At 52.3% G+C, this 115,343-nt stretch carries 78 protein-coding genes and 2 pseudogenes (2 of these 80 running past the window's edge); 40 read left to right on the top strand and 40 right to left on the bottom strand.

What is annotated here, in order from left to right; genetic code table 11:
* Window positions 1–2,220 carry the 5' portion of a reprolysin-like metallopeptidase gene (locus BM123_RS04565; protein WP_175489249.1) on the bottom strand. The gene continues 1,386 nt to the left of window position 1, outside the view, so the window shows 2,220 of its 3,606 coding nt (coding positions 1–2,220); its start codon is at window positions 2,218–2,220; its stop codon lies off the left edge, out of view.
* Between the two features lie 309 nt (window positions 2,221–2,529).
* Here BM123_RS04565 and BM123_RS04560 point away from each other — a divergent pair, with 309 nt between their 5' ends.
* The gene (locus BM123_RS04560) at window positions 2,530–3,048 is read left to right on the top strand and encodes a hypothetical protein (protein ID WP_090165746.1); all 519 of its coding nucleotides are present in this window, start codon (window positions 2,530–2,532) and stop codon (window positions 3,046–3,048) included.
* A 91-nt stretch (window positions 3,049–3,139) separates the two neighbouring features.
* Here the strand turns inward: BM123_RS04560 and BM123_RS04555 are convergent, their stop codons facing one another.
* Entirely contained in the window at window positions 3,140–4,657 is a 1,518-nt protein-coding gene (locus BM123_RS04555; protein ID WP_217642091.1) for a S10 family peptidase, read from the bottom strand.
* 545 nt (window positions 4,658–5,202) lie between these two features.
* Here BM123_RS04555 and uvrB point away from each other — a divergent pair.
* Together uvrB and BM123_RS04545 are read left to right on the top strand one after the other, a co-directional pair.
* Entirely contained in the window at window positions 5,203–7,230 is a 2,028-nt protein-coding gene (gene uvrB / locus BM123_RS04550) for an excinuclease ABC subunit UvrB (protein WP_090165744.1), read from the top strand.
* Between the two features lie 227 nt (window positions 7,231–7,457).
* On the top strand, window positions 7,458–8,291 hold the full coding sequence (locus tag BM123_RS04545) for a helix-turn-helix domain-containing protein (RefSeq protein WP_090165742.1): 834 nt from the start codon (window positions 7,458–7,460) through the stop codon (window positions 8,289–8,291).
* Window positions 8,292–8,398: 107 nt separating this feature from the next.
* Here BM123_RS04545 and BM123_RS04540 read toward each other — a convergent pair whose 3' ends face one another.
* On the bottom strand, window positions 8,399–9,085 hold the full coding sequence (locus tag BM123_RS04540) for a polysaccharide deacetylase family protein (RefSeq protein ID WP_090165740.1): 687 nt from the start codon (window positions 9,083–9,085) through the stop codon (window positions 8,399–8,401).
* 93 nt (window positions 9,086–9,178) lie between these two features.
* Between BM123_RS04540 and BM123_RS23870 the strand changes: the two genes are divergently transcribed.
* The 4 genes from BM123_RS23870 (at window position 9,179) to BM123_RS04525 (ending at window position 19,534) form a co-directional block, all read left to right on the top strand.
* The gene (locus tag BM123_RS23870) at window positions 9,179–9,358 is read left to right on the top strand and encodes a hypothetical protein (protein WP_139211762.1); all 180 of its coding nucleotides are present in this window, start codon (window positions 9,179–9,181) and stop codon (window positions 9,356–9,358) included.
* Between the two features lie 79 nt (window positions 9,359–9,437).
* Complete coding sequence (gltX, locus tag BM123_RS04535; protein ID WP_090165738.1) at window positions 9,438–10,970, top strand: glutamate--tRNA ligase; 1,533 nt, start codon at window positions 9,438–9,440, stop codon at window positions 10,968–10,970.
* 450 nt (window positions 10,971–11,420) lie between these two features.
* On the top strand, window positions 11,421–18,575 hold the full coding sequence (locus tag BM123_RS04530) for a T9SS type B sorting domain-containing protein (RefSeq protein WP_090165736.1): 7,155 nt from the start codon (window positions 11,421–11,423) through the stop codon (window positions 18,573–18,575).
* Between the two features lie 5 nt (window positions 18,576–18,580).
* Entirely contained in the window at window positions 18,581–19,534 is a 954-nt protein-coding gene (locus tag BM123_RS04525; RefSeq protein WP_090165783.1) for a PorP/SprF family type IX secretion system membrane protein, read from the top strand.
* 138 nt (window positions 19,535–19,672) lie between these two features.
* On the opposite strand, the gene BM123_RS04520 is transcribed toward BM123_RS04525, so the two are convergent.
* The 8 genes from BM123_RS04520 to BM123_RS04485 all read right to left on the bottom strand — a co-directional run bounded on the left by BM123_RS04520 (window position 19,673) and on the right by BM123_RS04485 (window position 27,477).
* Window positions 19,673–20,581, bottom strand: a complete 909-nt coding sequence (locus tag BM123_RS04520) for a nucleotidyltransferase family protein (RefSeq protein WP_090165734.1) — start codon at window positions 20,579–20,581, stop codon at window positions 19,673–19,675.
* Window positions 20,582–20,672: 91 nt separating this feature from the next.
* Entirely contained in the window at window positions 20,673–21,332 is a 660-nt protein-coding gene (locus BM123_RS04515) for a hypothetical protein (RefSeq protein WP_090165731.1), read from the bottom strand.
* A 42-nt stretch (window positions 21,333–21,374) separates the two neighbouring features.
* Window positions 21,375–22,727, bottom strand: a complete 1,353-nt coding sequence (gene accC, locus BM123_RS04510) for an acetyl-CoA carboxylase biotin carboxylase subunit (protein WP_090165729.1) — start codon at window positions 22,725–22,727, stop codon at window positions 21,375–21,377.
* Window positions 22,728–22,878: 151 nt separating this feature from the next.
* Window positions 22,879–23,394, bottom strand: coding sequence for an acetyl-CoA carboxylase biotin carboxyl carrier protein (gene accB / locus BM123_RS04505; protein ID WP_090165727.1), 516 nt, complete (start codon window positions 23,392–23,394; stop codon window positions 22,879–22,881).
* A gap of 9 nt (window positions 23,395–23,403) precedes the next feature.
* Window positions 23,404–23,967 carry an elongation factor P gene (gene efp / locus BM123_RS04500; protein ID WP_090165725.1) on the bottom strand — a complete coding sequence of 188 codons (564 nt, stop codon included), beginning with the start codon at window positions 23,965–23,967 and terminating at the stop codon, window positions 23,404–23,406.
* 168 nt (window positions 23,968–24,135) lie between these two features.
* The gene (gene radC / locus BM123_RS04495; RefSeq protein ID WP_090165722.1) at window positions 24,136–24,876 is read right to left on the bottom strand and encodes a RadC family protein; all 741 of its coding nucleotides are present in this window, start codon (window positions 24,874–24,876) and stop codon (window positions 24,136–24,138) included.
* Window positions 24,877–24,955: 79 nt separating this feature from the next.
* The gene (locus tag BM123_RS04490) at window positions 24,956–26,917 is read right to left on the bottom strand and encodes an OmpA family protein (protein WP_090165720.1); all 1,962 of its coding nucleotides are present in this window, start codon (window positions 26,915–26,917) and stop codon (window positions 24,956–24,958) included.
* Between the two features lie 95 nt (window positions 26,918–27,012).
* Window positions 27,013–27,477 carry an SRPBCC family protein gene (locus tag BM123_RS04485; RefSeq protein ID WP_090165717.1) on the bottom strand — a complete coding sequence of 155 codons (465 nt, stop codon included), beginning with the start codon at window positions 27,475–27,477 and terminating at the stop codon, window positions 27,013–27,015.
* 329 nt (window positions 27,478–27,806) lie between these two features.
* Between BM123_RS04485 and BM123_RS04480 the strand changes: the two genes are divergently transcribed.
* The 3 genes from BM123_RS04480 to BM123_RS04470 all read left to right on the top strand — a co-directional run bounded on the left by BM123_RS04480 (window position 27,807) and on the right by BM123_RS04470 (window position 30,075).
* On the top strand, window positions 27,807–28,679 hold the full coding sequence (locus BM123_RS04480; protein ID WP_090165715.1) for a hypothetical protein: 873 nt from the start codon (window positions 27,807–27,809) through the stop codon (window positions 28,677–28,679).
* Window positions 28,680–28,880: 201 nt separating this feature from the next.
* A complete protein-coding gene (locus BM123_RS04475; protein WP_090165714.1) occupies window positions 28,881–29,249 on the top strand; it encodes a TraR/DksA family transcriptional regulator in 369 nt (122 codons plus the stop codon).
* Between the two features lie 190 nt (window positions 29,250–29,439).
* Entirely contained in the window at window positions 29,440–30,075 is a 636-nt protein-coding gene (locus tag BM123_RS04470; RefSeq protein WP_090165712.1) for a lipoprotein signal peptidase, read from the top strand.
* Between the two features lie 41 nt (window positions 30,076–30,116).
* Here BM123_RS04470 and BM123_RS04465 read toward each other — a convergent pair whose 3' ends face one another.
* Entirely contained in the window at window positions 30,117–30,434 is a 318-nt protein-coding gene (locus tag BM123_RS04465; RefSeq protein WP_090165710.1) for an ArsR/SmtB family transcription factor, read from the bottom strand.
* Between the two features lie 229 nt (window positions 30,435–30,663).
* Entirely contained in the window at window positions 30,664–31,002 is a 339-nt protein-coding gene (locus BM123_RS04460; protein WP_090165708.1) for an ArsR/SmtB family transcription factor, read from the bottom strand.
* 334 nt (window positions 31,003–31,336) lie between these two features.
* Here BM123_RS04460 and BM123_RS04455 point away from each other — a divergent pair, with 334 nt between their 5' ends.
* Window positions 31,337–32,194: a hypothetical protein gene (locus BM123_RS04455; RefSeq protein WP_139211761.1), complete on the top strand. Its 858-nt coding sequence runs from the start codon at window positions 31,337–31,339 to the stop codon at window positions 32,192–32,194.
* Window positions 32,195–32,200: 6 nt separating this feature from the next.
* On the top strand, window positions 32,201–32,455 hold the full coding sequence (gene secG, locus BM123_RS04450; protein ID WP_090165704.1) for a preprotein translocase subunit SecG: 255 nt from the start codon (window positions 32,201–32,203) through the stop codon (window positions 32,453–32,455).
* A gap of 187 nt (window positions 32,456–32,642) precedes the next feature.
* On the opposite strand, the gene BM123_RS04445 is transcribed toward secG, so the two are convergent.
* The 4 genes from BM123_RS04445 to BM123_RS04430 all read right to left on the bottom strand — a co-directional run bounded on the left by BM123_RS04445 (window position 32,643) and on the right by BM123_RS04430 (window position 39,474).
* Window positions 32,643–33,878, bottom strand: coding sequence for a hypothetical protein (locus BM123_RS04445; protein WP_090165702.1), 1,236 nt, complete (start codon window positions 33,876–33,878; stop codon window positions 32,643–32,645).
* A 79-nt stretch (window positions 33,879–33,957) separates the two neighbouring features.
* A complete protein-coding gene (locus tag BM123_RS04440; protein WP_090165699.1) occupies window positions 33,958–35,319 on the bottom strand; it encodes a cryptochrome/photolyase family protein in 1,362 nt (453 codons plus the stop codon).
* Window positions 35,320–35,459: 140 nt separating this feature from the next.
* A complete protein-coding gene (locus BM123_RS04435; protein WP_217642089.1) occupies window positions 35,460–38,066 on the bottom strand; it encodes a ligase-associated DNA damage response DEXH box helicase in 2,607 nt (868 codons plus the stop codon).
* Window positions 38,067–38,124: 58 nt separating this feature from the next.
* Window positions 38,125–39,474, bottom strand: a complete 1,350-nt coding sequence (locus tag BM123_RS04430) for a cytochrome-c peroxidase (protein ID WP_090165697.1) — start codon at window positions 39,472–39,474, stop codon at window positions 38,125–38,127.
* Between the two features lie 277 nt (window positions 39,475–39,751).
* Here BM123_RS04430 and dprA point away from each other — a divergent pair, with 277 nt between their 5' ends.
* The 4 genes from dprA (at window position 39,752) to BM123_RS04410 (ending at window position 44,273) form a co-directional block, all read left to right on the top strand.
* A complete protein-coding gene (dprA, locus tag BM123_RS04425; protein WP_175489248.1) occupies window positions 39,752–40,849 on the top strand; it encodes a DNA-processing protein DprA in 1,098 nt (365 codons plus the stop codon).
* Window positions 40,850–40,901: 52 nt separating this feature from the next.
* Window positions 40,902–42,101, top strand: coding sequence for an alkaline phosphatase (locus BM123_RS04420; RefSeq protein ID WP_245748423.1), 1,200 nt, complete (start codon window positions 40,902–40,904; stop codon window positions 42,099–42,101).
* A gap of 50 nt (window positions 42,102–42,151) precedes the next feature.
* Complete coding sequence (locus tag BM123_RS04415) at window positions 42,152–43,036, top strand: Spy/CpxP family protein refolding chaperone (RefSeq protein WP_090165693.1); 885 nt, start codon at window positions 42,152–42,154, stop codon at window positions 43,034–43,036.
* Window positions 43,037–43,220: 184 nt separating this feature from the next.
* Window positions 43,221–44,273: a fatty acid desaturase gene (locus BM123_RS04410; protein ID WP_090165691.1), complete on the top strand. Its 1,053-nt coding sequence runs from the start codon at window positions 43,221–43,223 to the stop codon at window positions 44,271–44,273.
* Between the two features lie 141 nt (window positions 44,274–44,414).
* Here the strand turns inward: BM123_RS04410 and BM123_RS04405 are convergent, their stop codons facing one another.
* From BM123_RS04405 to BM123_RS04395, 3 genes are all read right to left on the bottom strand, one after another.
* A complete protein-coding gene (locus BM123_RS04405) occupies window positions 44,415–46,769 on the bottom strand; it encodes a TonB-dependent receptor (protein WP_090165689.1) in 2,355 nt (784 codons plus the stop codon).
* Window positions 46,770–46,924: 155 nt separating this feature from the next.
* Window positions 46,925–48,163, bottom strand: coding sequence for an FtsX-like permease family protein (locus tag BM123_RS04400; protein WP_090165687.1), 1,239 nt, complete (start codon window positions 48,161–48,163; stop codon window positions 46,925–46,927).
* Window positions 48,164–48,268: 105 nt separating this feature from the next.
* Window positions 48,269–48,724 (bottom strand): MarR family winged helix-turn-helix transcriptional regulator, encoded by a 456-nt coding sequence (locus tag BM123_RS04395; RefSeq protein WP_090165685.1) that lies wholly within the window; start codon window positions 48,722–48,724, stop codon window positions 48,269–48,271.
* A gap of 297 nt (window positions 48,725–49,021) precedes the next feature.
* Between BM123_RS04395 and BM123_RS04390 the strand changes: the two genes are divergently transcribed.
* The 4 genes from BM123_RS04390 to BM123_RS04375 all read left to right on the top strand — a co-directional run bounded on the left by BM123_RS04390 (window position 49,022) and on the right by BM123_RS04375 (window position 52,694).
* A complete protein-coding gene (locus BM123_RS04390) occupies window positions 49,022–49,708 on the top strand; it encodes a LolA family protein (protein ID WP_090165683.1) in 687 nt (228 codons plus the stop codon).
* A gap of 90 nt (window positions 49,709–49,798) precedes the next feature.
* Complete coding sequence (locus BM123_RS04385; protein WP_090165681.1) at window positions 49,799–51,175, top strand: NAD(P)H-binding protein; 1,377 nt, start codon at window positions 49,799–49,801, stop codon at window positions 51,173–51,175.
* 126 nt (window positions 51,176–51,301) lie between these two features.
* Entirely contained in the window at window positions 51,302–52,108 is an 807-nt protein-coding gene (locus tag BM123_RS04380; RefSeq protein ID WP_245748422.1) for an aldo/keto reductase, read from the top strand.
* Window positions 52,109–52,211: 103 nt separating this feature from the next.
* Complete coding sequence (locus BM123_RS04375; protein ID WP_090165677.1) at window positions 52,212–52,694, top strand: GNAT family N-acetyltransferase; 483 nt, start codon at window positions 52,212–52,214, stop codon at window positions 52,692–52,694.
* A gap of 114 nt (window positions 52,695–52,808) precedes the next feature.
* Here BM123_RS04375 and BM123_RS04370 read toward each other — a convergent pair whose 3' ends face one another.
* The 3 genes from BM123_RS04370 to BM123_RS04360 form a co-directional block, all read right to left on the bottom strand.
* The gene (locus BM123_RS04370; RefSeq protein WP_090165675.1) at window positions 52,809–54,074 is read right to left on the bottom strand and encodes a glutamate-5-semialdehyde dehydrogenase; all 1,266 of its coding nucleotides are present in this window, start codon (window positions 54,072–54,074) and stop codon (window positions 52,809–52,811) included.
* Window positions 54,075–54,209: 135 nt separating this feature from the next.
* Window positions 54,210–54,995 carry a T9SS type A sorting domain-containing protein gene (locus BM123_RS04365; RefSeq protein WP_090165673.1) on the bottom strand — a complete coding sequence of 262 codons (786 nt, stop codon included), beginning with the start codon at window positions 54,993–54,995 and terminating at the stop codon, window positions 54,210–54,212.
* A gap of 268 nt (window positions 54,996–55,263) precedes the next feature.
* Window positions 55,264–56,454, bottom strand: coding sequence for a mechanosensitive ion channel (locus BM123_RS04360; RefSeq protein WP_090165671.1), 1,191 nt, complete (start codon window positions 56,452–56,454; stop codon window positions 55,264–55,266).
* 271 nt (window positions 56,455–56,725) lie between these two features.
* Here BM123_RS04360 and pheT point away from each other — a divergent pair, with 271 nt between their 5' ends.
* From pheT to BM123_RS04335, 6 genes are all read left to right on the top strand, one after another.
* The gene (pheT, locus tag BM123_RS04355; protein WP_090165669.1) at window positions 56,726–59,173 is read left to right on the top strand and encodes a phenylalanine--tRNA ligase subunit beta; all 2,448 of its coding nucleotides are present in this window, start codon (window positions 56,726–56,728) and stop codon (window positions 59,171–59,173) included.
* A gap of 126 nt (window positions 59,174–59,299) precedes the next feature.
* Window positions 59,300–60,448: an ATP-binding protein gene (locus tag BM123_RS04350; protein WP_090165668.1), complete on the top strand. Its 1,149-nt coding sequence runs from the start codon at window positions 59,300–59,302 to the stop codon at window positions 60,446–60,448.
* Between the two features lie 168 nt (window positions 60,449–60,616).
* Entirely contained in the window at window positions 60,617–61,291 is a 675-nt protein-coding gene (locus BM123_RS04345; protein WP_090165666.1) for a hypothetical protein, read from the top strand.
* A gap of 290 nt (window positions 61,292–61,581) precedes the next feature.
* Entirely contained in the window at window positions 61,582–61,770 is a 189-nt protein-coding gene (locus BM123_RS23865) for a hypothetical protein (protein ID WP_139211760.1), read from the top strand.
* 662 nt (window positions 61,771–62,432) lie between these two features.
* Window positions 62,433–62,912 carry a peroxiredoxin family protein gene (locus tag BM123_RS04340; protein WP_090165664.1) on the top strand — a complete coding sequence of 160 codons (480 nt, stop codon included), beginning with the start codon at window positions 62,433–62,435 and terminating at the stop codon, window positions 62,910–62,912.
* Complete coding sequence (locus BM123_RS04335; RefSeq protein WP_090165662.1) at window positions 62,899–65,073, top strand: peptidase domain-containing ABC transporter; 2,175 nt, start codon at window positions 62,899–62,901, stop codon at window positions 65,071–65,073. Before BM123_RS04340 ends, BM123_RS04335 begins: the two co-directional genes overlap by 14 nt.
* Before the next feature lie 56 nt (window positions 65,074–65,129).
* Here BM123_RS04335 and BM123_RS23860 read toward each other — a convergent pair whose 3' ends face one another.
* On the bottom strand, window positions 65,130–65,369 hold the full coding sequence (locus BM123_RS23860; RefSeq protein ID WP_139211759.1) for a DUF4058 family protein: 240 nt from the start codon (window positions 65,367–65,369) through the stop codon (window positions 65,130–65,132).
* A gap of 101 nt (window positions 65,370–65,470) precedes the next feature.
* Between BM123_RS23860 and BM123_RS04330 the strand changes: the two genes are divergently transcribed.
* From BM123_RS04330 to rny, 3 genes are all read left to right on the top strand, one after another.
* A complete protein-coding gene (locus BM123_RS04330; protein ID WP_090165660.1) occupies window positions 65,471–65,776 on the top strand; it encodes a hypothetical protein in 306 nt (101 codons plus the stop codon).
* A 3-nt stretch (window positions 65,777–65,779) separates the two neighbouring features.
* Complete coding sequence (locus BM123_RS04325; protein ID WP_090165658.1) at window positions 65,780–66,082, top strand: cell division protein ZapA; 303 nt, start codon at window positions 65,780–65,782, stop codon at window positions 66,080–66,082.
* Between the two features lie 97 nt (window positions 66,083–66,179).
* Window positions 66,180–67,859 (top strand): ribonuclease Y, encoded by a 1,680-nt coding sequence (gene rny / locus BM123_RS04320; protein ID WP_090165656.1) that lies wholly within the window; start codon window positions 66,180–66,182, stop codon window positions 67,857–67,859.
* A gap of 174 nt (window positions 67,860–68,033) precedes the next feature.
* Here the strand turns inward: rny and BM123_RS04315 are convergent, their stop codons facing one another.
* On the bottom strand, window positions 68,034–68,912 hold the full coding sequence (locus BM123_RS04315; protein ID WP_090165654.1) for an aldose 1-epimerase family protein: 879 nt from the start codon (window positions 68,910–68,912) through the stop codon (window positions 68,034–68,036).
* Window positions 68,913–69,011: 99 nt separating this feature from the next.
* On the opposite strand from BM123_RS04315, the gene BM123_RS04310 reads away from it, so the two are divergent.
* Both BM123_RS04310 and dnaB read left to right on the top strand, forming a co-directional pair.
* The gene (locus BM123_RS04310) at window positions 69,012–71,321 is read left to right on the top strand and encodes a CotH kinase family protein (protein ID WP_090165652.1); all 2,310 of its coding nucleotides are present in this window, start codon (window positions 69,012–69,014) and stop codon (window positions 71,319–71,321) included.
* Window positions 71,322–71,709: 388 nt separating this feature from the next.
* Entirely contained in the window at window positions 71,710–73,251 is a 1,542-nt protein-coding gene (gene dnaB / locus BM123_RS04305; RefSeq protein WP_090165651.1) for a replicative DNA helicase, read from the top strand.
* 44 nt (window positions 73,252–73,295) lie between these two features.
* On the opposite strand, the gene BM123_RS04300 is transcribed toward dnaB, so the two are convergent.
* The 3 genes from BM123_RS04300 to BM123_RS04290 form a co-directional block, all read right to left on the bottom strand.
* The gene (locus BM123_RS04300; RefSeq protein ID WP_090165649.1) at window positions 73,296–73,931 is read right to left on the bottom strand and encodes a DUF4230 domain-containing protein; all 636 of its coding nucleotides are present in this window, start codon (window positions 73,929–73,931) and stop codon (window positions 73,296–73,298) included.
* 141 nt (window positions 73,932–74,072) lie between these two features.
* Window positions 74,073–74,987, bottom strand: coding sequence for a DUF3108 domain-containing protein (locus BM123_RS04295; protein ID WP_090165647.1), 915 nt, complete (start codon window positions 74,985–74,987; stop codon window positions 74,073–74,075).
* On the bottom strand, window positions 74,984–75,958 hold the full coding sequence (locus BM123_RS04290) for a lysylphosphatidylglycerol synthase domain-containing protein (RefSeq protein WP_139211758.1): 975 nt from the start codon (window positions 75,956–75,958) through the stop codon (window positions 74,984–74,986). Before BM123_RS04290 ends, BM123_RS04295 begins: the two co-directional genes overlap by 4 nt.
* A gap of 160 nt (window positions 75,959–76,118) precedes the next feature.
* On the opposite strand from BM123_RS04290, the gene ruvC reads away from it, so the two are divergent.
* The 3 genes from ruvC to BM123_RS04280 all read left to right on the top strand — a co-directional run bounded on the left by ruvC (window position 76,119) and on the right by BM123_RS04280 (window position 78,538).
* The gene (ruvC, locus tag BM123_RS04285) at window positions 76,119–76,700 is read left to right on the top strand and encodes a crossover junction endodeoxyribonuclease RuvC (RefSeq protein WP_090165644.1); all 582 of its coding nucleotides are present in this window, start codon (window positions 76,119–76,121) and stop codon (window positions 76,698–76,700) included.
* A 359-nt stretch (window positions 76,701–77,059) separates the two neighbouring features.
* On the top strand, window positions 77,060–77,278 hold the full coding sequence (locus BM123_RS23855) for a hypothetical protein (protein WP_139211757.1): 219 nt from the start codon (window positions 77,060–77,062) through the stop codon (window positions 77,276–77,278).
* A 129-nt stretch (window positions 77,279–77,407) separates the two neighbouring features.
* A complete protein-coding gene (locus BM123_RS04280) occupies window positions 77,408–78,538 on the top strand; it encodes a hypothetical protein (RefSeq protein WP_139211756.1) in 1,131 nt (376 codons plus the stop codon).
* Window positions 78,539–78,645: 107 nt separating this feature from the next.
* Here the strand turns inward: BM123_RS04280 and BM123_RS04275 are convergent, their stop codons facing one another.
* Complete coding sequence (locus BM123_RS04275) at window positions 78,646–79,098, bottom strand: hypothetical protein (RefSeq protein WP_139211755.1); 453 nt, start codon at window positions 79,096–79,098, stop codon at window positions 78,646–78,648.
* Between the two features lie 81 nt (window positions 79,099–79,179).
* Between BM123_RS04275 and BM123_RS04270 the strand changes: the two genes are divergently transcribed.
* On the top strand, window positions 79,180–80,448 hold the full coding sequence (locus BM123_RS04270) for a M16 family metallopeptidase (protein ID WP_175489247.1): 1,269 nt from the start codon (window positions 79,180–79,182) through the stop codon (window positions 80,446–80,448).
* A 167-nt stretch (window positions 80,449–80,615) separates the two neighbouring features.
* Here the strand turns inward: BM123_RS04270 and BM123_RS04265 are convergent, their stop codons facing one another.
* The gene (locus tag BM123_RS04265; protein WP_090165636.1) at window positions 80,616–88,469 is read right to left on the bottom strand and encodes a Kazal-type serine protease inhibitor domain-containing protein; all 7,854 of its coding nucleotides are present in this window, start codon (window positions 88,467–88,469) and stop codon (window positions 80,616–80,618) included.
* A 729-nt stretch (window positions 88,470–89,198) separates the two neighbouring features.
* Here BM123_RS04265 and BM123_RS04260 point away from each other — a divergent pair.
* Window positions 89,199–92,306: a PQQ-dependent sugar dehydrogenase gene (locus BM123_RS04260; protein WP_090165634.1), complete on the top strand. Its 3,108-nt coding sequence runs from the start codon at window positions 89,199–89,201 to the stop codon at window positions 92,304–92,306.
* 419 nt (window positions 92,307–92,725) lie between these two features.
* Here the strand turns inward: BM123_RS04260 and BM123_RS04255 are convergent, their stop codons facing one another.
* Entirely contained in the window at window positions 92,726–93,457 is a 732-nt protein-coding gene (locus BM123_RS04255) for a hypothetical protein (protein WP_139211754.1), read from the bottom strand.
* Entirely contained in the window at window positions 93,441–94,544 is a 1,104-nt protein-coding gene (locus BM123_RS04250) for an RHS repeat-associated core domain-containing protein (RefSeq protein WP_175489246.1), read from the bottom strand. The genes BM123_RS04255 and BM123_RS04250 overlap by 17 nt, the downstream gene beginning before the upstream one ends.
* 204 nt (window positions 94,545–94,748) lie before the next feature.
* On the opposite strand from BM123_RS04250, the gene BM123_RS04245 reads away from it, so the two are divergent.
* A complete protein-coding gene (locus tag BM123_RS04245) occupies window positions 94,749–95,126 on the top strand; it encodes a helix-turn-helix domain-containing protein (RefSeq protein ID WP_319922091.1) in 378 nt (125 codons plus the stop codon).
* On the opposite strand, the gene BM123_RS04240 is transcribed toward BM123_RS04245, so the two are convergent.
* The 6 genes and pseudogenes from BM123_RS04240 to BM123_RS24865 all read right to left on the bottom strand — a co-directional run.
* A complete protein-coding gene (locus BM123_RS04240; RefSeq protein ID WP_090165626.1) occupies window positions 95,123–95,509 on the bottom strand; it encodes an RDD family protein in 387 nt (128 codons plus the stop codon). The genes BM123_RS04245 and BM123_RS04240 overlap by 4 nt on opposite strands.
* Window positions 95,509–95,871 carry a hypothetical protein gene (locus tag BM123_RS04235; protein WP_090165624.1) on the bottom strand — a complete coding sequence of 121 codons (363 nt, stop codon included), beginning with the start codon at window positions 95,869–95,871 and terminating at the stop codon, window positions 95,509–95,511. The genes BM123_RS04240 and BM123_RS04235 overlap by 1 nt, the downstream gene beginning before the upstream one ends.
* A gap of 1 nt (window position 95,872) precedes the next feature.
* Window positions 95,873–96,610: an RHS repeat-associated core domain-containing protein gene (locus BM123_RS04230; protein WP_175489244.1), complete on the bottom strand. Its 738-nt coding sequence runs from the start codon at window positions 96,608–96,610 to the stop codon at window positions 95,873–95,875.
* Window positions 96,611–96,699: 89 nt separating this feature from the next.
* Window positions 96,700–98,106: a mechanosensitive ion channel family protein gene (locus BM123_RS04225; protein WP_090165620.1), complete on the bottom strand. Its 1,407-nt coding sequence runs from the start codon at window positions 98,104–98,106 to the stop codon at window positions 96,700–96,702.
* A gap of 42 nt (window positions 98,107–98,148) precedes the next feature.
* A pseudogene (locus tag BM123_RS24965) lies at window positions 98,149–98,421 on the bottom strand (T9SS type B sorting domain-containing protein); the annotation flags it as partial.
* 621 nt (window positions 98,422–99,042) lie between these two features.
* Window positions 99,043–100,740 (bottom strand): annotated as a pseudogene (locus BM123_RS24865) (choice-of-anchor L domain-containing protein); the annotation flags it as partial.
* Between the two features lie 402 nt (window positions 100,741–101,142).
* Here BM123_RS24865 and BM123_RS04215 point away from each other — a divergent pair.
* Together BM123_RS04215 and BM123_RS04210 are read left to right on the top strand one after the other, a co-directional pair.
* Window positions 101,143–106,539 carry a T9SS type A sorting domain-containing protein gene (locus BM123_RS04215; protein WP_090165616.1) on the top strand — a complete coding sequence of 1,799 codons (5,397 nt, stop codon included), beginning with the start codon at window positions 101,143–101,145 and terminating at the stop codon, window positions 106,537–106,539.
* Between the two features lie 184 nt (window positions 106,540–106,723).
* Window positions 106,724–107,029: a hypothetical protein gene (locus tag BM123_RS04210; RefSeq protein WP_090165614.1), complete on the top strand. Its 306-nt coding sequence runs from the start codon at window positions 106,724–106,726 to the stop codon at window positions 107,027–107,029.
* A gap of 16 nt (window positions 107,030–107,045) precedes the next feature.
* Here the strand turns inward: BM123_RS04210 and BM123_RS04205 are convergent, their stop codons facing one another.
* A complete protein-coding gene (locus BM123_RS04205; protein WP_090165612.1) occupies window positions 107,046–108,641 on the bottom strand; it encodes a T9SS type A sorting domain-containing protein in 1,596 nt (531 codons plus the stop codon).
* 59 nt (window positions 108,642–108,700) lie between these two features.
* A complete protein-coding gene (locus tag BM123_RS04200) occupies window positions 108,701–112,147 on the bottom strand; it encodes a S8 family serine peptidase (RefSeq protein WP_090165610.1) in 3,447 nt (1,148 codons plus the stop codon).
* Between the two features lie 304 nt (window positions 112,148–112,451).
* Here BM123_RS04200 and BM123_RS04195 point away from each other — a divergent pair, with 304 nt between their 5' ends.
* Window positions 112,452–115,343 carry the 5' portion of a T9SS type A sorting domain-containing protein gene (locus tag BM123_RS04195; RefSeq protein WP_090165609.1) on the top strand. 1,395 nt of this gene lie beyond the right edge of the window, so the window shows 2,892 of its 4,287 coding nt (coding positions 1–2,892); it begins with the start codon at window positions 112,452–112,454; its stop codon lies beyond the right edge, outside the window.

Genomic DNA, 115,343 nt, shown 5'->3' with positions numbered 1-115,343 from the left:
GCCAGACACGCCGAGGACAGTAACTTCCAACGTGCCGGTAAAGCGAACGTTGTTGAGATCAACGTTGAGTATGGTGCTTTCTCCTGGTTCGATGGCGTCATCCGTAAAGCCGAACAGCGTGCCGTCGGGCAGGTTACTTGATTCAACGGAGAGGTTGATGGTTGTATCGTAGCTCAGGATGCTACCGGAGCGGAAGGGGATGTTTAGTGCATCGGGCAAACAAACCTCTTCGAAGCGCGTATTCGCATCCAGCGTAAAGCCAGCCGTTTCCGCTTCGTCGATGCGGAAGAAATCTTCGTTGACGTTGAGGAAAATATTATCAGCCGCTTCCACCATGAGAAGGGCCTCGGTGGTGATGGCTGTCTGAGGTACCGTTACAAAGGTACTACCGGTGTTGGGAACGTCTTCTGCCAGTACGAGGTCGAAAGTCTGCCCGCCATCAAGTGAAAGCACGATGTTGACGCGTTTACAATTGATCGGAGCGAGGTCAGTTTTGGCTACGTCCCAATTTACTTCCTGGTAGTCACCTACGTTCCAGATGGGGTCAACGGGCTCCATTACCTGGAACGGGCCAGCGGAGCTGTCAACTAAGAAGTGCAGTTGCTTCCAATCTACCCCGCCGGATTGAGCATTATTGTCGCGGGCCGTAAGCCGGAAGGTCATTTCCCGGCTGTAGGTCGGGAGTGTTTCCACGCGGGTCTCGATGCGGTTAACAATGCGATCAAGACGAGGGAAGTAGCGCACAAAGCCTTCTTCAGTAGGCGCGTAAGAGCGGAAAAGAGGTGCATTTCCGCGAGGAGCCAAAACCTCGGAGGCAGGCCCCAGGTCATACTGTTCCCAAGTGTAAGTAAGTACATCACCATTCAAATCCGTCGCGCTTCCTTCCAGGCGGAAGGGGGTGTTGGCGGGGATGGTGAAATCGTCTTCGTAGTCAAAATCAACCTCTGGCGTAAAGTTATCCGTTTCTATTACGGTGGCACACTCACGCGCTCCGGTAACCTGGGTATAGTTTAAAAACTGCTCCAGGCTACCAACATGGTAGTAGGACTCTTCATTACCCACGTTCTGATCTCCGCAGGCTCCGGCATAAGACATGATCGTCGTTCCGGAACCAGGCTCAAAAGCCGTTTGTCCCGCGCGTTGTCCGTCGCTGCCAGGGCAATTATTCCAACTGTGACTCACGGCAAACTGGTGAGCTACCTCGTGGGCCATGATGCGTAAAGCTGCACCTACCACAGAGTTGCTAACACAGGTCACCCCGCGTGTTTTGCCATTCGTACAGGCACTTCCGCTTACGACACCGCCCACATCCGAACAACGGACCGTCAGGATGTGCCCCAGATCATAGGCTTCCGGAGCAATACTGTTGGCATTAAAAGCACCGATTACCTGGCCAAGCAGACCACTTCCTTCCGTAGGGTTGGTAAAGGGATCCAGGTCTCCATCCAGGTAAATCAGCCCCGGCACTTCCACCAGGTTCATCCGGATACCAATCTCGTTTTCGAAGATCGCGTTGATGGTAGAAACGGCTTCGTTGAAAGCAGACAGGACACCGGCGGCCGTGCCGCCCTGTGCGGTGGCAAACTCTCCGGTATTAGTCATCATCAGGTCATAGATCCGGAGTTCGCGGGCTTCGTTGCCTGCTTTTTCAAGCGACTTTGCACCGGCGTCCGCGCCATGATGATGATCGTGATCATCATCAATCTCAATGTCACCGTAGCCCGGCATCGTTGTTTCATCAAAACCACAGGAGAGCGGACCTTCCACTTCTCCGATCACCGCCATGAAGTCCTGGTAATCGATCACCTCATAGGTAGATGGATCGTCTTCCCGCACATCAATGATGAAGTAGCCCTCCGGGCCACGCAGTACCGCAGACACTTTTTCCGGCGAAGTCGCCATCCGGCCACCACCCCAAGGGCCACTCAGCACATAACTCCCCAGGTTCGGGTCGCTCTTCACCATCGGACTGTTCCATGCCGTAAACTCAGCAAACTCACCGTTAGGCAGCGGCAGGCTGATCACCGTTTGGCTCTTCGCCTGGGTGAACTCCATGGGCGCTTTCTTCAGGCTCGTCCGGATTTGGTTCAGATCAAGCGATGCCTGAACGATGAACTCATTACCTGCGGGCACAGCCGTCTTCAGCTGAAAAGCCGACGATTGAGCGGAGAGGGAGAAGGAAACACAAAAAGCTAGAAGTAGGGAAAATAGTCTGTGCATATCTTGATGATGATTCTTATCGGGTAAAGATACGATGGCCGGCGGAGGGGGAAGCGTCGTTTGGCTTGCGGAAGAGGAGAAAGCAGTACGGAGTGGTAAACTGCGATTTAATTTTTTGAAGAAAATGTCCTGATCATTTGGATAATTTCCGGGGGGGGGAGGGTATCTTACGGTAGTTATCGATAGCATTAATCCTTTTAATTACCCTAGACCTGAGTATTATGTGTAACACATCTATCTATTAACCCATACATGGATTTTGTACTTAGCTGATGTTTTATCATCAGGTCTAACAATACCCTCGTTTTTATGAAACGATTACTTTATTTTTTAGGCGTCAGTTTTTTCTTGACGCTGTTTGCTTGCGAACCTGCAACCACAGACTTTTCACCCGTTGAAGAACCTGCAAATATTACGTTGGAAGACATGGACTTATCCAAGTTGCCCATCAATATGGAACTGAACGCAACTTTTGAATATGGCCACGCTGATCGTGATCAGCTGAATAGTTTATTGGACGAACTCGCAGAAGATCTCTTTAATGATGCTGGAGAAAAGCTTAGTTGGATAGAAATTAGCGTACAAGATCACCGGACGACAGTCTGGGGCGGTGTTGACTCTGGCTTCTCTACAAAAGCAAAAGGTTGCAGAGAAGATGGTTGGACAACCGCTGGTGCAGAGCTATGTCGTAGTAAAGAGTGTGTTCGTGAGCGGCTGGAGGAAGCCTATGAGGCAGCTGGAAACATTAGTCCTGGACAATGCATCGACACCCGTACCGAGCGTAGAACACTTGGCGCAGCCGTCTGTTACAAGGTTGGAGACTGCTAAATAGCTTTATCATCCAATAAATGATATTGACTCCACGGACCAACTTACGATCAGCATCCAGTTTAGACTGGATGCTGATCGTTATTTAGCCTCAATACTTCGCACTCTTCCCTCCCGGCAAACTCCCCTTGATAAACTCCCGCACATGCTCATTGGCGTTTTTCAGGTCTTCACGGCGGAGGTACATCATGTGGCCGGAGTAATACCCCTTGAAACTTAGGCGGTCTTTCATCCGTCCGCTGGGGTCGAGGTGCCAGAGGTTGTACTTAGCGTCGTAGTAATTTGTGGCGCCATCGAAGTAACCGCTCTGGATCATCACGTTCAGGTAGGGGTTCATGGCCATGGCCTTGCGCAAATTGGGTCCGGTCTCGTCGCCAGAACGATCCCAGGGGTGGACCGGGCCGAACATATTATACTGCAGGTCGGTCTTGAAGCCCAGCTCTTCGCGCAGGTAATAATTGATGGCGGGGGTAAAAGAGTGCAGCCAGCTGGTGAGCTCAGAGTTGTAATCGGGCCGGTCGCCGCTGGCCATGCCATCGATACCGGTGTAGCGACTGTCCAGGCGGCCGACGGTGAAGTTACCCCGGTCTTCGCCGCGCAGCAGGTGCTTCCAGAAGTAGCTGGTGGCGGGCATCAGGTTATTGTCCAGCCACTCCTGCTTGCTGAGCCCGGAGAGGCGGGCCGCTTTTTCGGCCACTGCCATTTTTTCGGCGTCGGTGAGCGACATGCCACGCGCCAGGGCGGGCAGCAATTCGTTCTGGGCGAAGGTTTCGGCTTCGGGGAGAATGCCGACCAGGTCTTTGGTCTGCAAATCAGCCGGTAACTGCTTATGGTACCAGGCGGCAGCCGTAAAGTAAGGCAGGCGGTTGGCGGCCTTCACGATGCCGTTGCGCTCAATACCGATGTCTGTGGGAGACACCAGGATAACGCCGTTAAGGTACATCCAGCGACGTTCCTGCAGCTCCAGTGCGAGGCCGGAGACGCGGGTGGTACCGTAGCTTTCGCCGATCAGAAATTTAGGGCTGCGCCAGCGGTTGTTGCGGCTCACGAAGTTGGAGAGCCAGTCGGCCAGGTAGGTTACGTCCTGATTGACGCCGAAGAACTGGCTGCGGTCGGCGCCCTCCACCATTCGACTGAAACCGGTGTTGACGGGGTTGACGTAGACGATATCCGCCACGTCCAGCACCGTATACGGGTTTTCGCTCACGCCGTAGGGCTGCACGGGGAAGCCTTCTTCATCGATGTTCAGCACGCGTGGGCCAGTGTAGGCCAGGTGCATCCACACGGAGCCGGAGCCGGGGCCACCGTTGAAACTGATGAGCAGCGGGCGGTTGGGGTCGTCTACGCCGGTGCGCTGATAATAAGTGTAATGGAGGCCGGCGACGACCTCGTTCTTATCGTCGTATACCGGCTGCACACCGATGGTGGCGCTGTAGGGGATCGTCTTGCCGCCCATCCTGACGGTGTGCATACTGGTCTGGGCCACGTCCATATTCAGCTCACGACTTAATGAGCCGTCTTTTTTCATCATCTTTTCCTGGGCGCTGACGCAGGTGCAAAGGAAAAGGATCAAGAGCAGGGGGAGGTAGAGGCGGTGGTGGGCGCGCATGGGTGAGTGTTTTTAGTGCGGGCCTAAATTACGGGTTTCCGGGCTTTGGTCGAGACGCTATGCGTCGAGTCGCGAACGGGGCCGTAGGCTTCCCGGAGCGGGTAAGTGTGGTAACCTTGCCGTCATGCAGGTGTCTCACTGGCAAAGTCGCTTTGCTCCCTTGCCCGGTCGGAGCTGGAGCTCTTCTGCCCGGCTCTAATTTGGGAGGAGGACCTCCAGGCCCGAAAAGCCAGCCGCTGGCGGCGTGGATGGAGCAATGTGGTAAAAGAGTGTAACCTTACCTGCGTTACACTCGCGCGAGCGCTCGGGGCTTTCGGACCGGAGGTCCTCAACCGGGGTAGCTCGGCAGCACTTCGTAAGGCAGTACCGATTTTAACCGGCGGTATGTTTGGACGAGACCGTTACACGGGCAAAGTCGCTTTGCTCCCTTGCCCGAACGGCGGCTGAAGCCGCCGCTACAGGGGCGCTTCGCTTACTGGCTACGCCACACAACCTTTATCCCAACAAAATCGTTCACCAACAGCACCCATAAAACATTCCCAAGCATGGCCTTCGACCTCCAGTCCCCCTTCTCCCCTACCGGCGATCAGCCAAAGGCGATTGCTTCATTAGTGGACGGCATCGAGCGGGGCGAACGGGGGCAGGTTCTGTTGGGAGTAACGGGCTCAGGTAAGACCTTCACGATGGCCAACACCATCGCCCGGCTCAACCGGCCAACGCTCATCCTGACACACAACAAAACACTGACCGCCCAGCTTTACGGAGAGTTTAAGGAGTTCTTCCCCGACAACGCCGTGGAGTACTTCGTCAGCTACTACGATTATTATCAGCCAGAGGCCTACATCTCCACCTCCGACACCTTCATCGAGAAGGATCTGGCCATCAACGAAGAGGTGGACAAACTCCGCCTTCGCGCTACCAGTAACCTGCTGAGTGGCCGGCGCGACATCATCATCGTCGCCTCCGTCTCCGTCATCTATGGTATGGGTAATCCGGAAGACTATAAATCCGGCATCATCCGTCTTGAGCCCGGGCAGAAGAAAAGCCGCAATGGCCTGCTTTATGACCTAGTGGATGGCCTCTACAGCCGTACGGAAACCGACTTCAAACGCGCCACCTTCCGGGTGCGCGGCGACACGGTGGACGTCAACCTGCCCTACGTCGACTTCGGCTACCGGATCATTTTCTTCGGCGATGAGATTGAATCCATCGAGAAGATTGAAATTGAATCCGGCAAACGCATCGAAACGATGCGCAACGCCGCCATCTTTCCCGCCAACCTCTACGTCGCCCCCAAGGAGCGTCTCAACGGCATCATCGCCCAGATCGAAGACGAGCTCTATGAACAGGAGCGCTACTTCGAACGCGAAGGCCGCCTGCTGGAAGCCAAGCGCATCCACGAGCGAACGGCCTTCGACCTCGAGATGATGAAGGAGCTCGGCTACTGTAATGGGGTGGAGAATTACTCCCGCTTTTTCGACCGGCGGAAGCCGGGCACCCGCCCCTTCTGCTTGCTGGATTACTTCCCGGACGATTTCCTGCTCATCGTAGATGAGAGCCACGTCACCCTCCCGCAGGTACGCGGGATGTTCGGCGGCGACCGCGCCCGCAAGCTGAGCCTCGTCAACTTCGGCTTCCGCCTGCCGTCGGCGATGGACAACCGCCCGCTGAATTTCACGGAGTTCGAGAGCCTCGTCAATCAGGTCGTCTATGTCTCCGCTACACCGGGCGACTACGAGCTGGAGCAAACCGGCGGAGAGATCGTCGAGCAGCTCATCCGTCCTACGGGCCTGGTGGATCCGCCCATTGAGGTCCGCCCCAGCATCAACCAGATCGATGACCTGCTGGAGGAGATTGACGAACGGATTAAAGTCAACGAACGGGTGCTGGTGACGACCCTCACCAAGCGGATGAGCGAGGAGCTGACGAAGTATCTGGAAAGTCTGAGCGTAAAGGTGCGCTACATCCACAGCGAAGTGGACACGATGGAACGGGTCGAGATACTGCGTGATCTCCGGCTGGGCGAGTTCGACGTTCTTGTGGGGGTAAACCTGCTGCGGGAAGGTCTGGATCTTCCGGAAGTATCGCTCGTCGCCATCATCGATGCTGATAAGGAAGGCTTCCTCCGCAACGAACGATCGCTGACGCAGACGGCAGGCCGCGCCGCCCGAAACGTCAACGGAAAAGTCATCTTCTACGCCGACAAGGTCACCGACTCCATGCGAAGAACCATCGACGAAACGAACCGTCGCCGTACCGTACAGTTAGCCTACAACGAAGAGCATGGCATTACGCCCAAGGGCCTGGCCAAAACCCGGGAAGAAATTCTGGAGCGGAGTACCATTCTCGACATCCGGGGTAAAAAGCAGGCGAAGGCATACGTTGAACGCGTAGAAATCAGCAGCGCTGCAGATCCCATCCTGAACTCCATGAGCCGCGAGCAAATCGAGGACGCTATGCACGAAGCCGAGCGTAAGATGAAGAAAGCGGCTAAGGAGCTGGACTTTATGTCGGCGGCCTCTTACCGGGATGAAGTCTTTGCGCTGAAAGCGCGATTGAAGGGCGGGCGGTAAACAGCATTGAATGCCTGAACAGCTGAGCCCCCCACTGCTGTCGAAACGGAATTCTTTGCACCTGCGTCCGCGCCTGCACCCTCGAAAAGGTTTAACGTGTACGTTTTATACCACCGACTCAAGTTAGTCTTACAAAGACGGGTGCCGACGTTTACGCCTGGAATTTTCGTCCGGACAAAACCTTTGCCTGACCGAGGTTGTCAGTTCAATGAAGAATACTCTCCGTCATGATCTATACTTTCAACGAAGCTTCCACCACGGCACAGTTACGTTTACTTCAAGGAGAAAAAGACCTGCACCATGATGCATTTGCGGACAAAGGCAAGCCCTATACGGTAGCCTGGAACCGCGGCCCGGCGCAAATAGTCGTTGTAGACGGCATAGAACATGAAGTTGGAACGGGAGAGATCGTCCTGTTGGTGGTGCAACAGACCTTCCGTTTTTCTGCTCCGGAAACCATTACTGCCTGGCAGTTCAACCGGGAGTTCTACTGCATTGTCGATCATGACAAAGAAGTAAGCTGCGTAGGCTTTATTTTCTACGGTCTGCCCAGCCCAATGGTGGTGAAGCTGGACGAAAAAGAGCTGGTGTCCTTTGACCTCCTGCTTCGCGTCTTCATCGAAGAGTTTGGCAATCACGATACCATCCAATCGGAGATGCTCCGGATGCTACTGAAGCGTCTCATCATTAAGCTGACCCGCATCGCGAAAGTGCAGCATCTGGCAGAAGAGATGCCACAGCAGGAGCTCGATATCATCCGGCAGTTCAATCTTGAAGTAGAGATGCATTTCCGTAAGCATCATCAGGTGCAGGACTACGCAGACCTGCTGCACAAAAGCCCCAAGACGCTGAGTAATCTCTTCAAAAAGGCCGGCGCAAAAAGCCCCTTAAAAATTATTCAGGAGCGGATTGCCCTGGAAAGCAAGCGACTATTGCTTTACACGGAAATGGATGTTGCCGAAGTAGCCTACGAAGTTGGTTTTCGCGAAGCCAGCCACTTTAGCCGGTTCTTCAAAAAAATGGTGGGAAAAGCCCCCGTAACGTTCAGGGCAAACGCCTGATGAGCTACCGGCAGGGATCCTGGCAAAAAGAACGGCCAGCCCCTACGAACGAGAGACTGACCGCGACCTAATTAGCATTGAGTTACAGGTACTTATTAAATGCCATTCTAACTAGCTGTGCGAAGGCGGGTTGCCAGGCCAGAAGTTTCTTTTTGCTTTGCAGAAGCAGCCAGCAACTCTGGTGTAAGTGCTTCAAAGCGGTATCCGAGAGCCGCGTAATGTGACAGCAGTCGGGGTAAAATATTACGGACGTTTTCCTCTGCCTTCAGGCTATCGTGAAAAACGACGATGCTACCATTACGGGCATTACGAACAACGTTCTGATAGCAATCCTCCGCCGTTAGTTCGGGATCAAAGTCTCCGGAAAGCACGTCCCACATCACCACCTGATAATGGCGGGTCAGGAACTGCGCCTGGCTGGGCTTTAAACGCCCGTAGGGTGGGCGAAAAAGTTCGCTCTTCACTTGTACAGCACAGTGGCGTACATCATGAAAATAGGGAACATTGTCAGACTTCCATCCATCGAGGTGATGCATTGTGTGATTGCCTACCGTATGACCGGCGGCAATCGTCTGAGCCATTAATTCCGGATAACGACGTGCATTATTGCCCACGCAGAAGAAAGTAGCCTTCGCGTTAAACGCTTCCAACTGTTCTAATACCCAGGGCGTCAGCTGGGGAATGGGGCCATCATCAAAGGTGAAGTAAATCACGGAGTCTTCCGTAGATTCTACATTCCAATGAAAGCTTGGAAAGAGCTTTTGAATTACGCGGGGCGTTTTAACGAGATACATGGGACAATTATGTTACGGGGCAAAGTTGATAATCAAATGTTACGAACGGATAAAGAAGTTGCCTCCTCATTCGATCGATGAGTATCTAAGTAGGTGCGTATTGTTTTGATCGTAGTTGGTAAAAAACGTGTCCGGCTGCTGAAACTTTCCGGTACTGGCAAAGCCTTTAAAATCAATAATAAAATAGAAAAGAAAACAAAGGTATTTGACCTGACTAAGCGATTGCAAACTGAATCAGCTACCTTTGCGCCATTTCTGCGGCGGCTTGCTTAAACAAGTAACGTATAATTGCTAAAAAGTGCTGCCTGCCAATGAAAATTTTTCGTATCGCTGATTTCTTAATTACAATGCCATGAATCCCGTTCGCGTACGGTTTGCTCCCTCCCCTACCGGCCCATTACACATCGGTGGCCTGAGAACTGCTCTCTACAACTACCTTTTGGCTCGCCGTACTGGTGGGACTTTCATCCTCCGCATCGAGGATACAGACCAAAAACGGTACGTTGAAGGAGCGGAAGACTACATCATGGAAGCTTTGGAATGGTGCGGCATCAGCCCCGATGAGAGCCCACGAAAAGGCGGTAATTACGGTCCCTACCGCCAAAGTGAGCGGCGGGATATTTACGCTCGCTACGTAAAAGAATTACTGGACAACGGCAGTGCCTACCTGGCCTTCGATACGGAAGAAGAACTGACCGAGCGCCGGGAGCAGGAAAAGGCCGCCGGCAATCACAATTTCCGCTATGATGCTTCCACCCGTGACAGCATGCGAAACAGCCTGAGCCTGAGCGAAGGAGAAACCAAAGCTCTGCTGGAGGCTAAGACCCCTCACGTCGTGCGCTTCCGCATTGATCCGGGGGAAACGGTTTCCTTTACGGATACCGTCCGGGAAGAAGTAAGCTTCCAATCCAATGAATTAGGCGATCAGGTATTGATGAAAGCCGATGGCCTGCCTACTTATCACCTCGCAAACATCGTGGATGACCACCTGATGGAAATCACCCACGTCATCCGCGGCGAGGAATGGCTTCCCAGTACGGCCTTACATGTATTGCTTTACCGTGCCTTTGGCTGGGAGGCTCCGGTTTTTGCCCACCTTCCACTTCTGCTGAACCCCAACGGAAAGGGCAAGCTCAGTAAGCGAAAAGGGGCCGATCTCGGCTTCCCTGTTTTCCCGCTGGAATGGAATGACCCGGTTAAAGAAGAGACCTTTGCCGGTTTTCGGGAAGATGGATACCTGCCGGAAGCCGTGGTTAATTTCTTATCCCTGCTGGGCTGGAATCCAGGCACAGAGCAAGAGGTTTTCTCCCTGGAAGAATTGACCCAGGCCTTCTCCCTTGACCGCATTACGAAGAGTGGTGCCCGTTTTGACATCGAGAAAGGAAAATGGTTTAACCAGCAGTACCTGATCGCTACGGATGATGCTGTATTGGCTCCGCTGGTTCTTGAGCAGTTTGCTGCTGCGGGTCATACCATTGATCTTCCCAAGGCCACTACCATTACGGGGCTGTTGAAGGAAAGAGTCCACCTCCTTCCGGAGTTTGTGAGCAACGGCAGCTACTTTGTAGGGCCCGTTACGGAGTACGAAGAGAAACCGATCAGGAAAAAATGGAAACCCGATAATCGCGCAGCCTTCAACGAAATGGCAGACGACCTGACGGCGCTTTCTGATTGGTCAGCAGCTACAATAAAGGAGACCGTGGTAGCCTTTATGGGCCGCCATGAGCTGGGTTTCGGAGCGGTGCTGCCCATCATTCGCGTGGCCGTTAGTGGTAGCGTGCAGGGCCCGGATGCCTTCGAAATCCTCGAAGCCGTAGGACGGGAAGAAAGTGTTACCCGGCTACGCAAGGGCTACGATGCCTTTGATGCCATCAAGGCAGCTTAAGAGCGTGTCTAAGCGTTTTTTTTAGCGGGGCCCGCAGGTGCAGGGGAAGAGCTTATAAAAGCAATGGAAGGAGAATATATTCTCGCCAGCTGTCAGCCTGTGTCTTCTCTAACCTGCCGGTGGATGGCCTACGCTATCCCTGCGAGCCAGCCGGCGACTTAGCCCGAAGCCGCCGACCGGACTGACCAATTGGAAAGGAGGAGTATTTTCATTAATTGTGCATCTCGTGATACGCAAGCAGTTTATCCCGCACCAATCGAGTCTGTCATAGTTGCGTATATTTGCCATACGAATGTGGCCATTCAAATGGTCACGTAGTATAACCGATTTTAAGTAACAATCCCAAATGACTATTTCCTCGCCCCGCCTTCCGCGGTGGCTGTAAGCCCGTAGGCCGGGCTTACCATATCTCCTTATTTCTTGTCCTGTCCCATTAATCTCCTGAACGGTATGAACCGTACTTTTATCATCACGCCCCAGGCGTGGCGTTTATCACTGCTGACCTGTTTTTTACTGATGGGCATCTCCTCCAGTAATCTATCGGCTCAGATCACTCCCTTCTTCCTTGATTCAGCACCGCCGGATCAGACCGTCGGATGTTTCACGGATGTTACCCCAGGCGGTCGCCTGCGGGCCGTCGTCCTGCTTCAATCGGGTGTTCTCGACACCATTCCCGTTTTTCCCGTTGATGTAGTTTCTGCTCCGAATGCTCCTTGTACTGGTGGCAGCGTTGACAGAACCTGGACGGTGACGGATGTGTCGGGCACCGCTACAGAAATGCAGGTCATTACTTTCGGCCCCGCTGATGATAACAGCGGCCCTTCCATTGTGGGTAACCTCCTGCCAGCTGTCAGTGACACGGTAGACTGCCGATCCGTTAATCAAGCCGGCGACCCCGACAGCTACGACCGTTGGCTGGGAGATCGACGCATTGCCGTAGCGGCTGCCAGCCGCCCTGGCTGTGCCCCCATTGTGGCTATTTCAGACGATGCTCCGGACAGTCTCTCGGGTTTTGACTGTAATGATCGCCTTGACGTGATCTTTGAAGTGACGGATCTTTGCGGACGGACAGCGACGGTTGGTTTCAGTTATTATACCGTTGACACCGTTGGGCCGGTCATTATCGGCGTTACGAATGACACCATACGCATCAGCTGTGAAGACCTTTTTCCCGCCGCTCCTACAGTTAGTCTGGAAGACTGTGACACCATTCCGAGCCTGATGTTCTCCGAAAGCAGCACCCAGATAATGGATGGCAGCTGCCGCGAATACGATTATGATGTTACCCGTAGCTACATGGCAACTGATGCCTGCGGAAACATGAGTTCCGTTCTCAGTGTCATCGAGGTCCGGGACGGAACGCCCCCCGATTTTCAGCGCCCCGGCAACGTTAATCTTGATTGCACCCAGGACCCCTTCGACTTGGAGCTAACGGGCCAGCCTACCGACCTGACGGATAACTGCACGCCTACTGACAGCCTTGATGTTACCTTCACGGATGACATCATTAGTGACGCTATCTGTGGAGACAACTTCAACGTCCGCCGAACCTGGCGGGTAACCGACCGCTGTGGCAATAGTCGGGTTCGTCAGCAACTCATCCGGGTTCGTGATGAGCTGGACCCCACCTACACGGCACCTGTTGCTGAAGTTGACGTTAGCTGTGCCAACTACGAAAATACCGATATCACCGGTCGACCGTTCAATCTGGATGACATCTGTGATGAAACCGTCAACCTGTCCTTCGTTGACGAAATTACCCCGGGCGACTGCCCGGGAAACTTCACCGTAGAACGTCGCTGGCGCATCTTCGATGATTGTGAAAATGATGTGTTCTTCACCCAAATGCTTACGGTGACGGACACTACCCCACCTGTATTCACCACTGCTCCGGCAGATCTGGTAGTTACCTGTAATACCGGTTCCGGGTTGACGAGCCAGGAACAACGGTTCAACGAATGGCTGGGCGACCTGGCCGGTGCTCGTTTCACGGATGGCTGTACTGCGGATGATGACCTTACGGTCAGCATCGTGGAGTCTGGCACGAATAACTTCCCCGCATTCCCGGCGCTTAACTGTGCCGAAGCAGATGGTACCGTCCGCCGGCTGGCCGTTGACGTAATCGTTTCGGACCAATGCGGCAACACCAATATTGCCACTGTTGAGTACCTGCAGATCGACGAGATCCCGATCAACCTGTTTTTCTGCCCTGAAAGCCGGGTTGTTCCAACGGACCCGGGCACTTGCTCGGCGGTCGTAGCACTAGCCCCTCCGGTCATTCAGGACCTCTGCTCTGATGGCCTGCCTTTCCAGCTGATGCTCCGGGACACGGCGGTTCTGACCAGCGCAGCCATGAATCAGGCAGAACTGGGCTCCGTTCCCGTTGATGCCCTGGTCTTCAACATGCCCATTGATGCGGAGCTACCGGTCAACGCTCATTCCCGTGGTATTTTCACCATCACCCTGGAAAATTCGGACACCGAAGGCGAAGATGAGTTCTTCTTTATCTACGGTGAAGACGGTGAGCTACTGGGCACCACCGCCCAGGGCACCGTACAGTGCGGAACGGTAGTTACTACGGATACCTTATCCCCTTTCCTGTTCAACAAGTACGCTACTGACGGAGTCATCACCTTTACGCTAGAACCTAACATTCCGGAAGGCCAGCCTGGCACCTTTGCCATCAACAACCTCTGTAGCGGCGGGAGCAGAGCGCTGATACATCTTGTACAGCCCGTTCGCCGGCTTACGGAGATCGTTTACGATATCGACATTGATGGCAACGGTTTCACAGTAATTGACCCGATTGATACACTGATCGCTAACCTGGATCTCGGCCTTCATCAAATCACCTATCGGGCAACGGACTGTGGTGGCAATACGGACGAATGTCTTTTTACCATCACGGTAGAGGACCGGGAGCCCCCGGTGGTAACCTGCCCCGCACCAATTGATATGGTCGTTGCTGATGACAGCTGTCAGGTAACGCTTACGGTGCCTTTGCCCGTTGAAGTGACTGACAACTGTGAGCCCTACACCGTATTTACGGAGGAAGTGCCGGCTCTGGATCAGGACCGACTCTTTCCTTTCTTCACTGACCCTAACCTGAACAGCCTGCAGGCAGGCCCCATCTCCTTAACGTTGAGCGAGGCCCCGGGGTCATTAGTAGATAGTGTTGACATTGAAGTCTTCTTCAGGGGGGCATTCGACAACCAGTCCGCAATACTTGACGTGTTGCTGCCGGATGGCAGCACGCTGGGCTCCACGGCCCCCGGCTCTGCTACTTGTGACAACCGGGGCAGCCTGTTGCTTAAGCTCGCCGCCTCCCGCTTCCTGGCACTGGCGAACGCTGACGGCAGCCTGTCTCTGAACCTGCGTCCGCGCCCCGTTACGGTTCCTCCGGGTCAACCCGGGGAGGGCCTCATTCCCTGCGATGCTGCTGCGGTAACCAGCGAAGGAGACCATGATGGTATTTCCCGCGCCTGGGTCCGGGTAAGCTACCGGACGCTCTTCCCTGACTACTACACGGAAGGAGCCACCACCACGCCAAGAACCGCTACTTCCACCGCTAACCCACTGGCACGGCTGACCTTTAACCAGGGCGTCACCAATTTCTCCTACATCGTAACGGACCCCAGCGGTAATGCAGACACCTGTACAATTGCCGTCACCGTTCGGGACACTACCGCTCCCGTTGCCCGCTGCCAGCCTACGACCGTTTTTATTGATCCCTCCGGCCAGTCTCCGGTTACCCTTGACCCTGCGCTGGTTGATGCCGGAAGTACGGACAACTGCGCTATCGTAAGCTCAACGGTAAGCCCCAATGAATTTATCTGTGCGCAATACGGAGAGACCGCCTCAGTGACACTCCGGCTGGAAGATGCTTCGGGTAATACAGACTCTTGTACGACCATTATCAGCATTGCTCCCCTGCCACCAGAACCTACCGCTACGACCTCGGTATGTGGAGGCGATACGCTTCGGCTGTTTGCCAACCCGCCAACTGTTGCCAGTCCTGGCCAGACCCTTTACACCTTCCGATGGTTTGCTCCGGCCGGGAACCTCATCAGCACACAGCAAAACCCCATCATTCCCGGGGCTACCCCCGCCAATGATGGAGCTTACCGGGTCGTTATTCGCGGGCTTACGGGATGTGAAGCCGAAGGCATCGTAAATGTTGCCATCGGAAACATTCCCTCCGCCCCCGTGATCGAAGCCCCCCTTCGGGTTTGTATTGGTGGAGAAGCACCGCTCACATCGGTGAGCACTTATGCCGGAGATGTTCGTTATGAATGGTTCCGGGGTCAGCCCGGCGCGGGCACTTTACTGGGCAGCAGTAATACCGCAACCTTCAGTGCCGCGTTTACCGACGGAGAGAACAGTGGCACCTTTTACGCCATTGCCTACGTGAATGGCTGTGCCTCCCCTCCTTCCAATGTTGTAAGCGTTGGCACGACTACGCAGCCTTCGGCCACTGTAAGTGATGACGTTCTGATGGCTTGTGAGTTTACCTCCGTCACGCTTCGTGCCCAGCCGGAAGCAGATGTAGCGTACGTTTGGACAGGTCCGAACAACTTCATGGCCAATGGTCGGGAGGTAGTTCTCTCGGATTTAGCACTCGAAGATGCCGGAGAGTACTATCTCCGCACCGTCCGTTCAGGTGGCTGTTTCAGCCAGGAGGACACCGTTCAACTGAACGTGGTGGCCGCCGATGCCCCCGTGACGCTGACGGCCAACAACAATAGAATTTGTGGGTCCGACACGCTGACCTTAACGGCATCGGACGCGACGGGGCTGGCTTACCTTTACCAGGGCCCCTCCGGACAGATGATTGAATCGGCATCCGCTACGATCCGAATCGCTCCGGTGACCGAGGCCGTTGCCGGAAACTGGACGGTGAGCATCCAACGGAATGAATGTCTCTCTCGCCCGAGTCCTCCCGTTTCCATTACACTGAACCAAAGCCCCGTGGCTACGGCCATGACTCTCCCCGACCCTGTCTGTACGGGTAATGACCTCGTGCTTCAGGGCAGCAGTGATATACCCGGAAGCAGCTACCGATGGACGGGGCCTGATGGTTTTGAAATGACCGGCATTGCTCCGGTCATTCCGGATGTCAACCTTAGCAACAACGGCATGTATGTTCTGGAAGTAACCTCTCCTGCAGGTTGTATCAGCAAAGACTCCATAGAGGTTTCCATTCTTCCCGGTATCCGGATCGACTCTTTCTCCATTTCGTCGGCCAACTGCCTGAACGGAGGAGAACCCGTTAGCCTGATGGCCAACGTACGGCCATTACTCAACGACGGAGCTGATTACACCTACGCCTGGTCAGGGCCGGAAGGCACCAGCTCAGAGGCCGTTTTCGAAATCCCTAACGTTAGCCTGGCTTCAAATGGCACTTATACGCTCACGATAATGAACGAAGCGGGCTGTTCCTCGAACACCTTCTCGATGCCCGTTGAGTTTAACTTTGCGCCGGCAGCGCCCGTTACTCCCTTCACGCCATCGGGCGTGACTTCTATTTGTGGCGGAGAGGAGCTCGTGCTGCAAACAAACGACTTTGGCCCTGGCGTCACCTATCTGTGGCAACTTCCCGATGGTACAAACATCCCTTCTTCGGGTAATTCATTGAGTTTACCAGATGCCGACCCGACGCTGACCGGTGTGTTTACCGTTCGGGTTATTCGTGGAGGTTGTACTTCGCTGCCTTCAGAGGGGCGAATGATTACCGTTACGCCCTTCCCTGAGATCGTAGCCATGGCTAACGATCCGGCCTGTACTGGCCAGGAGATCAACTTCCAGGCTACTGACATTAGTGGCGCTACCTATTCCTGGCGCGGGCCAAACAACTTCAGCTCGAGCCTGGCAAACCCAACGATCGTTAATGCAGATGCTTCCGTTCACGCTGGCCGCTACAGTGTTGTAGCAACGCTAAACGGCTGTAGCTCCGACACCATGTTCGTTGATATTGACGTCAACCCCACGCCGGGCGTTCCCGTCGCTCAGCCCATTTCTCCCTTTTGCATCAGCGACCCTGACGCCGTCCTGCTGCTCCGCGTAAACCCCAATACAACGACCGAAGGAGCGAACTACGAATGGTTCATTCAAAACGGACAGGTCTCCGTAGGCCCCCCGACGGAAAGCCTTGATCTGGAAATTACCGACTTTGGTTTGTTTGCCGGAGGTGGTTTATTTGACTTTCAGGTCAGGTCGGTGCTTGATGGCTGTGAGAGCGCGCTATCGGCACCCATTACAGTTCGCCTGGACGAGGTTATCGATCAGGCCGCAGACGCCGGGCGCGACTCGGTTATCTGTGAAGGTCTGTACTTACTCGAAGCAGGTCCGTTTTCGTCCGGAAGTGGGCGCTGGACGCTGGTGCAAGGAACGGGTGATATCAGCATTGCGAATCCGGGTTCCCGCATTACGGCGGTCTCTGGTTTGACCCAATTTGGTGGTCCTTACCAATTTGCCTGGACGCTGTCTAATGGCAGCTGTATTGATTACTCCTCTGACACCCTGACGCTGACCGTCACGGATGGAGAAGAGGCTGAAGCCGGGGAAAACCTGATCGCCTGTGCGGGTGAAGAATTCCGCCTGAATGCAACTCCCGTCGCCATGGTGGGTAGCGGTGGTGAGTGGACGCAGGGACTTGCGCAGCAGATTCTCGGCGTCGTTATTGACGAGCCAACGAATCCGAATACGACCCTAAGTGGCTTACAACCCGACAATACCTACTCTTTTACCTGGACGGTAACGAGTAATTGTGGCGTAAAAATGGACAATGTGCTGGTCAACGTTAGTGACCCTTCTCCCTTTGCGGGCCCGGACGCTGTTGCCTGTAATCCAAACCGCACGTTCACGCTGGCCGCTGACACCCCGACTCAGGGCTCTGTCGGCCGCTGGACGGCCCTCAATGACCAGACAATCATAGCCGAACCGGACAACCCGAGCTCAACGGTAAGCAACCTTCAGGAAGGCGAAAACCACTTTGTCTGGGAAACCGATGCAGGCTTCTGTGGTGACCGCTCACGGGATACCGTAACGATTGTATTCGCTGAGCCACCACGCCCGCGGGACGATGAGCTGGAGGCTTCCTTTCAGGGTAGCGTCACCTTTACACCTTCCGTTAACGACGAAAACCCGGAAGGGTCCGTCATTAGCTTCCCGGATGTAGGGTCCGGCATGCTGACGGACAATGGAGACGGTAGTTTCACCTTCCAGGCTCCGGCCAATTTTGTGGGGGAGATTGAACTTGACTATGAAGTGAGCAGTGAAGGCTGTCCTACGGCTTCCGCCACCGCATTCATCCAGGTCGGTAAAGATGTGGACTGTACACCTCCAAACATCTTCACGCCGAACAATGATGGCATGAACGACAACTTCGTCGTGCCCTGCTTACTGGACAGTGGGGAATTCCCCGAAAGTCAGGTAACGATCTATAACCAGTGGGGAGACGAGGTCTACCGAAGCGACAAACCCTACAACAACGACTGGGACGGTACCTACCAGGGAAGCCCTCTGCCGGTCGCCACCTATTTCTACATCATTGATTTTGGCGGTTCACGTGAGCGTGAATCCGGCGACGTCAGAATCGAACGCTAATGGTCATGAAGAAAAGATTAAACCTTCTCCTCTCTCTGAGTTTATTACTCTCCTTTGGTCTTCTTGCCCAGCAGGATGCACAGTACACCCAGTTTATGTACAATAAACTGGGCTTTAACCCTGCTTTTGCCGGGGCGGTTGAATCGGCTAACGTGCAGGCGGTTTTTCGTCAGCAGTGGCTTGGTCTGGACGATGCGCCCAGCAGCCAGATTGCTACCTTCAACACGCCAATAACCTCCAGCGGGACGGGCGTGGGCGCTCGTCTGAGCCGGATAACCATCGGGCTGGAACAGCAGTATAATGTGGAAGGCAGTTATGCCTACCGTTTCCCGATTGGCCGGGGGACCCGGCTCGGCTTAGGGGTTTCGGCCTCTGCCCGCTACTTCAACATTGAGTATCAGAACGCGAATCCCATTCAGGGAGGCGGCGTCGACCAGGCAATTCCCGGTGTCGGAGAATCCAAGGTGGTTCCTAATTTCGGTGCTGGCGTTTACATCGACGGGCCGGCTTATTATGTAGGCATCAGTGTACCCCGCCTTCTGGAGAATAATATTGACCTGGGAGACGAAGAGACTATTATCTCCCGGGAGGCCCGGCATTTTTATTTTATGGGCGGGTTTAAATTTCCGCTCAGCGAGAAACTTACGCTGGAGCCACAGCTCCTGGCCAAATACGTGAACGGGGCTCCCTTTGACGCTGATCTCAACCTGACGGCTCACGTTGGGGATAACCTCTTCGTTGGTGCCTCCTACCGCCTGGGGGGGAATGGCTTAGGGGAAAGTGCGAGTGCGCTATTTGGCCTTTACCTCTCTGAACACCTGTCCATGTGCCTGGCTTATGACATTGGCCTGAGTGATTTGAACACTACTCAGTCAGGCAGTGTGGAAATGGTGGTAGCTTACAGCATTGGCGGCCGGAGCGAAGGAGGATCTGTCGTGGACCCAAGAGATCTTCGGTAGGATATTAACGCTGTCCCCTAACTTTCCTCGCGCCTGCGGCTCCCACTGAGCCTGCCGAAGTATTCTGCGCAAAAAAAACTCCGCACCTTCCTAAGAGAAAGTGCGGAGTTTTTTAATCCACTAATACCTGATCCCCTCCTAAGAGAAGAGCGGCGTCGGATAAGTATTTTCAGCCACGAGCATAGCAAAAGCTTCCTGTACTTTAGGCTTGTCTTCCTGGTAGGTTACGCCGTACCACTTATCGTCGGTAACGAGAACTTTCACTTTAGCAGAACCGTCTTTGATCATCCCGTCAATGAGTTCGGGTATCAGGTATTCCGCACGCGGGTTCTCCGTGTTAGCGCGGGCAAACTCCGCGAAGCCCTTTTCGATGGTATCGAAAATGGACGGGTGGAAGCCCCAGAAGTTCATCGAGACTACGTCGTCATCAGCCAATTCGTAGCGGTGACCGTCTTCTCCGAGGTAAGAGACCTTTTTGTCTTCTCCACGGGTGATCTTCAGCCGTTCATTGACGTCCTTTAGCAGAAAATCTTCGGCTACAACGGCAACCCCACGGTTAACGGTACCGTGGTCAGACAGCGTCCGGTGCAGTACGTAGCCGCACATCGCAAAAGTATCCGGGGCTGCTTCGGCCACGAGGAAGGAAGCCATTTGCTGAAATCCCTTTACGCCGTAGTAATCGTCCGCATTGATGACGGCGAAAGGTTCATTGCAAACGTCCTTAGCCACCAACATGGCGTGGGTGGTTCCCCAGGGTTTTTCCCGTTTGCTGTAGTCTACGTCGGCAGGCACAAAACTATCCATGCCCTGAAAAGCGTAGGCCACTTCGATTTTGTCTCCGAATTTTCCGTCGAATTTTTCCCGGAAGGGAGCTTCGATGTCTTTGCGGATTACGAAGACAACCTTACCAAATCCGGCCCGAATGGCGTCATAGATGGAATATTCGATGATGCCCTCTTCGCTGGGACCAACGCCGTCAATCTGTTTGAGGCCGCCATAACGGCTTCCCATTCCGGCGGCAAGGATTACTAAAGTTGGTTTAGTCATTGATAGATGTTTTTGTTGGGTGAGCACTTATTGGGAAGCGCTTAATGTAATTGGTTGGGTAAAACTACCTCAATAGTAGTGCAAATCCTGCTCATTTGTTCCCTTCTTTGCTCCGAAATCCGGCTGCCCGCCGGTTTGCCCGGTACCAGGCCCATAAATAAGCCCCCGCTAAAAGCAATAGCCCGGTCAAAAAGGCAATCACCGTAAGGCTTTGCATCAGGCTGACGTAGGTTGGATAAAATGCGTGGACAAACAGCAGGTCAAAAGTAATAATCGCCGCTGCCAGCAGGATACAGAAGATGAACGCTCCCCGGCCCAACTGCAGAACGCCCGATTGAGCCTTGAATAGTGAGGCTCGCAAAAAGCGTGGGTAGAGCTCCCGATCCGGGTCAATCCGGATCAGTTCCTGGCTAATGTGTATCGCCTCTGGATATTGCCGGAGGCGAAAACAGCTCACGGCCTTCTTAAAGAGCAGGTGTTGAAAGACCTCACCTTCTACTCCGGGGGCTTCCCGAAAATTGTGCGTGATGCTGGCGGCAATGACCGGCTCTACCATTAACAAATGCTGACGGTAGGCGCCTGTTTCAAAGAGCGCATCCACGTAGGAAACTGTGAGTTCGAAGTGCTCAACGACGTCAAGCAGGCCAATCTCACGTTCCCGTTCCTCATACATGCGAATGATGCGTTGGTAATCCTTCGGATCGACCTCGCGCAGCTGACGGTAGAGTTGAGAATAGTGTTGACCTGACATTACTTAATATAAAGAATTGGTCAGCCAAATAGTTCAGTCTTTTTAGCCTTCTGGCAGTTCCTGCTGGCCCAACCAGCCGGTGTCAAAGTTACCGTCCCGGAAATCCTGTTGCTTCATCAGCCACTGGTGGAAAGGAACGGTGGTTTTCACGCCTTCAATGATGAACTCGTTAAGCGCACGTTCCATTTTCGTGATGGCTTCCTCCCGGGTCGGGGCGCGGACGATGAGCTTGGCGATCATACTGTCGTAGTAAGGTACGATGGTGTAACCGGCGTACACGTGCGTATCTACGCGCACTCCAAGTCCCTTTGAGCTGTGGAAACTGGTAATTGGCCCCGGGCTGGGGCGGAAATTATTCCAGGGGTCCTCGGCGTTAATCCGGCATTCGATGGCGTGGGCCGTCGGGTAGTAGTTTTCGCCGGAGAGTTTCTCTCCGTAGGCCACCCGGATTTGTTCCTTGATGAGATCATACCCGATTACCTCTTCGGTAACGGGGTGCTCTACCTGGATTCGGGTATTCATCTCCATGAAGTAGAAATTACGGTCAGCGTCTACCAGGAACTCAACGGTTCCAACGCCTTCGTAGCCAATGGCCATGCCCGCAGCGATGGCAGCCTGTCCCATCCGTTCGCGGAGATCATCCGTCATGAAAGGGCTGGGGCACTCCTCCAACAGTTTCTGGTGGCGGCGCTGTACGGAACAATCCCGCTCAGAAAGGTGAATAACCTTCCCGTGCTGGTCGCCGATAATCTGAACCTCAATGTGACGGGGTTCCGTGACGAACTTCTCCATGTACATCCCGTCATTACCAAAAGCGGCTTTCGCTTCCGCACGGGCGCTGTCCCATCCGCTCTGAAAATCTTCAGCGGATTCAATCTTGCGCATCCCCTTACCGCCGCCACCAGCGGTGGCTTTGATCATTACCGGGTAGCCCATTTCTTCGGCTTGTTTGAGGCCGTCTTCAACGCTTTTCAACAATTCTCCGTCTCCAGGGACAACGGGAACGTTGGCCTTGATCATGGTATCCTTGGCCGTGATTTTATCGCCCATTTTCCGGATATGCTCGGGAGCCGGGCCGATAAATTTGATGCCATATTCAGAACACACCTCGGCGAAATCTGCATTCTCTGACAAGAATCCATAGCCGGGGTGAACGGCATCAGCGTTCGTAATTTCTACGGCCGCCATGATTTTGGGAATGCTGAGGTAACTGTCTGCAGAAGCCGGTGGGCCAATGCAGACGGCTTCGTCGGCAAACCTTACATGGAGACTCTCACGGTCAGCCGTGGAATAAATAGCCACCGTTTTAATGCCCATTTCCTGGCAGGTACGAATAATACGGAGGGCAATTTCGCCGCGGTTGGCGATCAGGATTTTCTTAAACTTCTCAGCCATATGGGTGGCTTTTTATCAGACGACCGAATTAGGTCCGCCAACGGCAGATATCGATCGGTGAAGTATTACTTGAAAAGATGGGTGTCAAGTGGCAGCATGCAGGAATTTCCTCCTGCCAATTGGCAGTATGCTGGCCAGTGCCGGCAATTACCTAGGAGGGATCTACCAGGAAAAGTGGCTGATCGTACTCAATGGGCTGCGCGTCTTCCACGAGCACTTTAACGATTTTTCCACTTACTTCTGACTCGATCTCGTTAAACAGCTTCATCGCCTCCACGATACATACGGTGTCGCCTTTGGCAACCGTATCGCCAACCTTAACGTAGGCGTCCTTATCAGGAGAAGAAGAGCGGTAGAACGTACCGATCATTGGTGATTTGACCTCAACGTACTTCGTCGTATCCTCAGCCGGTGCAGCAGCAGGCGCGGCCGCAGGTGCAGGGGCCGGACTGGCAACAGCAGCGGGCGGTGGTGCAGCGGGGTACGCTGGTGCGGCCGCTGGCACGTTGATAATAGATGGCCCCTGAGACATTTGCCCCTGGTTTCCACCGCTTACATAAGACTGTCCGCGAATGTGCAGTTTGACATCCCCGTTTTTGTACTTAAACTCCGTCAGCTCCGTCTTGGCAACAAGCTTGATCAGTTCCTGGATTTCTTTCAGCGTCATGTATGGATATTATTTGGCGCGCTCAACGTAGCTGTTGGTGCGGGTGTCAATTTTAATGCGGTCTCCGATATTAATGAAAAGCGGAACACGAACCTCAGCTCCCGTCTCAACGGTAGCAGGCTTGAGGGTGTTCGTAGCCGTATCTCCCTTTACACCAGGTTCGGTATAAGTGATTTCCATTTCGATGTACTGTGGCAGATCCACCGTTAGCGGACTGTCATCTTCCGTATTGTAGAGTACTTCCACCGTATCTCCTTCCCGTAACATCCCCGGGTTTTCAATCAGGTAATCAGCGATCGTAGCCTGCTCGTAGGTAACGTTGTTCATGAAGTGGTAGCCCATGTCGTCCTTGTAAAGGAATTGCATCTTGTGGCGTTCCACCCGAACTTCGGTGATCTTGTGCCCGGAGGGGAAGGTCTCCGTTAACACTTTTCCCGTTGAAAGGCTCTTGAATTTGGTACGTACAAAAGCAGGTCCTTTGCCTGGCTTCACGTGCTGGAACTCTACGATGGTGTAGATGTCCTGATTATGCTTGAAGGTAAATCCGTTCTTAATGTCCGATGTAGTGGCCATATAGTGCAATTTGTTAGTAACGGGTGCTTAGAAGAATGATAATTCTCCCGATCCGATTACAATTTGTGCCGCGAAGATAAGCACTTGGTTCTACAATGGCTAAACCGGGGTGTTTTAGCGAAAAAAACGAGGTAGGGCTTAGCTGTTTCTGGAAACAGAGGAGGCATCTTAGCCCTGTCCGGCTTTCTCCTCCACTGGATATAAGACATCGTTATCGGCAAAGCTGTAGTATTGCCGGCCGGCAACGATGAGATGATCCAGTACGTACAAGTCCAGGTTTTGAGCCCCCGCCACCAACTTTCGGGTAAGCCGGATATCGGCTTCACTGGGGAAAGCCTGCCCACTGGGGTGATTATGCGCCAACACCAACGAAGTAACACTGCCATGGGAGAGTGCTGCCCGAAAGATCGTCTTAGCATCCGCCACCGTTCCGGTGACGCCTCCCCGGCTGATAAGGTGGCTGCCCAGTAATCGATTTGCCCGGTTGAGACATAGCAGATGAAATTCTTCGTAGTTGAGGTCCGCCAGCAGTGGACGCAGATAGCGGAAGCACTGTTCGCTGTTCGCCAACACCGGCTTTTCCCTGAACACCGCTGCTTCGCGCCGCCGGCCTAACTCAAGAGCTGCGACCAACCGAATGGCTCTGACCCGGCCAATCCCTGCTGTTTTAACCAAATCCTGCACCTGCCGCCGGGCAAGCTCGTCCAGATTATGATCAACCGACAACAGCAGCCGGCGGGCGACCGCCAGAGCCGAAGCTCCCCGGATGCCTGAACCTAACAGAATCGCCACAATTTCTGCGTCCGCCAGGGAGCGGGCTCCGTGGGACATCAATTTTTCCCGGGGCTGCTCGTCTGGCCCTAGATCTTTGATCCGTAAAGAAGGCGGGGGTGGTAAATACTTGGTCATGCGCTCGTTAGCTAGCGGCTAAGACACAAGGATATGTTTTGCAATCACGCAAATATAACAATTTGATTCAAACCAAGGCCTACTCCCATCCAATCACCTTGGCTTCTATTCGGTTGTTGGCCGCGAAGTCTGCCGCAGTGCAATTGCTGCATTTTTTGAGGCGGTATTGGTTTCCGTAGGAGACCGTCCTCAGTCGGCCGGGGGCAAAGCCCCGGCGCAACAGCGCCTGCCGAAGGGCTTCGGCCCGCTGCTGGCCCAGTTGCATCAGTGCCTGAGGAGCCTTGGGGCCATCGGTGTGCGCGATTAACAGCAAGCGGATGTCCGGACGCTCTTGAAGCAGCCTGGCCAGCAAGTCAATATCCCCGGACTGTTCTTCGCGTAATACCGCGGTGTTATCATAAAAGCTCAGGTCACTCAGGGAAAGCATTGCACCATCACTTTCTGTTCCTCGCCTGGGGAGCCCTCCTTCGGGTTTCAGGCTAAGGTCCAGTCGAGGATGATTATTTGTTGCCAATTGAGAAGCTTCCAGGCGGAGAGTTCCGGTTTCGTAGCCGGCTTTGCCGGCGGAGAGCAAATAACTGCATTCTGGTTGCAGGCAGATTTCGTAGTTGCCCGTTATATCGGTCATCGTTGCCACACTGGCGATCGGGCAGCCTTCCGGCCTGAACTGAAGGGGGAGTTCTCCGATGCCTCCACCGTCGGCAACAGAGGTGATTCGCCCGCTGACCCGCACACAGTTAGCCGGCTGCATGGTAATGACCAGGGGGCGGCTGGGCCCTGATTCGGTGTAGAGGAAGCGTAACGTTTCCGGGGAATACCCTTTGCGAAACACCCGGATTTCGTACGTTTTGCCTACGGCGAGCTCCAGCCGGACGCTACCTTCCCGATCTGAGCGCAGGGCCGGAGCGGCTAACAGGCCCAGAGGCTTTACGATCGGGTTCAAAGAAGATGCATTCTGGCCTGCTTTCCGCTGGAAGGAATAGAACTCAGCGGGCAACCGGCCTGCGGGGCTAACCTGGCTAAGCCAAACTTCGGCACCAACGATGCGCCGGCTTTTAGAGCCATCGTAAATCGTAAGGGTTTCTCCGTCGATGAGTGGCCCCTGCAAAGAAGAGAACCCACGGGCGAAGCGCATCAGATATATATCATCGCGACCTTTGCCTCCACTACGGTTGCTGACCAGATAGCCAAATTTTCCGTCGGGGCTCAGGGTGATACCGACTTCATCATCTGGTGAATTGATCGGCTCCGGCAGATTGATAAGCTTACCCCAGCGCCGGCCGCTCAGGTCGATCATAAACAAATCATACCCCCCCCGGCCTCCATGCCCTTTACTGGCAAAGAAAAGCCGTCCGTTGGCGTGAATGTAGGGAAAGGCCTCGTTGGCTTCCGTATTAACTTCAGGGCCCAGGTTAATGGCTTCACTCCAGCGTCCATCCCGAAAATCACTGAAATAGAGATCGTACCCGCCGTAGCCCCCTTCCCGGTTGCTGGCGAAAAAAATTCGCTTGCCATCCGCCGTGACGGAGGGGTGTTGGTTACTGAAGTTCTCTCCATTAAAGGGCAATGGGCGCACGCCAGCCCAATCGTATTCTGCCCGGTAGGCGGAGTAAATACCCAGGTTGGTTTTTCCACTACCATCCTCCAGGGTTGCGCCGGCTTTTTGCAGTGTTCGGGTAAAATAGATCACCCGGTTCTCGAGGGCGAAGGAAACCGGCCCTTCGTTGTAGTTTGAATTGAGCTCGACGGAAAATGGCTGTGGATAGGCCGGGCTTCCGTCCGGAGAAAGGGGAGCACGGAAAAGCTTAAAGTAGGTTTCCTTGGTTATCGGGTCGATATTGCCACGCTTAGGGCGGGTCAGGTAGATGAGTTCGTTGTCTAGCAGAGCAGGCCCGAACTGGGTTTCCCGATTATTGATCCGGGCACAGTTTTCCAGTACGATCTCCCCTCCTTCGGCGGGGGTGAGTAGTGTTCCCTGTGCGCCCATTGGGGCAGACAGTAGAAATAGCCAGCAAATGATAATAAGGCTTCGCGCTTCCATACTTATTGGTAGGGAAGCAAAGGTAAGGTGGCAGTTGCGAAATCTTTGCTCCCTACCCTTCTCTGCACCTGCGCTCCGGCGCCCTTTATGCTTTTCTATTGCGGGAACAGACGCTTAATGGCCTCTTCCCGGGCGGTGAAGATGCCTTTGACCTGCCGGTGGACGAACACCCAGTCAGCAATAGTTCCCAGCACACCCAAGGGGGCCTGATAATGCAGAATATCTTTCATCTCCGTTCTGCCATCTCCCATGTCCCGGAAAAAGTGCTGGTGATGCCACAGGGCAAAGGGGCCTACGCGTTGATCATCGATGAAATGATCTAACTCCTTGATCTGAGTTATTTCTGTTACCCAGTCTGCACTGAAGCCCGGAAACGGGCTAACACGGTACTGGATAATCATCCCTTCGTACATCTCCACTCCGCTAACGGGAGACCTAATGTCAAACTTCACATCCTCTGGTGTGAGCTTTTCCAGATTTTCCGGACGGCTGAAAAAAGCCCAGGTCTCGGACAGTGAACGGGGTACAATGGAAGTAAACTCCAGGCGGCGAGGTGTCATAGTTAAGTACTTATGCCCTGCCGCTGGCAACTGAACACACGGAGGGAAATGGGGTGCACTATCCCCAGACCTATCTCCTGATTGCAGAAGCAGGCAGGTTGATGGCCTGGATTCATGTCGGGGCACTTACCTCTTACAATCATAACCAAAACAAAGAGTTCACGCTTCGGGAAATGTTATTTTCCGGATGGAGAAGCAGCGAAGCAGCGCCTCAACCGTTTTCTCATCGAAATACACCGCTTCCCAATCTTTAATGCACATTCATTATATTTGTGCTACCCCATGACGATCAGGCTGTATGCTTTCCCCAGGCCTGTTTTTATATAACTATGAACAAAAGCAATCAGTGGCCCTTCCGAGCTATTTTGCTCGGTCTGTTCCTGTTCTTCGGAATGGGCCAGTCGCTCTTTGCTCAATTGAACCTGCAGGAAAGCTCTAAATCGGTTAAATCGCCTTTGCATACGGACGATTACCAATATTATGACCTGGCTTGCGACATTGGTGAATGGGGAGGGTATTTTGCTCCATCGCGCTGGCTACGCACCTCTGAAGGCGGTGAATTAGACCCTTTAGCAGAATCTAATATTGAAGCCGGAGAGAACCCCTCTATTGTTTTTGACTGGGAACGCACGGGAGTAGAAACCTGGAGTATTGAAATCCCAACAGCTGGCTATCTTTCTTTCCGGCTTCTGCCCATTGTTGCCCGGGAGGCCGTACGCATCAGTGTAAATGGCAGGAACACTTTTTACCAAATAAGGTCCGATGGCCTTTACTACAGCCCTTACCTGCAAGCCGGAGATAAGTTCTCTCTCCATATTCCCGCTAGTGGCTCCACCTATCGCTGGAGCCATCTTTTATTTCACACCAACTCTAATGCGGTCATTGTCAGGCCAGAGGAGACTGAGCCCGACAGGCGTTACCAGCCAATAGAAAGTGGTCGGATTCAGCGGGTATTCTTCCCCGATGAGCTTCCGGGCACCTGGCCGGTGTTTGATCAGGACGGTGACATGCTCACCTCCTATGATCAGGTGGAGCTTCGCGCTTCCAATGAGCTATTCGAGGTAGATTACCTGGACAAGGTGGTAGAAATTGATGGCTTTCATGTTCTGCAAAGAACATTCACCATTCGTGAACGGTGTAGCCGTGGCAATTGGCTGCGCAGAAGCCGGGAGTGGTTCAGACTTCCCATTATCCCGGAATAGCTTAGTCGCATGAGCGTTTAAAATTTCACGAGACCGGCCCCTTCAGAATATTATTTTTCTCTTTTGAGGAGTAACCTTTTTTTATGCTTGGCTTCGTAAAAAAGCAAGAAGGAATAGTTAGTACGTAAATAAGACTTCGTAAATTCGCACATCCTGATTGAAGAGGGTAAACTTTTACAGGTTTTAAATTTATCTACATCCATGCAATCTAAAGAACAAACCCGCTACAGTGATGAAGAGCTAAAGGAGTTCCATGCGATCATCACTGAAAAATTAGCGGCGGCACAAGAGCAGCTTAATTTCCATCTTCAACAGTTGGCCGAACGTGCCAGCAACGAAGACGGCAAAGTGCGTGGCCTTGATGATGGAACGACTTCCATGGCCAATGAAGACATGCACAACCTGGCTAACCGCCAGCGCAAACTCGTTCAGCATCTGGAAAATGCCTTACTACGTATTGATAATAAAGTATACGGAATCTGTCGTGTAAGTGGCAAACTGATTTCTAAAGAGCGGCTCCGTATCGTGCCTCACACAACGTTGAGTATTCACGCCAAACAAAACCGCTAGCGGCCTACTGCCCAAACGATCCAAGTCGAAAATGTAAATACCACAGCCTTTCCGCACATCTGCGGAAAGGCTTATTTTTTTACCTTGCCCAACATCAAAATGCTCGTGATCGCCTTATCTCAGGAGCCATAGATGCGTTATGAAACTGCCTTTATAAAAATGGCCTTCCTTTCAATCAGTAAAACAAGCTATGAGCCGTAAAAAAATGGTCTTCCTTATTTTCTTTTTGGTGTTACTGCTTGATCAGTCAGTAAAGATTTGGGTAAAGACACATATGGCCTATGGCGAAGAAATTCAGGTCTTTGGCTGGGACCGGGTACTGATTCACTTCGTGGAAAATGACGGTATGGCTTTTGGAATGCGTCTTGGCGGGGAGTATGGGAAATTACTTCTGAGCCTTTTCAGAATCACGGCCGTAGGCTTCTTGCTCCTTTACCTGATCAGGTTAGTGAAAGAAAATTCTGATCGTTGGCTCGTAGCAGGTTTTGCATTAGTACTATCGGGTGCTGTAGGAAACATTGTTGATAGCGTCCTGTACGGAAAAATATTTTCTGCTTCCTCTTTTGATAGTGGCCCGGCGCAGCTATTCCCCGAAGGAGGCGGATATGCTCCATTCCTGTACGGAAGAGTAGTAGACATGTTCTACTTCCCGCTTTTATACGGGAATTATCCAGATTGGATCCCCTATTTCGGTGGTAAGGCTTTTCTCTTTTTCCGGCCAGTATTCAACATAGCAGACGTGGCCATTTCAATGGGTGTGGTTACCCTGCTTTACTTTTACTTCCGCCTTTCCGTACCTCAGGAGCTATCGCAGGAAGAAGAATAAGATTAGCTAAAGGAAAGAAGTGCAAGCCTCAAAGGAGCTTACTAGCTGGCAATTGCACGCTCAAAATTTCCAATAGCACGAATAGCACTGCTCAGTTTACCGTACCGAAGGCGGTAATGAATGAACTTTCCCCGGCGCTCTGTTTCCACAAGGCCTGCCTGACGCAAAATGCGGAGGTGCTGAGAAGTAATGGATTGCTCCAGCTCCAGGGAGCTGTAGATTCGGTTTACATTGATCATCTCATTGTTGTCAATGAATTCCAAAATCCGCATCCGCAGGGGGTGAGCGAGGGCACGTAGTACTTCGGTGGAAATTTCTAGCTTCTGCTCTTGAATTAAAGGCTTATTTAAAGGCTGCATCGGGGAAGACTTAGTCAAAATTCGTTGGCTCCCGGGTCAAAAACTCAAAGTCGCGTTGTCACAAAATCTAAAGGGTGCATTCAGATAACCAGAGCCAAATCAATAACTGGGTGAAAATTGCAGGCTTCTTTTTAGAAACCTTACCCTGCAAAGATGGTCTAAAAATACCAACAAAACAAGAAAGCGGTATCAAAAACAAAGAAAACGGTACCCAAAAGACAACAAACGGTCATTCTGACAGGTCAGCCACGAGCTGCGCAATTTGGGCCAGGCGTTCTTTATCCAGGCTGTAGTAAATAAACTTTCCTTCCCGGAAAGGCTGAACAATACCTGCCTTCCGCAGGATCGCAAGGTGCTGAGAAGCAACGGATTGCTCTATTCTAAGCTTGATGTACATCTGGGTAACGGTCATTCTTTCCTCTTCTTCCAGAAGAGAAATGATATTGCGCCTTAACTCATGATTAATAGCCCGTAAAACGAGAACTGCACTACGGAGATTCTCATAATTGATCAAAATCTCTTCTTCGCCTTTACGAAGCGTGATACGTTCTTTCTTATTTTTTGCCATGCCGCAAATCTTATATAAATAAAGTTACTGTTCAAAAACAGCTGAAAGCTAGGCAAAATACATGTTACGCACAACTATTATATACAGTAACCTTCAACAAGCTTTCTGAATAAAAAAAGCCTTTAACATGAACAGTTAAAGGCTACATAACAAACACTATGAACAACACAAAATTCTTAAACAACAGTATCTTTCAACACTTTTGTAATGCTAAGGTAGTAAAATTCAGGGTTCTATGAAAGAATCTTCAAGAAAAAAGACATGTTTGCTGGTCTCAAAGTTGTTGCTTGTTTAATCAGAACTTATTCAAGACCTTTGGGACAGACCTTAGAGAATGACCGCACAGGAGTTTCAGCATTATCTTGATCAACCCCATTCGTTGTTGCAACTGCAGCTAACGGACCTGCAGGAGATTGCGCTGAAGTTCCCCTATTCCGCCAATATCCGGTTATTGCTGCTTCTGAAAACCCATCTGGAAGGGCATCCCGAGGAGGCCGCTTATCTGAGTCGCTGTGCTGCCACAACTTTTGATCGGGCCCACATTTATGAGCTCATCCGTGAATTGGACGCAAGTCTGCCTGAAGAATTTCTTGAAGAAACGGAGACGCTGGAGCTGAAAGAGCTGGAAGAGCTACACGAGCAACCTATCGTTGAAACCTCTCCTCCCATTAGCATTGCGCTACCATCTGTTCTGAATGAGACAGACATTCCTGTTGTTCCGGATGCACCAACGCAAAGCCCAACAGAGGAAGCCCCCAGCCAGCATGCTGAACCATCAGACCATAGTTATAAAGAAGAGGTGCTGATCTCTACTGATAATTGGGTCGAGAATGCAGCCACGTTTTTATCCGTCCTGCCAGCTCCTGCTCCCATCGTTCAGCAAAGCAGTGATGCACCGGAGCGACCAGAATTGTTTGTTACCACGCATTCTCCGGGCCTTCAGCAGCGCCTGAAGAGGATTCGTCGTCAGCAAGCTCAGCGAAAGGACGAAGGGCGGGAATCCGTAAACAAGATCGCCCGCCGAAGCTTACTGGCGCAGGATGATGTAGCCAGTGAAACCTTGGCCCGATTGTTAGTCCAGCAGGGGCAATACCAGAACGCGATTAAGATGTATCGCCGGTTGATGTTGCTTTATCCGGATAAAAAGACGATCTTTGCGGGCCTTATCAATGATTTGAAGGAAAAATTATAATCCCCCATGGTCAACCTTCTAACTATCCTGACCGGCATCGTTTGCCTGCTTCTTATGCTCGTAGTCCTCGTACAGAACCCTAAGGGTGGCGGTATCGACTCTACTTTCGGCGGCTCACAAGCCAACCAAATGCTGGGAGCTTCCCGCTCTACTGACGTGATCGAAAAGATCACCTGGGGCCTCGCCGCAGCACTTTTTGCACTGTGTGTATTGACGGCGCTTGCCGTTAGCTCGCAGACTGGTTCAACTGGTCTTGGATAGACCTCTTTTACCGTCTGGCTTTTAATACTTCCCCATTAAAAAGGAGCATTAAGGAAGGCCACCGTTGTATTCACTTCCTCCAAAAGGGGGAGTAAAAGCGATCAGCATTCAAGCCACGGGCATGAACGCTGATCGCTTTTTTATGCTATTTAGGGAAGGGAAAAGTCCTGCCTGTTTAACTCTCAACTTACAGGCGTGTATTAATCACGTTATTAAACAGGGAGCCGAAGGTGTAGCTGAGACCGAAGTTTACGTCCGTCTCGAAGTTAGTCGCCAACTGTGACTGTCCTAACAGAATATCTTCCACCGAGGCCTCTCCCCGTGGCAGGCTGATTTGATCATTGATGATCTGGTAGCTGCCTCCCACACTAAAAGACAGGCCTTTAATGAGCCGGATGTTCGCCCGGCCATTTAATGCAAACCGGTTTTTAGCAAAGTCATTCAGGTAGTTCCCGGCAGACATGCCCGCAAAGACCTGCCCCCACCGCTGACGAATTCGCAGGTCGCAATTCAGGACCTGCCGGGCAAGACTCTCTTCGGTTTTGAAAAACACCGTCTCTTCGGTATACTGATTACGGGTCCAGCCCAGCCGGTAGGCAATGGTAAATTCCTTAAAGGGAACCTCATCATAGTTGAACAAATTATACTCGATGGCCGGGGCCAGCCAAAGCCCGTAATCAATGTTACGAAAGGTTGTAGAGGACATACTATTGAATAGGCCAACCGACCAGTGACTACCAATACTTTTGATGATGGAAGCATTCATCCAGAGGTCCCGCCGGACGGAAGTCAATTCACTGCCATCAGTTTGCGTGATTGTTTGTGTCCGGTAAAAGAAGTTGGGCCGGAAACGAATACGCAGCTCAGGTGTCGTGCGATCTGCTTCAAAGCCTAAGCGGAGGTCCGTCTTTCCCCGCTGACTCTCTTTCTCTGTACGGAAACTGGCATTTATATCAAAGATCCAGTTGTTCCAGTTATCCTCTGTTTCAACTTCTTCAACCTCTGCCTCTTCCGGTATATCCGCAACGGCTACCTCTACTAAATCTGCATAGGGTGTTCCGGCCAGAAAGCCTGCCAGCCCTAACTTAATTCGGTTGGTCAACAGTTCGTCTCTTTCCAGGGAGGTCATAACTGCCGTTGTAGCCACCCTAAAGCGGAGCTGGTTAGCGGACAGGTCCTCCTGCCCCTTGAAACTCAGATCGTAGACCCGTCCGCCATTGCTCAGATAGTTCGTAACGATAAAAAGGCTAACGTGAGCACTGGTCGGGTCAATGGTATGATTAACATACTGCAGCTCTTGCTTCAGCAGTGTCTTGTTGCACTCACAGTCTGTGAACAGATTAAGCCTTGCCTGGGCCGTCAATGCAGCACTGGAAAGTAAAAAAAGTAGAAGCAGAAAGGTATTGGAATGGTGTAGTGTCATTGGTCTCTCAGGAATTATTCAGCAAAAATACCTTTGCTTTCAACCTAAGTCAACCCCACTTTTACCCCATGGGCTGGCTTTACGGTTTCTCTCCCCGTGCTTCTGCCAGCGCTTCTTTATAAACACGTAGTGCTCGTTCGCGTCCCCATTTGTGCTCTACCAGTGGCTCCTTCGGGTAATCAGGCGTTCCATACTCCGGCACCCACTGCTTAACGTAGGTGTAGTCTGCGTCAAATTTTTTCTGCTGGCTATCGTAGTTAAAAATCCGGAAGTAGGGCTGTGCATCCGTTCCACAGCCAGCTGCCCATTGCCAGCCGCCATTATTACTGGCCAGTTCGTAGTCGAGTAATTTATCCGCAAAATATCCCTCTCCCCAACGCCAGTCTATGAGCAGGTGTTTGGTCAGGTAGCTGGCCACAATCATTCGTACCCGGTTGTGCATCCAGCCACTTTCGTTGAGTTGCCGCATGCCGGCATCAACAATCGGCACGCCCGTTTTGCCTGCGCACCAAGCCTTAAAATCAGCCTCATTATTCTCCCACGGGATGTTTTCATAATCCTTTTTAAATGGAGCATCCACTACCCGGGGAAAAGACTGAATAATGTTGGAGTAGAAATCCCGCCAGACAAGTTCCTTAAGGAAAGTCTCGTTCAGGTCCATTGCACGACGGGCTTTTTCCCGGATGGAAATTGTGCCGTGCCGAAAATGAATCCCTAAGCGACTGGTACCCTCGATTCCGGGAAAATTGCGGGTCTCGTCGTAGGTCCTGATCAGCTTTCGGCTCACTTCCGTCGGGGGAATGTCGATACCCGCAGGAGCAAACCCCATTTCCGCCAGTGAGGGAACCGGACGGTCGGATTTTCCAGCAAGTAGCCGGTCAGTATACTTAGTGTTTGGATAAGGCTTCAGGTAGTACGACAGCTCCTCCCCCTCAAACTGACTCATCCGGGAGTCCAATATCGTCCGCCATTTACGCCAGTAGGGCGTGAAGACCGTATACGGCCCACCGTCGTTTTTTTGTACTTCATCACTTTCAAAAATAATGTGATCCTTGAAGTCATGAAAGGAGGCACCTGCTTCCTCAAGCAAGTCCTTCACCGCCAGGTCCCGCACTTTGGCATAGGGTTCATAGTCCCGGTTAGTATAAACTGCCCCGGGCTGGTATTCCTCAATGATTGCCTTCCATACCTTTTTGGGGTGGCCGTAAAAGACACGAAGATCACTTCCATGTTCCTGATACGCCGCAGCCAGTTCGGTTACGCTTTGATGAATAAACTCCACCCTGGCATCCTTTTTTTCCGGTAACTTATCCAGTATTTCCCGGTCAAAGATAAAAATTGGCATTACCGGACCACCGGCTTTTTGGGCGCGGTACAGGCCGGCATTGTCCTCCAGGCGGAGATCACGACGGTGCCAGAAAATGATGGGGCGTTGGCTCATACTTGTTTAATCGGAAGAAGGTCAGTTTGGTTCAGTTCCTGACCACTTTTTGGGCGCAGAACGCAGGTGCAGTGTTTTGTTGGCTACGCCCTCCCCTGCCGCCAAAATGCGGTAGCCTACCAGACCACAAGACTCCCCCCCTAGTCCCTTACCACCGCCAGCCGCATCCGCTTAATGCGGTCCGTTAGTTTTTCGCTGCTAACGCGCTGCCGCATACGGTCTACAATGAGAGAGAAGCTAAAGGGCGTCGCCTTCGGCGGCCGTGTGAACACGATCTTCTGCCCGTTAATGCGGTCCAGTGCAGCCCGCATCCTCGCCTCCTGCAACTGGAAGGTCAGCGTTTCATCGTAAGCCTGCAACAGCAGCAGGTTGTCCGGTTCGTAGTCCGTAAAGACCTCAAAAAACAGCCGGCTGCTACTTTGCAGGTGCTTCTCTTTTTTCTTTTTGCCGGGATAGCCCTTAAAGACAAGCCCTGCGATAGCGGCAATATCCCGAAACCGCCGGCCAGCCATCTCCGCCGTGTTGATCCCCTGGTTCAGGTCGGCTTCCAGCTCATTAGTATTAAACAGATCGCTGCCCAATGCCTCCTCAATGGGAATGGGTTGATCGCTCAAAATTTCAAAGCCATAGTCGTTGCTGGCCACCGTAAAGGTCATCGGCGCAAACTGTCCGATCCGCCAGGCGATAAGGTTGGCCAATCCTTCGTGAATGCCCCGCCCTTCGCAGGGGTACATCAGCAGGTGATAACCTTCTTTGTCCTGAAAGTACTCCACTAACAATTCGTCCCTGGCCGGAATGGCGGAGCGGCGCGCCTGCACCTCGCCCAGCGGCGCCAGCTTTTCCAGCTCTGCATCCCGGTAGTTGCCCCGCTTCAGATCATCGAGCACGTCTCGCAGCCCGATGGAAAGCTGACTGCTCAACGGCAGCGTGCCACCGTGCCAGCTGGGAATCTTCCCTTTTTTTGCCCGACTGCGACGGACCAACACGTCCGTCCCTTTCACCTTCACCAACTTCAGGGACCGGCCGCCAAAAAAGAAGGTATCACCCGTATTGAGAGTTGACACAAAGTACTCATCAATGGTGCCGATGCGCGCGCCCGTAATAAACTTGAGCATCAGCACCTGCCCGCTCACAATGGCGCCAATGCTAAGGCGGTGCATCATCGCCACTCGTTTACTTACTACTTTATACAGTCCGTCTTCCTCCACCACTTTATGGTACTCGTCATAGGCTCCAAGGCTATTTCCTCCGGTCGTGATAAAGTCGAGGCACCAGCTGAACTCCTCATCGGAGACGGAGCTGAAGGAGAAGGTTTGGCGAATCTCCGCCAGCGTCTCCTTAGGGCGAAAACCTCCACCAACGGCAAGGGTTACGAGATACTGAATCAGTACGTCAAAGCTACGGATAAAGGGCATCCGCTGCTCTATCCGTCCTTCCTCAATGCAGCGGCGTAGAGCCGAAGCTTCCAGCAACTCCAGGCTATTGGTAGGGACGAAGTGAATGACGCTCTTCGCCCCTGGCCGGTGGCCAGAGCGGCCGGCCCGCTGCAGAAAGCGGGCGACTCCCTTCGGGCTGCCGATCTGGACAATGGTTTCTACCGGGCGGAAGTCTACGCCCAGGTCAAGGCTGGCCGTACAGACGACCGCCTTGAGCGTGCCCTCGTGCAGGGCATCTTCTACCCAATCACGAAGTTTTCGGTCGATGCTGCCATGGTGCATTGCGATCTGCCCCGACAGGTCAGGGTCCGCTTCCAGCAGCCGCTGGTACCATATCTCACACTGAACCCGGGTATTCGTAAAGATGAGCGTAGATCCGGAGGAATGAATGATGGGGAGCACTTTTTCCAGCAGTTTGATCCCCAAATGACCGGCCCATGGAAAAGTCTCGATGGTATCGGGCATTACCGTGATGATCTCGGTCTCTTTCTTGGTTTCTGCACGGATGATGGCGGGGGGCAGGTTGGGGGTTGCAGGTAGCAGGTTGCAGGTTGCAGGTTGCAGGTTGGGGGTTGCAGGTTGCAGGTTGGGGGTTGCAGGTTGCGGGGGGCAGGTTGCAGGTTGGCCGTGAAGTACGTCGGCGGCCTCCTGCATATTTCCGATAGTGGCGGAGATGCCCCAGGTTTTGAAGTCCGTTTTCCGCAGGGCACGGATACGGCTCAGGGCGAGTTCGAGCAGTACGCCCCGTTTTGTCCCCATCAGTTCGTGCCATTCGTCGGCTACCAGGCATCGGAGGTTACTAAAGTAGTCTTCGTAGCCCTTGCTGCTTAGCAGCAGGTGCAGACTTTCCGGGGTGGTGATCAAAATCTGGGGTGGGTTCTTCCGCTGCTTAGTCCGTTCGGCGGTGGGTGTATCTCCGGACCGGATATCAATGCGCCAGGAGACCCCCAGGTCATCGGCGGCGCGCTGCGCCGCTTGTTGAATTTCGCGTGTCAGAGCCCGGATGGGGGTGATCCAGATGGCCCGGAGACCAATTTTTCCCGCCTTGCTGCTTGTTCCCTCCCCTGCACCTGCGGCCGCGCCCCCGTTCTTCTGCTGCTCCGCCAGGTACTCCAGAAGGATCGGAATAATCAGGGAATAAGTTTTCCCACTACCCGTCGGGGCATTTACCAGGCCACTTTTGCCGGCCAGGTAGGCCTCCCAGCTTTGCTGCTGAAAGGGAAATACTTCCCACCCCTGCTGGTGGAACCAGTCAGAACCACGGGCCAGCACGGCAGAATCAGCGGCAGAAATGTTCGTTGAAGAAGACACTATCCATCCGAACGGCAAAGCCTTCGATCTGGTTCTTGATCAGATGGATTTGGGAAGATTAGTCACAGCCCATATCCGCCTTACTTGCCTCATCGCTATTCGGGAAGCAGTTTCCGGAAAGTACTTCCTCGGGCACGTAGCGGCTCAGGTTCGGGTCATAAAGACCTTCCGCGAGGAACTCCGTCAAGTCATCGATTTCACTTTCCGTCAGGTTGAGCGGGTGGAAGAAATCGGAAATGTTGTTCGCGGGGACCCGGTTGTTTTCGGCAACGCCATCGTTAAAGTATTCTACTACTTCACGCAGGCTCTGCTTACTGCTGCCGTGGAAGAAGAAGGGCATGTCTTTTACGTTATAAACCTGGGGCACTTTAAACTTGAACATGTCTTCATTGCGGCGCGTGAAGTCTCCGCGTCCGAGGTTTCGGGTATCATCGATTCCCGTGCGGCGGGCACCGGGGATATCGCAGAGGTCATTGACGCCAATGGCATGGAAGGTGTTACCGTTCAGGGCGGGGCCATTGTGGCAACGGTAGCAGCCAGCTTTACCGAAAAACAGGGTCGCTCCGCGTTTTTGCACTTCCGTGAGGGCATCCTTATCTCCCTTGAGCCATTTCTGCCAGGGCGCATCACTCGGCAGTAGTGTGCGGATATAAGCGGAGAGCGCAAAGCTCATGGCAACGCGGCCATAGCGGGCTTCGCCTTCGAACTCGGGAAATGCGCGATCGAAATAGCGGCGGTAGCCCAGGGTATCGAGCAGGTACTCGTCCGTACTCATACGGTGGGTCACCGTTCCTTCGATATTTTGCGCTTCCAGGCCGTCAAGGCCGAGATGATTTACTTCAGTGTCCGGGTCAAATACACCCCAGACCTCTTCTACTTCGGCGTTGGCGCCGTTGGCGCCAAAGCGACCGGCCCACATGGAGTTCGTTACGTAAGCAACGCCCAGCATTGATAGCGGGCGGGCTCCCTGAGCATCAATATCTTCTTCATCGTAGTTGCTGTCCATTTCCCGGCCACTGCCAAACTCACCAAAGCCGGCACCTCCGTCAGCAATTCCCTGGGCAGCACCAGCCGTAAAGGCCGCTTCGGGTACGTGGCAGGTAGAACAACTGAACGTGCGAAGGCTTCCTTCCTGAATGGCATCCCGGCCAAGGGCCGTTTCATAAAACAGGAGCTTGCCGAGTTCTATTTTTTCGGCGGTCAGGGGGTTGCCCGTTCCGGCAGGAATACCCGCCAGGTTACTGCCATCGGGAAGCATGTAAGACTCCAGGCTATTGTCTTCACTTAACCGGATCAGGGTACGCTCCAGCTCGGTGTCTTCCATGGAGACAACTTCATCACGGACACAGCCCGTGGAGAACACCAACAGGAAGGCCAGACAAGCAAGAAGTGGAGAAAAAAAATTCATCGAGATTACAATTCAAACTGTTCAGTGGGGATGGAAAGACGTATGGTATAGACGCTACAAAGTCGAAAAGTTACCTTTTAAAGACGCACAAATATACCATTTCCTTCGGTCAGGCTCCGAAATTTACGGACTTAACAGAATTTTATTGTCTCAGCAATAGATGTTGTTGCTTTTTCGTACATTTGTTTTGTCGTGCGCAAGTTCAAACTTTTCTAAGCCCTCCCATCCTTTAATTACCTTTTCACGGCATTTTCTTTCTTACAATAAGAAATATCATATGCATCCGGATACATTCTCCCGGGTAGCCCTTAGCCGTGTGCCCAATATCGGGCCGAAATTGTTTCGGGCATTAATTCATCATTTTGGAACAGCCGAAGAGGTTTTCCGGGCGCGAACGCAGGAGCTGTGTGCGGTGGACGGCATTGCCGAACGAACGGCCGCCAGCTTCGCCGGCGAGCGACACGAGCGGGAAGCCCAGGCCATTCTGGAGCACGCCGAGCGCTACGACATTCGCATCCTCTGCTGTCTTGATGATGATTTTCCCAGCCGCTTAAAGGCCTTCACCGGCGCTCAGCCCATTCTTTACTACGCTGGTGCCGCTGATTTGAACAACCCTCGTACTGTCGGCATTGTCGGCACCCGGGAAATGAGCTCAGCCGGTGCCCGGCAAGTAGATCGTCTGATTGACCCGATGGTGGATTTTAACCCCCTGATCGTTAGCGGCCTTGCCTACGGAGTAGACATATACGCTCACCGCCGCTCCTTACAAGCGGGCTTACCTACCCTGGCGGTAATGGGCAGTGGTTTTGGCCACATCTACCCCTCAGCACACGCCAAAACGGCCCGGCAACTGGCGGAGGGTGGCGGAGGTGTGCTTACCGCCTATCCTTTTTGGATGAAGCCGGAGAAGGATCACTTTCCGGCCCGCAACCGGGTGGTCGCTATGCTGTCTGACATAACCGTTGTGGTAGAATCTGCCGCCAGAGGCGGTTCCATGATTACAGCCCGGATGGCTCATGAGTTGGGTCGCCATGTTGGCGCCTGCCCCGGACGGGGCGGAGACCCCCTGACGGAAGGTTGTAACCTGCTCGTCAAAAATGGTAAGGCCCATCTGATTGAGGCGGGGCAGGACGTCGTCGACCTCCTCGGCTGGAAGGGCGTTGCCCCCGGGCGGCAGCGCCGCCTTTTTGATGATCTTGAACCGGCGGAGCAGGCGGTCGTTGCCCATTTACGGGACCGTGAGGGGGTAGAAATTGACGAGCTCCACCAACTCCTTCGGGAGCCGCCAGCCAAGCTGGCCGGCACCTTACTGATGTTGGAAATGAAAGGAATCATTGCAGCATTACCCGGGCACCGGTACCGGCTATGCTGCTGAAGTTTACCTTCCCTTAACCTTAATAAGGATGCACCCTCCGTATCTTGCCGCCATGAATAAAAGAGTCTTCCCGCTACTGTCCGTTTTTTGCCTGCTGTTGACCGCCTGCCCTCCCGTTCCGCAGGACACATTGCCGGCAGCCGGCCGAACGGATGCATCCACACTGCCCGCTGAGCCGGACACTGCACCTGCGGTTGCGCCCAATACTCCGCAGGTTGAAACGGCCGCAAAAGCCCGCAGGCCGAAAAACATCATCCTGATGATCGGTGATGGCATGGGAGTGACCCAAATTTCCGCCGGGATGTACAGCAACAATAATAAGTTGAACCTGGAGCAGTTTCCGGTAGTTGGCCTGCATAAGTCCTACAGCGGAGACAACCTGATCACGGACTCCGCTGCTGGAGCGACGGCCTTCAGTGCTGGCGTAAAGACCTATAATGGTGCTGTTGGTGTAGGAATGGATACGATGCCGGTAGTCACCATTCTTGAGTTGGCAGAAGCGGCCGGTTTGCCCACCGGACTGGTTGCCACCTGTTCAATCGTTCATGCTACTCCCGCCAGCTTCGTTGCCCACAACCGCCAGCGGAAAAACTATGAAGAGATTGCTACCGATTTTCTTAAAACGGAAGTTGACCTTTTAATTGGTGGTGGGGCTAAATTCTTTGACCGGCGCAAAAGCGACGACCGAAAACTGACCAAAGAGCTGGAGAAGCGTAACTACGTAGTTGACAATTTTGTGGAAAAGGACGCTAAGGACCTTCGGCCGGATCCCGCCAGAAACTATGCATACCTCACCGCTGACGGAGAGCCCCTTCCCGTTGCTCAGGGCAGAGACTACCTGCTGCCTGCTGTCAAAATTGCTCCGGATTTTCTGGACAAGCGCGACCGTAATAACAAGGGCTTCTTCCTGATGATCGAGGGTGCACAGATTGACTGGGGAGGTCATGCTAATGACAGCGAATATATCATTTCGGAGATGCTTGAATTCAACGAGGCAATTGGTGAAGTTCTTAAGTTTGCCAAAGCTGATGGAGAGACCCTGGTAATCGTAACGGCGGATCATGAGACCGGCGGTTACGCCATCCAAAACGGTTCTTCCCTCAACAATATCGACGGGGCTTTTACTTCTGATTACCATACGGCAGACCTTATTCCTGTCTTTGCTTACGGGCCGGGGTCAGAGCATTTTTCCGGCATCTTTGAGAACACTGCTATTTTCGACAAGATGAAAAAATTATTTGCCTTCGATTAAACGCCTGAGCTTTTGTACCGTCCAATCATCGAACCATAAATAAAGATGTTATGCGTAAATTGATGATGATCACGACCATGTTACTCCTATTGGTCACAACAGCCTTAAGTGCTCAGGAACGCCATGGAAAAGGTGGCGAGGCGAAAGTTCCCTTTGCCGAGCTTGAGCTGACGGCGGAACAGCAGCAAAAATTAAAGGAGCTGCGCCAGGAAGATCGAAAAAAAATGGAGGCTCTCCGCAAGGCTAACCCCGAGCAACGTCCCAGCCGGGAAGAAATGAAAAAGCTACGGGAAGAATCCCGCACCGAGATGGAAAGCATCCTTACTCCGGAGCAGCGTACTAAGCTTACCGAACTTAAGGAAGCCCGCAAGGAAGCCATGGCTAACGTAGATAGAGAAGCGCTTAAAGCTGACCTCAAAAAGATACAGGAAGAAGCCCGGCAGGTAGTTTCCGCTGCCCGCGGCCAGCTGGACCAGTTCATCAGCGAAGAGGACAAGGTGGCTATTGATCGGCTGCGTGCGGTGTACGCCACTAATCCAATGGTACAGAAAAGAGAGAAAGGCACAAGAGGCCAGCGTCCTGACCGGGGAAACCAGGCAGATCGCCCGGACCGGGAAGCTCACAAAGCGGCGGTAACTGAGTGGAAAGAAGCCCACAAAGCTGACATTGCTGAAGCCCAGGCACTTGCTGATAAGTACGCGGAAGAAATGGCACGCATCCGGGAAAAGTTAGCTCCACAAATGAAAAAGTGGGAACAGCAGAAGCGAGATGTGGTCGAATCTTACCTCCCGGAAGGCATGGCAAAAGGCAAGGGCAGAGCTGCAAAAGGAAAGAAAGGTAAGCGAGGCGGTTCTCACCGTGCAGACGCTCCTGACGCTTCCAAAGAAAAGGGACAAGGAAGGAAAGCAGTTGGCTTTTTGCTGATGAAGTCTTAGCCATCAAGTCTCCTTTGCCTTAATTTCCGACCCCGGAATGATGGTTTGTCCGTCATTCCGGGGTCACTATTTTGTTTCAGGCACAACAATCAGTTGGAAGGTGCCGTAGTGTAGTTGTATCTTGCGGTGTTTTTGAATTACACCTAGGCTACCTTAACCATTCATACTCAAAACTATCCAAAGCGTGGAGAACTCCATCAAGACAGGTGCAGAAGAGATTAACCAGGGTCTTCGGAACTGGAAATCAATCGTCGCCAAATATCAAAAAGCGGACACTGGTCGCGCCATTGGCCAGTTATTCAGCAGCTTCGGGCCTTTTGTTGCCCTGTGGATTGCTATGTACTTCAGCGTAGATTACTCTATCTGGCTTACGCTCGCTCTTGGTGCGCTTAATGCCTTTTTCCTGGTCCGTATCTTCATCATTCAGCATGATTGCGGCCACTACTCTTTTCTGAAAAAGCGTAAGGTCAACGATGTCATTGGTTTCGTTTGTTCCTTTTTCAGCTCCATCCCCTACACCTATTGGGCCCGGGTGCATAGCTATCACCATGGCCATACCGGCCAATTAGAGCATCGGGACATCGGCGATATCGACTTCCTTACCGTTGATGAATACCGGGAACTTTCTAAATGGGGCCGCTTTAAGTACCGCTTGTTCCGCTCTCCCGTAGTTCTATTCATGATCGTACCGGTCATCTACCTTGGGGTTGTACTCCGTATTCCACGGATCAGCTTTGAAGGCTGGAACCCCATTCACCGCAAACAGCACATCAATAATATTTTGATCGGACTGGTTTACGTAGGCCTGGGCTTCCTGCTTGGCTGGAAAGCCTTCCTGATCGTACAGGGCTCCATCATTTTCTTCTTCGGCATTATTGCTTTCTGGTTCTTCTACGTACAGCACCAGCACGAGCACACTTATATGCAGTGGACTAAGAATTGGGACTACCTCGCCGCAGCCATCAAAGGAGCTACCTTTTATAAGCTACCAAGGGTACTACACTTCCTGACGGGTAATATTGGCTACCACCATATTCACCACCTCAGCAGCCGTATTCCTAACTACAACCTTCGCCGTTGTGCAAAGGAGAACCCCGTACTACAGCGCTACGTAACCAAGATCTCTTTCTTTGAGAGCCTCCCCATGATGTTCAACAAGCTTTGGGATGAGGAAAAGCAACGTATGATCAGCTTCCGTGAGTTTTACCGCGGAGAAGCAGGCATGACGGCTGCCTGATTTTTCATCTGCCCCATCAGGCCTTTATTCCTTTCAACAGGAACTTAAGCGACCTGCCACCAGTATCCGGCGCTACCATAGCCTGAATCCTGATGGCAGGTCGCTTTTGTATTATATCCACGCTACTATTTCAGCAAGCTCCTAAAACTCCAGCCGGTAGTTAATGATCGGGATCAACCCCAGTTGAGTCAGGGAGCTGACTTGATCAAGCCGGGGGTTGTAAAATTGCCGGAAGACATTGTCTCTGTTCGTCACATTCTGAATATCCAACGAGAGTACCCAACTCCGACTCCCTTTGTTTTTCCGATAACGGATGCCCGTATCAAAGCGGAAGTAATTTGGCAGACTGTATCCATAGTTATTGGCCCAGTCTCTGACGGTATTCCCTGCGGCCCGGGACGCTGCCAGATCGATGGGCGCTTCGCGGTTATTGCCGGACCAACTCAGCCGCAGGTTCAGGCCAATGGTGTTGATCTTTTGCTTACCGATGGTCCATTCCTTACCCGCCAGTACAGTCTGCACAAAGTCTGACGCAAACCGGGTTGGTCGCTCAATTCCATCCCTGGGAGTATAGCGCGAACGAAAAAGAGAGGTCGCCGCCAGCGCGTACCACCCGCCGGTAAAGAATCGCTCTACGGTGCTTTCGACACCAAAGTTGCGCCCCGTTCCGTCCGGGGCAAGCTCCGCAGTCTCAAAGCCATCAGAGAAATTGATGGATGACTCCGTCACACCATACGGATCCGTAACCTCTGCCGTTGCAATTGCGACTTTACTAATCTCCTGATAGTAAGCTTCCACCTTCCAGCGCCAGTTTTTGTGGAACCTCCAATTATGCCCCACCACCAGGTGAGCGGCCTGCTGAAGGGGTAATCCCCGGTTAAGACGTTGCCTGCTACCGTCGGGCTGTTCCACCTCAGCCAGATAGACGGAGAGCGCTTCCAGTCGACTATGCAGGCCCGCCCCGAAATTAACAGAATGGCCTGGCTTATAATTCCATCGTAGCCCGAGACGTGGCTCCACGCTCTGTTGCCCCTCCAGCCCAAAGTAGCTGGCATGAATTCCGCCGGTAGCCGTCACGTTTGTTCCAAGTCGGTATTTATACTGCGCGTAGCCCTGTAAGAAATAGGTGTTTCCATCCTGAGATAAATTAGTCGTTCGCTCTCCGTTACTCACGATTTCTTCCAGCAATTCATAGCCAAGCTGATGACCGATTATTCCTGCCTGGAAGGTTTGCCGGGCGTTTACCTTTTGGTTGTAGCGCAGACTTCCTCTCAGCGCCCGGTTCACGAAGCGATCATCAAACACAAAGCCCCGCCCACTATTATAATCGTCGTCACTGCGCGTAGCGGAGTAACTGACGATGCTTTCGAGATAGCTCTTTTCACTCAGCCGGTGAAAATAGTTCACCCCCACAACGCCCCGATTAGATTGGAAGCTTGATGTTTCCGGGTCTCCCTCCAGTTGAAACCGGTCACCACTGATGCCTCCCAGCCCCCATACGGACAAATAGCCGCCTTTCTTATTCGGAAAATGAAGCTTAAAAGTAGCGTCCTGGAAAGTCGTCCTACTCCCCTCTCCGGTTATGGTCACCCCAAAACTCTCCAGAACAGCCAGGGTAGAATAACGATAGTTCGCCAGATAAGAAGCACCTCCCTTCGGCCCGATTGGCCCTTCAGCTGCTACATCAATCCCCAGAACACCCGCTTGAAAGGCATACTCCCGTTTGTCGCTATTTCCCTCTCGCAAACGCAGATCAAATACGCCGGAACTGGCATTACCGTACTGTGCCGGAAAGGCACCGGTATAGAAGTCGCTATTGGCCAGTACGTTGACGCTGAGCGCGCTGATGCCTCCACCACTGGCGCCCTCTTCACTGAAGTGATTAGGGTTGGGTATTTCAATGCCTTCCATTCGCCAAAGCAGTCCCCGGGGACTATTACCCCGGATAATAATTTCATTAGACTCATCATCACCGGAAGCAACGCCTGCGAAAGACAAGGCCATTCTTGCCGGGTCATTGATGGCCGCAGCATAGCGTTTGGTCTGTTCCACACTGAATGATTGTGCCGAAACAGTAGCCATTTCGTCGTTTGGGGTACCATTCAGGCGGGTAGTGACTACTTCTATTGTACTAAGGTCAATCAGAGATTCTGTGAGCTGTACTTTCAGGTCAACCTCCTTACCACTACCAACCACAATTTCCTGCACTACGCCATCTTCATAACCAATACTGGAGATGATCAGGCTGCGCCGGCCAAGTGGGACATTTTCAATCCGGAAGCGACCGTTCTCGTCTGTCGTTGCGCCCAGAGGAGGTTCTGACCCGACAACATAGATGGATGCGGCAATGAGGGGAAGTAAAGACTCTTTATCAACAACCACTCCTTTTACTGTCTGCCCACCTGAGGGGTTTTGGGCACGAATGCAGGTGCAGGGGAAGAGTAAAAACAGCAGGGTAGTTACCAGCAAAGGGTAACGATGGCGGGTAAAAGGCATGGCAGGTGGGGTGTATTAGTGAAAATCCTAACGGAAACACCCTAACGACGAGCGAGTAAGCCTAACCGTTGCTTTGTACATTTCCCCAGCAGCGCCCAACCTGGCCAACCCACCCGGTCACTCTTTCGGTTTTAGCTGGACTTGAAGAAGTAAAGCTACTCTTCGGAAACCACTGCCCCAATCTTTCCTGCACGGATAGCAGGAAGTACGGAAGCCAACAGGCCAATGCCCAATACCGTGATGGCAACCACCGGAAAATCCATCCAGCGGAATGAAATGGGATAAGCCTCCATGAAAGTGCCCGGAAGGCTGATCAATCCTGTCGTCTTCTGGATTACGTAAAGCACCGTGGCCAACAGAAAACCCAGCAACAGGCCAATACTGCAAAGCAAAAGCCCTACCCGCAGGAAGACCGTACGGATGTCTTTAGCCGTCATCCCCAGGCTCCGCAGAATAGTAATGTCCCGTTTTTTCTCCAAAACAATCATCCAGAGAGCGCCCACAAGGTTGAAACTGATCAGTATCATCATCAGGGAAACAATTGCAAAACCTACCCACTTCTCTACCTGCATGAGCTTCAGAATACTGTTCTCCTGCTGATAGCGATCTTTAACACTGAAGGCAGGCCCCATGACCGACTGAATCCGATCGTAAGTATCCGTAATATCAAAACCCGGAGCCAGTTTCACCTCTAAAGAAGTTACGGTGGAATCAGAGAGACTTAGCAGTTTTCTGGCCTCTTCGATCTTGATCAGGACCGCCTGGTTTTCGAATGCTTCCTGGCTACGGATAATACCCGTTGGCTGAAACTCACGCCGGAGGTAGGAGCTGCGCCCGGTTGTCAGAAAACCTCCTCCACGGGGCTTAGGCCGGGACATAAACACCGTTAGTGGCTGAAACTGATTTAAGGGGTCAACGCCCAGTACGATAGATAACTGGTTACCCACCAATGCGCCAAATCTTTTACTCTCGGGCAAATCAAGGTCGTAGCTACCTTCTCTCACCATTGAATCAATACCATTAATCAAAGGATAAAGGCTATCGACCCCTTTGATCCGGCCAGCGCTCTGCTTACCGTCATAGCTGAAAATGGCCGTTTCTTCAAGCGTCTGAGAAACTTCCACTACACCGTCCAGCCGGTAAAGCGACTCCAGTGTGCTCTTATCCAGATCAAAGGATTTGCCTTCAGCGGCTTCGATCCGAACATCGGGGTTAAGGTTGTTGAACAGGCCCAGAAAAATGTCTTCAAACCCATTGAAGACACTCAATAAAAGAATTAACGCCGCCGCCCCAATCGCTACGCCCGTAGCGGCAATGAGGGTAATGATGTTAATCGCGTTGGTAGACTTGCGGGCGAAAAGATATCGCCAAGCCATCCGAGCCGGTAAATTCATGGCTTAAAGTTAGAAACTTGTACCGTATACGGTGTACCCATTTAAACTTTAAACGGGTTCGGTAAGAAACTTTAGTTAGCTAACTCCTCCACGCGTTTTTAATTGTTACTTAAGACGGGAAAGAAGCTCGTTTAACTGAACCACCTCCTCTGGCTTCAAGCGCTGAAGCAAAACCTCGTCTAATGCTTCCCGGCGGGAGTTAATCTGGACCAGCAGTTTCTGGCCAGCTTCCGTAATGCGAACCCGGTTGCTCCTGCGGTCATAGTCAGACGGAAACTTTTCAAGGTAATTTTTCTTTTCCAGACGATCAATAAGCCGACTGGCATCAGACATTTTGTCCGCCAGGCTTTCCCGAACCTCCTGAATCGATAACGACTCCGGGTTGCGGCTTTCCAGCGTCAGCAAAATGTTATACTGCTTGGGGGTGATCGCAAAGGGATCAAGAAATTTCCGAATATTACTGTTTAACCAACTTGCAGATTGAAAAAGGTTATAACGTAACTGCTGTAAGTTTGTCTCTTCACCGGATGTTTCACCAGCAGGATTCATATCAGAGATCATAAACGTTGCTTAAAAATATTATATTACTAATGCTTGTGTTGTTGCTGGACTTAGGTCACGTAAAAAAAAGAGAGCGGAGGCACTATTTCCTATTTCTGAGCCAACTCTAAAGGGTAGCTAAGGGCTTGATTCTCAATAAAAATAATATGTTCGAACAAACAAATAGTGCAGCCTATAACAATGTACACACTTATTTTGAATAGTTAAAATCTCAGGCTTTAACGACACATTAACCAAAGAGTTGACATCACTTGAGGAAGTAATGCGTTTAAGAGTATACCAATAACACAATTTGACATGCGCATTACTTTATTAGCCCTTGTTTTTGCCCTGTTTGCTTCCCTTTCTCTGGAGGCACAAGACAAACAGTACACCTCTACCAGTGATAGCGACCCCGAAGCCATTAAACTGGTCAACAGTCTGAGAAAAAAGTACGATGCATACTCAACCCTGTCTGCCGACTTCCGTCTGGACATCACCTTGCCCAATAATCCGATGGAGACGCAAAAAGGCGCCTTAAGTCGTCGTGGAGACGAAGTCCATTTCAAACTCGGAGATCAGGAAGGGATCATTAATGCAGAAGCGGCTTACCTGATTCAGCACGCAAACAAAGAAGTAATGATCAATAACCTGCCAGAAGACGGTGAGACTAACGGCATGCTGACCCCCCAAACACTCTTCAGCTTTTACGAAGGGGATAACTTTATTCTCGCCTTTCAGGGTGAAAAAGCCGTAAAAGGCCGCAAGCTGACGACCATTGAATTAAAGCCCGTTGATCGTGACAACAGTGAATTCACGAAGCTTCGTCTTTTGATTGACGCCGCTAAAAAAGAGTTAGTAACGGTAAAAGCCTTTAGCCGTGACGGGTCAAGTTTCGCTTTCCACCTGGATAAAACGAACGGCAACGTTGCCCTGGGGGATGAGGTTTTCACTTTCAACAAAGCATCCTACCCCGGTTACCATGTGGAAGATCTGAGGTTCTGATCTCCGGTCATTAGCCCTTCAGGGCTTTAAAAAAATTCTTTGAGCGGGGCCCGGCAAAACATTGCCGGGCCCCGCTCTCTTTAGAAGAGTATGCATCGTCCTACAGTCGTTATTGCCGGAGCTACCGGATTTATTGGTCGTTGGTTCATTGAACGGTTCCACGAGAAATTTCGCATCATCGCTCTGAGCAGAAGTGAGATGAAGCCGGAGGCTGGCTATGACAAAGCAGAGTGGCGGCAGGTCGAGTTATACTCCCTGAGTAGTACCGAAGCAGCGCTCCACGAAGCAGACTACGCCATCTACCTCGTCCACTCCATGCAGCCAACCACCCGCCTGCACCAGGGAAACTTTGAGGATACCGACTTGCTACTAGCCGACAACTTCGCCCGGGCCGCGAGAGCCAACGGGGTAAAGCAAATCTTGTTTATGGGCGGCATTCTGCCAGATTACGAAGCCGTAGAAGACATGAGCCGACACCTGCGCAGCCGGTATGAAGTGGAAGTAACCCTGGGAGCTACCGGCGTCCCCGTAACCGCGCTGCGGGCAGGAATCATTGTTGGTGCGGAGGGCTCCTCTTTCACCATGATCCGAAAGCTGGTAGAAAGATTACCGGTGCTCATCTGTCCGTCCTGGTGCCAGTCGGATACTCAGCCGGTAGAACTGGACGATGCCTTGCGGATGCTGGAGTATTGCATCGGCCGCGAGGAGACTTATCACCAACACTACGATATCGGTGGGCCAAACCCGACAACTTATATGGACATGATCCGCACAGTAGCGGATCTGCTCGGCAAGAAGAGAATCATCCGGCCGGTTCGGTTCTTCAGCCCCGGGCTGTCAAAATTCTGGGTTGCTCTGTTTACGGACACCAGCCGAGAATTGGTCTCCCCTCTGGTAGAAAGCCTGCGGCATGACCTGGTGGCCACCCCTAATAAATTACTGGATCAATTTCCTGACCGCAAAGATTTCCTCACGGCTGCCCGACGAGCACTCTTTGGGAAAGAAGAACTTCCCCCTCTGCCCGAGCGCGTACGCGGCCCCAAGGCAGAGCGAAATACCGTCCGGAGCGTTCAGCGATTGCCCAACCCAATGGGACATACGGCAACCTACGTTGCCAGAATTTATCAACGGTGGCTCCCCATTCTTTTCCGAACGCTGATTAACGTCCACAGCGAAGGAGACCTTTCCTCCTTCCGCATCGGGTCCACTACCCTTTTACAGCTACAGTTTATTCCGGACCGCAGCGACGATGACCGGCAGTTGTTTTACATTAATGGTGGCCGGCTCGTTCGCCGTAAAGACTACGGATGGCTGGAGTTTCGGCGGGTACTGAACGGAGAGTTCGTCATCTCCGCTATCCACGAATTCGTCCCGGCTTTACCCTGGTACCTCTATGTGATGACTCAGGCCAGAGCGCATACCATTGTGATGGATCGTTTTGGCCAGTACCTGAACCAGAAACCGTAAGGACAACTCGCGCAGGCTCCCCGGGGGAAAAGCCTCTATCCCCTGCTCTTCCAACAAAAAACTGCACCTGCGGCTGCGCCCAAACACAACCACGGGGAATATCCATGCGTTGCAGAACGTATGCAAATGATCACCCTTAACAACGGCCTGAAGATGCCCCAACTTGGCCTCGGCGTCTGGCAGGTAGATAATGGCCAGGAAGCCATTGACGCTATTCACTGGGCCGTCGATGCCGGCTACCGCCACATTGACACCGCCAAAGTGTACAAAAACGAAGAAGCCGTCGGCCAGGCACTAAGTACGGCTTCCGTCCCCCGCGATCAGGTATGGCTCACCACCAAGATCTGGAACGACGACATCCGTGCGGGCCGCACTACTGCAGCCCTGGAAGAATCTCTCCAGCGCCTGAAGACAGACTACGTGGACCTGATGCTTCTCCACTGGCCCGTCAATGGCTACGAAGCTGCCTGGAAGGAGCTGGAGCAAGCTTTGGTGGACGGCAAAGTGCGCGCTATTGGCCTGAGTAACTTTATGCCTGAGCACATGGCCGACATTCTGGAACAGGGTGAAATCCTGCCCGCCGTCAATCAAATTGAATACCACCCCTACCTCGTTCAGGCGGACACCATCAGTGAGTGTGATGCTCATGACATTGCCATCACGGCCTGGAGTCCACTCATGCAGGGTAAATTCAAAGAAGAGCCTCTCTTCGCAGAGATCGCTGCCAACTACGGCAAATCTCCCGCGCAGATTATTCTTCGCTGGTGCCTGCAAAATGATATCATTGTTATCCCCAAGAGCAGCAACCAGAGCCGCATAAAGGAGAACGGAAACATTTTCGATTTCGAAATTTCCGAAGAACACATGGTGGCGATCGATGAACTGGAACGCGGTCATCGATTTGGCCCCGATCCCTACAATTTCGACTTCTGACCGGAGGTGCCGTTTGGCCTTTCCATGATTTTTATTCACTTTGGGCTTCCTTTGAGCCTGGCTCAGATTAACATTCTGTTCTTTTTCCCTAGCCACCACCACTATGACGCTTAGCTTCAAACCACTTGAGAGTACCAGTACGGCCTTCTTTCACGAGATGTTCCATGCTTCTTTCTACACCCCTCCCGGGGAGGCACCCCTCACCTTTGAAGCTACCCGCTCGCCGGAGTTGAGGCGCTACTACGAATACTGGGGGCGGGAAGGAGACCTGGGCTTCGTTGCCATGCGCGGGGAAGAGCCCGTTGCTATCGTTTGGTCCCGACGCTTCGACCAGGAAGAGCCCGGGTATGGCTTCGTTAGTGCCGATGTACCTGAGTTTGGCGTTGCCGTAAAAAAAGGGATGCGGGGAGAAGGAATCGGCCAACAGCTAATGGATCATTTCCTGAATGCACTCCGGGAACGCGGAGACAAACAGGTTTCCCTCTCCGTTCATGGAGACAACCACGCCGCCCAGTGGTATCAGCGCATGGGCTTCCGAACGGTCGCCTTCGACGGGAAGACGATGACGATGGTGATGGATCTTTAAGTAGACGGTAGTCTGTAGTGATGTAGACGGTAGTCTGTAGGTGGTAGTCTGTAGACGGTAATCTGTAGATGGTACTTTATCGTTCTACAGACTACCGCTCTACCGTCTACAATACTACCTCACCTGTCCCTGTCCCTCCACCAGCCACTTATAACTGGTGAGTGCGACCAGCCCCATTGGTCCACGGGCGTGCAGCTTTTGGGTGCTGATACCAATTTCAGCGCCGAGCTCGAACTGCCCACCATCGGTGAAAGCCGTGCTGGCGTTGGCGTAGACGACGGCGGCATCGATTTCTCTCAGGTACCGTCTGATGTTGGCCTCGTTATTACTAACGATGGCTTCACTGTGCCGGCTACCGTAGCGCTCTACGTGGGCGATAGCTTCGCTGATATCGTCCACAACTTTTATGGATAACTTCATGCTGAGGAACTCCGTTCCGAAGCTTTCTTCAGTAGCCCGGTGAAGTAATACTTCGGGATAATGCCCGTCAAGAGAGGCATAGGCTTCTTCGTCAGCGAAGACTTCACAGCGGTGCTGCTGGCCCAGTTCTTCTAACAGCTGCGGCAGGGCGCTGGCGCAGGTGCGATGTATAAGTATACAATCAAGGGAATTACAAACACTGACCCTCCGGCTCTTGGCATTCGTAATGATGGTTTTGGCCCACTCCAGCTCTGCCTCCTGATCTACGTAGGTGTGGCAAATCCCCGCTCCCGTCTCAATAACCGGCACGGAGGCATTTGCCCGCACGAAGTCAATCAACCCCTGGCTGCCGCGGGGGATGATGACGTCCACCAGTCCGTCCGCTTCCAGGATGGGCTTCAGTGCTTCCCGCTCCGCCGGAGCGAGGTAGCAGGCAGCGGGTAGCCCACAGGCGGAGAGGGCCTCGTCGATGAGCTTTTTGATGGCCAGGTTACTGTCCCGGGCGTCCCGGCTCCCCTTAAGAGCGGAGGCATTACCGGCCTTCAGGTTGAGGGCGAACACGTCGAAGGTTACATTGGGCCGGCTTTCAAACACAATGCCCACTACTCCGATGGGGACGCTCACCCGGCGCAATTCCAGGCCATTGGCCAGGGTGGATTGCTCCAGCGTTTGGTCCAGCGGGCTGGGCAAAGCCGCCACCCGCCGCAGATCCGCGGCGATGGCCAGCAAACGCTCTTCGTTGAGCAGCAGCCGATCGTACTTCGGGTTCTCCGGATCCATCCGGGCCAGATCTTTAGCGTTGGCCCCGAGCAGCGGGAGGATATTTTTCTCCGTGAGTTCAGCCAGGGTCGTCAAACAATCGTTTAATCGCCCGGCGGGTAATCGGTTCAGCCCCGCGGCGGCGGCGCGGAGGTTGGCCAGTTCGGCCCGTACTTCGGTGGTAAAATTGGCAGCAATCATGGCCGTAAGAAAGTTCGTTGGGGAGAATTAGTTCCCAAAGATCAACCTTTCTTATCGAATACGGGCGGGCATTAAAAAGAGAAAGTCCAATGGCTACTTCCTTATAATCATTAGCCGTAAGCCATGGCTACCGTCTTACGCGCCAAACCGCCGGTGCAAGAGCCGCAGTGTTTTCAGCTTGTTGCCTGATTCATCGTAAATAGTAATCAGGTACAGTCCATCGGGCAGATCTTTGATCTCATAACCTGCCTTGCCAGCGGGCTGATCGTACTTCCGTAAACGATTGCCAAGTGCATTGGAAACTTCAACGCGGCCGAGCTTTGTCCCCGGAGGAGTTTCCACAAAGAAACGTTCCCGGGCCGGGTTGGGGAAAAGCCGGACGGTAGTTGCCACCGGTCTTGATTCCGAGGGAGCCGCAGTCTGACTACCCGTAGCGGGTGGATCACTGGCATCTACCTGCGGGCGACGCATGATCTTAGTGGAGAAAGTCCCCTTGGACAGGGTCTTACCCGGCACCGTTAAATCCGAAAAGAGAACCTCTACGGTTCCCATTCCACTAATTCCATCTGGTTGCAATACAACAACGAAGTTGGCGGACTCCCCGGGAGCCAGCCGTACCGGCCGACCATTTTCCCGCTCCGCCTCCGAAAGGACGTAAGGGGAGGTTCGCGCCCGACGAGAGAAAGTGCCGTAAGACCAGGCGTCCGGCTTCTTAGCAATACGTTGACTCTGCACGAGTTGAATCGTCCGGCGGGAAGTATTTGTTACAGTAACGGTAGTAATATCCTGGTAGTCCTCGTCGAGATCATCCACCAAAACCTCTTTCACCACATTGGCGGGCTCTACGCGCAAAACTTCGTTCTGCGAATAAATCCATCCACTAAAAGCTGTGATCAAAAGAAATAATAGTGCTTTTCTCATACTGGGGAACAAGTCATTCTGGGGTCGTGTAAAATTCTTACCGGCGCTACTCTATACCAAAGATAAGATTAGCAAAGATGGCATATTATTTTCAAGCGCCTGGAGCAATTTAAGGACACATCGTCTTTTTTAACCTTTGTCAACCCGTAAAAACGGAGAAACCCACCGAGCCATAAGGCCCGAGTGGGTTTCAGTACAACGAATCCGCCTTTCAGCACAAAATTATTTTATGGCAAAACGGCGAGGATCCGGTGATCGCTAAAGCTCCTTATTTGGTGGAGCTGTCATTATTGAATTTATCGAGGATGCGCTTCATCTGCTCACCGGCTGCTTCACGGCCGCCAAGACCGAAGGACAGCGCTACGGCAACCGCAACGGCCCCCAGAGTCAGGCCAAAGGCCAGGTTGACAATATCATCAGCAATTCCCATCGTACGTAAAGCAATGGCCAGGAAGAGACCCAGGATGACGATCCGTGCTAATGAAGCGATGAAGGTATCAGAACGTCCGCTTGACATTGTAGTGTAAGCAAGGTTCGCCAGGTAGTTACCAAGAGCGAGGATGACAAGGCCAAAGGCAATCTGTCCCGTCATTTCGAAAATTTGCGAAAGGATCTGGTTCAGCTGCGTGAACTCCAGGCGCTCCATTCCCGTGATGACACCTAGGAACATCAGGAAGAAGAAAGCAACGTTAGCCAACAGCTTGGAAAGACTGGTTCCTTCACCAATAACGGCGTTGAGCTGAAGCTTATCAGCCATATTATCCATACCCAGGCTGGCTAACAACTGCTGAAGCAGGCCGGTAACAAACTTACCACCAATGTAGAACAGACCGATAATAAGTACCGCGGCGATGATCCGTGGGATGGAAGAGATGAACATTGCCAGCATATCCTTAAGCGGATCCGTGATCGTTGTCATCTTCAGTGCATCAAGGGCAGCAATGAGAATGGGAATAAAAACGACGATGAAAACGACGTTCGTCAGAATTGAGGTGAGATTAATCTCTGCGCTCAATCCGGCCCGTTTCCCCAGGTTTTCCAGAAAACCAGCGGCCATACCAACCAGGCTGGAGGCAATTTTAGCAATGACGTAGCCAATGAAACCAATCAGGCCAGCGGCTACAAGGTTAGGGATGAAACCAAGGAACTGGCTCACCATATCATTAAGAGGATCAAGAATCTGCGTGAGACCCAAGGTCTCCATGGCCATCACCAGGACGATAACCATCACTACGTAGTAGACTATTTTCGAAATGGCCCGTTCTGGCTTCATCGTACTGCCTGCGTTGGCAGCAATCCGGTTGTCCAGCCCCGTTTTGTTCAGCAGTTTATAGGCTATCCGCTGCAGCAGCTTAGCGATGAAGTAACCGACCAGCAGGATAACCAGGGCGGCGAAAATGGTGGGTAAGCCTTCTCCCAGATTATCTATGAGGGTGGCTCTTAAATTGGAAAGATCCATAAATGATTAATTAGGTAGCGTTAAACCAAAGGTCAGGTGTGGACAAAATTGTCGTACCTGTCATTTAGACCGAAACGGTTCATAACCGTCACTTAGATTTTTTTCGTTAAGGTATTTTTAGACTACAAGCCTTTAATATTTGGTTACCAACACCTTATATATGTTTACCGAGAACATCCTTTCACACCTCTATAACATAGCTTTCCGTAGTTGCAAACGCCAACCCTTGGGTGGTTTTTAGAAATTTTACTCTTGTTATCTTTGCCGCCCTATGAAAGTATCCCTCAACTGGCTGCGCCAGTATCTTGATATCGATCTGGAGCCAGCCGCCATCGGTGAAGTACTTACGGGCACTGGCCTGGAAGTAGAAGGCATGGAGAAAGTAGAGTCCATCCCCGGCGGGCTTGCCGGTGTAGTGGTAGGTCACGTTCTGGAATGCGGGAAGCACCCCGGTGCCGACCGCCTGTCCCTCACCAGTGTAGACACCGGAGCGGGAGAGCCCGTTTCCATCGTCTGCGGTGCGCCTAACGTAGCTGCCGGTCAGCACGTAATTGTTGCCACCGTTGGAGCAATGCTCCACCCCATGAGCGGAGAGCCCTTTAAAATCAAGAAGGGAAAAATCCGGGGAGAAGTCTCCGCCGGGATGCTTTGCGCCGAAGATGAGTTAGGTCTGGGAGAAAGCCATGACGGCATCATTGTGTTGGATAAAGCCTATGCGCCCGGTACCCCCGCCGCGGAAGTCTTTGACCTCAAGGAAGATTACGTTTACGAGATCGGTCTTACCCCCAACCGCTCTGATGCCACCAACCACCTGGGGGTTGCCTACGATTTAGCGGCCGCCCTCAACGTTAATCACGGCAAAGAAGTAACCGTGAAGCGCCCGGACGTAAGCGCCTTTAAGGAAGGCAGCCAGCCGGCTATTAAAGTAAACGTTCAGGACCTCAGCCAGGCCCCGCGCTACGCGGGCCTCACCATTGAGAACCTGACCGTAGCCCCGAGCCCCGAATGGCTGCGTACCCAGCTGCTGGCGATTGGCGTTCGCCCGATCAATAACGTGGTCGACATCACTAACTTCGTTCTGCACGAGCTTGGGCAGCCGCTACATGCCTTTGATCTGGACAAGGTAGCCGGCAAAGAAATTCACGTAGAAAAACTAGCGGAAGGCACTACCTTCCTGAGCCTCGACGAGGTAGAACGCCAACTCAGCGCCGACGATTTGATGATCTGCGACGGCAATCACCAACCCATGTGTATCGCCGGCGTTTTCGGCGGAGCCAACAGTGGGGTAAGTGACAGCACGACCAGCATTTTCCTGGAAGCTGCCCACTTTGAGGCGGGCACGACCCGGCGCAGCAGCATGCGCCATACACTGCGGACGGATGCCGCCCGGGTTTTTGAGAAAGGCAGCGACCCCAACATTACGGTCTATGCCCTGAAGCGGGCCGCACTCCTGCTGCAGGAGCTGGCCGGAGGAAAAGTGACCAGTCAGTTACTTGACCTCTACCCCAACCCGATTCAGCCGCTCGAGATCACCGTTCGTGACCAGCGGGTGGTTGATGTCATTGGCGCAGATCTGGCGCGGACGCAGGTGCAGAGCATCTTGAAAAGCATGGGAATGGAGATCGTCTCCTCCGGAGCGGATAGCTTCGTAGTCGCGGTACCCACCAACAAAAGTGAGGTACTCCGGGAGATCGACGTCATCGAAGAAATTCTTCGCATCTACGGCTTCGATAATGTTCCGATTCCACAGATGATAACCACGGCGATGACCGTGGCTCCCAGTCCGGACCCGAACTACGTTCGGGAACTCACCGGCGACCTCCTGGCCGCCAACGGCTTCAACGAAATGATGGCCCTCTCCCTCGACGAGAGCCGCCACTACGGCGATGTCTCCGACGGCAAACAGCTCGAAGGCCTCGTCTACATCAACAACACCAGCAACGTTCACCTCGATGTGATGCGGCCCGGGATGCTGATGAGTGCGCTGGAAGCCGTAGCCCACAACCATAACCGTCAGCAGCAGGACCTGCGCCTTTTTGAGTTCGGCCGCTCTTATCACCTCGATGGAGAGAAATACAAAGAGGTTAACCACCTGACCCTGACCCTCAGTGGTCAGCGGCAGCCGGAAAGCTGGCACCCAAGCCCCAAAGGAAAAAACGAAGCGGGTTTCTATACCCTCAAAGCAGCCGTTGAGCTCGTGTTCCAGCGGCTCGGAATTGATAATTATCGCACTGCTGAAGCTCCCGCTGAAGGTTTTAGCTACGGCCTCCGCTACCACAAAGGCCCGATGGTCCTGGCTGATTTTGGCGCCGTCCATCCATTGCACCTGCGTGCGCGCCAGGTAAAATCTGACGTGTTCTTTGCGGACATCAACTGGGACAATGTCCTGCGTGTACTGCCCCGCAAGCCCGTTCAGGTCAAAACCCCGAGCAAGTTCCCGAGCTTGCGCCGGGACCTGGCCCTGATCGTGGACAAGCACATAACCTTCGCCGACGTGGAGCGCCTGGCCCGTAAAGCCGAAAAGAAACTCCTTACTGATATCAACCTCTTCGACGTCTACGAAAACGAAGAGCAACTCGGTGCCGGCAAGAAAAGCTACGCTGTCAGCTTCCAACTCGAGAGCGACGAGCAGACGCTCAATGATAAACAGGTGGATAAGGTTATGCGGTCTATTGAAGGCAGTTTGACTAAGCAGTTGGGGGCGGAGGTTCGGCGGTAGCGCTCGGCAACCTTTAGGCTGTTGTTTCACCGCCTTTATGCAAGTCACTGTTGCAAAATAAGTTAAATTAAGACTTAACTCCCAATTTTACGCGTAAAATTGGGAGTTAAGTCTTAATTTAGTGCTATGCATTTGATTCAACGAATACTGCTAAATAGCATAGCTTCCTTTCTACCTACCGACAAAGCTATCTTGATCCAGGGCAGTAGACAAGTCGGTAAAACAACCCTGATCGAGCAACTGACCGAGCGTTATCAAAAAATTCTATGGGTTAACGGAGATGACATTATAGACCGCGAAGATTGGAACGATATCGGCCGGGAAGCTTTATTGCGCCAGATAGCTCCCTACGACTGCATCGTGGTTGACGAAGCCCAACGGATTCATAACATAGGCCTGACGATCAAATTAATCATCGACGCCAAAGTAAATAAAGCTGTTTTCATCTCCGGCAGCTCCTCCCTGAACCTGAATTCAACCATCACCGAACCACTGACGGGGCGCAAATGGAGCTTCGAGCTCTTCCCGTTTGCGTACGGAGAACTCGAAACCGAACTGGGGATACGGGCTGCACAACGCCGGATACCGGACTTACTCGTTCATGGTGCTTACCCTGAAGTCTTTACGGCCACGAGCAGAAGCGAGCGCCGGCTAAGGGAAATAGCTTCTTCCTATCTATACAAAGACGTCTTAGAGTACGGAAATATCAAAAAACCGGAGGTTCTCGTCAAACTTCTGCGCGCATTGGCCTATCAGGTGGGGAGTACCGCAAGCATTCATGAACTCAGCAAACTGGTACGTGTAGATTCCAAAACCATAGACCGCTATATAGGTCTGTTGGAAGATAGTTACGTCCTGTTTCGCCTACCGCCACTGTCGACGAACCCGCGCAAAGAACTATCAACCTCCCGCAAGATTTATTTTTATGACAACGGCATCCGGAATGTACTTATCGATGACCTGCGCGCGTACGAAGGCCGCAACGACCGAGGAGAGTTGTGGGAGAATTACGTCATCGCCGAATTTAAAAAGGTGATCGCTTACGCCGGTCGCGGAGGACGGCTCTTTTTCTGGCGCAGTCGCAACGGCGCGGAAGTAGACCTGGTGCTTCAGGTAAACGGCCAGTATTTCGCTTACGAAATCAAAGCGAACCCCAAGAAGCACGGTCGTTTCCCCGCTAGTTTCCTCGAGGCCTACGCCCCGGAAGCGACGGCTACGGTCCACCCCGCCAATGTTGCTGACGTACTGTCGGAACTGCGGGAGCGGCTGGGGTGAGTCGTAGCGGTTTTGTGAGCGGAAAGCCACGGTATTGATCCCGCCACCACATTTTATCCCGAAATCAAAAAAAAAGTTTACCAAAAATTTGCATATATCGCCCGCCCCCCCATATTTGTAGGATATTAAACGTCACTACTTCTGTGGTGAACACCTATACTACAAATTGTGGAAACCTTATTTACTTCACAAACAGACAAAAATAACTTTCTCTCTGATCTTTTTTCGGTCTCGGGTTGGTTAATGTTCTTTTTGGCGGTAGCAGCAGGCTTCCTGAATATCTATTTGTTGCAGGAGTTCATTCTCACTGATGAGGTGTACCATAATACGCTCGGGGAACGCCTCGCTTATGATCGCATCGAGAAAATGCTTGATGGCCAACGGGCCTACGCATGGATCGCTTACGCGCTCATACCGTTAAGTGTGTTGTTGCAGGTGCTCGCCATCAGTGTTTGTTTGATGACGGGCGTTGTCTTGTCGCTTTCCAAGCTTAAGTTCAAGCAGGTGTTTCGCGTTACGCTGACAATGGTTAGCATAATTTCTGTTTTCCGTTTGATCCCCGTGTTGGTATTACTGATTCAGGGAGTAACGGTGATGGATGACTTGCTTACGAGTGATTACTACTCGTTGCTGGCTTTGGTAGACCGGGATAGCGTTGCGCCGTGGTTGCAAATTCCGCTTGCGGCGGTTAACGTTTTCCATGTGCTCTTGATCGCTGGCCTTATCGCTGGGTTGCGCTATTTTTCTAACAATAGTACGTCTTGGGCGGCTGTTGTTGGTTATGGAGGTGGGACTTTGCTTTGGTGGGTGGGGTTGATGTATGTGCAATTCGTTTTTAAGTAATGAGTTGTTTAATTCCTATTTTATGAAGAAATTAATGGTGTTTTTAATTGTTATGTTGGCTATGTTGTTGTCATACTTAGTCATCAAATGGATTTCACATGGAGATATTGAAGTCAGTGAGGTAATCACTGGCCTAGGAGCCTTTTTCTCTCTCGTGTCCCTAACAATATTCATTACGGCACGTATGAAGGATGCTTGATTCAGTCATGAGGTCAAAAAGTATAGCGTGTGCTTTTACACGCAAAATTCAGTTCAAGTATTTTGAATTGATAACTATTAATCTTAATTATATGAAATCGTTATCTTATTCCCAGGCTGTAAAAATAGAAGGTGGTAGTTGTGCTGCATCTATAGCCGGGTTTTATATCTCTATGGCTGGGTTTCTTATTGCTGCTCCGACAGCAGGTCTTGGCACAGTAATTTTAGGAGGTGTCGGCACTATGTTAAGTCTATATGGCGCTGGTGCATCTTGTAGTTAGTAGCTCTCACTAGGGCACAAACCAAAATGTAGCTCGACTGACTTGCTTAATCCAAGTGCCACTGCGCTGGGAAGGAGCAATCGCGGCAATTTGATTTGTGCCCTCTTGGTTTATTCTCTAACCCGATCACTGGAACTGCCGCTACGATTACGGCAGTAGTCACGGTTGGATGTTGAGCGGTAACAGCATCAACATAATTTGGATATGGTTGCACAGGTGCACACAAGACTATTTATGTGCATCTGTGCGACCTATTAAATCATCTACAAAATTAGCTGAGTCACCAGCACAAATAATTTTATCAATTCGATGAAGCCAATAAATATAATCGTCGCCGTTCTTTGTACTACAAGCCTAACTGATACATTCATATTTAGTAATGTTAGTTTAGGCTCTTTTATATTAATTCTTGTATTCATAATACGGCACCCATCCGTCAAGTCTGCATTAAATTTATCCGAATAACTTTTACGGGTTACAGTACTAAGTCTTTAGCACTATGGTGTCCCTTCTATCGAACTTTTCACTCACCAGTTTTGGGCTTGTAAAGACAGCATTTTTAATGCCAAAGCCAAGTGTTTATGAGGCCTACAAGGGGAAGTGTTAAGCGTTTAAGTGCGTTCAAAACCGGCTAACTGAAATCTTAATAAAAGTAACAGCCCATGTCTAACAGTTCGATTGCCCGCTCATTTCTTATTGCTTTTGTTTTTACCTGTGTAAGTTGTAGTAATGTGGAAAGCCAAGAGGAGTTTGATCATGATTTAGTGCAAATTCTCATTGAAGAGAATAGAGCATTAGGCCTATCAAATCGCATTTCCTCTTTCATCTCCCCCTCCTGCGAGCACTGCCACTACCAAACCCAGGCCCTCCTCTCCGACCACGACAAGAAGCCAGCAGGTTTACGTTTAGCTTTCATCGCCGACGTACACCCAGATTCATTGAAAGTCTTCGCTAGTAAATTCGAGTACGACACCGCAACCACCGCGTTTATCTGGGACGAAGAAGGCAAGTTGGCCCGAGAAATGGGTGTCACCAGCTACCCGACGATGTTCCTCTACGACACCGCCGGAGTACATCTGCAAACCATTGTCGGGGAAGCCAAGCCCGGCTACGTCTACAAGTTTTTCCATGACACCGAATAAAGCCCACGTCCGCCAGCAGGACCAAACGGACTGCGGCGTTGCCTGCCTGAAAGCCGCGTTGAACCATTTTGATCTATCCACGATTTCCTTCGAGCGGCTGCGGGAGCTAAGTGGGACGTCGCTGACCGGCACGACGATGCTCGGTTTGCTGCAAGCCGCAAACGAGGTCGGCATGACGGCCGAAGGGTTCGAGGCCGACCTGCCGAGCCTGAAAGAATGTACGGACCTTTGCGTTCTGCACATCGTAAAAGATGAAAAGCTGCTACACTACGTGGTGTACTACGGCTACGACGAAAAAACCGACCGCTTCCTGATCGGCGACCCCGCCAACCCGGCCACCGAGGAGTGGACGGAGGCGGAACTGTTGGAGGTCTGGCAAAGCAAAGCACTGTTGTTGCTCAAAAAGAACGCGGTAGCTGATGCGGTCGAAACGGAACGCCGCAGTCAGTGGGACTGGATCAAAGGGTTGGTCGAAGAGGATACCCCACTGCTTTCCATCGCACTGGTCATGGGCGTCGTGCTGGCGGTGCTCGGGCTGGCCACCGCTATCTTTTCTCAGCAACTTCTCGACAGCATTCTGCCGGAAGCAGACCGCAGCCGATTATTTGTCGGTGCCGGTTTATTGCTACTATTGCTGTTGGCGCGGGCGGGTATTCAGTATCTCCGGACGTTGCTGCTACTCCGGCAAAGTTTTGATTTCAATCTGCGCATCATCGACAACTTCTACGGGCGGCTATTGCGGCTGCCCAAGTCGTTTTTCGACAACCGGAAAACGGGTGACCTGATCGCCCGTATGAACGATACTCAGCGCATTCAACGTGCGGTATCGAACATTCTCGCATCGGTGGTGATCGATGCGCTGATGGTATTGGTCGCTTCCGGGGCAATCATCTGGTTCGACTGGCGGATCGGGTTGGTGAGCCTGGCGTGGTTACCGGTTTTTGGTATCATCGTGTACCGTTTTCATCCGCTCATCCTTGCCGGGCAGCGGGCGGTGATGAAGGGCTACGCGGCTAACGAGAGCAACTACGTCGATACGATTCAGGGTGTCGGGGTCATCAAGCTGCACGGTAAGGAAGGTGTTTTTAGCAAAATCACCAACGCCGTCTACCGGATGTTTCAGGACGCAGCACTGGCGTTGGGCAAGGTGGCCATCCGTTACCAACTGTGGGCGCAGGCTACTTCCGTGTTATTCGTCGTCGGCATCATCCTGTGGAGTGCGGTCAAGGTGCTGCACGAGGACATGACGACGGGAGAGTTGATTGCTATTCTCCAGATGGTCGGTCTGCTGATGGCTTCGGCCACTACGCTGGCCTCGGCCAACATCCAGTTACAGGAGGCGCGGGTTGCCTTTGACCGGATGCACGAGTTCGTCAGCATCCCCAGTGAGGCGGAGCGGGAAACGCACCAACCCCGCTCGCTGACGGATCGTTTTGAGGAACTGCGAGTGGAAGGGCTGATGTTCCGCTTCCCCGGCCGCCCTCTGCTGCTGAAGGACGTAAACTTTCGGGTGCGGCGCGGCGAGTGGGTCACGCTGATGGGGGAAAGCGGTATGGGGAAATCCACGCTGCTACAACTGCTACAAAAATTCTACACTCCGGAAGGTGGGTCGGTCAAGATCAACGGCATCGACTTCGACCTGCTCGACTTTGCGGACTGGCGCACCCACTTGGGTGTATTGCCGCAGGAGATCAAGTTGTTTAACGGCACGGTGCTCGACAACATCCTCGTCGGGGAAGCCCCGGAGTCCCCCGCTGATCTGGAAGCGATGCTCAAAGGTTACGGGCTCGACGATTATTTTATGCAACTACCAAATGGCTACGCGACCATCGTCGGGGAGCAGGGTATCAATCTCTCCGGAGGGCAAAAACAGATATTAGGGATCGCCCGCGCTCTGTGGCGAAAGCCCTCATTGCTCCTCCTCGATGAGCCTACTGCGGCACTTGATCGAAATACGGAGGCTTTTCTGCTGTCTTTGCTAAGCAAACTAAAGGCAGATATGGGGATCTTGGTGCTCACCCATCGACTATCTACCGCGCGGCAGAGCGATAAAATTTTTGTGCTTGAGGACGGAGCTACGCTCGTCAGCGGTAATCATCGGGAGTTGCTGGACCACAAAAATAATCTGTACGCATTGGCCTGGGGTGATCTTATGGTATAGCTCCATTGCTCAGCCCCGACCTCCCCCTGGCACCTGCGTCCGCGCCCAATAAATTTTTACAAAAATGCCCGCAAAGCATCCAGTTCATCCTCCGCTAAAGCCGGCCGGAGCATCTCAAGTTCCTCTACCCTCCGCTTAGGGTAGGTGCTGTAAGCATACAGTTCGGTGAAGGCACGCTGTAGGTCCAGCACAACGGGGCGATCGAGGGGGTTGAGCGGAATGGGTATGGTTGGTAGTTGGTCCTGTACGCCAAATTCCCATACCGAGGCTGGCCCGGGCTGGGCAACGTTCGCAATCTTCCCATCTACTTATCATTAATCATCAAATCGTAGTATCTTGTGCCAGATATATAGCTAACAAGCAAACACTAGCTATTAATACCGAAACTCAAACCCAAATGGAACCTCTAGCCTTACTAGATGGTCTTGAAATAAAACTCCGGCAACTTAGCGCCGCCGCAGACCGCCAACGGGCGGACTATGAGCGGGTAATAGCCGAAAATCAACAACTAAAGCGGGAGCTTGATCGCCAAACTGGTATCGTGAGCTCGCTAAAGGATAAATTAGAACGCAGTCATCTGGTCACCGATGAGGCGAATGAAGGCTCCGGGCCTTCTGTCTCCGCTACCGATGATCAACGGGCAACTATCGAATTTTGCATTCGCGAAATTGATCGATGCCTCGACTGGCTGCAACGGAACTAAACTATGGCACAACAAGGCCAGGAAAATAATCCCATCATCGTGGTCATCGCCGGCCGCCCCTACCCTCTCCGCGTTGCGGCCCGGGATGAGGAAGGTCTGCGGGTACTCGTCTCTGAAATCAATGATCGATTCAATGATTTCCAGGTGAAGTACAGCGACCGTGACAAACAGGACTGCCTGGTCATGACCTTGCTGACCTACGCAGACGAACTTCGTAGCGCCCGCAATATGGCCAACACCTCCCAGGGCGGCGAACTCGCCAAACGACTGGAAGCACTTAACGTGCTGGTGGAAGGTATGCTGTAGTAAATCTTTAACCTCCGGGTTGATAGAATGCTCCGTTCAAGTTTATCTTTTGTTGATTTTTTTGGGTTCTTTTTTAACTCATTATAATCGTTAAACAATGGATATTATATACGCGGTTGCCGCTCTGGTAATCGGTGTCATTGGCACCTACTTTGTAGTTGGTGGCAAGCAAAAACAAGCAGGTGCGGTTCAGGACGAGTCGCATAAGCGGGAAGCCGAGAAAATTCTGGCGGAGGCTAAGTTAACCGCAGAAAAGACCGTTAGCGAGGCTAAGCTTAAAGCGGAGAAGACCTTCAACCAATTCAAAGAGAAGCAGGAAGCCTTTAAGCAGGAGAAAATTAAGGAGAGCCGGGCTAAATTCCAGCGCTTCAAAGATGAATTCAAGCAAGAGAAAGCGGATGAGCTCGTAGAGCTGAAAGAAAAGCGGCAGGCCCTTAAGGAGGAAGCCGCCAGCATGAAAGAAGAGCGCACGGGCTTCAATGCGGAGCGCGCCGAAATCGCTAAGCAGCAGAAAGCGCTGGTACAAGAAGAGCAGAAGCTCAACGAGCGTAACAAGACGCTGGATCAGGAACTGGCCCTGGCCCGCAAGAAGCAGGAGGAACTGGATACTCAGCACGATCGCTTCACCAGCGAACTGGAAAAAATCGCTGGCCTCAGTCAGGCCGATGCTAAGGCCCGCCTGCTGGAGGAAGTAAAAAACAAGACAGCCAACGAGGCCCTCAACCTGAAGCGCGAGCTACTCGAAGAGGCCAAAACCGATGCCGCAAAGGATGCCCGCAAAGTCGTCATCAACACCATCCAGCGGATGTGTGCCGAAATGACCATTGAGAATACGGTATCTGTTTTCCCGCTGGACAATGACAACGTGAAGGGGCAGATCATTGGCCGCGAAGGACGTAACATCCGCGCCATCGAATCTGCCACCGGCGCTGAGCTGGTCGTTGACGACACCCCGGAGACCATCGTGATCTCGAGCTTTGACCCCATTCGCCGCGAAATTGCCCGCCTCTCCCTGAAGCGACTCGTCAGCGACGGCCGCATCCACCCTGCCCGGGTAGAAGAAGTGGTCAATAAGGTAAAGAAAGAACTCAAACAGCAGATCCAGGAAATTGGTCAGAAGACCGTCGTTCAGCTCGACATCCACGGCTTACCGTCTGAACTCGTTCGCTACGTTGGCCGGATGCGCTTCCGGAGCAGCTACGGACAGAACCTGCTCAAACACTCCATCGAGACGGCACACCTTTGTGCTACCATGGCCGCAGAGATGGGCCTCAACAAAAAGCAGATCAAACTGGCCAAACGCGCCGGCTTGCTGCATGACATCGGTAAAGTAGCCGAAGAAGATACCGAGCTGAGCCACGCCCTTTACGGCAAAGCTCTCTGTGAAAAGCTGAAGGAAAACCCTATTGTGGTAAATGCCGTTGGCGCCCACCACGATGAGATTGAGATGAACAACATCATCTCGCCCATCGTCCAGGCCTGTGATGCCATCAGTGGCGCCCGGCCGGGTGCCCGCCGGGAAATCCTCGACGGTTACATCAATCGCATCAAGGAGCTCGAAACGATCGCTAAGAAGAATCAGGGCGTCACCTCCGCCTTCGCCATGCAGGCGGGTCGGGAGCTTCGCGTCATCGTGGAAGCCGACAAGGTGAGCGATCAGCACGCTGATGAACTGAGCTTCAAGATCAGCCAGGAAATCCAGGAATCCATGCAGTACCCCGGCCAGATCAAAGTGATGGTTATCCGGGAGAAGCGGGCGGTGGCTTTTGCGCGGTAGTGCATAAGGTCGTCCGCCGGGCGAAGCAGAATTTCCCCTGAAAGGAAAGTAGAATAAGGTAAAGAGCCAGTATCCAAATGTTTTGGGTACTGGCTTTTTTAGCCGTCGACCGGCTTGTAACGATAGCGGAGGACGTTCGCCGGACTTGGGTAGCAGACCACCGATTTGGGGTTTCTACAAAACCTTAATATCATAACTCATCTCATAGGTCTGCCCCGGCTCCAGTTCTATGAGCCCTTCTTTGTTCATAAACTGCCCCCCGGTTGCCGGCGTATCCGCCAGTCCGATCCAGGGTTCAATGCAGACGAAATCTCCGTTCGGCTTGGCCCAGATGCCCAGGTGGGTCCAGCCGGCGTAGTCCATTTTCAGGACCGGGCCGGTAATCTTACTCTCCAGCGTAATGCTACGGGAGCTAAGATCTTTAAAGACGAGCGCGTCTTTAGCAAAAAGCTCGTGCGTAAGGGGCAGAATATTTCCGTCTTGCCAGGGCACTGGCCGGGTAACATCACCAACCGTCCCGTTGGGCAAAACGGAATAACGACCAGCGGCTTCTTTGTGCTCAAAGCGCAAAAAGTAATCGCTGTAGTCTTCTCCATCAATAAAAGGGACACGAAAAGCGGGGTGCGCACCGAGATTAAAAAACATGGGCTTGTCGTCCACATTCATGACCTCATGATAGACGATGATGTGTTCGTTACGCAGCCGGTAGGTGATGCGAAAGTCAAACTTATAAGGATACAGCTTCAGCGTTTCTTCACTGTAGCAGAGCCGGAAAGTCAGCCGGTCTTCCGAGTGATAAAACAGCTCCAGGTTGGGGTTATTACGCACCATACCGTGCTTCGGGATGCGGTATTCCTGCCCGTCGATCATCGTCTTCCCATCAGCCAGCATGCCAATAATCGGGAAAAGAACCGGTGCGCTGCTGCCCCACACATCGGGGTCAGCCTGCCAAACGTATTCCCGCCCCGAATCAAGGTTTACAATACTGGCGAGTTCGGCTCCGATTTCGTTGATGGAGATGCTCAGGCGATGGTTTTCGAGGGCGTGGCGCATATGTTGTAGTTGGACTTACGGCGCTAAAGATAGAAAAGTCAGCGGGCATCGTTACCTTACTGTTGCTACGGCGTTTTTCAGGCCTGAGATTCCTTCCCCTTGTCCCTACGATACCACTTCTCCAAATACTTATTTTGCTTCCTGCTGCTCGTTTTTCCGGGCGCGGGCGCGGGTGCAATGGAAGGGATGCAAGAGCAGTGTCACCCCACGGCAGGCTTTTATGCTTCGCCCATCGATGTTTCCCTCCCGGTGGGCGTTAGGTATACACTCAATGGGAGTACGCCCACGGCGGCTTCGCCCATCGCAGATGGCGCTTTCAGGCTTACCCAAACCACCGTCGTTCGTTACGCAGCTTTCACGCCTGCGGGCAAGGTGGATGGCTTCATTCATGGTGCAACCTATTTCATCGCCGAGCCTGACACCCGGCTTATGACCCTGAGCATCGCCATCGACGACTGGCGACTCTTCAATGGCACCAATGGCTGGTTCAGGGCCGGCCCCGGGGCCGACCCCGGCCACTGGAAGCAACCCGGTGCGAACTGGTGGACGAAGCGGGAGCACCCCGCTCACTTCGATCTCTTCGAGGCCGACGGAGCGCTCGTCCATTCTTCCACCGTCGGCTTCCGGATGTTCGGCGGCATGAGCCGCCTGCATCCGCAAAAGTCCTTTTCCCTCTCCGCCCGAAAAAAATACGGCCAAAAGCGAATTAAACACGACATTTTTGAGGGCGCATCCGGCAAGTCCTTCCAGTTTCTGGTAGCCCGCAACGGTGGCTCCGACTGGGGCCGCTCTTACGTTCGCGATGCGCTGCTGACGGGCTTATTGAAAGACGAAAGCTGGGACCTCGACCACCAGGCCGGCCGGCCCGTCCAGGTCTACCTCAACGGAAAATACTGGGGCATCTATCACCTGCGGGAGAAAATCAACCCGCAGTTCATTGCCGACCGGCATGAGATTGCAGATAAAGACAAGATTGACCTCCTAGAACATCAGGAAACCGTTAAGCATGGCCAGCTGGGTAACTACCGCAAACTGGTCCGCTTCATCGAAAACAATGACCTAAGCAAGCCGGCTAACTACCGCCGCATTCAGGAGTGGATGGACGTAGACAACTACCAGCGCTTACAGATCGCCCAGACTTATTTTGACAACCGGGATGCAGGCGGCAACATCCGCTTCTGGCGCGACCGAAGTGACCCCGAGAGCCGCTGGCGCTGGATTTTATACGACGTAGACCAGGGTTTCGGCCTCCACGATCCTACGGCGTACGAGAACAACAGCCTGGCCTTCTACACGGAAGCCAACGGGCCGAGCTGGCCCAACCCGCCCTGGTCTACCTTGCTGCAACGACGGTTACTGGCTAACCCCGGCTACCGCCGGGGCTTCGTCAACCGGAGCCTGGACTATTTAGCGACGGACTTCCGGGCGGAGGTGGTGCTGGCCGCCATTGAGCGGCGGCACGCCGGCCTGGCCTACGATATGCCCCGGCAGCTGCAACGCTGGAAAGGAAAGTCGAAGAACTGGGACATTCACTTCGAGCGACTACGCACCTTCGCCCGGGAGCGCCCCGCTCACCTGCGCGAGCAACTGCGCACCTTCTTCGCAGGGGGCGCTGACCGGGAGGTAAGCATCATAGCTACCGCCGGGGGCTACGTAACCTTAAACCACAACATCACCGTTGACGAGGAAAGCTTCCGTGGCCGCTATTTTGAGAACTTCCCCCTGCACCTGCGCGCCGTCGCCCACCCTGGCTTCCGCTTCGTCGAATGGGAGGGCCTCTCCGCCAAAACCCCGAGTAGCGAACTCTCACTGGGCAATGACCGGGAGGTCAAAGCCATCTTTGAGCCCTTCACCCACCCACTGGCTGACGTTGTGATAATCAACGAAATCCGCCCGCGCGGCAAAGCCGGCGGCGACTGGCTGGAGCTTTACAACCGCTCCACCGAAAGCGTCGAGCTGCTCGGCTGGCAAATTTCCGACGGCCACCACACCACCCGCTTACCCAATGTCACCATCGGCCCAAATGATTACCTCGTCATCTGCGAAAAAGAAGCCGACTTCCGGCGGGCCTACCCTGCCGCCCACATGGTCGTTGGTGGTCTTGGTTTCGGCCTCGATAAAGACGGAGAAACCCTTGGCCTCTACGGCCCCCTCGGCGGCTACGTTAATCAGGTAACCTACACTATTGCGGATCCTGACACTTCCTTCGTGCACGCTCTCGTTTTACCCGGACTTGATAATACCGATATCCGCCACTGGGCCACCCAGTCCGGCAGCGGAACCCCTTGCGCCGCCAACCCCGACTATCTGCAAACCGCCGTCGTTACCCAACAGGACTACTGGCTGCGGATCGGGATCGGGGTTGGGGTGTTGTTGCTGATTGTGGTGGTTCGGTCACGGGTGGGGTAAGTACTCGTTTGTCATACCAATATCGATTACTCCTGAATTCTACTTCGGTCGCGTCCCAGATTCATCCGACCAAAAATCTTCTTGTCGGGCTACCGCCCGCCGAAGATTTACTGTTCCGATGAACGGGGACTGATAGCACCCGCTCGTCGGAACGCTCGAAGACGGCGCGTAGCGCCCGTCCGAGGCGGTCGGAAGAGTCTGGTGCGAACTCTTCTAAAGTACCCTTCATCCCATAATCTCCATCAATACAGCAAATTTCACCCTTTTCCACCGTTCCTAACAGTCTTCTCCACCGCTTTCCACATCGTTTTCCAGCCCTTTTTCCACCACTTTTTGTAGGAACTTTTCCGCTTTGGCAACTCACCTCTCCTTACCTTTGTAAACAGACATGGCCAAGAACAAAATCCAAGACCGGCGAGACAATGCTTCCGGACCCGCGTATTCCAACCGCTCGCGCCTTCGGGAAGCGAACCTCCCTGAATACAGCAAACTCCCACCCCAGGCTCCCGATCTGGAGGAGGCCATCCTGAGTGCTATTCTCATTGAGAAAGAAGCTATGACGAAGGTGCTCGACATCCTCGCTCCGGAGTCTTTCTACAAGCCCGCTCACCAGGCCATCTATCGTAGCATGCGCCGTCTGTTTGAGCGCAGCCAGCCCATTGACCTTTTGATGGTGATGGAAGATTTGAAGAAGGCCGAAGAGCTGGAAGTTATCGGTGGCGCGGCCTATCTGGCCCAATTGACGAGTAAGGTAACCAGCTCCGCCAACATCGAGTACCACGCGCGGATCGTGACGGAGAAATTCATCCAGCGCGAACTCATCCGTACCAGCACGGAGGTCATCAAAGAAGCCTACGAAGACAGTACAGATGTGCTGGACCTGCTGGACAAAGCCGGCAACTTCGTCTTCGAGATCACCGAAAAAAACATGGGCAAGCAGGTGGCCGATATGGGCTCCCTGGCCAACCAGCTGCTGGAGCAGCTCACTATGCTGCGGGACAAAGAGGATGGTCTGACGGGAGTACCCACCGGCTTCACCGAGTTGGATCGATTAACCTCCGGCCTGCAGCCTTCTGACCTCATCATCATTGCCGCCCGTCCGGCCATGGGTAAGACGAGTTTCGTGCTTAGCCTGGCCCGCAACGCGGCGGCGGAATACGGCAGGGGCGTTGCGCTCTTCAGTCTGGAGATGAGTGCCGCCCAGCTGGCCGGCCGTATTTTCAGTCAGGACGCCGAAGTCAACGGCCAGAAGATGCGTAACGGTAAGTTTACCGACGACGAGTGGGAGCGCCTCGTAGATGCCATGAACCGCATCGGCGAAGCACCAATCTACATCGACGATACAGCCGGCATCAACGTTTTCGAGCTACGCGCCAAATGCCGTCGCCTCAAACTGGAAAAAGACATTTCGATGGTCATCATCGATTACCTGCAGCTGATGTCCGGCACCGGAGAATCCAACAAAGGGATGAACCGGGAGCAGGAAGTCTCCGGTATCAGCCGGGCGCTGAAGGGCTTAGCCAAAGAACTGGAGGTGCCCGTCATCGCCCTCTCACAGCTATCGCGTGCAGTAGAGACGCGGGGTGGGGATAAGCGACCGCAGTTGAGTGACTTGAGGGAGTCGGGGTCGATCGAGCAGGATGCCGACATGGTTATGTTCCTCTACCGCCCCGAATACTACGGAATCGAAGAGGACGAGCAGGGCAACTCCCTGAAGGGCACCGCTACCGTCATTGTGGGTAAAAACCGTCATGGTGAAGCAAAAGATATTCGCCTGGCCTTCCAGAATGACTTCGCTAAATTCAGTGACCTCGATGATCCGGACTTTAACCTGCTGCCAGACGATGCGATCTCCAGCCAGTCAGGACCAGCTTACGGCTCAACGACCATCCCGTCCAAGATGAATACGGATGAGGATATTCCTTTTTAGGGAATGGGGAATGAGAGAATGCGGGAATGTTTGCCCCTCCCTCATCAATTCTCTCCTTCAACAATTCTCTCCTTCTCTCTCCCCTCCACTTCCACCGTAAAGCCGGAGGCTTTCGCCAGCAGCTCAATCGTCTCGATCAGGCCGTTACCCTGCTGCCGGGCTTCTTCCACCAGGTGGCTTTCCAGGGCTTTGTCATGCAGGCGGGCTTTGGCCCGCTCGTTGAGTTTACTGTAATCGTCGGAGGAGAAGACATTCCACCAGCTTTCCTTCACGTGCTTGAACTTGACTTGGTGGTCAATGGCCAGCACCTCAGGCTCCGGCAAATTGCTGATGCGCAGGGTCCGGCTTTCCTCATCGATGTCCAGCCGGACTTCTTCCAGGTCATAGCCCACCAGCACCTTCCCGCTTACCTCTACGGCCGCTTCCTTCACGAAGGCAATCGGCGTAGGCAGCGGCAGGTAGAGGGTGTAAGTTTTGGTTTGCTTCGAGTCGAAAATCTCCGCAATATCGCCTTCTACCGTCACCAGCTTCATCACCTTACGGACTTGCTGCAGCAGGATGGTAGATTGCTCCTCCGTGCTCAGTTCCGGACTACGATCCCGGCTAAAACCCCAGAAGGCGGCCATGCCCAACAGGAAGGCAATGACAACGGCAATCAGGGTTGTTGATAACTTTTTCATATCCGTAAGTTAAGGGAAGCTCCGAAAGAAGAGCTCTAATACTCGACGAGCAGTATCTTCAGGTAGCCAAAAGAATCTCTCGGGGCTATTTCTGTAACACCTCCAAAGTGCAGTAGCCCAAAAGACCAACGAACCAACAGACTACTCCACCTGCGCCGTCATCGGATACTTCAGCCCCTTATAGCTCTTCAGCACCGCCTTAACGCTGCCAACGCTTACCGGAGATTCGATCAGGACGGGAATTTTATTCTCGTCGTCGGTCACGTAAATTTTCATTTCATCCCCTTCTTTAAACACGTCTCCGGCGATGAGCTGCGGGCTGAATTTCTGCGTCCTGAAGCGACCAACACCCTTTACTTTGGTATCTTCTTCCGGGCCGAGATACTTTAGAGAGAGCGGATAGATTTCCTGGTCCATCAGAATTTTAATGGGGATTTTCTGGTCAACCGTCATCTCTTCATAGTCAAGATTCCGGGCGTAGTAGACGATTGAAATCAGATCGTGCATACATTCTTCCAGGGGAATTTCTTTTTCTTTGAGATCATCACGGGTTTTACCGCGGGCACTGACGGCCCGGCCTTTGTCCTGGTAAAAAGTCGTCCGGTCATAGCGGGTGTAGCCGCCTTCCTGAATGTCCTTAATGTGAATTTTGGGCAAGAGCGTTTTTTTGTCGAGGTAGCTTTCGTAGTTATCCCGAACGCTGTAAAACCACTCGTAGCTTTCATAAGTGCGTCCCCTCACCATCACGTGATATTGGTTCGGCAGATCGTGTACGAGAAAGGTGACTTCACCGGCGGCGAGCCAAACGAAGTTCCAATTGTAGTAAAGTTTGTAAACGATTTTTTCGCCTGCCTGAAAGACGTTGTTTTCCGTTTCACACACATCAGCGGGCAGAGCCATCGGCGGATGAAATGCTGAGGGAGCAGGCGCGGACGCAGGTGCCGTGGAGGTCAAAGGAGCAAGGTATTCCCCTCCGCTGAAATCCACTGCTGCCGTGTTCAGCAACAGTCCTGCCGGTAAGGCGAACAAAAGAGCAAGGCGTAAGAGAAATTTCATCGTTTTTCTTTTTTGACGATCAGCCAGTAGCCGGGTAACGCCGGTAACAGAACATTAACCGCGAACAGGGTGGTGAAAGCAGCCAGGGTAGCTACGGCTGCTTCCGGGGAGTCTCCCCATAATAACAGCCCAAGTTCCGTTCGGGTTACAAGATTAACGCCGGGCGGCAGCGGAATGCCTGCCTGCACCAGATAAATACCGGCAATTCCTGCCAGTCCTTCCAGCAAGGGCAACTCCAGGCCGAAGAACCAGAGTAAGAGGTAGAGCTGTGTACAGTAAACGGTAAACCGCAGACAAGCGTAGCCTCCGGCCCGCAGCATTAACCCGGTTTTAACGTGTTCAAGCCCTTCTTTCAGCTGGGTGTTGGCCAGCCCGAAGCGTTTTTCGGCCCAGGCAATCAGTTTTAGCAGCAAGGGCTTTCCGCCCCACCAGCCGGCGGCTAAGAGCAGTGGCCCGATGGGCCACAGCCAGGCCACGGCAAAGGGGAGGCGCTCGCGCAGCAGACCGTCAGCCGTCCACATCAGTGCTGGCCAGGCCAGCAGCAGAAAGGCCACCCACTGGCAGGCACTGCCCAGCACGGAGCTGGTAAGGACGCCGGGCCATTCGTGCCGATCGGCCACCAGCAGTCGGCCCCCAATCTCTCCGATCCGGTTCGGGGTGGCGGCGGAGAGGCTTACGCCAGCCAGCGTAGCCCGTAGCGTGCGGGGAAAGCTCCAGGGAAGAAAGGCCCTTAACAGCAGGAACCATTTACGGGCTTCGATCCACCAGTTCAAGGGCATCAGGATGACGGCCAGGAATAAATACTTCCACTGGCCTGGTCGGGCCAAAGCAGCACCAAAGGCGGCCCAGTCCAACTGCTCGCTCAACCTGCGAAAATGCCAGGCAAAAGCCATCAATACCACCACCGTCAGTAGTCGCAGGCCCCACTTCCGGGTCGTCGCACTAAATATTTTATTCCGGGATGACGTCAAATTATTTGTTTGTTTCCTTTAGGTAATCGTACTTTGTTGAGCAGTCTACCTAAGGGTTTACTTCACCTTTGACTAAAACGCGAAGCGTTTTCCAGAGCCCCTCTCCCGCAGTCTTGCGGGAAGGAGTTGGGGAAGGGGTTTACCGCACAAAACTACAACATTGCCCACCCCCAAGTCCACTAAAAAAGAAACACCGGTCTACCGCATCCTCGGCGTTGACCCGGGAACGGTAGTATTAGGCTTTGCGGTAGTGGAGATTCACCCCCGCTCCCGGCGCATCCTTGAGTTAGGAACGCTAAAGCTGGCGAAATTCCCGGACCATGCAGAGCGACTTGCGACTATTCACCGGCGGTTGACCCAGGTGATCGGCACACACAAGCCATCCGTGATGGCCATCGAGAGTCCGTTCTTTGGCAAAAACCCACAGTCTATGCTCAAGCTGGGGCGCGCACAGGGCGTCTGTATGGCCGCTGCCATGGGACAGGGCCTTGAGGTAACGGAATACGCTCCACGAAAGATAAAACAGTCCATCGCCGGCAACGGTAATGCCAGTAAAGAGCAGGTAGCGGCCATGCTGCAAAATGAGTTTGCGTTGGACCTTTCCCGTGTGCTCGATGATGCTACCGACGCCCTTGGGGCGGCCATGTGCCATTATTACCAGACAAAGGGGCTCGGAGGCGGGAAAAAATTTAGCGGTTGGGAAGGATTCATCAAGGCTAACTCGGGGCGGGTGAAGAAGTAGGTGAGCCATATTCTCACTCACCTGTCAGACGTATGGTTCCAATTCTCAACTCATATTATGGTAAGGCAATGGTAGCACGGATAGCAATTAACAAATTGTATATTTTGATATCTCACCATTACTCCTTAACTTTATTTTAAAGTTACTTAGTTAAGCACAGAAAACTAGAGTAATTTTACTCTTCGAGGCATTTTACAATGTAACACCGTAGTGTTTTTTTTTAAAAACAAAAACCAACTTACTGTGTTTTTCAACGGTCCTATTGTTCCCTATTAAAAATCCAACCTCTAAAGGATACTTATAAAATTTATTCACCTATTATCGGTAGATCAATACTGATATTCAACAAACTCACCATCATGAGAAAACATTCAATTAGGATTAGTTTATTAGCCATCTTGTTTATGTTTACTTTCGCACAAGTATCAACACAGACTATTCAAGTTGGCCCTCCTGTACCTGCAAAAAAATATGGGCTTAAAAAGTGCCCTGATGGCACTTTTGTCATACGCTGTGGTTTTGGAGAAGGTATTTGCCAACCTTTTCTTCAATTACCATGCCCTGGACAAGAATATTAGTAAAATAAAGTTGCATCCCTCAATATAAAAATTGAGGGATGCTTTCTACTTATTATGAAAAATTTCATTTCTATCTTAGTGACACTGCTCCTCTTAAGTAGTTGCAGCCAAGACAATCGTGAAGTTGGCATGAAAACAAACATAACGAATGCTGCATTTTCTGACAAATTGGAGCTCGAAGATGTAATTAGTAGCATCGAGCACATCCCACTTTATCTGAGCAGTGATGTTGAATACTTGCATAGCATCGATAAAATAAGACTATACAATAACAATATATATATTCTTCAAGAAAAAGATTTGGGCATTTTCTTATACAAATTTAGTTATGATGGAAAATTAAAGAGTTTCCTCAATGGAAGTGTTGGCAAATTTAAATTATACAGTGTTTCTGATTTTATAGTCAATGATAGTGGCCTATACCTTACAGACACATACACATCCTCCGTTTATTTATTAGACCACTCATTTAATTTACTAGAAAAAAAACTAACACCATCTAGTATTGGTTTAAAAAATATAGCTTTTCACCATAGTAAGATATTAGCTCGGGTTGATTTTTCCGAAAACAATTCAAACTTACCTTCATTACTTTACAGTTACGACACAAATGAAGAATCACTTAAACCTATAGAAGAATTAAACCATCTAGTTAATGTCCCAGGAATGGGGACTAATATTATGTACTTTGAAAACTTTCATTATACTGACAAAAAAAACTTGACTCTTTATACAGATTTAATCAATAGCGACTTATACATTATCGACAACTACAAGGTACTGAATAAAATAAGTATTGATTTCCCAGAAGAAATTTGGATAGAAAAAACAGAACTTGAAAGAATTAGATCATTAACAAATGAAGAAATCAGTATGATGCTGCTCGAATCAAAAAAGAGCTTTGTAATTGAGCAAGCATACATGAAAGGAACTATAATTGTTTTCACCTTTACATCTATTGGGAAAAGATACTACGCTTTTGTAGACACAAAGAACAATAGCTCCATCTACTTTGAATACAACCTGTTTAATGAAAAACGAAATCAGATTGATCGCTTAGTTCCTCTCAGAAATCTCTCGGGCATAGATGCAAATGGTAAAATGATCTTTTCGATGGATTATGAGCTCTACAAGTATTACATCAATCTCGATGAGAACATAGATACTGAAGAGTTTTTTTCAGAAAGAGAAAAAGGGTACATATGTTCTCATGTCATTTCTATAGCTACGACTACTTCTATGCAGGAAGTATTTAGATAACTCTTCTCAACAAGGTCCATCGCTATCAAAAGATCAATTCTTTGCACCTGCGACCGCGCCCTGTTTTTCCGAAATGCGGCAACCTACAAGACCACCGAACCACAAAACTACCTCGCCGCCAACCACTGCCGCCGCAGCATCCGGCAACTTCGCTCACTGCTGCCTGCATCCACGGCCATTTGCATACTCCCGATGGCTTTTTCCATCATCTCCGTCGTCCAGCTTCCGGAGACGCAGCGGCATTCGTTGATTTTATTTTCCATTGCCGCGTGGTAACGTAAAGCCGTACAAACCGGCCCGGATTTATTGCCCCGGCAGCGCTGACTCAAACTCCGGGCGGGGCTAAGATCAAAGGTCCCAACAGGGAAGTGTAAATGGTGCGCCGGCAATTGATCGTGTCGCAAACTACCGCTACCATCTCCGTGCAGACGCAGGTGCCAACCGGTATGATTTTCGATCTCAGCGTAATCCAGATCGGAGATGATGATCACGGGCTCCGCTCCACTGCATCCAAACAGTAGAAATGGAACAAATAGCAAGATGGACCAATGAATGGGCATAGTCTCGGGTATTCCGGCAACCATACAGATGCCAATGGGTTTCCCTTTGGTGTCCGGTACCGAAAATTAATCCTGCGCTCCTTGATCAAATACGAAACATATACCCTTGACAACGGCCTGACGGTCGTGCTACATCACGATCCCAAGCGGACCGTCGTTGCCGTCAATGTTCTTTATAAAGTAGGCAGCCGTAATGACCCGCCGGGGCGGACGGGCTTCGCTCACCTGTTCGAGCACCTCATGTTCGCCGGCAGCGAAAACGTGCCGGACTTCGACGATGCCCTACAACTCGCCGGCGGCGAGAATAATGCTTTCACCAGCGCAGATTACACGCTCTACCACGAGACGCTTCCCGCCGCTAACCTGGAAACCGCCCTATGGCTGGAGAGCGACCGGATGCGGCAACTCCTCTTCAGCGAGAAATCGCTGAAGACGCAGAAAAAGGTTGTCGTCGAAGAATTCAAAGAAACCTGTCTGGAGGAGCCCTACGGTGATCTTTACCACCACCTCAATGAGCTGGTTTATAAAGTCCACCCCTACCGCTGGCCGGTCATTGGTGAAAAATTCGAACACATCGAGGAAGCTACTTTGGCGGACGTGAAGGACTTCTTCTACCGCTATTACCGCCCGGACAACGCCGTGCTGAGCGTCGCTGGCGGGTTCCAGCCCGATCGCATCCGCGAGCAAATAGCGGAGTGGTTTGCGGACATCCCCGCCTCTTCGCCGGATCATCTACGCCCGGAACTCCCCGTGGAGCCCGAGCAAAAAGAAACCCGCCGCAAAACCGTGAGGGCTGATGTTCCCAGCCCCGTCATTTACCTCAACTTCCGCACTCCCGGACGGTTACATCCTGACTTCCCGGCCATCGACATTCTCTGTTTCCTGCTGGGCACCGGCCGGTCCAGCCTGCTCTATCGCCGGCTTGTTCGCGACGGCGATCTCTTCGCCGAAGTCTCCGCCAGTCACAACGATAGCCTGGACTCCGGAGCCATTCTCATCGACGCCCGCCCCGCCGAGGACGCTGACTACGCTGACGCCCGTGCGGCGCTCTTCTCCACCATCCGTGAGATGAAAGAGAACGGTGTAAGTCAGGAACAACTGGACAAAGTGATCAACCGCCTGGAGCAGTCTAACCACTACAAAACCATTAGTGTGGTCAGCCGGGCCACGGAGCTGGCGTTCTACGCTTCACTCGGGCAGCCGGAGATGATCAATACCGAACTGGACCGCTACCTCTCCGTTACCGTCGAAGACGTCAACCGCGTGGCACGGGAATATTTACGGGAGGAATTGTTGAGTGAGGTGGAGTACTTGGTGGAGGAGGAAGAGAATGAGGGAATGGAGGAATGAGAGAATGGGCCTTGGGTAGGGCGACCTTCAATTGCACTTCTATTTCACTCACGCTTTAAACGGCTGGCTTTTCGGAGCGGAGCTCCTCAACCGGAGACTAACAACGCAGGCCCGTCACACTTACCTATGTGACGGGCCTACATTACTACCGACTACAATACTACCGTCTATCTCCGTACCACCAGCTTACCGCTCCCCAGCTCACCGGCTGCGCGCAGTTGATAGTGGTAGGTTCCGGCGGGCAGCGCCCGGGTGTCGAGGCGGAGCGACTGGCTGCCAGCGTCCAGGTTCTGGAGGCGGCGGGCGATCTGCCGGCCGAGAGCGTCGAAGAGGAGGAGCTCGGTAGCACCTGCCTCCGGCAGGTCGAAGCGGAGATCGGTGAAGTCTGCCGCTGGGTTAGGCACCGCCGGGTAGAGGCGGAAGGCCGAAGTCGCTACTGCGGGAGCCATCTCATTGATCGTTGGAATCAGGCGGCTGGCGGTAGCGTTGTGCGCCGCAGCGTCCATGGCGTTGGGGTCGAAGCTTAGCCAGGCGTCCGTGGAGCGGAAGCGGTCCGTGACGCGCACGGCTACTTCAACCAGGCTTGCACCTGCGGTGAGCGCCTGCGCCTCTCCCGTTTCGCTAAACCAGCTCAGTAGGAGTTGGCCACGTTCGCTCAGGCGATCGCCGATCACCAGTTCAGGAAGGCTTGCTCCGGCAACGCTTACGAGCTCCAGTCCGTCCGCCAACTGCAGGCCACCCTGGAAGGAAACCAGCTCCTGCGCATCGGCCAGATCAAGGCGTAGCGTGTAGGTCTCCCCTACTTGCGGATTTTCGGGAAGCGCCAGCTCAAGTGCCAGTTCGCCGGTGCTACGACCGGGGTCAGCATCACCGATGAGGTCACCGATTTTGACGCCGGTAAACATCACCATTGAATCGCTTTCCAGCACGACTTCCGCGCGGCGCGGCGCGGGGAAGACGTTATTCTGGTTCCAGTCAGCGGGGAACTCGTGCGAATCAGGGATGAAGGTCCAGCTATTACAACCGGGCACTTCTTCCAGGTCGTCAATCAGCAGTCGTTGCAGCAGGTAGAGGTCCAGGTTAGTGAAGCTCTGGCTGCAGTTAGCGTCAAGGGAAAGAATCTGGCGCGGGTCTACAATCTGCGGTACTTCGTAGCCCAGCAGGAGACGCTGGCCGAGGAAGATTTCGAAAGACGACAAACCGTTACGCGGATCGGTGTTCTTCACCGGCTCCAGGTAGTACATCCGTCCCATCAGCAGGCCTGCGGGCGTTGAGGCGATGCCGTCTGCATTATCCGGCAGTTCAAAGATGTAGCTACCGTTAGGCTCTGACAATTCGAAGATGACCGGTTCAATGGTCTCATCATCCAGGTTATAGGCCATGGAGCTGATGTTACCTAATACATTGTCCGCTACGGTTACGAAGCCGGGAATGTAGGTCGTTGGCACCAGTACGGGCACACCATTCTGGATCGCGCTTACCTCAAGGCTGACGGGACCTTCGGCCAGCATAATGTCTGAACTACCCGTTGACATACCAAGATCGAAGTGCAGGTAGAACAAGACATTGACGTTACCCTCCAGATCGATTCCTTCGGAGCCGTTGGCGACGAAGGTGAAGCTGTTGTTGCTCGTGTTGAACTGCGGCAGGATGGCGCCGGCGCTGACGTGGGTCATGGTCGCTACGTTTCCATCAACGAGTTCAAAGGTACCGGAGATCGTCGCCAGGTTTTCCATTCCCTGGATGGAGACCGGCACCGATACGGAGTTGCCGCCGAAGCTGGTAGCGCTACCGACGATGATCTGTACATTATCCGAAGCGATTGCTTCAACCTCCTGGCAGAAGGTCGCATCGCCACACTCATTGGTTATCGTCAGGCAAACGTTGTACGTTCCTCCGGTAGCGTAAACGTGTAGAGGGTTAGGCTCATCGGAAGTGTTTCCATCGCCAAAATCCCAGCTGACAGCTCCCGATCCGGAATTATTCACCAGCGTAGCGGTTAATCCATTCACTTCGGCGTTGAAGCCGACGAAGGGCAGGTCGCCCGTTCCGCCACCAACGACACCGTTGAAGTTCATCTCAGAGCAACCATCTGCGCTGAAGGCGCGGATCATGTAGTCTCCGGGAGGAGCGGCAATGTAGAGTTCGTCCATCACGTCCAAAAACTGATCGGATAACGGACCAGCCAGTACGACGCGGTACGGGCCATTGCCGCCGATGAAGTCGAGGTGGAAGCCACTACTGTCACAGCTGTTATCAATCGTAACGTCAAAGAGGTTAGCCGAAGAAGACTGTACGTTGATGGTTTCCATATCCATGCAGCCAGTTGCGTCGGTCACTTTGAGTTTATACTCACAGGGTTCCCGGTTAACCAGCTCAAAGATTCGTTCACTGAGGGTGAAGGTGGTATCTACTGTATTATCACACAGTCGGGTAACCTCTACGTTGAAGGGAGGTACACCGCCGTTGATATCACTCCAGAGTTGGTTGAGTTGATTACAGTCGTTGAAGATCAGGGAGGTGACGAGGTCGAGGTCCGTCGTCGTATTATTGATCGTGAACTGCGCCGTTTCAATACAACCGATGCTGTCCGTTACGAAGACGGTATAGTCTCCGCTGGGCAAATCGCCACGGGCGTAGTCCGTGTCATCGGTTTCAAAGCTACCGGATACGGGGCCTTCATAAGTGATGGTGAAGGGGGCTGTGCCACGAACGATATCGAGGGAGAAGAAACCCAGTTCATTACACTCGCCGGAGCCGAAGTCGATATCGAACAGGTTGACCGGAGCGGGGAAGACGGTAATGACGTCCATGTGCATACAGCCCGCTGCGTCGGTGACGATGATTTTATAATCACAGGGAGGCAGGTCCATGAGTTCGAAGCCCAGGTCTCCGGTTACAAAGTCCGTCATCGTCGTTCCGTCACAGAGGCGGACAACTTCGATGGAGTAAGGTCCGGTACCGTTGAAAATGTCGACCCAAATCTGGTTGTACTGTCCACACTCATTGTAGATCAGTGCGGCGGTCAGTACCAGGTCACTGGTGGTAGCCACTACGGTAACACTTTCGGTTTCCGTACAACCGGCGGCATCCGTCACCGTGAAAGTATAGGTACCTGCGGGTGCGTCGTTGATGGAAAGTGCGTTGCCGTTTACGGTATTGTCTCCGGAAATCGGGCCGGTATACGTCACCTGATAAGGCGTCGTACCCCGGGTAAAGTCAAGATCGATACGACCGTCTTGTCCACAGGGGCCGCTTACGGGCGTTGGCGTGAACAGCTCCGGAGACTCGTCTTCCACACAGCTTTCCGTTGTCACCATACAGCCAAGGGCATCGGTAACTTTTACTTCGTAGCAACATTCGTCGAGGTCCTCCAGCTCAAAGCCGGAAACATTCAGGCTGAAGCTGGTATCGATGGCGCCGTCACAGAGGCGGGTCACCACTACGCTGTAGGGTAGCACTCCGCCAATCACATCATTCCAGAGTTGGTTGTATTGGCCGCAATCATTGTTGATAACTGCGGTGCTTAGGCTGAGATCGCTGGGGATATCATCGATCATCACCGTCTCCGTTTCCATACAACCGTTGGCATCGGTAACGGTGAAGGTGTACTGCCCGGGCGTTAGATCGTCCAGTTCGAAGGTAGTACCGTTGGTCGTCAGGTCCGCTGATTCCGGTCCGCGGTAGCTTACGCTGAAAGGCCCTACGGCGTTGCTGTTCATTATTTCTACTACAACGCCACCGTCCTGACCACAGACTCCGTCATTAGGAATAACGTTGAAGAAATTATAAGCCTCCACACAAACCGTCGTAGTGGTACTACAGCCGTTGGCATCCGTAACGACCATCTCATAGCAGCAAGGCTGCAGGCCGACGATCTCAAATCCGTTGCCAGACATTTCTACCGTCACGGGGCTTTCTTCTTCCCCACATACGCGGGTAACCTGTACGTCATAGGGGCCGGAGCCACCTTCGATGTCGTTCCAGATTTGATCCGGACGGCCACAATCATCCGCTACCACGCTGGAGATGACCTCCAGGCTACCGTCGTTATTGAGGGTAATGGTTTGCGTGTCTTCACAACCATCGTTGTTCGTCAGGGTAAAGGTGTAGGTTCCGGCGGGCAGATCCGTGACCCGGTACTCCTGAGAAACGAGGTTGACGTTGCCACTCTCCGGGCCGGTCCATTCAATGAAGTAAGGCGTATCACCAGCGGTGATATCCAGGTCGATCGCGCCGGTACCTCCACAGGAGCCTCCGTCGGTAGACAATACCAGAATGTCTGCGTCAGGGTCTACATCTACGGTAACCTGCCGGGTGCTCTGACAGCCCGCAGCGTCGGTTACCTGAATGGTATAATCGCAGTTGGGCAGCCCCATCAGATCGAAAGTATTCTCAAAGACGCGGAAGCTCTGGTTCTGATCAGGACAGCTGGCGGCGGTCACCACTACATCGAAGGGTGCTTCTCCGCCATTGAGCAGGGTACGAATATTATCCACCTGACCACAGCCGGCACCAAACACGAAGCTCTGTTGGTTGGCGCCCGAAAGGCCACCGTTGATGTTTATTTCCCGGGTAGCCGTACAGCCGCCGAAATCGGTAGCGACGAAGGTGTAGTTGCCCGGTGGCAGATCTACCGTCGCAACGCCGTTGCCGCCTACATCAGCGGTACCGGAGAAAGTTCCCGTCCAGCTGACGCTGTAGTTCGGTGTTCCGCCACTGACGATCAGTTGAAGATCAGAATTGTTGTCGCCACAGGCGGCCGTCATCTGGGTAACGGTGAAGCCGAGGCTGCCGCCGTTGTCATCAACGAAAACGGTTTCGGAAGCATCACAGCCATCCGCACTCCAGATGGAGAAAGTGTAAGTACCGGAGGCCAGGCCGTTGATCACGGTCACGGCCTCGTCAGCCGTTACGGTTCCCGAGGTCGGGCCACTGTAGTTAATGGTGTAGGGAGCTGTTCCCGTGCTGACGTTGACCCGGGCGGCGCCCGCAACACCACAGTTTGCGGGTGTGGCGGATACCGTTGCTTCCAGCTCACTGTTACCAACAACAACCTGCTGCTCGAAGCTACAGCCGGTAGCGTCCGTGAGGATGAAGCTGTATTGCCCGGCGGGCAGATCGTGAATCCGGAAATCATAGCCGTTTACCACCTGAGCACCCGTGACCGGGCCAGTTGCCAGACGAACAGTGTAGGGAAGCGTACCACTATCGGTATCGACCACGATTTCGCCGAGGCTACCGTCACAGCCAACGGGTTCGCTGCTGACCGTTACGTCGAGGTTGCCGTTGGACTGACCAACGGTCAGTGTTCTGGATACGCTACAACCGGAAGCATCCGCGATGGCCACCGTATACTGGCCTGTAGGCAGCGGGGAAATGCCGAAGCTGGTCCGGCTGGTCGTAAGCGTAGTATTGATCCGGCCACTCAGGTAAACGGTGTAAGGAGCCGTTCCCGGGTTGGTCATGTTGACCCGAATACTGCCTTCCTCACCACAACCTGCGTCGATGGGAGTAAAGGTGGCATCCAGGCCGCCGTCTCCGGCGGTGATGGTGAAGACGAGTTCCGTTTCACAGCCGTTAGCGTCTTCGATCCAGGTCGTGTACGTTCCGGGAGGGAGGTTAGCGAAAGTAAAGTGGCCATCGTAGCTGGTCGCCGTGCGACAAACCGGCCCGACGTAGTGAGCCGTATAAGTCGGGCTGCCACCCGTAACGCTGAGCTGGATGGAGCCACCGCTTTGCCCGCAGGCCGTACCGGACTGGCTCAGGATTTGTGTTTCCAGCGCACAGCTGGCTTCACAGTCTACCCGGAGGGAGTAGTTGGAGATGGCACCATTGTACCCGTCAACTACCACATAATAGGTACCCGCTGGCAACCAGGCAATATCAATTCTTTCATTATTGGTGCCGGAGTTCTGGCTGAACGTGAGGCAAGACCGCCGGCTACATTCGCTGAGCAGGAAGAGCTCCAGGTTGGCCGTCATTCCAGTCAGGTGGATGCTGACCGGGCCTTCTTCCGTGATGGTAAAAGTGTGGACGATCTCCGGACCGTTATTTTCTACGTTGAGCTGAGGCCCGCAAGTGTACGTACTCACATCGTCCGTACCGCCAGCGTTGGTACCATTATAAGTAACGCCACAGCTCAGGGGAACACGCTCGCTACAATCGAGGTAACCACAGCTGAGTTCCAGGCGGTAATCGCCACCAGGACCAGCATAAGGTGCGTCCACAATGATGTAGTAGGTACCGTTAGGCGCATCTTCCAGCACGATACCCTCATTATTCGTTTGAGAGTTAGAAGTAGTACTGTGGCCCACGACCTGGTAATTACTGCAGTCTCCGGTGAGCAGGAAGATATCCATGTTCAGGCCGGGAGTCATGATCTCAAGGCCAATCTGCAGGTCACCTGCGGAGGTCTTTTCAAAAACGTATACCCGGTCCGTACCCTGCATACGAACGCTGGTGGCACCGGGGTAATCCGTAATCTGGTTACCGGCACCAATGGTCGTTTCGTTCGGCAGGTAATCGCCACAGCTAATTACCGTTGCCTCATTACACCAGCCGGAAGCACCGTTACAGGGCCCGGAGGTGTAGTTCATCACACCGGCCGCCTCAGCGAAACAGGCGTTGATGTAAGTCTCGTCGTTACAACCACAGACATAGTCTGGAGTAGTTCCACAGTCTTCCGCTATCCCGATCATAGTGGGATCCACACAGCCGTCACCACAACCACCACTGACGTAGCTCCGGACACCGGAAGCTTCCGCTGCACAGGCGCTGGGGTATTGCTGGCCGTCACAGCCACAAACCGGGCCGCTGGCATTGTCGCAGTAAAAACTGATAATTCCGTTGTCCTGGTTAACGCTCGTACCACTGCTGATGGCAATCAGCGTGGGATCGTAACAGGAAAGGTCGCTGGGGTTACAGACGCCAACACTGTAATTGGTAACTCCGGCAGCCTCGGCAGCACAGGCGTTGGCATAGGTAACGCCATTGAAACCACAGACCGGCTCATAGGAAGAAGGACAGTTAGCGTCCGGATTCATGGCGAAGGGATCCAGACCGGGGTTCCAGCAGGCACCGGCGGTGTAAACCGTAATACCGGCGGCCTCCGCAAAACAACTGTTCAGGTAGGTGCGGCCGTCGTTTCCGCAGACGGGGCTGACGGTGAGCGAACAACCCGTATCTCCGGACAGCACAATGGGATCAGTCGCCACCCGGTAGGAATTCATGGAGGGGTCATGCAGCACGATGCTGTCAATAACCACGGCGGCAGTGTCCAGCTGGTCAATATTAAAGCCAGGAGAGAACGGAATCGCCACTCGACCGATGATGCCATCAGCGCGCAGGGCGCGGTGGTGGATGGCCGTGAGGGTATAATTGATGATTTGTGCGCTACTGTCTACGGTCAACCAGTTCAGCATGGCTTTCCCGCCGCTCAGGGCAGCTTCGGCGCTCGTTTCTTCTCCGTAGGAATAGTCTTTGAAAAGTCCATCGGAGAAAGAAGCGTAAAAGCTGATGCCATGGAAGCGGTCGAAGCTCGAATCCCGGCCGGTAAGCTGCACCTCGAAATTGAGGAAAGTACCCGTTGCGGTGAGTTCGACACCAGCGGGGACCAGGAGAAGTTTCGCATCGTAGTTCGCCGAGGTATCGGGAAGTTCGTAGGCGTCATCCGTTTGGGCGCTGACGCGGGTGCGGTGTTGGTTTTGAAAGAGCACGGGGAGGTCGAAACCAGAGATGCGACCGTCACCATCCATATCGGCGTAGGCCAGGTTTCGTTCGTCAGGGAATTTGAGGTCCCAGGGCGTACCCATCTTTTGCCCGACCCAGTCGGTAGTTGCGTCGGGTCGCTCGAAGCCACGGACACCGTACGCGCGGGCCCAGTAGAGCATATCCGCGCCGTTAACCTGTCCGTTATCATTAACATCACCCGGCCAGATCAACTGCTCCTGCGCGGAGAGCGAAACAGACACTAAGGAGAATAGAATGAGTAGAATACCTGATGTAAAGTTGCAGAACATAGTCGGGATTATGGGAAGTCAAAAATCGGTAGATAGGCAAACTCCGTAATCGGTCGTCGGAGCTAAAACATGTAGTGGTTCATAGTTGACCTGCGGGAAAGTTGATTTCCGTAGGCCATTTTGAAAAAGCAGTAGTACTCCTTTCCCATAAAGCCTGACGTATATAATGCACTGTAGTCACTTCGATGGGAGCAGGAATCACAATCTGCTTTAACGTCATAAAGATAGACAATTCAGCGATTGTTACGGAGTTTAGCCCACAAAGACGCCCTTTTATGGGGATACAACTACCGTTTCCTCAATGACAACGGAAAAAGGAAGGTGTTGGGCAGCAGTGTTAAAAAGGGCTTAAGAGTGAGAAGTTGGAGCCCATGACGAAGCAATAAGTTTTATAAAGCACCTTATCGGAGCGGGTAAGCTCCGGTTGAGGAGCTCCGCTCCGAACGCGACCGGGGCCGCAGGCTCCCGGAGCGGGTATGTGCGGTAGACTCTCTGACCAAATGCTTTGGTTGCCGAATGGCAAGGAGGCACTACCCCGCCTGTCTTTTGTTGCTTTATACGCTTTCTCGGCTTGCGCCTCGTGCTTTCGGAGCGGAGCTCTTCAACCGGAGGCAACTGGTGATGATGATAACAGCGGCACTCCGTCGCTTAGCACAAATCTTCAGTGCCTCAACCGGAATTTGCTAGTATCTTACCCTTCGTTTTTCGATCATACAGATATACTCCCCGATGGCCAGGCTTTTACTCCTACTTCCCTTTATTCTATTGCTGAGCAGTTGTGACGATGGCGCCATGAAAGAGCTGATCGCGCTACCGGCCGACGGCCCGGTGTTGCTTGTAGGAGAAGCGAACAGCGGGCCACTGGAGGCTTTGCGGCAGGCGATGGGCAAGCCCTCCAACGTAGCGGCTTACCGAATGCTGGAGGAAGACAGCCTCTTTCAATACCGTAACCTCACCCTGCTGCGGCCGGACTATGACAGCCTGACGGCACACCGCCGGACATCGGTCGAGCGATTCGTGATGAGCGGTGGCCGACTGCTCATCATTGATGAGCGCCCGGCGGTACCCTACGCCTGGGCCTGGTACGAAAGCGCTCGCTCCGCTGCGCCACCAAGCTCCACGCTGGGCAACGGGCAGGTGCTCGCCGTAGCGGACAAAAGCCCGGAGATGCAGACTTTTTTTACCGCCGAGCTTCCCCCTGCACCTGCGTCCGCGCCCCAATTGCCCCTCTCCGCCCCGAAAGACGACCGCTTTCAAATGCAGGTACTGGACGACAACATCTACGAGCCCATGGAAATGGAAGTGCTGCCCAACGGCAGCGTCCTGTTCCTGGAACGCCGCGGCAAAATGAAGCTCTGGAGCAAGGGAAGCACCCGGCTTGTACACGATTTTGATGTTTGCATTGAAGGCAACTACGAAGACGGGCTGCACGGCCTGGCACTCGACCCCGGCTACGGGCAGGATAACGACTGGATTTACCTCTACTACACGCCCGCGCCCTGTGATTCACTGGACCAACTGCTGAGTCGCTTCGACTACAAAAACGGCGTGATCGACACCGCCAGTGAAGTCGTGATGCTGCGCGTTACCGTACAGCGCGACAAGTGTTGCCACAGCGGCGGTGGACTGGAATTCGACCGTAACGGACTGCTCTATCTCAGCACCGGAGACAACACCAGCAGTAAGGAAAGCGACGGCTACAGCCCACTCGATGAGCGCCCCGGCCGTGGCCCCTTCGACGCCCAGAAGTCGAGCGGAAACACCGCCGACCTGCGCGGAAAAATTCTACGCATCCGGCCGATGCCCGATGGCACTTACGAAATCCCCGAAGGCAATCTCTTCGCGGACGGCGAAGGCGGCCGCCCCGAAATTTACACCATGGGCTGCCGCAATCCCTTCCGCATTGCCATCGATCCGTGGACGAATTATCTCTACTGGGGAGACGTGGGCCCCGACGTCGGTCAGCCCGGCAAGTACGGCCCCGAGAGCTACGATGAGTGGAACCAGGCACGAACGGCCGGCAATTTCGGCTGGCCCTATTTCGTGGGCGACAACTATGCCTTCAATGAGCGGGACTTTGCGACGGACGAAGTCGGCGCGCCCTTCAACCCCGATGCTCCCGTGAACGCCTCACCAAACAATTACGGTGCCCGCAATTTGCCACCAGCGCGACCAGCCTTTATCTGGTATCCTTACGGACCGAGTGAGGAGTTCCCCGTCCTCGGTCAGGGCAGCCGCTCGGCGATGGCCGGTCCGTTTTTTGATAAAGATAACCTTGTGCCGATCACCAACAGCGCCCTGCCGGAATATTACCACGGCAAGTGGTTCATCTACGAGTGGGCGCGGAGTTGGATCAAGGTGGTTACGCTCGACTCCGCCCGGCAGGAGATCGTGCAGATGGAAGACTTCCTGCCGGAGCTGACCATCTCGAAGCCGATCGACTTCAAGTTCGGCCCGGACGGCTCCATCTACCTGCTCGAATACGGCAACGATTACTTCCTGAACAACCCGGACGCGCGGCTGATTCGGATTAGCTATTCGGCTAAAAACCGTCCGCCGGTGGCGAATTTGCTGGCCGACGAAACGGCCGGCGGCATCCCCTTCCGCCCTACCCTCTCCGCTGCGGGCAGCAGCGACCCCGACCCGGAGGACAGCCTGAGTTACCGCTGGTTTCTGGACGGTAAGCTGATGGCGGAAACGATGGAGTACTCCCCGATGATTACCCAGGCGGGCAGCCATTCTCTCCGCCTGGAAGTGAGCGACCTGGCGGGTAGCACCTCCGAATCCAGCACGGTACTGGCGGTGGGCAACGCCCGCCCGGAGCTGACGCTGGCCCTGAACGGCAACCGATCCTTCCTGCTGCCGGGCCGGAATCAGCTGACCTATACCGCCTCCGTTAGCGACCCGGAAGACCGGGCTGCCGGTAAGCTTGACGAGTCGAAAGTGTTGGTCAACGCCACCTGGGTCGAAGATCCCCAACTGGCCGACGGCCTGCGGCGGGGCGAAGCCCAGCTGCCGAGTGGCGACTTGGCCTACTCCGCAGGTGCCTCTCTGATCGAAGGCAGTGATTGCTACACCTGCCATAAGGAACGGGCGGAGAACGTAGGCCCGGCCTACCTGGCCGTCGCCGAACGCTATGAAGACACGCCAGCGAACATCACGATGCTGGCCGGCAAGGTCATCAAAGGTGGCAACGGTAACTGGGGCGAACGGCTGATGAGCGGCCACCCGGCCCTGAGCCAGTCTGACGCCGAGACGATGGTTGGCTACATCCTGAGCCTGAACAACGGCGGCCTGCCGCTGGCGGGCGCGGTGCGCCCGGGCGACGGCAGCGGCAGCTACGTGCTGGCGGCCAGCTACCGCGACAACGGCGGCAAAAGCACGCCGCCGCTGACCGGCCAACGGACCGTAGTGCTGCGCCCCACCCGCCTGGAAGCCGAGCACGCCCACGACGGTCTTTACCGCGCTGCCGTGCCCGGCAGCGGGCAAAATATGGCCTTCAAAGTCGTCAGCTTCCGCCCCGGCGGCTGGATGCGCCTGGCGGATATCGACCTGAGCGGGCTACGCGCCTTCACCTTCGACCTGCACGCTAACGCTCCCGGCGAGCTGGAGCTGCGCTACGGCAGTCCGGAAGGTGAGCTCCTCGCCCAAACCAAAACCTCCCCGACCGAAGGTTGGAACGAGACGGAGCGGGTGCGCCTACCCCTACCCGCCGGCACGCGCACGGCCGCTGACCTCTACCTCGTCTGGAAGGGCGAAGGTGGCGTCGTGAGTGATGACATGGGGCACCACCGGCCGGGGGATTTGGGGTGGGTGGATGTGATGGGGGTGGAGTAGAAAAAAGGGAAAAGGGGGAAGGGGTAAAGGGGATTAGGATTAATGGGATTAGGGGTAGAATTTTTAGGATTCAGGATGAGGTGAGGCTTGAATCCTATTAATTCTATCTAATTTTATTAATTCTACCGCGTAGTAGCCACGAAGTGAATCTATTGGTTGGAAAAAGAGGAAAGCCGCACTTTTGGTAACATCCCGGGGGAGTTGGATTCTTAGGATAAGAAGGGAGGATTTTTAGGAGGTATTTTGGTAATACTTTTAGCATCCTAAGAATCTTACGCTCCCCGCGACGATATTTGATAAAAGGGGTCAAATTAAGGATTTACTTCTACTAACTCACGGTAGGTCGGATTGGGAAGTGTACAATGTTTCCTAGCAGTCACGAGACCCTTACAACAGCTCCTGCAAAATTGAAGTTAGGCTTAGTAAAGAAGATTATAGAAATTGTCTTTATTCAATCTTTCAAGTAACTCTCTTCTAAAATTTGGTTCATCTTTAATTGCTCCTCTATGCTTTACTAAATAATCCATTTCTGCATTAACAACTCTTTTAACCGTTGAATCACTATTGACACAAGTTGTACAGCCAGAGATCGTGTGTAGCACATCGCCAAGTGAATCAGACATATCCAAATCGTCTTTTTTAAATATTGGCCTACTGAACTTAGCTTCGATATTCAATTCCAAATTATTCTTTTTTAAATTATATTCTACGCTTGCTTCATTAGTCTTAGTCAAAGCCCCATATTTAAACCAGTACCTACCGTCGTATGTATTCATATCAGTAAAGTAGAAAAAAGCCCCCTGCCCATTCACTATGTCAAACAGTACATAAGAATGCATATTCTTTAAACTCCCAAAGTCAACAAGAATCTCACTGCTACTAATAAATTCGTAAAAGCATTCGTTTGCAAAATGCAGGGTGTTTTGATCAAATCCTTGGGGAAAAAATATGTGATAATTAATATGTTCGGGCAATCCATATTTAATCGTATTACAATCAGTTACTATCAAAACACTATCTGCTCTAAGTTCGACCTCGATTCTATCCTCCCGTTGAACATTTGTATAGTCTATGGAAGTACAAGAAATCAAAGCAAAAAACACTAGACAAGTTAAAGTTGCTATTTTCCTAAATTTAATCTTTATCTTCATATACATTGATATTTGAATCATGTAAAGCACCATCTCTTTCACTTACAGCTGGGCGACTTTGGTATTGACTCCCTTCAACTCCATACACAGGAGAGCCTGTTTTCATGTGCTCATCTACTAATACAGCTGTATTACTAAGATTAAATCCGTCACTCCCTCCATTTGCAGACACTAGCATTGAAAAAACTGTAGAAATAACAGGATGAGCCGTCTTTCTCACTATTGCAGTTGCAACAGCCTTAGCAGCATCGCCTCTGCTGCCTACTGGATTATTAGACATTCCAACAATATTTAGAACAGACTCTTGTCCCCCTTGCTTCGAACCTTCATTGTGAATCCCCTCTATAATTCGGACAGCTTGCTTAAGCTGAAGATCGCCATCTGAGCTAAAATCAGTACTAGACCCTTGTTCTGTTTTCGTGGTTCGACTATTGGGAAATTTAATTTCTTCGGTCTCAATACTTTTTGTCCAAGTAGAGGAAAATTCGAGTATTTCACCTCTATCGTTAGTCCGTAATAACTGTTGGCTAGTTCTTGTCTCCGTAATCTTACGGCCTCCGGAAAAAGAAGTCTTCGTATGAGTACGAGAAAGAGCAATATTCATCTCACTCGTGGAATTTCGCTGAGCGACCATAAAAGCAAAAGCTTCATGTATTGGAGGATCAGATGCAGCCATCCCATCGGGATCCACCAAAGAAATCGGATTCCCCATCACATAATTATAAGGCGACCATCCCGAGAACTTAGAGGCCAGCGGATCCACACCCAAGAACCGTCCCAACTCACTATCATACAAGCGCGCGCCGCGGTTGTCGTATCCGGTCTCGGCGTCTCGTTCGTGGTGTGTGGAGAGGTAGCGGTTGGGGGAGCAGGGGCGGTATTCGCGGAGAATTTTACCGTAGGGGTAGTAGTCGGCGGCATATTCAATGGCGATATCAGAAGGGCTATCGGCCCGGAAGGTGACGCGAGTATTACCCAGGTGATCGTGCAGATAGAAAGTCACGGGGGACGTCACTGGTGATGGTTCGGAGATGGGGTCTCCAGTTACTGGATCACGGTCCGCGAAGTCATTATTTGTTGCTGGCACTAGCTCAAAGGTAAGGGCTGTAGTACAGGAAGAGTAGCTCGCAGAGCTTCGTAACACAGCACCGACTTCAGTTGGCAGCTTTTAGCATCCTAAGAATCTTACTCTCCAGGCGACGACATTTGATAAAAGGGGAAAGGCGTTTGGGCTAGCCTCGTCCATTTGCCGCTTCCCGGTAAGTGCTAAGGCGCCTGTGGGTAGCTATTCATTGGGGGAAGACTTAAACTTATATATCAGAAAGCACTTTTTCGTATAACGTTCGCCGACAAAATGACTCAAGCCAGAAAGGATAAAAGCCTTTCCCGCACTGAATTTGCTGACTTACTCGGTACATCCAGTGCTATTGTTGGTCGCTACGAACGTGATGAGATGACCCCTTCAATAGAAGTGGCCGCCAAGATCGCTAAGGAACTCGATGTAAGTTTGGATTATCTCGCTGGCAACTCCCCGATGGCCATCAAGGACACTAAAATGGTTTCTAGATTGGAAGGGATCGCCGCTATGCCGGAGGCGGCACGGGATCAGGTGCTACACGTGATCGATGCACTGATTTTTAAGGCTAAGTTTGATGGGCATGTGGCTTAATCCATTTGGAGAGACTTTAAAGTCACCTTAGATTTTCCTAAAATATCACCTAGCCGTTTACCATTGTTTACAACCGCAATTAAACCTTCTAATGGCCATAGAAAAAGGGGGAGATTTCGGATCAATCTACAGTAATTAGTTTCTCCCTTATCCAAGGAGGCATTAAAAGACAATTTTATTCCTGAATATTTCTTCCCTACGGATCCATCAGAAGAATAGAAGTCTTTGAAGATAAACATCATTGCGCCTACCAAAGTAAAAAAAACACCTCCGCTCGACTCTAAACTAAAGTAGCTAATCAAAAATGCTGCTGGACTTAGTAGCATGCCCACAATTGCTGCGTCTATAAAAAGAGCTAATGCCCGTCTGACAATCAAATTCATTATAGTCTTTTGTTGTGAACTAATATGTTATTTGCAAAAAAAGAATGATAGCGCTCTACACTTTCGACATTGTACATTTCGACCCACTCACCAGTATCAACAATTTTCATAATTGTAACAGGTACTAGTTCCCCTTTCTCATAAACTAAGAGGGTATCACCTACCCTCATTGCTTGAACACTAAAGACTAACTCTGATAAAGCTTCTTCTGTATCGAATACACTCCACCCCTTCCCAACAACCCAAAATGGATGAGCTGGGGAAAATTGTATTTGTGGACCTTGTGAAGTTGTCATGCTAATTTTTCTATACCTTTTCACTTTGGATGGTATTTCTCTAACGGTATCGACTACAACTCTCATGTTACGTGAATTTTGAAGTACTCTTGTTTTCGCCATCATAGTCCTGCGCTGGTGCGCCACTGTTTCCATCCCAATCCATCTTAGAGTGATCTTCAACTGATTCATAACCTACTCCTAGAACCCCGATATCGACTTCAGCTCCGCTTGTTCTTTCAGTTGTAAGGCCATCCATAGAAAGAACTGTTTGTTTCGTACCAAAATCGGCTAAGAACCCGACCTTCATTCCAAATACTTCGACTTCTCCACCGAAAGTGCCACCAAAGCCCAGTTTCAACTCGAAATTTAAACGAGTTTTAGAAGGTGGATCACCTGGCCCCGAAGGCATTCTGCCATCCGGATCGATTAAGCTATTTGGATTCCCAACCACATAATTAAAGGGTGACCATCCCGGGAACTTAGAAGCCAACGGATCCACCCCCAAGAACCGTCCCAACTCACTATCATACAAGCGCGCGCCGCGGTTGTCGTATCCGGTTTCGGCGTCTCGTTCGTGGTGGGTGGAGAGGTAGCGGTTGGGGTGGCAGGGGCGGTATTCGCGGAGAATTTTGCCGTAGGGGTAATAGTCGGCGGCGTATTCAATGGCGATATCAGAAGGGCTATCGGCCCGGAAGGTGACGCGAGTATTACCCAGGTGATCGTGCAGATAAAAAGTCACGGGGGACGTCACTATTGAGGGTTCGGAGACGGGGTCTCCGGTTACTGGATCACGGTCCGCGAAGTCATTATTTGTTGCTGGCACTAGCTCAAAGGTAAGGGCTGTAGTACAGGAAGAGTAGCTCGCAGAGCTTCGTAACACAGCACCGACTTCAGTCGGCAGCAAAGAGAGAATTATCCTTCCTCCGGCAATTCCCCTTCCCTTGTGGGGCTCCGCATCCACACATCCCGCTGAGGGAAGGGTATTTCCACCTTACGCGCCCGGAAAGCTGCGTCAATGGCGAAGCGAAGATCACTGCGGGTATCTTCGACGCGGACGAAGTCCCGCGTCCAGAAGATGAGATCAAAATCAAGGGAAGAATCTCCAAAGTCCAGCAGCCGGACGATTGGCCGTGGAGAGTCCAGCACACGCGGGTGATCTTTGGCCACCTCCAGCAGGAGGTTTTTCACCAGTTCGGTATCGGAACCATAGGCGACACCAACTTTGACGTGAAATCGTGCTTTTCGTTCTACCTGGCTCCAGTTGGTCACGTTTTCCCCGATGAGCTTAGAGTTGGGCACGAAGATGATGATGTCGTCCCGGGTTTCCAGCACGCTTGTACGCGTGCCGATTTTACGGACGGTGCCTACCTGATGGCCAGACAGCTCTACGACGTCTCCCACTTTCACGGATCTTTCGAAGAGTATGATGACGCCACAAATCAGGTCATTGAAGGTCTGCTGCAGACCAATACCAATGCCGACCAACAGTGCCGCCGCCCCCGTCCAGATGACGACCAGGTTGAAGCCCGCTGCCTGAATGACCAGTAAAACGCCAATGAGATAAGCGAAATAAGTCAGCAGTCGGTTAATGGCAAACTGGCTCCCCGAATCGATCTTACTACGGGAGTAGTAACTCCGCATAATCAGGGTCGTAAAAATATTAAGCACCAGTTTCACCACAAAAAAGATGGCAATCGCATATAAAATCCGGCCCAAGGTCAGGGCGACCTCTCCGCTCAGCCCTTCATTGAACTTATGGAATACGAATTTGGCCGCTCCCGTGTCCTGCGCAACGAAGAGCAGCGCCAGTGTATACATCAAGGGGCGGGCGGATTTAAACCGGTCTCCGGCAATAGGCTGAGCAGTCGCCCCTCCCGTTGTGCTACTAACCTGCCCCGAACGATGATAGCGCTGGGTCAGAAATTCTTCAAGAATCAGGTCAAGTACATTAGCGATAATGAAGGCCACCAGGGCTTTCACAATAGTGCTGATCCGAACCGTAAAATAGACCGGCGGGCAGTCATCGCAATTGTAGTCTCTTTGTATTATTCCGTCAAAGAAAGTAAAGTCAATTTCCAGAATCCGCAGCACGCTCATCAGAAAAAAGCTCACCAATACGAAGCGTATTACGCGCCGGGTGCGCCCATGATTTTGTTCGGAAGTTGTTTCCCGATGAAAATACAGGGGCAAGAGCTTTTCTAACAGTAACCACCCCAGAACAAATACGCCCAGAAGCGCCAATGCAATAAGCACTACCTGATAGAGATTAACACTCATCATCTCTAATTCAAACAGGTTTATATCGCGGAGTCTTTCCATTGGGTGGGTAAAATAGGATAATTCCCAGGAATGGCCTTTTCCTCATCGCATCAGCACCACCGTCCCGGATTCTGATTGCAGCTCTCCCGTCGTCAGTCGGACTTCCGCCACCCAGACGTAAGCAGCCGCACTGCCAAGGCGGCCATTCAGGTAACCATCCCACCCACGGCGGCCATCGTTGGGGGCAAAGTCTTCATCTTCCCACACCTGCTCCCCCCAACGGGTGAAGAGTTTAAAGGACAGAATTCTTTCCACTTGCAGCGGGCTGGCGTAAATGGCCACGTAATCGTTCGTGCCATCTCCGTTCGGGGTAAACACATTTGGAACGTAGACCGGCACCCGGCCGTCAACGGCTACAAAAGTCACCAGGCTGTCCCGGCAACCATAGATATTATCAACGACCAGACTGATCGTCTGGCTACGGGGTGCACTTACAGTTGGTGTCGGACAAGTAGCACAGTCAAATAACGCTGCCGGATACCAGCTGTACGCCGCTATCTGATCGGGCGGCACCCGTAAGTCCGGTTCCACCTTAGCACTACCCGCCAGTTCCTGGGGCACAAACGTAGGCAGGCGTACCGGTCTCCGCGTCGCTTCCGGCCAGAAGAAATCGTCCTGTTCGATAGCACAGCCCGATGCATCCCGGATGCGCAATGGATAGTAACGCCCTACTTCCAGTTGATCAAAGCCCTCGGCCCCGAAGTAGTTTATGCCATCGATACTGTACTCATAGGGCGGGCGGCCACCGCCCGCCGAAGGCATCAGCGGCGGGCGACGAACGTCAGTACAACTGATGAGAACCGGCGTTAACGCATCCGGGTCCCGAAGATTCAGGCTACGCTCATCCCAGCAGCCCAGGGCGTCCGTCACGCGCAGGGAATAATTTCCGGCGGGCAGGTTCTCTACCGTTAGCCCGTTAGGGGTAACCCCTGACCATTCGTATCGATAAGGAGGCACGGTTGGCAAATGAGTAACACTGATGCTACCGTCGTTTAAGTTCGCACAGCTGGGGTTAACGAGGCGTGGGTTAATGGCGGGCTGAAAAAAATCTGCGCGCAGGCTTTCGTCTACGCTAATTTGGCAGGCCCGATCTTCTACTGTGACGATGCGGTAGTCCCCTCCCCGGTCAATCGGCCAGGCCTGCCGGCCATTATCGGCGAAGCTGATCGTTTCAGCCGGCCCGTTATTTAAGGTATAGGTTAGGGTGATCGGCGCATTGCCCTGCAGATCAACGGTAATTGACTGCGCCTCATTCCGGCAACCGATCAAATTCTGAGGAGGCAAACTCAGCGCCGGAGGAACGCTACTGAAGGTGGCGATAGACCGGTCAATCATCTGTCCGCAGGCATCCGTTACCCGTAGTTGGATGGAGGTAGGTAGTGGCGGAGTTAGCTCGGGCATCGGATCGCTGCTGCCAAAGCTCCAGCGATAGTCGTAGGGCGGCGCACCGCCGCTTACTTCCGGGTTGAGAACGGCCGTTTCATTGGGGCAGTAGTAGGCTTCGTCCAGCCCGACAATCAGGGGCTCGGGTTCGTCAATAAACAGCTCGATGGAATCGGTGTAGCAGGCACAGGGAATATCCAGGTAGAGCCAGACGTTTTCCCGGCCTTCGGTGACTCCGTCAGCAAAAGCAACCAGCGGAATTTCGGCGAAGGTCTCCCCTGCAGGGATTATGACCTGACCGCTGCCCGCGGTAAAGTCGAGCCCTTCTTCTGCCGTGGAGTTAGCTCCTATCCGGTAAGCAATCGTCTGCGGTCGGGCCGGGTTGCTGTCTTCACCGCGCTGTACCCGGAAATTGGTGGGTGCGCAGCCTTCATAAACCACGGTCGTTCCGGTAGAATCACCGTCTCCTTCCAGGCTGACACTGCCCCCGAGGTCGAAGCTGCCTGCTTCGAGAAATACCGCCGAGTCCAGGTCGCTGTCCTGCACATCACCGACCAACAGCCGGATGTGGTAAGTTTGGCAAAGCTCCAACTCCACGGTTGCGGTAAGAATGACGGTCTGCCCGTCATACTCAATCAGGTCAAAACGCGGCCCGGTACCGCTGCCGCCGCCACAACTGGCTACTTGCCGGACGGTGGGAAATTCATTGTCCAGATAAAAGTTGGAGTTCCGGGCGTAGTTCACGTTGTTGATGCTCACCGGGCGGTTAGTGCCCGGTACTCTGGCCACGTTAATGGCATCGTTATCAAAACGACCGCTGATGCCGGGTCCGCTGATAAAGAACCCGAAAATATCGTTGAAAGCCTCGTCAACAAACTCACAGTATTCCTCAGAAGCAAAAACGTAGCGAAAAGTAACCGTAGGCTGCAGGGGGATAAAGTCGAATTCTATCCCGCTGCGGTCGTAGATATCCCCGGTGGAAGCCAGGCTGAGGTCAGGGTCCGGCGTAAGGCCTTCCAGCTCACTACCAACGTTAGTGTCGGAATTAGGGCCTGCGGCATCCGTGATTTTTCCCGTTGACAGAATAATGCCCCGGTTGAAGCCCACGATGGTGTCCGGCCCGGAGAAAAAACCAATTCCCTCGGGGTTTGCACCGATGCGGCGGATGTTGAAGATCGTTTCGCACTCGCCGGAGGCAAAGACTTCCTTTACGAGGCGCTCGGCGTCGTAGTTGGTGTCTAGTTCCAGCATTTGGCTGTAGGCCAATCCTGGTAGTAAAACCAGTGAAAGTAAGAGAGAACGCATGTAGTGTTTTTGGGATAATTCCAGTAAATAAGTACAGCAAAACCAGTCAAAACATCATAGGGAAAGAGAGGGCGCAACCGCAGGTGCAGAGTTGGGGAACAAAACAGCAAGGGAAACAACGGGCGACTCCTTGCTCCCTGGCGTTTCACATTGCACCGGCGTCCGCGCAAAAAAATCGCCAGGCTGCAAAATTGCCTTTTTTAAGTTAAAAGTACGCTTATGTGAATGACTAACATATAATTTTTATTGTGATCGGAGGCAATTACGTAAATTTACCAGATAATCTCATGGCTTACATTTGGGTGTTGTACATTGATTGCTTCTCCCTGCTTCTCAAAAACTACACAGATGATCTTAAATCGATACGCTTTACTGGTTTCTCTTCTTTTATTTGCTTTCTCTTTTTCTCTTTTTGGACAGATGCCGGGGGCCGATCCGCGCAGCTGCCAGGAAGATGCGATGATCAGCCTCGCGTTTTCTGGCGAAACTGAATTAAGCACCTGTACGGACGATGACACGATGGACCGGATTCGTTTTCAGGTTCGACCTTTTCGCCAGGCTTTCGCCTACGTTGTCGTTGATTCTGACGACATCATCGTATCGATCGGTTTTAGTAACTTCATAAACTTTGACATGCTGCCCAGTGGCAGCCTGCGCGTATATGCCTTTTCGACCTATGGCCGGCTTACAGCCTCGGTTGGTGATAATTTCACTACTACTGAGCTTTCAACTCCCTGTGCGGGTTTGACGACGAACTTCGTCTCCGTCAACAATGGAAGGAGCGGAGATGTGGTCATCAACAGCGCGCAAGACAGCTACGCATTCTGTCAGGGAGACGGGGAAGACGACAATGTCAGCGTTTCTTCTGATGCAGACGATGCTCTCTTTGTCATTACTGACGATGCCGGCACTGTGCTCGGCTTCAACCAAAATGGCAACATCAACCTGGAAAGCGCTGGTGGGGGTACCTACCGGGTTTATGCCGTTTCGGGCCTGAGCATTGAACAGGGGGAGAACATCAGCACCCTTGAAAGCACGGGAACCTGTGGCAGTGGCTTATCGATTAACTTTATCACCATTGTAAACACACCGGTGCCCTCCGGAAGTAATGGAGACCCAGTTACCATCAGCAGTGAGCAGGATGTTTACGAGTTTTGCCAGGGAGATGATGAAAATGACTTCATCACTGTTTCTGCGCAAGCGGACAACCCCACTTTCGTCATTACCGATGATGAGGGAACCGTTCTTGGCATCAACTTAAATGGTCAAATCAACTTCGAAACGGCGGGCAGAGGCACCTACCGGGTTTACGCAGTAGTGGGTTTCAGCCTTGAACAAGGAGAAAACGTCAGCACGCTCGAAGGAATGGGAAGTTGTGGAGCAGGCTTATCCAGCAACTTCATTACCGTTATTAACAGCACTGTCAGCGGCGGCCAGATTGCTACCGCTAATGGCCATTTCATGGTTCGGATTTGCCCACAGGATGGCAACCCGGATATCATTCCCTTCATCCTTAACGGAGCGGTAGGGGAAACTACCCGAATCATTATAACGGATGAAAGTAACATTATCATCGGCATGCCCATGCCTAATGCAATGGAAGTCGATTTTGATTCTGCCCCCGTTGGCATCTGCCGTGCCTGGGGTGTAGCGTACAATGGTGAATTTAATGGCATGATGGGAGACGCCCTGTCTACCGTCATGGATCAGGCAGAGTGCCTGGCTATTTCCTCCAACTTTGTGCTGGTCACCCGTGAAATCCCTGAAGGTGGCACCGTAGCTACTACGGAGGGAGCTACTGAAGTAACCACTTGCCCGGGAGATGGCAACCCCGATCTGATCACCGTCGTTTCTGACGGTGAGAGTGGTGGAGACCGTGCTTACGTTGTCACGGACACCAATAACATCATTCTTAGTTTCAGTGAAGAGCCAACCATCGACTTCGATGACGCCCCAATTGGCGTTTGCCGTATCTGGGGGCTTTCTTACCAGGGTAACCTGAGCATTGATCTCCTTGCCAATGCTGCTGAAGCGCAGCTGGCCGATAATTGCTTCGATCTTAGTGATAACTTCATCACCGTCACCCGCACCGTACCTTCAGGAGGAACGGTCTCTACTGTTGATGGTCAAACGGAGATCAGCATCTGCCCTGAAGATGGTACAGATGACTTCGTCACCTTTACTTCCTCCGGAGCGGAGGGCAGCAACTTCAGCTACGTAGTGACGGATGAGAACAACATCATCCTCGCCGTTCCGGATGGAGCGGACGTAAACTTTGAAAACGCTGGTTTTGGCGTTTGTCGCCTGTGGGGACTTACCTACGAAGGTATTCTGCTCGCTGCTGCGGGTGATGATGCCAGCACCTTCCAACTGGCCAGTGAGTGTTTTGCTTTAAGCGACAACTTCGTTACTGTCCGCCGCGAACTGCCCGTGGGTGGTACGGTAAGCCTGGTCAACGGTGCCACGCAAGCGTCCGTTTGCCCCAATGATGGAGTTGATGACATTCTCAGCTTTGCCAACATGGGCGCTACCGGTGAGCAGTTTGCCTACGTCATTACGGATGATGCGGGTATAATTCTTGGCTTCCCGGCCAGTGGCTCCATTAACTTTGAAGGCGTCCCTCCCGGCACCTGCCGGGTATACGGATTGACCTACAGCGGAGACATCGTTGCTAACGAGGGAGACGACATCAACAATACGAACCTAACGACGGCCTGCTCGGCTCTTTCAGAAAACTGGGTAACGGTCATTCGTCAGGATGCCTCTACCGGAAGCATCAGCACGGAAGATGGTGAGACGGAAATTCTAGTCTGCCCCGGAGATGCCTCTCCGGACAATATCCGCTTCGACTCTACCGGCACTACGCTGGAAAACTTCAACTACCTGATCACGGATACGAACAACATCGTCATCCGGGTGGCTTTCACCGATCAGATCAACTTTGAGACTTTCCCCGTGGGTACTTGCCGCGTTTGGGGTCTTGGTTACGACGGGCTGGTGACGGCTTCTCTTGGCCAAACCGCAGGGGTTGACCCCTTGGCTACTGAGTGTTACGCCCTCTCTGAGAACTTCGTTACGGTAATCAAGCAACTGCCCGACGGTGGCACGATACTCACCGATGCCGGAGAAGACGAGGTTTTTGTTTGTTCCATGGATGGTGTTCCGGACGTCATCACCGTTAGCTCCAGTAGCGCTTCCGGTGCCAACTTCGTATTCATTGCCACTACGGACGATGGCAGCATCCTGATGGTACAGGATAGCCCGACTTTCGACTTTGACCTGGCGGCTTTCGGTCGCTGCCGTATCTACGGCCTGTCTTACACCGGTACGCTCCTGGCCAGCCCTGGCATTAATGTCAACGATGGCGGCCTGGCCTCTGAATGTTCCAGCTTGAGCGACAACTTCGTCACCGTTAACCGCGACGACGCGATGGGAGGAACCGTCAGCCTGGCTGGCGGCGGAGACCAAACCGTAACCTGCCCTGGTGACGGCGTAGATGACATCGTGAGCTTCAGCATTGAAGGGAACGTTGGCAGCAACCTGCTTTACCTGATTACGGATGAAGCGAACGTTCTCCTGGCCGTAGCGACTGATGGTAGCTTTAACTTTGAAGAAGCCGGTGTTGGAACCTGCCGCGTCTGGGGGCTTTCCTTTGCCGGTACGCTTGCGGCCTCACCGGGCGACACGCTTACCTCCGTACAAATCGCAACCGGCTGTTTTGCCCTGAGTGACAACTTCATTACCGTCGTTCGGGAAGTTCCCGATGGAGCGACCGTCAGCCTCAGCAGTGGCCAGGATACGATCGACTTCTGTTCTGGTGACGCGATGGACGACATTCTGGAGTTCACCACGACCTCTACTTCCACGAACTACGGTTACATTATTGCTGACGAGGGCTTCTCCCTGATCGGCATTATGGCGGACACCTTCGACTTCAGTAATACCCTGACGGGTTCTTACTCCGTCTACGGCGTAGCCTACACCGGTGTATTGACCGTGACACCTGGCCTGGACATTTTCACCAGCGACCTGTCGACTGGTTGTTTTGACCTGAGTGACAACTCCATCACCCTCAACATTACGAAGGTAGATGGCGGCAGCATCCTCGGTAACGGCCAAGAGGAAATCTACCTCTGCCCCATGAACCAAGACGATGGTTTTGTTTGCTTCACCAGCAACAGTACGCTGTCGGACACTCTCTTTACCTACGTGATTACCACGTCTACCAACGTCATTCTTTCCGTAATGGACAGTGCTTGCTTCGACTTCGGCCCACTGCCGTTGATGGAACTTCGGGTTTACAGCATCAGCTACACCGGCGATTTACTGGCGGGTGTGGGCAGCTCACTGGAGTTCAGCGAACTGGCAACAGGCTGTGCGAGCATCTCCGATAACTTCGTATCCATCTTTAACGATACGCCGGAAGCCGGAGAGATCAGTGTCGACGGTCTTTCTTCCAGCGGGTACTCCTGTGTGGTTGACGGCAACGTCAACGTAAGTGTTACCACCACCAGTACCAGTCTGACGGGTTACGGCGTGATTGTAACGGACACCTTTGGCATCGTTCAGTTAGTGTCTGCCAGCACGGACGATATTCCTTTCGGTACGCTACCACAGGAGTTCTACCGTTTCTACGGCATAGCTTACACGGGTAATCTTACGGTACAGGCCGGCGATGACATCGCCGTTGTCGCACTGGCCGACAACTGTTATGAAGTAACCACTGACTTCGTCTCCGTCATTCGCGGCGGTGAAATTTCTGCCGGCACGCTGAGCAACATCGGCTCTGATGAAGGAGACGTAATTACCTTCTGTCCCGGAGACAACCCGATTGCCATCGTGGAAAGTGACGTTGTGGGTATCAACTACCGCTACATCGTCACCAATACGGACAATCAGGTAGTAGCCGCTAACCTCCCGAGCAACATCATTCCGTTTACGGCCTTCGGCGACGGTGAATTCCGGATTTACGGCTTCAACTTTACGGGTACACCTACGGTATCGATCAATCAGGATCTGACCAACAGTGTGCTCAGTACAGAATGTTATGCCATCACGGACAACTTCATTACCGTCATCGTGAGCAACCCTGACGGCGGTACGGTGACCACTACTGACGGGGAGACCGAAGTAGAAGTCGAAATTGACGTTACTGGCGGAACGCCCACGGCGGCTTTATCCTTTGTCACCGACGCAGACTCTCTGGACAGCTACGTATACGTTGTTACGGATGAAGACAATAACATTCTGGCGACTTCCAACAGTGCGACCATTGACTTCGGCCCGGCCGGAGTAGGTGTATGTCGCGTTTGGGGTCTGGCCTACACCGGAGAGATTCTGGCGATGGGCGGTGACAATGCTGCTACGACCCGATTAACGGATGGCTGCTTCGCGCTGAGTGACAACTTCGTAACGGTGACCCGCGTGGAAGAAGATGGCTTCATAGAAGGCGGTAACCAAGGCTTTGAAGAAGAGTTGGGCAGCCCTGATCTGCGGATAAGTGTCTACCCCAACCCCACCGCCGGAAGCAAAATTTTTCTGAGCCTGGAAAGTAATGAAGCGCTGCCAAGCGGGCAGATCTTTGTTCGCGACGTCAACGGTCGCCCTTTCGAGGTGCAGCCTCTGGTGGGCGGTAATACGACCGCGATGATTCGCCTTGACATCAGTAGCCTGCCTTCAGGTCTGTACTTCGCCACTTTCCGTACGCAGACGGGTATGTCTTCGGTTCGGTTTATGAAGAATTAAGGGCTGTATTCCCGGGGATGAACCATTCAGCCTCGATCCCCTGATAACTTTTCATTTCCAGCTTTCAGACAGAGCGTCTTTAGTGATCAGCATCCAGCCTCTGGATGCTGATCGCTTTTTTAGCCATAATGAATAACTTTGCGGCCCCCTTGCGCTACAACCGTTGTTTAGTATAAATCATCCCATGCAATCCCTCCTCCTCACCATTGTCATCACTCTGTTCGTCGCTATGCTAGCGGTCAACCTGTATTTCCGGGCGAAGGTCTTACGGGCCTACCGAATACTGGTACGTGCGCGAGTGGATTTCACGCCCGGGCAGATATTCAGTACGGAGAGAGTGGAAGAAGAGATTATCCCCGCCTACCCGGAGCACGCTGAGGCCATCCGAAATTTCAGCAACTACCTGCGGCGCAGTATCAGCATGACGACAGTTTTGATGGCGCTGATTACGGCTTTTGGGGGGATTTTGATGTGGTACAGGGGTGCATAGGTCTTACTAATTCAGGCTAATTTTTCTGAACAATCACTTTAGCCGTAAACAGTTCTGTGTCGGAACGAACTCTGACGATATAGGCACCTTCGGATAAATTATTAGCAGCTACAGTATGCGTATTACCTGCAATTTTTTCGCTCCTGACCATACGTCCATTAACGTCAAGAAGCTCGAAATGTCTTTGACTGTTAGTGCTGGAGACGGGTAGAGAAAAAGAAAACTGTTTGCTCGCTGGATTAGGAGCAACCTCTAATCGGGAAGGATCCCGACTAGCGGATGTTGTTGCCACCACCGTTTCGGTGATTAATTCTAAATTTTCACCGCAATTCTTCGGATTAAAGCATCCGTCAGCTCCGAGTTTAACGACCCAGGCACGATAAGCAATACTTTCTCCCAGATCCCGCAATAAGCGAGACCCGACAAAAAGGAGATCACCAGAAGGCGTTTCAAGCCCATCCTCAAATATCTGATTATTCAAATCAGTGGCTTGCAGGTCTACAAAAGCACGCTCCCAAATCACGTCTCCGTCCGAAGTCGTACGAAAAGCAAAAGCACCATTATCTCTCACTCCATCTGTTTGCGTAAATAAAGCACCCATTCCCATTCCCAAAATGTCTCCATTAGTCAACAACTCCAGATTAGTCATGAGTAATGGCCTACCGGTTATTCTCGTTTCTCTTTTAAAATTTCCATTTTCATCGATAATAAAGATAGTTGCGGTCCCTTCATCATACCATTCTTCTTGCCCTACGTTATAGACTGTAGTATCTAAGGTCCAGGCCAAAGCAATGTCTCCATTTCTTAAAGGGAGTGCCAACGGGTATTGATCGTTGTTACTCCACTTAACGGACTCTTCTGACTCATAAGTCCAAACTATCTCCCCGTCAGCTCCTATTTTTTGCAAAACTGCAATATCCCGGCAAAACTCAAGATCTTCTTTTTGGCAAGTCTTAAAAGTCAATAGTAGTTCACCGTCAGGTAATGCACGAATGTCTCCCATTCCAATCGAACGATAGCCTCCTTGATAAGATCGAGTTGTACTTTCCCCTGTACGTATATTCAAAATTGAGACTGAATTATAATACATCGACTGTGTATCAGCCCCAGAGGTATATAGCGCAAGAGTAGAATCTGAAGTGCAGACCATAGAGTTACCGTAGAGATGATCCGAATCCTGAAAATGAAATAAAAGCTCTACCTCACCTTCAGGGTCAACCTCAAGTACACCTATTGATTGATGCGTTAGGCTATCTATATCCGGCGTGTTCATGATTACATACGAATAGAAAGAGTCATCAAGAATATTCAACGAATTAGGTTTAGAAATAAAAACAGATGTATCTTGATAGGAAATTAGTTTTTGATAAATCTCTCTACCTGCACCATCAATAGTTGTAAATGCTGGCGAAACTGATCCTAATCGACCGTGCTCTACCAAGTGAGATGCGAACATAAACTCACCATTTACTTCTCTTACTGTTTGCCCAAAGGAACTATGCTCCTCTATACCAATGTATACTTTCGAGAAATTTTTCTGCGTAAAAAGAGAAGTTTTAACTCCCAGCAAACAGAAGATAAAAACAATTAGCCTAATTAGAGAGTAAAACATTTTTTATTATTAAGCGATTACTACAAGTCAAACCTAACTTCCAAGTTGCTATGTAGTTACTACCTAGCAATAACTACTTTACTAGACTCTATCGTTTTCGAGAGCGATTTTATGCTCACAACGTATACCCCTGGCTTCAACTCTGAGACATCGATTGACATGAATGATTCGGGAGTTATTCTTTTACTTATTTGCAGTCGTCCATCCATTGTTTGAATCTCAATAGTATAGGGTTCAGTCGTATTCTCGTTAACCTGAACGGGAATGATAAGAAAATCATTTGCTGGATTAGGGTATACAATCGAACTAGGCAATTTATTAGGCGAACTATTGATAGTTTTTGGAGGCATTACGCCAATCTCCTCTATTTCGTACCTAACGTTTTCAAGATATAGCATTAGCGCCTTAGCATAACCACTGTATTCTCCGTCATCGTCTGCTAGTTTATCTAGGATCTCATAATCACCTCCAGACAACTCATAGCCAATTGTATCCTTTAGGCGAGCTAAATTGATAGACTGAATAAATTTAAAATCCGAAAACCCATCCGTTGTGCTTGTCGAACTATTCAATAGTAATTCCGCCTGCTGATAATCTCCTGTTTCAACAAGTGTGCCAAAAAGCGTAAAAGGGAAGACTTTTTCTTCAAACTCATTAGCTAACATAAGAGCTTCGCTATTATTTCCACTTTTCAGCCTATCCCAAATAAGCTTTTGATACATAGAAGCATACAATTCCTTTGATGAAATTTTGGCTTCGAATAAGATAACATTGTTCGGATCATTAGAAGATTCGACTTCTGCACTATACATGTCGGATTTCACACCAAAGCGGTCTTGAAAACCAGGTAGAGGAGGCCTATTAGAACTACACGCAGTAGAAACCAACGTTGTTTCAACAATCGTATAGCCAACAGCATTGAGAGGGTCTGAACAGTCCGGCACACCACCATCTTCCACAAAATAAATAAAGTCATTGATCCCAACTCCTTCTACAATATCCTTATCATCCTCTTGATAAAAACAGTTGTCAGCTGGTTGCCCTGGACCCCCTTGGACACCTTTTATTGAAGAATTTGCAGCCAGTCTGATATCTGAGGTAATAACATAAAAATCATTACCTACAATTTCTGTATTGCCATTCTCTCCGGTTATTGAAACTCCCGTACTTCCTTCCTGAAAGTAGTTGCACTGAACTTGAGATTCAACAACCCTACTACCGTCACTCGTATTCCGTAATCTCATAAAATTACCTCCGTTAAAAAAGGTATTGCCTTCTATATTGTATGCAGACGCTCCTTCTATATCAATGGCCGTTCCTCCTTTTGCTCCCCTCCTAAAGCTGTTATTAGTAATTTTTATGGCTTCGAAACGCCCCTGAGAATAGCTATTAACCATTGTGCCACCTCTTCCCTCAAAATAGAATTCATTTTCAGCGCCAATATCGTCACCTAAAACCAAACTACCTCCGGATGGATAAGTAGAAGTTGATGATATAGCGCGGTGCTTACCTGATCTGGAAAGATCAATACTCTTGCTAAAGGAGTTCCCATCGGTAATAAACACTTCGGCATCAAAAGACACAATAGCTTCAACGTCTATCTCCCGGAAGGTGCATTTATTGAAAGTCACCCCATCAGTATCCCAGATGGTTACACCAACAGCTCTATCAAAATCATCCGTCGTTTCTTGAAACAAACAATTCAGGAATCGGCTTTTATTCTTAAATGGAAGCCCCGATATCGGGTTAGGATATTGGAGAAATTCAGCCACTCGCTGATTATCAATAAAAAAAGCATCATTTGCAACGACCAAGCCCCCTCGTCTTTCTATTTGTACGCTATAGGGAACACCATCTGAACGGGTAGCGACTAGCCTTTTAGCTCTGGAAAACGAACTACCTTTGGCAAAATAGACTATTCCGGCATCATCAGCATCAACCAAGACGTTATAATTCATAAGCCCCGTAGCGGTCATTGCCTCTGGTTGCTCTCGTTCATTATTGCCCCATACTCTGATTCCTCCCCATGCCCCATCCCGGCAAGCAGAGGTTACTTTAGTTTCTTCAAAAATCAGCTTAGCTCCTCTTTTCACCGTAAAAAAACCTTCCTTATGTTGCGCAGGATTAGTCTCTGACATTGAAATCATGCTATTGCGAAATATCAATCTACCTAAAGGCTCTATCTCTACTTTCTTAAAAAATCTGACGTCGTTTTCAATTATAACGGTTTCTCCACTTTGCACTTTAAGCGTTTCAGCAGAGTATTTTTTTGCTGCGAGTACCGCCTGATAAGCGTTTAAGGCTCCTACATTCTTTATCTCTTCGTAAAACGGACTAGCAGGATCATCCGCTCCAGGAATGGAGTTACTTGTTGCTTTCAATATCTTTTCAATTGCTGCTGGACTTAAACAAGGTGCTTCTGCCAATAATAATGCAACCGTACCTGAAACATATGCAGCAGCCATCGACGATTGTGCAGTGCCTCGTCCACAATCATCTACTAAGGGGGAAGTAAGACGATAAGAATTCAAAATCGGAACGGCAATATCTATGTTGAGGTCTGCCTCATCTGACTCATACCGCTGGTATTCGCCTTGTTCGGTAAGTTGACCTACGTTAATGACCCCTCGAATATCCGCAATTTGACTATGAGAATCCCCCTTTGCAGCGACAACTACTGTTGTCCCACCATCAACTATCTCCTGAATTATCGGCCTGAACAAATCGTTTCCGGAATAGCTAATATTAATAACCTCCACTCCATCAAGGTAGGCTTCCCAAGCTAGCATGATTAGAGAGTTAGGCGGGGCACCTCCAACGCATAGATCTCCTCCTCCAACACAATATCCTCTAAGCTTTGTTTCCCCTCCTGCCCCAGCAACACACAAGCCATTATTTCTTATGGCCGTAATTCCTCCCGCTGAAGCGTAACCATGACTTGACGTGGCGGCTGCTTCAATACAATTTCCTGAAATTGACTTAAATTTAAACGCTAAATCAGGATGAGACTGATCAAAAAAGACATCAACGACGCCGACAACGACGTCACTTGAACCATCGGTTTCAGTCCATGCACAAGGAAGTTCCATTCTTTCAATGTGGTCGGTACACTGAGATCCGGGATCATTATAATTTGTTGCGTTACTACATTCGGATTCTTCTACAACAATAGGTGGATTAGTACACCCTTGAGCACTAGGGGTACAAGTCTTTAAGGCGACATATTCGATAAGAACTTCTTCAAAATCAGGGTTACTTTTTAGAAGATCTGAGAAGTAGGTATAATCAGCATTGGGTTTAAGTTTCAAGAAATACGTCCGTGTTAGCTCTTCCGTCTTAGCTTGAGGAAAGGCGCTTTGAAAACTAACCACATCTGTAACTTGAACAAGGGCTTTAGCATAATCTTCAAATGCCTCTGAAACCTGAGTTTCTTGATCAATAACACGGGCGAATATACCCGCTGGGACCTCGATTTGTGCGGTTAGTAGGCTTCCTATACCAATCATGAAAATGAAAAGTAGGAAGTGTTTGGGTGTTTGGGTGTTTGGGTGTTTGGGTGTTTCATTATACTAAATTATACACTTTAAATTAAAATTCAAAACTTTTCTTTGCTTCAACCCAAAAAACCAGCGTATTTTTGTTCTCAAAGGTATTAGTGGGCGCATAATGCCCCTATTTACCAATACCTTAACCACTCTCTTCATCGTTAATCCGTAACTTGCGCCTTCGGCTGCACTTTAGGGTGGGTACCTATTCCCCGGGTAATCACATTCAAGAGTCAGACGAAGAGCTTTGCTTAGGAAACCAACGATGACCAACCGCTTTTGCAACGACCTGAAAGAGCAGTGCCTGTGGCTACTGCTGTTGCTCGCCTCCGGGGCGAGCCTGTGGGCGCAGTGCGAAGGGCCATTCAACCTCGCCTGCCAGACGGAGATCAACCTGACGATAAACGACGATTGCCAGGCCGAAGTAACCTTCGCCATGGTGCTGACCGGCGAGACGACTTGTCTGGCGGACAGCAATTTCACCATTGTTGTAGAAGATGATTTTCGGGACAACGGCGGTATGGCCGACGGCCCCGGAAGATTCCGGTACACGGTTGTGGGGCGCAACCACCCGGAGCTTATCGGCTTTGACTGCTGGGGCTTCGTCAACGTCAGTGATCAAACACCGCCGGTGATTACCGGCCTGGACGCCGGGCCGATTGACCGCGTCTGCGGCGGTCAGGCCGCCGCCGACATCAACCGTCTCCCCGCCAGCGTGAGCCGTTGCTACGAGGTGGACGGTGCGACGGGCACCATCCTGGCGGGCAGCCTGGACAATCAACTACGAAATGCACTCCTGGCCGGAGGCGGGCTACCGACCGTAACGGACGCCTGCGGCGGCACCGTTCAGGTCTGCGTCAATGATATTATAAACGCGCCCTTAACGGAGAGCTGCGGTGATACGACGCGACTGATGCGCACCTTCACTGCGACACAGATTACCGACGGGGAATCCGTTGCACCTGCGGTGAGCGCCCAAACCATCCTTTTCCTGCGCCCGCAACTTGCGGATCTGCGCGGAGTGGAAGAAGTAACCATCATTGATTGCCTGGAAGGCGACGAAATTGGCGTCAATCCCCTACCCCAACGGACGGACTTCCCCTTTTTCGTTTCCAACAGCGGGCCGCTTTACCTGAATGAGAATGTCTGCGATTTTGTCGTTGATTACGTCGACGGCGAACGCATTTCGGGCTGCGGCAAGAACTACGCCTTTGTGCGCACCTTCCGGCTGCTTGACTGGTGTTCCGGCGGTGTGGATACCACCTTCAGCCAGGTAGTCCGGGTGGGCGACCGCGAAGCCCCCGTCATTAGTCCTCCGGTACAAGACAATGACTTTGACGGAATGCCTGACCCAGGCCCGCTCCGCTTCCCGACCAACACCGGAGAATGTACTGCCATCATCAACGTGCGGGGCAACGGCGTTTCCATCGAAGATGGCTGCAGCGATAGCCCCGTGCTCACCGCCGTGGTTTTCCTCAACGAAGAGCTGGACAACTTCCCCCTTGGCCCCTTCGGCAACAACGCCATCGACATTTTCACCACGCCCATTCCCGTCGGCACCCACTTACTGCGCTACCTCGGCCGGGACGCCTGTGGCAATACCGGTACGCTCGACGTAATCATTGAGGTCTATGATGGGGTTGGCCCGGCAATGGTCTGTGAAGACGGCTTCAACGTAAGTCTGGACGGCAACGGCCTGGGCGTTTTACCCGCTGCGGTACTCGATGGCGGCACCCGCGACGGTTGTGGCGCCTTCAACCTGCTCGTCAGCCGCGTAGACGAAAACGACGAGCCCACCACGGCGCCTGCTCCACAGCTGGTATTGAGCTGTGAAGACATCGGCGAAGTGCGGGTAATGCTGGAAGGAACGGACAATAGTCCGGTGCAAAACAGTAATCGCTGCTGGATGACAATCACGGTCGAAGACAAAGCCGAACCGGTTTGTATTCCGCCGCCAACGGTGCGCATCAGTTGCCTCGACTTCTCGGCTCAGCTACCCAAGGACCTGGCCATCGCCTACGCGATGGACCCAGAGACCATCGGCCCCCGGCTGGACGCAGCTTTCGGCACGGCCACCGGCCGGGATAACTGCCCGGAAACAACGACCGCCCAATCCATCGGCGGCGAACTCGGCGACTGTGGCACTGGTCGCTTCACGCGCCTTTTCCGCATCAGAGACGGCGGAGGCTTCACCCACCAGAACCCCTGCCGGCAGGTGGTTGACATATTACCCTACAACGAGTATACCATCCGTTTTCCGGGAGACCAACGCTACACCTGCCGTGAACTCCCCACCCCGGAAGACCTGCTGGCCGTAGAGTCCGGCTGTGAGCTCCTGACGATTAATACCAGCGTAGACACCTTGGTCGCTGACGAAAGCGCCTGCTATAAACTCCGCCTCAACCACGAGATCATCAACTGGTGTGAATACGACGGAAACTCCCGTGCCTTTCTGATTCCCCGCGACGCGAACGGAGACGGCAACCTGGCCCAGGCCGTTTACCTCCACATCGAAGCGGGTGATGGAGCTACGCTTACGGATGATCAGGCGATCATTGACCAGGATGCCACCCCCGGCAACGGCAATGATCTCGGAGCGCTCATCTCCGATTACGGCAGCTCGACCCGCCGGGGCTTTTTCCGCTACCAACAGTTTGTGACCGTGCACGATGACGAAGCACCCACGCTGAACATCCCCGAGCCCGACGCAGGCAGTGCCTTTACCGAAGATTGTCTCGGTGGCGTTATTCTTGAATTTACGGCCACGGATGACTGTGGCACGAGCCATACTACCGTCAGTGTCGATACGGACGTTTGGGACCGGAACGGTGACGGCAACATCACGGGAGCAGACTTTGTGGCGGACCGGGAAATTGCCACCACCTTCTTTGAGGGAGAACCCGAAACCGGTGTTGAAGTATTCATCCGCAGGCTCTCCATCGGAGATCACCTGGCCCGGGTGATGAGCTCCGATGGTTGTGGTAACAGCACCGTCCGCTTCGTACCGCTCACAGTAAAAGACGATAAGGCCCCAACACCTTCCTGCATTGGGGCGCTAAGCACAACGCTGGCAGCTGACCCGGATAACGGGGGCATCGGAATTGTGTGGGCAACGGATTACATCGCCAGCCCGGCAAGCGTTTGTACGCCCTCGGAA

The sequence above is a fragment of the Neolewinella agarilytica genome (genome assembly GCF_900110645.1).
In the GTDB taxonomy this organism is placed as follows: Bacteria; Bacteroidota; Bacteroidia; order Chitinophagales; family Saprospiraceae; genus Neolewinella; species Neolewinella agarilytica.
Note: the sequence above shows the minus strand (reverse complement) of the source record. Positions and strands in the feature narration are given on the sequence as shown.

Coding starts and splice junctions, on each gene's coding strand:
- BM123_RS04460 (WP_090165708.1), bottom strand. CDS start 31,002: ATGGCAAAAAATAAGAAAGAACGTATCACGCTTCGTAAAGGCGAAGAA.
- BM123_RS04380 (WP_245748422.1), top strand. CDS start 51,302: ATGATCACCCTTAACAACGGCCTGAAGATGCCCCAACTTGGCCTCGGC.
- BM123_RS04215 (WP_090165616.1), top strand. CDS start 101,143: ATGATCTTAAATCGATACGCTTTACTGGTTTCTCTTCTTTTATTTGCT.
- BM123_RS04395 (WP_090165685.1), bottom strand. CDS start 48,724: ATGATCTCTGATATGAATCCTGCTGGTGAAACATCCGGTGAAGAGACA.
- BM123_RS04335 (WP_090165662.1), top strand. CDS start 62,899: ATGACACCGAATAAAGCCCACGTCCGCCAGCAGGACCAAACGGACTGC.
- BM123_RS04300 (WP_090165649.1), bottom strand. CDS start 73,931: ATGAAAAAGTTATCAACAACCCTGATTGCCGTTGTCATTGCCTTCCTG.
- dnaB (WP_090165651.1), top strand. CDS start 71,710: ATGGCCAAGAACAAAATCCAAGACCGGCGAGACAATGCTTCCGGACCC.
- rny (WP_090165656.1), top strand. CDS start 66,180: ATGGATATTATATACGCGGTTGCCGCTCTGGTAATCGGTGTCATTGGC.
- BM123_RS04255 (WP_139211754.1), bottom strand. CDS start 93,457: ATGAAGATAAAGATTAAATTTAGGAAAATAGCAACTTTAACTTGTCTA.
- BM123_RS04385 (WP_090165681.1), top strand. CDS start 49,799: ATGCATCGTCCTACAGTCGTTATTGCCGGAGCTACCGGATTTATTGGT.
- BM123_RS04260 (WP_090165634.1), top strand. CDS start 89,199: ATGGCCAGGCTTTTACTCCTACTTCCCTTTATTCTATTGCTGAGCAGT.
- BM123_RS04400 (WP_090165687.1), bottom strand. CDS start 48,163: ATGAATTTACCGGCTCGGATGGCTTGGCGATATCTTTTCGCCCGCAAG.
- BM123_RS04375 (WP_090165677.1), top strand. CDS start 52,212: ATGACGCTTAGCTTCAAACCACTTGAGAGTACCAGTACGGCCTTCTTT.
- BM123_RS04370 (WP_090165675.1), bottom strand. CDS start 54,074: ATGATTGCTGCCAATTTTACCACCGAAGTACGGGCCGAACTGGCCAAC.
- BM123_RS04520 (WP_090165734.1), bottom strand. CDS start 20,581: ATGACTAAACCAACTTTAGTAATCCTTGCCGCCGGAATGGGAAGCCGT.
- BM123_RS04530 (WP_090165736.1), top strand. CDS start 11,421: ATGAACCGTACTTTTATCATCACGCCCCAGGCGTGGCGTTTATCACTG.
- BM123_RS04390 (WP_090165683.1), top strand. CDS start 49,022: ATGCGCATTACTTTATTAGCCCTTGTTTTTGCCCTGTTTGCTTCCCTT.
- BM123_RS04485 (WP_090165717.1), bottom strand. CDS start 27,477: ATGACACCTCGCCGCCTGGAGTTTACTTCCATTGTACCCCGTTCACTG.
- BM123_RS04235 (WP_090165624.1), bottom strand. CDS start 95,871: ATGAGAGTTGTAGTCGATACCGTTAGAGAAATACCATCCAAAGTGAAA.
- BM123_RS04315 (WP_090165654.1), bottom strand. CDS start 68,912: ATGCGCCACGCCCTCGAAAACCATCGCCTGAGCATCTCCATCAACGAA.
- secG (WP_090165704.1), top strand. CDS start 32,201: ATGGTCAACCTTCTAACTATCCTGACCGGCATCGTTTGCCTGCTTCTT.
- radC (WP_090165722.1), bottom strand. CDS start 24,876: ATGACCAAGTATTTACCACCCCCGCCTTCTTTACGGATCAAAGATCTA.
- BM123_RS04325 (WP_090165658.1), top strand. CDS start 65,780: ATGGCACAACAAGGCCAGGAAAATAATCCCATCATCGTGGTCATCGCC.
- BM123_RS04470 (WP_090165712.1), top strand. CDS start 29,440: ATGAGCCGTAAAAAAATGGTCTTCCTTATTTTCTTTTTGGTGTTACTG.
- BM123_RS04210 (WP_090165614.1), top strand. CDS start 106,724: ATGCAATCCCTCCTCCTCACCATTGTCATCACTCTGTTCGTCGCTATG.
- BM123_RS04430 (WP_090165697.1), bottom strand. CDS start 39,474: ATGAATTTTTTTTCTCCACTTCTTGCTTGTCTGGCCTTCCTGTTGGTG.
- BM123_RS04405 (WP_090165689.1), bottom strand. CDS start 46,769: ATGCCTTTTACCCGCCATCGTTACCCTTTGCTGGTAACTACCCTGCTG.
- BM123_RS04475 (WP_090165714.1), top strand. CDS start 28,881: ATGCAATCTAAAGAACAAACCCGCTACAGTGATGAAGAGCTAAAGGAG.
- BM123_RS04350 (WP_090165668.1), top strand. CDS start 59,300: ATGCATTTGATTCAACGAATACTGCTAAATAGCATAGCTTCCTTTCTA.
- BM123_RS04445 (WP_090165702.1), bottom strand. CDS start 33,878: ATGACACTACACCATTCCAATACCTTTCTGCTTCTACTTTTTTTACTT.
- BM123_RS04360 (WP_090165671.1), bottom strand. CDS start 56,454: ATGGATCTTTCCAATTTAAGAGCCACCCTCATAGATAATCTGGGAGAA.
- BM123_RS04205 (WP_090165612.1), bottom strand. CDS start 108,641: ATGTTTTACTCTCTAATTAGGCTAATTGTTTTTATCTTCTGTTTGCTG.
- BM123_RS04525 (WP_090165783.1), top strand. CDS start 18,581: ATGAAGAAAAGATTAAACCTTCTCCTCTCTCTGAGTTTATTACTCTCC.
- BM123_RS04295 (WP_090165647.1), bottom strand. CDS start 74,987: ATGAAATTTCTCTTACGCCTTGCTCTTTTGTTCGCCTTACCGGCAGGA.
- BM123_RS23855 (WP_139211757.1), top strand. CDS start 77,060: ATGAGAAAACATTCAATTAGGATTAGTTTATTAGCCATCTTGTTTATG.
- dprA (WP_175489248.1), top strand. CDS start 39,752: ATGCATCCGGATACATTCTCCCGGGTAGCCCTTAGCCGTGTGCCCAAT.
- BM123_RS04330 (WP_090165660.1), top strand. CDS start 65,471: ATGGAACCTCTAGCCTTACTAGATGGTCTTGAAATAAAACTCCGGCAA.
- BM123_RS04440 (WP_090165699.1), bottom strand. CDS start 35,319: ATGAGCCAACGCCCCATCATTTTCTGGCACCGTCGTGATCTCCGCCTG.
- BM123_RS04415 (WP_090165693.1), top strand. CDS start 42,152: ATGCGTAAATTGATGATGATCACGACCATGTTACTCCTATTGGTCACA.
- uvrB (WP_090165744.1), top strand. CDS start 5,203: ATGGCCTTCGACCTCCAGTCCCCCTTCTCCCCTACCGGCGATCAGCCA.
- BM123_RS04240 (WP_090165626.1), bottom strand. CDS start 95,509: ATGAATTTGATTGTCAGACGGGCATTAGCTCTTTTTATAGACGCAGCA.
- BM123_RS04490 (WP_090165720.1), bottom strand. CDS start 26,917: ATGGAAGCGCGAAGCCTTATTATCATTTGCTGGCTATTTCTACTGTCT.
- BM123_RS04555 (WP_217642091.1), bottom strand. CDS start 4,657: ATGCGCGCCCACCACCGCCTCTACCTCCCCCTGCTCTTGATCCTTTTC.
- BM123_RS04465 (WP_090165710.1), bottom strand. CDS start 30,434: ATGCAGCCTTTAAATAAGCCTTTAATTCAAGAGCAGAAGCTAGAAATT.
- BM123_RS04455 (WP_139211761.1), top strand. CDS start 31,337: ATGACCGCACAGGAGTTTCAGCATTATCTTGATCAACCCCATTCGTTG.
- BM123_RS04275 (WP_139211755.1), bottom strand. CDS start 79,098: ATGCCCATTCATTGGTCCATCTTGCTATTTGTTCCATTTCTACTGTTT.
- accC (WP_090165729.1), bottom strand. CDS start 22,727: ATGGCTGAGAAGTTTAAGAAAATCCTGATCGCCAACCGCGGCGAAATT.
- BM123_RS04225 (WP_090165620.1), bottom strand. CDS start 98,106: ATGGAAAGACTCCGCGATATAAACCTGTTTGAATTAGAGATGATGAGT.
- BM123_RS04340 (WP_090165664.1), top strand. CDS start 62,433: ATGTCTAACAGTTCGATTGCCCGCTCATTTCTTATTGCTTTTGTTTTT.
- BM123_RS04265 (WP_090165636.1), bottom strand. CDS start 88,469: ATGTTCTGCAACTTTACATCAGGTATTCTACTCATTCTATTCTCCTTA.
- BM123_RS04545 (WP_090165742.1), top strand. CDS start 7,458: ATGATCTATACTTTCAACGAAGCTTCCACCACGGCACAGTTACGTTTA.
- efp (WP_090165725.1), bottom strand. CDS start 23,967: ATGGCCACTACATCGGACATTAAGAACGGATTTACCTTCAAGCATAAT.
- BM123_RS04420 (WP_245748423.1), top strand. CDS start 40,902: ATGAATAAAAGAGTCTTCCCGCTACTGTCCGTTTTTTGCCTGCTGTTG.
- BM123_RS04280 (WP_139211756.1), top strand. CDS start 77,408: ATGAAAACAAACATAACGAATGCTGCATTTTCTGACAAATTGGAGCTC.
- BM123_RS23865 (WP_139211760.1), top strand. CDS start 61,582: ATGAAATCGTTATCTTATTCCCAGGCTGTAAAAATAGAAGGTGGTAGT.
- BM123_RS04365 (WP_090165673.1), bottom strand. CDS start 54,995: ATGAGAAAAGCACTATTATTTCTTTTGATCACAGCTTTTAGTGGATGG.
- BM123_RS04560 (WP_090165746.1), top strand. CDS start 2,530: ATGAAACGATTACTTTATTTTTTAGGCGTCAGTTTTTTCTTGACGCTG.
- BM123_RS04200 (WP_090165610.1), bottom strand. CDS start 112,147: ATGATTGGTATAGGAAGCCTACTAACCGCACAAATCGAGGTCCCAGCG.
- BM123_RS04540 (WP_090165740.1), bottom strand. CDS start 9,085: ATGTATCTCGTTAAAACGCCCCGCGTAATTCAAAAGCTCTTTCCAAGC.
- gltX (WP_090165738.1), top strand. CDS start 9,438: ATGAATCCCGTTCGCGTACGGTTTGCTCCCTCCCCTACCGGCCCATTA.
- pheT (WP_090165669.1), top strand. CDS start 56,726: ATGAAAGTATCCCTCAACTGGCTGCGCCAGTATCTTGATATCGATCTG.
- BM123_RS04480 (WP_090165715.1), top strand. CDS start 27,807: ATGAACAAAAGCAATCAGTGGCCCTTCCGAGCTATTTTGCTCGGTCTG.
- BM123_RS04515 (WP_090165731.1), bottom strand. CDS start 21,332: ATGTCAGGTCAACACTATTCTCAACTCTACCGTCAGCTGCGCGAGGTC.
- accB (WP_090165727.1), bottom strand. CDS start 23,394: ATGACGCTGAAAGAAATCCAGGAACTGATCAAGCTTGTTGCCAAGACG.